Source organism: Streptomyces sp. NPDC127097 (assembly GCF_042724075.1).
Lineage (GTDB): Bacteria > Actinomycetota > Actinomycetes > Streptomycetales > Streptomycetaceae > Streptomyces.
The window spans coordinates 66488-150933 of record NZ_JBHXFI010000005.1; the positions used below are offsets into that span (position 1 = coordinate 66488).

An 84446-nucleotide genomic window follows, 5' to 3' on the forward strand; every position below is an offset into this window, starting at 1 on the left:
CCGGGGTCTCCCTCGGTTTATCCCCTCTCTCCCCGCGGCGCGGTTGGTTTGCCTGCCCTCGCCGCCCCGCCGGGCCCCCCCCCCACGCCCCCCCCGGCGGGGGGGCCCCCCCACCGCCCTCCCCACAGAGGCGGGCCCATCCGTCCCCATAACGGGGCGTCAGCCGCACCGGAACCCCGCATCAGGGGCAAGTGTCCAGGTCAGCGGCGCACTCGATACGCTTTTTCGGCCGCCGCCGGCCGCGCTCTGCCCGGCCGGCCCATGCCGACTTCTCACGGGGTTTCCATATGTTCGGAATCGTCAGACCTTGCACCCATCGCCTGTCCCAAGGGCTCAAAGCGGAGTGGATGGCCCATCTGTGCGGCCTCTGTCTCGCGCTGCGCGGCGATCACGGGCAGTTCGCCCGGGTCGTCACGAACTACGACGGGCTGATCGTCTCGGTGCTGACGGATGCTCAGTCGGCCCCTGCGGAGGCCCGCCGCCGTACCGCCGGACCCTGCCCGCTGCGCGGGATGCGGACCGCGTCGGTGGCGAAGGGCGAGGGTGCGCGGCTGGCGGCCTCGGTGTCCCTCGTGCTCGCCTCGGCGAAGATACGTGACCATGTCGCCGACCGGAACGGCATGTTGCGCCGCCGGCCGGTGGCCGCCGCCGCGCGCAAGGTCGCAGCGGGCTGGGACCGGGCCGGCGCGCGTACCGGTGCCACTCTCGGCTTCGACACCGCGGTGCTGGTCGACGCGGTCGACCGGCAGGTGGGCATCGAGGAACTGGCCGGTCCCGGCACGCCGTTGACGGTGATCACAGAACCGACCGAGACGGCGACGGCCGCGGCCTTCGCCCACACCGCCGTGTTGGCGGGCCGGCCGGGCAACGCCGCACCCCTGGCCGAGGCCGGCCGGTTCTTCGGCCGGCTGGCCCATCTCCTCGACGCCGTGGAGGACCGCACCGCGGACGCCGCCGAGGGCGCCTGGAACCCGCTCACCGCCACCGGCGCCACCACCGCGCAGGCCCGCCGGCTGTGCGACGACGCCCTCCACGGCATCCGCCTCGCCCTGCGCGAGGTGGAGTTCACCGACTCCGGCCTGGTGCATGTGCTGTTGGTGCATGAGCTGCGCCGGTCGGTGGACCGGGCCTTCGGCACCGCCGCCTGCTCCCACCAGGGACACGGCGCGCCGGGCCCGTACGGCGGCCAGGGTGGCAACCCGTACGCGAACGGACCCGGTCAGCCCGCCCCGTACGGTCCGCCCCCGCAGTACGGTCCGCCCCCGCAGTACGGCCAGGCGCCGGCCGGTGGCCCGTACGCCCAGGGCGGGCAGCATCTCAACGGGCCGCAGAACCCTTACCACGGTGGCCCCGGTGGTCCGGGTGGTGGCGACGGCGGCGGTTCGGGCGGTGGCGGAGGTGGGCTGCCGCAGTTCCCGCAGCAGCCGAAGAAGCCCCGTGGGTTCTTCGCCGGCTGCGCGGCCGCCATCGGGCTGTGCTGCACCTGTCAGCTCTGCTGTGCCGAGGAGTTCGAGGGCCCGTGGTCGCGCAAGAAGCGCGAGGGGTGCTGCCAGAACTGCGACTGCAACGGCTGCGGGTGCGAATGCCTCGGCTGCTGTGAATGCCTCAGCTGCTGCAACTGCTGAGCATTGACGGCGCCGCACTCACCACGGCGGCTGAGCGCTGACGGCTCCGCACTCACTACGGCGGCGGGGCGCTGACGGCACGTCACCGGCCGTGGCCGGCTCCCCGCATCCGGAGGAATCCGGTGCGGGGCGGCCACGGCGCGGTGCCCTGGCCGCCCCGGTCGGTCAGGCGCCCGGCGGCAGGTGGGACGGGCGGCCGGAGCCCCGGGTGAAGCGGTAGCCGGCGATACCGGCGAGGGCCGCGAGCACCCCGCCCACCGCGGTCCAGATCCAGCGGTCGGACCACCAGCCCGAGGACCAGCCGCCGTCCGGCTCACCGAGGGCCGCGGAGGCACCGGGGGCGCCGCTCTCCCCGGCCTGCGGTGTCGAGGTGGCGGCGCCGGGCACCAAGGGCGCGGCAAGGCTGCCGTCCACCGCGTGGGCACCGCCCATATCGGCCGTGGTGGCGTCGATCTCGGCGCGTACCGGCAGCCCGAGGTCGTCCTTCGGCAGGTCGACGACCGTCAGCCGGACGTAATAGCTGCCCGGCAGCGGGTCGTTCGCCCACGGCTCCGCCCAGGCGCGGACCGTGCGCAGGGTGCAGGACAGTTCGACGGAGCCGGCGTCCGGTGCCGCCTTCCTGGTCTGCGCGCCGTACATACACGCCTGGCGGCGGCGCAGCCCGTCGTAGACATCGAGCTGCCAGGTGGCGGCGCCGTGCCGGGCGGCCTGCGGGAGCGTCACCTTGGCCTGCACGGTGGCGCGCTGTCCCGCGTCCACGGGCAGTACCCAGTAGAGGTAGTCGCCGGTGGAGGCGCTGGCCGTGGCCCGCTGATCGGGCTTGATGGCGGTCGCGGTACGGAAGGAGGTGCCGGCCTCGGTCGGAGCTGCCTCCGCATCGGCACCGGCGCTGGTGCTGGGGGAGGGGCTGTCGGCGACGGCGGATCCCGCCAGGCCGAGGAGCCCCGCGCCCGCCAGCACGGCCGTCATCAGGGTGCGTAGAGCGCGCATCAGTTGGTCCTCCAGACGGTGACACGCCAACGGGAGATCCAGCCCCACAGCAGACCGGCCACCAGGCCGGTGAGCACCAGGGCGATCAGGTACCACCAGCCGTGGCCGAGGCCGAAGAAGGCCGCGTCGGAGGCGTCGTCGGGGCCGTCCACCAGGTCGACGGTCAGCTCGACCGGCAGGCCCGGGTCGGTCTTGACCGAGGCGGGCGCCGAGAAGGAGTTGCTGACCTGGAGGCAGACGGTCTCCGTCGCCGGCTTCTCCGCATCGTCCGAGGACGCGAGCGGCGGCTTGGGGTAGCGCAGCCCGGAAGAGATCACATCCGTACGGCCGTCACCGGCCTCCGCACCGCGGACGATCTCCCGGCCGTGCACGGTCGAGGCGCGCAGCAGCACCCCGTAGTCGTTGTTGACCGCACGGTCGGCGGCGACGCTCACCGAAGCCCGCAGTTCCTGGCCGGGCCGGACCGCCACCCGGTACCAGCGGTGCTCGGCGAACTTCTCCCGGTCGGTGTAGAGACCGGCCTTGAGCTCCGGGGCGCCGGCACACTCCTGGGCACCCTCGGCCGGCTTCGGAGTGACGACGGGACGGGCGGCGCGGTCGACCAACTGGTGGACGCGGTCCCGGAGTTCCTTGGTGTGCTGGACCGAGGTGTAGGTACCGCCGGTCGCCTCCGCGATACAGCTCAGCTGGTTGCGGGTCTTGGCGTCCGGCAGCAGGCCGAGGGTGTCGACGGTGAGGTGGATGCCCTTGGCCGCGATGTCCCGTGCCACCTGGCAGGGGTCGAGCGGGGCGCAGGTGTCCTCGCCGTCCGTGATGAGGACGATCCGGCGGGACCCGTCGCCGCCCTTGAGGTCGTCGGCCGCACCCAGCAGGGCGGGTCCGATGGGCGTCCATCCGGTGGGTGCGAGGGTGGCCACGGCGGTCTTCGCCTCGGTCCGGTCGAGCGGTCCGACCGGGTAGAGCTGCCGGGTGTCCTTGCAGCCGACCTTCCGGTCCTCGCCACGGTAGTTGGCGCCGAGGGTACGTATGCCGAGCTGGACCTCGTCCGGCACGGCGTCCAGCACCTCGTTGAACGCCTGCTTCGCGGCGGCCATCCGGCTCTGCCCGTCGATGTCCCGGGCCCGCATCGAGCCGCTGACATCGAGCGTCAACTCGACCTTGGGGGAAGACTTCGCCGCCGGTTCAGCGGCGACGGCAGGTGTGGGGAGCAGCCCGGCGGCTATCGCGACGAGCAGGCCGCACACCCCGGCCGCCAGCCGTTTTCTTGTGATCATTGCCGGATCGTATGGAGAAACGCCGCGCACTCCAAAACGGCCTCAGGGGCGGTGCGCGGAACGGCCGGTGGCGGCCCCGGCCACCGACGGTTCCGAAGGGTCCCGGACTTTCGCCCGCCGTGCGCCGCGGCGTCGTCCGGCCGTCGCGCCTTCCCCGCGATTCCAGGAGATCCGGGTCGTTGCGGCCGACGGGTGGTCTCCCGTACGGTCAACGCATTGCGTCTCACTGGATGGTTCCGTGTCCCAATTAATGGGACACGCCCTGTTGTTGAGGAGTAAATCATGTCACGGACCGCCCAGGGACGGGGCCGAGATGCGGATCCCCGCTTAGCCGAACGCACGGTGCCCGGCGTCATAGGCGCGTACGGGGCGTTGCCCCACCCCGACGCTTCCTCCGCATCTGCCGAGCGCCCCGCCGCACCCGCGACGGGCGCCGTATCTGGAGAGCCCCATGTATCTGGCCACCCTCACCCATCAGGGGCGCGACCGGCTCGCCGGCCGGCTGGCCCCGCAGGACCCCTGGCGGCTGGCACCGCCCTATATCTCCCTGGCGGAGGTCATCGCCGGCGGCACCCTGCCGTGGTCGTGGGGCCAACTGCCCACCGGGGCCGACCTCGTGCCGGCCCTGCCGTACCGGCCGGGAGCGCTGTACGGAGTCGGGCTGAACTACCGGGACGCCCTCGCGGAGCGGGGCAGGGAACGCCCCGCCGAGCCCTGCCTCTTCCCCAAGCTCTCCTCCAGCGTCATCGGCAGCGGCGAGGCGGTCGTCATCGACCCGGAACTCACCCAACGCGTCGACTGGGAAACGGAGTTGGCGGTCATCATCGGCACCGAGGCCCGGCAGGTGTCCGAGACGGACGCGCTGCGGTACGTCTTCGGCTACACCGTCGCCAACGACATCTCCGCCCGCGACCTACAGGAACGCGACGGCCAGTGGCTGCGGGGCAAGGGCCTGGACACCTTCTGCCCCTTCGGGCCGGTGCTGGTCACCGCCGACGAGATACCGGACCCACAGCGGCTGCGGATCCGTACCCGGGTCAACGGGGAGACGGTGCAGGACGGTTCGACGGCCGACATGCTCTTCGGCGTTCCGGCGCTGATCGCCTACCTCAGCCGGTTCTTCACCCTGCGGCCCGGTGACGTGGTGCTCACCGGAACCCCGGCGGGCAGCGGCGACTACATGCGGCCGCCGCGTGCCCTGCGGCCGGGCGATCTGCTGGAGTCGGAGGTGGAGGGAATCGGGCGGCTGACCAACCCGGTGCGCAGCACCGTGCCCGATGGTGCCGGGGAGTGCGTCGCCGTGCCCTAGGGAGCGGCGTTCGGATCATTGGCGGGACGTTGCGGGCGCGCCTGAGGACCCGGGCGGCAAGTAGCCCAGCGCCGAGGAGAGTTCCCGGCACACCTGTGCCACCACCGGGCCGTAGGTCGGCACCAGCGGCGCCATACGTTCGGCCACACCGGCCACGCTGATACAGGCGACCGGCATCCCGGTGTGGTCGTAGACGGCGGCGCCGCAGCAGCAGCTCGACTCGTCGAAGTCCCGCAGGTCTTGGGACCAGCCACGCTCCCGGGTGCGCTCGACCTCGGCATGCACCTCCGAGACGGTGGCCGCGGACACCGGCGACATCGGGTCGCGGACCAGCTCGATCAGGGTGTCCGCCAGCTTCTGCTGCGGCAGCGCGGCCAGATAGGCGCGGCCCAGCGAGCTGGAGTGCAGGGGACGGGAGGCGCCCAGCTCCGCGGTCACCACGGCTGGCCGGGTGCCGCGCTCGCGGTGGACGAACACCATGGTCAGGCCGTTGGGGACGCCGAGGCTGACGGTTTCCTGGGTGAGCTCGGCGAGCTTGCGCAGCGCGGGCGCCGCGGTATCGCGCAGATTGGTCGAGGTCACCGCCGCGGACGCCAGCCGGACCGCCGTCGGCCCCAACTGCCATTGCCCCGCGGCCGGGGTGTGGGTCAGCCAGCCCTGCTCCTCCAGGCGGTCGACGAGACGGTACGCCGTGCTCCGGGTCAGCCCCAGCGCCTGTGCGATCTCCGGAGTCGAGACACCGCGGTTCCCCGCCACATGCGTCAGGATCGCCAGCCCCCGGTCCAGCGCGCCCGCGGCCCGCTCGCCCGGACTCCCGCCCCTGGAGTTCCGGCCGGTGCCCGGCGCCACTGACTCGCTCATCGTCGTCCTCGGCCCTTCCGGTAACGCGCTTCGGATCCGACTGGTCGGGTGACACTACCGACCCGATTCCGGCGCTGTCACGGGGACTTGCACGTGCCGTGCGGCGGGACGTACACGTGCCGTGCAGCCGTTTCCGCGCCCCTGATCCCGCAATGAACGAGATCATGTCCTAGTGAATGGGAATCCCGCAAGGTGTGCCAACGGGGGCGTGGGGCCCGGGGCCGCCGGAGCAGAGCGCTCACCGACCGCCGGGGCGGGGCCGAGCCGACCGCGCGGCGACCCCCGCTCCGTCGTCAGTCCACCGCCGCGGCCATCCGCCGTACCGCCTCGGTGAGCAGACCGGGTGAGGTCGCCAGATTGAGCCGGACGTGGCCGGCGCCGCCGGTGCCGAAACTCGGACCGGGACTGAGGGCCACCCGGCCACGGGCGAGAAACGCCGCCGCGGGGTCGTCACCGAGCCCCAGCGGCCGGCAGTCGAGCCAGGCGAGATAGGTCCCGGCCGCGGGGCGGTAGCGGACCTGCGGGAGCCGGTCGGCCAGCAGGTCAGCGAGCAGCCGGCGGTTGTCGTCGATCCCGGCGCGCACCGCGTCGAGCCAGGCGCGGCCGTCCCGCAGGGCGGCGGTGTGGGCGATGATGCCGACGTGGCTGGGGCCGTGGCTGACCTCCTCCGGGAGGCGGGCCAGATCGTCGGCCGCGGCGGGCCCGGCGACGGCGACCGCGGCCTTGAGACCGGCCAGATTCCACGCCTTCGAGGCCGACATCAGCGCCAGTCCGTTCTCCGCCCCGGGCACGCTCAGATAGGGCACGAAGGCCGCGTCGTGTGCCACCACGGGCGCATGGATCTCGTCGGCGACGACCCGGATGCCGTACCGGTCCGCCAGCGCCGCGATGGCGGTCAGCTCCTCGGCGCTGTGCACGGTGCCGGTGGGATTGTGCGGGCTGCACAGCAGGTACGCGGCCTGCCCGCCGCCCGCCGTGGCATGCCGGAACGCCTCCTCCAGCGCGGCGAAGTCGATCCGCAGATCCGCGCCCAGCGGTGCCTCCACCACGCGCCGGTCCATATGCGTCACGAACTGGTAGAACGGCGGGTAGACAGGGCAGTTGACGACCACCGGGGCGCCCGGCCCGGTGACCAGCTTGAGCATCTCGACGATGCCCAGCATCACGTCCGGCACGATCGCCGTGCGCTCCACGGTGAGCCCCTCCCAGCCCCACCGTGTGCGGGCGAAGTCGGCGAACGCCCCGGCGTACGCGTTCCCCGCCGGATAGCCGGTGTCGCCGAGCGCGACCGCGTCCGTGATCGCCCGGGCGACCGGCGCGGCCAGCGGTACGTCCATCTCCGCCACCCACAGCGGCAGCACATCCTCCGGGTAGGTGCGCCACTTCATGCTCGTACGCCGGCGCAGTGCGTCGAGCGGGAGACGGTGCAGCGGGTTGGGGTCGTCGTCGGGGGTGTCACGCGGCGCGCTGTCCATGAGGCCAAAATAGGCAGGTTCCCCGGAGAAGGGCAGGGGCGTGGCGGCATCGGGCGATCCGGTGTGCGCCGGACGGCGTTGCGTGGTCATCGGCCGGTGCCGGGTGTGCCGTAGCGGTCAGGTGGCGGTGAGGACCAGAGCGGCTTGGTCGTCGGGGGTGGACGGGCCCGCGAAGGCGGTCACCGCGGCATTGACGGCCTCGATGAGACCGGCGGCACCGGCGGACGCGGTGCGCCGCGGGTGGAGGGCCGCGGCCAGACGGTGCTCGTCGAAGAACTCGCCGGCGGCGGAGCGGGCCTCGGTGATGCCGTCGGTGACCAGGACCAGGCTGTCGCCCGGGAAGAGGCCGACCCGGCACGCGCAACCGTCGAAGGCGGGGGCCACACCCAGCAGCAGCCCCGACTGGGTGACCTGTTCGACCGAGCCGTCGGCGCGCAGGACGAGCGGGGGGACATGGCCGGCGCGGATCAGGTCCAGCGTGAGGTGCGAGGCGGTGTGCCGCAGTTCGCCGTAGACGAGCGAGACGAAGAAGTCCTCGTCGACGGGGCCTTCGGTCAGTGCGTCGTTGATGGCGGCGACCACGGCCGCCGGGTCGTGCAGCAGCCGCGCGGCGGCGCGGGCGGTGTGGCGGACCATGCCGGTGGTGGTGGCTGCCAGGGCGCCCCGCCCGCACACATCGCCGATCATGAGCGCCCAGCGGTTGTCGGGGAGCGGGAAGACGTCGTAGAAGTCGCCACCGACGTCGAGCCCTTCGCCGGCGGGGTGGTAGGACGCCGCCAGATCGGCGCCGGGAATCCTGGGGAGCTCGGGAGGCAGCAGACCGGCCTGTAGGTCGCGGGCCAGCCGGACGCGGTCGGTGAACTGGTGGGCGTTGTCGGCGCTGGACGCGGCCCGGCGGGCCAGCTCCTCGGCAAGGGCGACGGCATGGCCGTCCAGGGGCGGGCCGGTGGCCAGGAGCGTCAGTACCCCGAAGGTGCGGCCGCGGGCGCCCAGCGGTACGGAGACGTATCCGGTGACGCCCGGCAGCGCGGGGCGGCCGCCGGGTGCGCCATCGGCGTGGTCCGTCTCCGTCGTGCCGGACGCCAGGACCCGGCACACCGCCCGGTCGACCTCCTCGTGCATGCCGGAGGCGGCGAGCAGCTCCTCGTCGGCCGGGGTGGCGGCGGCCACGGCGATCCGCCGGGTCCGGCCGTCCTCCAGCACATGGACCGTGCACAGTGGCGCCAGGGCGGGCACGGTCAGCCGGGCCAGGCGTTGCAGACAGTCGTCATAGTGCAGTTCACGGGTAATGGCCGTGCTGGCCTCCAACACGAAGGCCAGGTCGTCCCGGACCGCCGTCTCCCGCTCCTGGGCGGCACGCCCCGCCTCCAGGGCCCGGTGGCGCTCGATGGCCAGCGCGGCAATACGGGCGAACGCGCCGCTGAGGGCCACGTCCTTGTCCGCGGGGGCCTTGGGGGTGCGGTGATAGATCGCGAAGGTGCCCAGCAGCCGGTCGTCCGTCCCCATGATCGGGGTGGACCAGCACGCCGCGACGTCGGCCCGCGCGGCCAGCTCGCGGTAGTCCTTCCACCGGCTGTCGGTGGCGATATCGGAGACGATCACCGGCTCGCGGAGATACGCGGCCGTCCCGCAGGAGCCGACGTCCGGACCGATGGCGACGCCGTCGATGGCTTCGTTGTAGAAGGCGGGCAGGCTCGGGCCGGTGCCGTGCAGCAGATGCGTGCCGTCCGGATCGGTGAGCAGCACCGAGACGATCAGTTCCGGGGACAGCTCCTCGATCGCCCGCGCCATACGGGTGAGGATCTCGCCCAGTGGGGCATCGTTCGCGATCTGCTCCAGCAGGAGGCGCTGCTCGGCCGCGAGGAGCTGGGCGTGGTGGAAGGCGGTGGTCTCCACCGCGATGACGACCACTCCGTCGATCCGGCCGAGCGCGTCCCTGCGGGGCTCGTAGGTGAAGTCGAAGAAGCCCTCCCGCTCCGCCCCTGGCGGACCGAGCACCAGCCGCCCCGCGCGGGCCCGGTACGCGGTGCCGGTGCGGTACACCGCGTCGAGCCGGTCCAGGACGCCCTGCCGGCCCAGCTCGGGGATCAGCTCGCCGATCGGCACATCGATACGTCCGCGGTCGCCTCCGAATGCCTCGAAGAAGGCCGGATTCGCCGCCTCCAGCAGATGAGCCGGGCCGCTCAGCGCAGCAAAGATCAACGGAGCCTGATCGAAGAGGTCCTCGTACTCCTCGCTCCGGCGAGGCGGTGACCCGGGACGCGCGGCGACCGCGTCGAGGCGATCCGACTGAAGGGACATGACAGGCACTCTCCCTGCACGCACCAGTACCCGGTCCGTACCGATACACGGTCCGTCCTCCTCCACTTTGGCACACCACTCGACGGAGTCCAGGCCGCCGCCGGGAACGGTCGCGGAGCGAATCTCCCTGGTCACACGGTGCGCAGGGGGTCGGCGACAGGGAGACAGGGAAACAGGGGTAAACGGGGACGGGCCGGCGGCCGGGGGACGGAGACGAGGGGAAGCGGTGACACGGCCCGGCGGGGAATCGGCGACGCGGCGGCACGAGGAGCGCCGCCGAAGCGGCGAAGCGGCGACACGACCAGCGCCGAAGCGGATCGCGCCCGACTTCGGACTTTCCTCCCGTATCGTCCTGGCGGTCGATGTGCCTCAGGCGCCGAGCGGGTGGCCCCGGTTCCGCACGGGCCGGGCCGTCCCGCGATCACCTCAAGGGACCGCAGTGATCGAACTCGCCCCGGACCAACTCCCGCCGCTCGCCCGCTGGTTCGCCGCCGGGGCGCCGGGGGCGGCGGCGCTGGCCGAACACGTACCGGCCGCCGGAACCGGGCGCTGGTGGGCCGACCGCGCCCACGCGCCCCGCACACTGGCCGTCGCCTGTGCCGGACATGCGCTGCTCCGCGGCGACCCGAGCGCCCTGGCACCGGATGCCCTCGCCGTCTTCGACGCGCACTACGTGCAGGCTCCCAGCTGCTTCCTGCCGGCCCTGGGCAGCGCCTTCGACCGGATCGTGCCGTGGGAGCGGATGCTGTACGTGCACCAGGTGCCCGTGGCGGCGCCGCGCCCGCCGCGCGGGGTGACGGTGCGCCGGCTGGTGCCGGCGGACGCCCCGGCGCTGGCCGCCCTGGCACCGGACACGGCATGGCTCCACGCCAGCTGGGGCGGCCCGGCCGGTCTCGCCGCCTGCGGACTCGGCTGGGCGGCCTTCGGGACGGACGAGGTCCTCGCCGTCGCCTGTACGTACTTCCACGGCACCGCGTACGAGGACATCGCCTGCTACACCGTGCCCGCACACCGCCGTCGGCGCCTCGCCCTGGCCTGTGTGACCGCCCTGTGCCAGGACATCGCGGGCCGCGGCCACACCCCCAGCTGGACCTGTTCCCGCGACAACCGCCCCAGCCGGCTCCTCGCCTGGACCGCCGGCTTCCGTCTGGCGCACGAGTATGTCCACTACCTCACCGGACGACCGGCGCGGCGCGAGGGCGGTGGCCCGTCCGGCCCCCTGGCCGCCGCCGCTGCCCTCGGAGACACGAAGGCGCCACAACGCTGAACACCGTGGTCGCGGGGCCCGGACTCCGTACGCTGACCTGGCCGTCTCGTCGACGGCGGGATGCTTTCGCGGTACGACAGGAGCACACGATGGCCGCCTCCGCCCCTGCCGGTGCTTCCTCCGGGGCCACGGCGCGGCAGCGCCTGCACGCCTGGATGCTTGAGGGCCTGTCCGATATGGCCAAGCATCAGAAGGGGGCGCACGCCGGGCCGGTGAGTTCCCACCCGGGGCAGCGCTGGTGGCGGGTGATGTGCCTGACCGGTGTGGACTACTTCTCCACCCTCGGCTATCAGCCGGGCATCGCGGCCCTGGCGGCGGGGCTGCTGTCACCGGTCGCCACCATCGTGCTGGTCCTCGTGACGCTCGCCGGGGCGCTGCCGGTCTACCGGCGGGTGGCGAAGGAGAGCCCGCACGGCCAGGGCTCGATCGCCATGCTGGAGCGGCTGTTGTCCTTCTGGCAGGGCAAGCTGTTCGTGCTGACCCTGCTGGGCTTCGCCGCCACCGACTTCCTCATCACCATCACCCTCTCGGCGGCCGACGCGGCGACCCACCTGGTGGAGAACCCGCACCTCACCAGCGTCCTGCACAACGGCCAGATGGCCATCACCCTGATCCTGGTCGCGCTGCTGGGCGCGGTGTTCCTCAAGGGCTTCCTGGAGGCGATCGGGGTGGCCGTCGTCCTCGTCGGCCTCTACCTGGGGCTCAATGTGGCCGTGGTCGTCGCCGGACTGTGGCATGTGGCGACCGCGCCGCAGGTCGTCACCGACTGGTCGCAGGCCCTGACCACCGAGCACGGCAGCCCCCTGGCGATGGTCGGCGTGGCCCTGCTGGTCTTCCCGAAGCTGGCGCTGGGCCTGTCCGGCTTCGAAACCGGCGTGGCGGTCATGCCGCACATCGAAGGCGACCCCGGTGACACCGAGGAGCGTCCCACCGGACGGATCCGCGGCGCGAAGAAGCTGCTCACCACCTCTGCCGTGATCATGAGCGTCTTCCTCATCGTCACCAGCTTCATCACCACCGTGCTCATCCCTGAGCAGGCGTTCCGGCCCGGCGGATCGGCCAACGGCCGCGCCCTGGCCTATCTGGCCCACGAGTACCTGGGCTCGGCCTTCGGCACGGTCTACGACATCTCCACCATCGCCATCCTCTGGTTCGCCGGCGCCTCGGCCATGGCCGGACTGCTGAACCTGATGCCGCAGTACCTGCCGCGCTACGGCATGGCGCCCCACTGGGCCCGCGCGGTGCGCCCGATGGTGCTGGTCTTCACCCTGATCGCCTTCCTGGTCACCTGGATCTTCAACGCCGACGTGGACGCCCAGGGCGGCGCCTACGCCACCGGCGTCCTGGTCCTGATCAGCTCCGCCGCGATCGCCGTGACCATCGCCGCACGGCGGGCCCGCGAGCGCGGCTGGACGATCGGCTTCGCCACGATCTCCCTGGTGTTCCTCTACACCACCGTCGCGAACATCATCGAGCGCCCCGACGGCGTCAAAATCGGTGCCTGCTTCATCGCCGGCATCATCCTGGTGTCGTTCCTCTCCCGCCTCGCCCGCGCCTTCGAACTGCGCGTGACCAGCGTCGTGCTCGACACCATGGCCGAGCGGTTCATCCGCGACATCGCCCATCGCAAGATCCGCTTCATCGCCAACGAACCCGACCAGCGGGATCTGGCCGAGTACCGCGACAAGCTCGACCAGATCCGCACCGACAACGACCTCCCGGTCGACGAGGACTTCATCTTCGTCGAGGTCACCGTCGGCGACCCCTCGGAGTTCGAGAGCGAACTACGGGTGCGCGGGGAGGTCCTGCACGGCCGCTACCGGGTGCTCTGCCTGGAGAGTTCCACCGTCTCCAACGCGCTGGCCGCCCTGCTGCTGCACGCCCGCGACATGACCGGTCAGCGGCCGCACATCTACTTCGAGTGGACCGAAGGCAGTCCCTTCGCCCAGTTCCTCCGGTTCTTCCTCTTCGGCCAGGGCGAAGTCGCCCCCGTCACCCGCGAAGTCCTCCGCGAGGCCGAACCCGACCGCAGCCGCCGCCCCCGCGTCCACGTGGGCTGAGCGGACTGCCACACCGGAGTGGGGGCAAATTGCCGGGCGAGCAATACCTGAGGCGTAGGCGGAAAAGACCGTAGCGATTCCCGCCCGCGTGCTCATCCAGGCGCCGACGGACGTCCGCGCAGCAGTACGCAATCGCCGCACAAGGCGCCCGCGCCGCCCGGTGCGGCGCGGTAGAGGAGGCAGCAACTTCGGCGGGTGAAGCGGGCGTGGTGCGGGCCCAGGGTGTGGGTGTTCCGTAGTCGCGGATGCTGGAGGAAGGCCAGGGCCGCCGCGCGGGCGGGGGATGCCAGGGAGGGGGCCGCCGCGGTGATGCCCGTGGCGGCGCCGTTCACGGCGGAGGCCACGTTGCCCCACAGGATGTGCCGGGAGACCGAGAAGGGGGCGAAGGCGGCCACCAGGTCGTGGACCGGTCCGGTCAGCAGGTCTCCGGCGAGGGTGCGGACCGGGCGGGTGTCACTGCCGGCGCCGCACCCGTGCCGTACGCCCTCGGCCGCGAGCGGGGTCACCGTCTCCCGGGGCAGCGAGAGCCGGAACGCGCCGCCGAGGGCGGACCCCCACCGCAGGTCGCCCAGGGTGAGCGGTCGCGAGGGCAGGCCGTACAGGGCGGCCAGGCCGAGGGCCGGTGAAATGACTCGTGCCACCAGGCCCAGATGGGCCACCGAGGCGGCCACCCGTTGCTCGACGGCTTCGGGTGGTCTGCCGCTGTTGGCGGCCAGAGAGGCCCGCACGGAGGCGACCCGCTCCCGCAGGACCTCGTTCCCCTCCTCCGTCACCTCGCTCAACCTCCGCCAGGGGGGAGCGAGTTCGGAGCCCTCGGCATGGGTCTCGAAGGCGCAGAAGGGGCCGAGTGCCGCCAGGCGTGGCTCCGGTGCGGCGGTGGGATCCGTCATGGGCGCGGTCCGATTCGTCGAGAGGGGACGGGTGTGAGCAGCCGGAGGGGGAGGAACGGGGGGGAGGAACGGGGGGCCGTTCACGTGCGCTGCCGGTAGAGGTCGGTCAGTAGCGCGACGGCGGCATGCGTGGCCGGATGGGGGTCATGGCGTCGCCAGATGAGATGGACCGCGACGGGTGCGGCGTCCCGGAGCCGCCGGAAGACGATGCCGTCGCGCCGGTACTGATTGGCGGTGCTTTCCGGCGTGATGCCGACACTGCGGCCGGTGGTGATCGCCGTGAGCCAGTCGTCGATGTCCTGGATGTACTCGACGACCGGACGCGCATCGGGGGGCCACAGATCGGCCGTGGTGGTGCCGGTGCGCCGGTCGAGGAGGAGGGTGCGGCCGCGGATGTCGGCCAGTGGGATGGCGCGGCGGGTGGCCCAGGGGTCGTCGGCGGCCATCGCGCAGTAGCGGCGTTCCTGGCCGACGACGGCGCTGGCGAAGCGCGCGTCGTCGAAGGCCGTACGGACGACGGCGAGGTCGCACAGCCCTTCCTCCAGGCCACCTGTCGCGGAGTTGGTGCGGACCAGATGCAGCTCGATATCGGGATGGCGGGCCGCCCAGCGGCGCTGGTACTCGGCGGTGTGCCGGCCCATGGCCGACCAGGCGTGGCCGATGCGCAGCCGGGTGTGGCCGGTGGTGGCTTCGCGGACGAGGTTGTCGGCCTCGGCCAGCACCTTCCGGGCACGGGCCAGCACCTGGACGCCCGCGGTGGTGGGAATGACGCTCCGGCTGGTGCGGTGCAACAGCCGTACGCCGAGGAAGTCTTCGAGCGAACCGAGCGTCCGGGACACCGCCGCCTGCGAGATCCCGAGATCGATGGCGGCGTCGGTGAAGCCACCGGCGTCGACGATCGCCACCAGGCAGCGCAGATGTCGCAGTTCCATCCTCGGATCCATAACCAGAGCGTATTGATGCGTACGAGGATGCATTTTAGGTATGGACGCCGGCGGGCGGAGGCTGCCGGGTATGACACGAAGCACGCAGGGCCTGCCGCATCCGGAAGCCGTCCATGGGGGACCGGGGGCGCGCTCGAGCAGACCGGCGGGCGTGGCGCTGATGTGCGCCAGCGGACTCGCCAATCAGACCGGCGCCGCGACGGGAGCGCTGGCCTTTCCGGCGATCGGACCGGCCGGGGTGGTGGCCGTGCGGCAGTGGGTGGCCGGGCTCGTCCTCCTGGCGGTGGGCCGGCCCAGGCTGCGCTCGTTCACCTGGCGGCAGTGGTGGCCGGTGCTGTGCCTGGCCATGGTGTTCGCCACCATGAACCTGACCCTCTATACGGCCATCGACCGCATCGGCCTGGGCCTGGCGGTGACCCTGGAATTCCTCGGCCCGCTGGCCGTGGCCCTGGCCGCCTCCCGCCGGCTGGTGGACCTGCTGTGTGCCCTCGTCGCCGGGGCGGCGGTCGTCGTCCTGACCCGCCCCGAGCCGACCACCGACTACACGGGCATCGCCTTCGGGCTGGTCGCCGCGGTGTGCTGGGCGTCCTACATCCTGCTCAACCGCCTCGTCGGCGCCCGGCTGCCCGGCGCCGAGGGGTCGGCCGCGGCCGCCGGTGTCTCCGCCCTGCTCTATCTGCCCATCGGGATCACCGTGCTCGCCCACCACCCGCCGAGCCTGCGCGCCCTGGGATACGCGGCCGTCGCGGGCGTCCTCTCCTCGGCCGTACCGCTCCTCGCCGACCTGCTGGCCCTGCGCCGGGTTCCCGCGCGGTTCTTCGGGGTCTTCATGAGCGTCAACCCCGTCCTTGCGGCACTGGTGGGCCTGGTCGTCCTGGGCCAGACCCTGCGCGGCATCGAGTGGCTGGCCGTCTGCGCGATCGTGGTGGCCAACGCCGTCAGCATCCTGACCGCCGGTCGTCGGCCGGTGCCGCCGCCCGTGGCCCGTGGCGGCACAGCGCTCCCCGTGCCGGCGACGCCCCGGGCCCCCGCGGCGGACTCCACCACGCCGCACGGTCCGCAGGCCGGGGCGCCGGCGCGGTGTGACGCCGGCTGAGCCGCGTCGCCGGTACGTCGGGAATCGGCGCAGCTCAGGGGGAGGGGCGAAGCCGGGCCGGGGGCCGTCCCCGCTCCGGGAAGCCGTGCGGCGCGGCGCCCCCCCGCCCGCCGCGAAACCTCGGCCGGCCGGTTCTAACCTGGGGTAATGGGCGGTGACTTGCTCACACTGTTCCTCTGCGGCGACGTCATGCTCGGCCGTGGGGTCGACCAGATCCTGCCGCACCCCGGAGACCCGGCGCTGCGGGAGGGGTACCTCCGGGACGCCCGCGCCTATGTCGAGCTGGCGGCGGCGAAGAACGGTCCCGTTCCGTGTCCGGCCGGCTTCGCCTGGCCATGGGGGGACGCGCTGGAGGTGCTCGACGACGCGGCGCCCGCCGCCCGGGTGCTCAACCTGGAAACCAGCGTCACTCGGTACGCCGAATTTGCACCCGAAAAGGAAATCCACTACCGGATGAACCCGGCGAACCTGCCCTGTCTGGCCGCCGCCCGCCCCGACGTCTGCGTACTGGCCAACAACCACGTCCTGGACTTCGGCCGCCAGGGACTGGCGGACACCCTCGGGGCGCTCGCGGGCGCCGGCCTGCGGACGGCGGGGGCGGGAGCGGACCCCGACGCCGCGCGCCGCCCGGCGATCGTCCCCGCCGCGGACGGCCACCGGATCCTGGTCTTCTCCTTCGGGATGCCGTCCAGCGGGATCCCGCGGGAATGGGCGGCGGCCGGCGGCCGCTCCGGGGTCGACTACGTGGCCCGGCCCTCCCCGGCCGCCGCGGGCGAGATCATCGGGCGGGTACGGCAGGTGAAGCGGCCGGGGGACATCGCGGTCGCCTCCGTCCACTGGGGCCCCAACTGGGGCTACCACGTGCTGCGTAGCGAGGCCGCCTTCGCCCATGGCCTCCTGGAGGGCGGAGTGGACCTCGTCCACGGTCACTCCTCACACCACCCCCGCGCCCTGGAGGCATATCGCGGAAAGCTCGTGATCCACGGGTGCGGCGACTTCATCGATGACTACGAGGGCATCACCGGCTACGAGCGGTACCGGGACGACCTGCGGCTGCTCTTCCTCGTCACGCTGGCCCCGGACACCGGCAGGCTCCACGACGTGCGGATCTTCCCCCTCCAGGCCCGGCGCATGCGGCTGCGGCATGCCTCCGGCCGGGACTCCCGGTGGCTGCAAGGGCTCCTCGACCGGATCAGCTCCGGCTTCCGGCCCTGTGCCTACGACGAGCCGGAGGGCACGCTCACCCTCCGTCCGGCCTAGGGGACGGGCAGCGGCCCCGGCCGCCCCTCCAGCTCTCAGCAAATTCGCAGCAAACGTGCATTTCTCACGGGTTCTTCGTGACAGTCATGACTGTTTCCCGGTCCCCGCGCCATGACAGCGTCATTCCTGTCACCAGCCGAGGGAGTGCGATGAACAAGGGTTACGCCGTCTTTTGCGACGCCGACCGACAGTTCTACGACGCTCCCCACCGGCTGCCCGCGAGCAGCACCGGCCGCGGTGCCCCGTACGCGACGCTGAGCCGGGAGCTGCCGGAAGGCTGGCAGCGCCACCGCTCCGGCGACTGGCTGGCGTTCCGCCCGCTGGACCGCGAACTCCCCAGCCAGGGCTGGAAGATCCATGTCTCGGCCTGCCTGGACAACGCCGAACGCGTGCTGGCCGAGGTCTGGGACTACTGCGTCCCCCGCTCGATCGCCTTCAAGTGCATGCCGACCCGGTACCTGCTGCACACCCGCAACGCCAAATACGCCGACCGCGGCGCCAGCGGAAAGTTCCTCACGGTCTACCCCGCCGACGAGGAGCAGTGCGGCCGCATCGCCGAGGAGCTCAACGAGCTGCTCGCCGGCGAACCGGGACCGTACATCCTCAGCGATCTGCGCTGGGGCGCCGGTCCGGTGTATGTGCGCTACGGCAGCTTCACCGAGCGGCACTGCTACGACGACAAGGGCGAACTCCGTCCCGCGATCGAGGACGGCCAGGGGCGGCTGGTCCCCGACCGCCGCGAGCCGGCGTTCCGTGTCCCCGAGTGGGTCACCCTCCCGGAGTTCCTCCAGCCGCATCTGGCCGCCCGCTCCGCCACCACCGTCACCGACCTGCCGTACAAGATCGAGCAGGCGCTGCACTTCTCCAACGGCGGTGGCGTGTACGTCGGCCGGGACCTGCGGACCGATCAGCGGGTGGTGCTGAAGGAGGCCCGGCCGTACGCCGGGCTGGCCGCTGATGAAGCGGACGCCGTGACCCGGCTGGAGCGGGAGTGGGACGCGCTGAAGAGACTCTCCGGACTCGGCTGCGCCCCCGAGGTGCACGACTGGTTCACCCTCGGCGAGCACACCTTCCTGGTGCTGGAGTTCATCGAAGGCCGGCCGCTGAACAGCTTCTTCGCGCACCGTCACCCGCTGATCGAGGCCGATCCGAGCCCCGAGCGGCTCGCGGAGTACACCGAGTGGGCCATGCGCGTCCACGGCCTGGTGGCCGACGCCGTCAAGGCGGTCCACTCCCGTGGCGTGGTCTTCAACGATCTGCACCTCTTCAACATCATGATGTCCGAGGACGAATCCTCCGTGGTGCTCCTGGACTTCGAGGCCGCATCCGTCGACGACGAGTCCAGCCGCCAGGTGATCGCCAACCCGGGCTTCGTCGCCCCCGCGGACCGCCGGGGCTTCGATGTCGACCGCTACGCCCTGGCCTGTCTGCGACTTGCGCTGTTCCTCCCGCTCACCAGCCTCTTCGCGGTGGACCGCAACAAGGCGGCCCATCTCGCGGAGATCGCCGCCGCCCAGTTCCCGGTGCCCCGCGACTATCTCGACGAAGCGGTGACGGAGATCCTGCGGGGGTACCGGCCCGCACACGCCCCCGTGCGCACGGGCCGGACCGGGGGAGCGGGGTACCTCCCGGTGGCCCTCGATGACTGGCCGCACAGCCGCGATTCCATGGTCCGGGCCGTGCTCGCCTCGGCGACCCCCGACCGGGAGGACCGCTACTTCCCCGGCGACATCGCCCAGTTCTCCACCACGGGCGGGGGCACCTGCTTCGCCTACGGAGCGGCCGGGGTGCTGTACGCCCTGGCGGAGACCGGCGCGGACCGCTGCCCGGAGGCGGAGGAGTGGCTGCTGCGGAGGACGAAGACCCCCGCGTCCGGCAGCCCGCTCGGCTTCTATGACGGGCTCTCCGGCGTCGCGTGGGTCCTGGACCGGCTCGGACACCGGGACCAGGCCCTGGACCTCATCGACACCGTCACCACGCAGCGCCGGCAGGACATCGCCCCCGATCTGCACAGTGGCCTGGCGGGCCTTGGCCTGGCCCTCGACTCCCTGGCCGGCACCACCGGCGAAACCGCCCTCGGCGAGCGGGCCTTGCACTGCGCCCAGCTCGTGGCCGACAAGCTCCGGACCGCGGCACCTCCCGCCGAGGGCGGTGCGACGCCCCGCGCCGGGCTGCTGCATGGAGACAGCGGAGCGGCCCTGCTCTTCCTGCGTCTGTACGAGCGCACCGACGACCACGCGCTGCTCGATCTGGCCGCCGACGCCCTGCGCCGGGACCTGTCCCGCTGCGTCCGCGGCGCCGGGGGCGCCCTCCAGGTCAACGAGGGCTGGCGGACCATGCCGTACCTCGGCGCCGGCAGCGTCGGCATCGGCATGGTGCTCGACGACTTCCTCGCCCATCGCCCGGACGAGGAGTTCGCACGGGCGCGGAGCGAGATCGTGCAGGCCGCCCAGGCCAAGTTCTACGCCCAGCCCGGCCTGTTCCGCGGCGCGGCGGGCATGGTGCTGCACCTCGCCCGCACCACGGCCGGCGGCCCCGGCACCCACGCCGCCGACCTCCGCCGCCAGATCGACTCCCTGGCCTGGGGCGCCGTGCCCTACCAAGGCCAGCTGGCCTTCGCCGGGGAGCAGATGATGCGGCTCTCCATGGACCTGAGCACCGGCACCGCCGGATGTCTGCTCGCACTGGGCAGCGCGCTGCACGACACCCCCGTGCACCTGCCCTTCCTCCCGCCGCCCAGGCGGCCCTGAAGCCGGCCCCGTCCGGGGCCGATCGAGAAACACCGTCCCCATCAGAGAGGATTCACCATGTCCCTTCTTGACCTTCAGACGCTGGAGACCCCCAAGGCCGAGGCCACGGAGGAGCTGCACACCGGCAGCCGCGCGAGCCTGCTGCTCTGCGGTGACAGCAGCCTGAGCGTCACCACCTGTAACTGACTTCCCGCCGCTACGGGACCTTGGTCCCCGTAGCGCGTAAGTCACGGCGAGCCCCGGGTGGCCACACCGCCCGGGGCCTGCCGCTGCCGCCCGTATCCGTCCCTTGGAGGCGAGGTCCGCACCCGTATGCCCCGCACCCCCGGGCCCTCCTCGCCCCCGCCCCCGCCGGCCACCCGGCGCGGGCCGGACCCCGGCGCCCGCTCCGTCCTGAGCGGAGCCTTCCGGCACAGTCCCGTACGCACCCTCGCCGTCTGCCTCTTCAGCGTGGCGTCCGCGGGTGCCGCCCTCGCGCTGCCCGCCGTACTCGGCCACACCCTCGACCTCGTGCTCGGCGCCCGTCCGGGACTCCACGGGGCCCTCGTGCTCTGCGCCGTGCTGCTGAGCGCGGAAGTGCTGCTGGACGCGCTGGTCGCGCTGACCGGCGGCGTCACCACCGCCCGCAGTACCGCCTGGCTCCGCCGGCGCGGTATCGACCAGCTGCTCTCCCTCGCCCCGCACCGGGTCGCCGACCGCTTCACCCCCGGCGACCTGGTGACCCGCCTCACCGGGAACGCCGCGGACGCCGGGACCGCACCCACCGCCGCGGCCACCGGCCTCGCCGCCGTCATCACCCCGGTCGGCGCCCTGATCGCCCTGGCGCTCACCGACATCTGGCTGGCCGCCGTGTTCCTCGCCGGGCTGCCGCTGCTGACCCGGCTGCTGCGCCGCTTCGCCCGCGGATCCTCCGACAGCGTCCGGCGCTATCAACGCGTCCAGGCGGACCTCGCGACCCGGCTCGTCGAGGCGCTCGGCGGCGCCCGGACCATCGCCGCGGCGGGAACGGCGGGGCGCGAACGGGCCCGGGTCCTCGCACCGCTTCCCGAACTGGGCGCGCAGGGACGGCAGATGTGGCAGATCTACGGCCGCGCCGTGGTCAGCAGCAGCATCCTGGTGCCGCTGCTGACCACCGCCGTCCTCGCCGTCGGCGGAATCCGGCTGGCGTACGGCAGCCTCTCCGTCGGCGAGCTGCTGGCGGCCTCCCGGTACGCCGCCCTCACCGCCGGCCTGGGCGGAGTCGTCGGGCAGCTCAACGCCCTGGTGCGCAGCCGTGCCGCGGCCCACCGCACCGGCGAACTCCTCACCCTGCCCACGCCCGCGCAGGGCTCCCGGCCGCTGCCCGCCGACGGCCCCGGCCGGCTCGAACTGCGCGCGGTCACCGTCCTCCGCGGCGGCACCCCCGCGCTGCGCGAGGTCGACCTGGTGCTGCCCGGCGGCACGACCATGGCGGTCGTCGGGCACTCGGGGGCGGGCAAGTCGCTGCTCGCCGCCGTCGCGGGCCGGCTCACCGATCCCGACAGCGGACAGGTGCTGCTGGACGGGGTACCCCTCGACGAGGCCGACCCCGCGCAACTACGCCGCGAGATCGGCTACGCCTTCGAACGCCCCGCCCTGTTCGGCGCCACCGTAGGGGCCGCCATCGGCTTCGGCCCCTACGAACCCCCGGACCGGGCCATCGAGGCCGCCTCCCGCGCGGCCGGTGCGGACTCCTTCGTCCGTCTCCTCCCCGGGGGGTACGCCGCGCCGCTCACCGGCGCCCCGCTGTCCGGCGGGGAGGTCCAACGCCTGGGCCTGGCCAGGGCGTTCGCGCACGCGGGCCGGCTGCTCGTCCTCGACGACGCGACCTCCAGCCTGGACAGCGTCACCGAACTCCACGTCCGCCGCGCCCTGGTCCATGACGTACGCACCGGCAGCAGACTGCTGATCGCCCATCGCGTCTCCTCCGCCGCCCGCGCCGATCTGGTCGCGTGGCTGGAGAACGGCCGGCTCCGCGCCGTCGCCCCGCACGACCGGCTCTGGGCGGACGCCGACTACCGCGCGGTGTTCGCCCACACCGACGACGAGGACACCCGGACCGCCTCATGACGACCGCGACCGCACGACTGCTGCCCCGGGCGAGGCGCTTTCTCCGCCGCCGGATCCGCGTACTGCTGCTGCTGGCCGGCTGGTCACTGCTGGAGTCCGCGCACACCTTCCTCGGCGGCTACGGCCTGGCACAGGCCCTGGACCAGGGCTTTCTGGCCGGCCACACCGGCGTCGGGCTGGTCTGGCTGGGCGTCACCGCAGTGGCCGTCATCGTCGGCGGGCTGGCCGGCCGAGGGGTCTTCCGCGGACTGGCCGACCTCGTCGAGCCGCTGCGCGACGGCCTGGTCCGTCAGGTGGTGTCGCGGTCGCTGTCGCACGCCGTGGCGCAGCCGGCCCGGGCGGCGGACAGCGCCGTGGTCTCCCGGCTGACCAACCAGACCGAGATCGCCCGGGACAGCTTCGCCGGACTGGTCCTGGTCGCCCGCTCCTTCGTGTTCACCGCGGCCGGAGCGGTGCTCGGACTCCTCTCCCTGGCACCCCAGTTGCTGCTGATCGTGGTGCCTCCGCTCGCGGCCGGGCTGCTGCTCTTCCTGGCCACCCTCCGGCCGATGGCGGCCCGCCAGCGCGCCTTCCTCCAGGCGGACGAGGACCTGGCCACGCAGTTCGGCGCCGTCGCCGAGGGGCTGCGGGACGTGGTGGCCTGCGGTGCGCAGCAGCGGACCGCGGAGCGGGCGTACGGCGTGATCGAGGACGAGGCCCGCGCGGCACGGCAGCTGGCGCGCTGGGCCGCCGTCCGCTGTCTCGCGCTCGGCCTGGCCGGCCAACTGCCCGTCCTGCTGCTGCTGGTCACCGCGCCCTGGCTGCTGCGGCAAGGGCTCACCCCCGGCGCCGTGCTGGGCGCGCTGGCTTATCTGACCCAGTCCCTGCTGCCCGCCCTGCACACCCTGATGAACGCGCTGGGCTCGGCCGGCACCCGGCTGCTCGTGGTCCTCGACCGGCTCACCACCGACCCCGGCCCCGCTCCCGATCCCCCCGCCGCACCCGCCGCCACCGAGCGGGAGCCCGCCCCCCGTGTCCCCGCCGCCACCGAGGGGGAGCCCGCGCCCCGCGTCCCCGTCCCGCCCGACGGCCCCCGCGTCGCACTGCGTGCGGTCACCTTCGCCTACGGGCCCGCCGCCCAGCCCGTGCTGCACGACCTCGACCTGACCGTCGAACCGGGCGAGCACCTCGTCGTGGTGGGGCCGAGCGGCATCGGAAAGTCCACCCTGACCGCTCTGGTCGCCGGCCTGCTCGCACCCGGCCACGGCGAGATACGCGTGGCCGGCCGGCCGGTCCGCGGCGGCCCCTCCGGAACCGATCCGTCCCTGTCGCGGGTGCTCATCCCGCAACAGGCATACGTCTTCTCCGGAACGCTGCGCGAGAACCTGCTCTATCTGTGCCCGGACGGTGCCTCCACGGCCGCCCTGGAGGCGGCGTCGGACGCCGTGGGCCTGGACGCGCTGGTGCGCCGGCTGGGCGGATTCGACGCCCCGCTCGACCCGGGTGCGCTGTCCCAGGGCGAGCGCCAGCTGATCGCACTGGGCCGGGCGTATCTGTCCCCCGCCCCCCTCGTCCTCCTCGACGAGGCGACCTGCCACCTCGACCCGGCGGCGGAAATGCGGGCCGAGCGCGCCTTCGCGGACCGGCCCGGAACGCTGATCGTCGTGGCCCACCGGATCACCTCGGCCCGCCGGGCCGACCGCATCCTGGTACTCGACGGCAACCGGGCCACCTGCGGCACCCATGACGAGCTGCTCCAACGCTCGCCCCTCTACCGGGATCTGGCGGGAAGCTGGCAGCCGGAGGCACCGGAGGCACCGGAGGCACCGGAGGCACCGGAGGCACCGGAGCGCGCGGAGAACCTCGCCGCGAAGTCCCGCTCTCTCAGCTGAGCACGGGACTGCACGGACTCACCGGACGGGTGCTAGACCCAGCCCGCCCCCTGCGATATCCGTATCGCGTCCACCCGGTTCCGGGCGCCGGTTTTGCGATTGATCGCCGCCATGTAATTGCGCACCGTTCCACTGCTCAGATGCAGTTCACGGGCGATCTCGGAGACCGGAGCGCCGCCCGCGGCGAGCGACAGCACGCTTAACTCACGCGGGGTCAGCGGCATGTCGGCGGCCTCCAGGAAATCCGGGCTGAGCGAATGGTCGACATAGCGCTTCCCGGCGGCCACCAGGCTTATCGCGTGCGACAGCCGGGCCGGTGGCGCGTCCTTGTCCACGAAGCCCCGCGCCCGGGCGGCGATGGCCCGGCGCAGGGTGCCGGGCCGGCAGGCGCTGGCCAGGACGAGCAGGGCGCATCCCGGGCCGCCGGGAGGGTCCGCCGAGGCCACCGAACCCGCACAGTCGACATCGACGACGCACACCTGCGGCCGGAAGGAACGGGCTCGCCCGGGGGCACTTCTCCAGCAGGCGGCGACCGCGTCGATACCCTCCTCGTCGCGCAACAGCGCGGTGAGCGCCGAGCGCAGCAGCCGCGTTTCGTGCACCACCAAGACCCGGATCACGTTCGTCCCTTCGTTTCTGCTTCTGCGGTCTGCCCCCGTCGTCGGACAGCCACCCGGGGAACAACCGGCGATGTGGCGACAGTTACCCGACGAGCCTCTGCCGCAGCACACACTTTCAGCCCCGAACGCTGCCTTGCAGAATTGTTACGGCTGTCATTCCCGCCAGATGCATTTTCGCTGGAGATGACTGGAAACCGCGTCATCGCGCCCGGGTGCGGCCTCGTTCCTTACCGCTGAGGATGGCAGGATTCCACAATGCGCGGGCCGGTCGGTGGGCGCCGGCGTACCCGCAGGCCGGTGCGCGGGCGGAGCTGCCGCGGCAGAGCGGCGGGCGTCCGGTCGGCGGCGGTGTTCGTAGGAACTTCACACACCAAGGGGGCGGATTCCAGAAAGCATCCAGGCTGTCCGGCGCAAAATTCCCGCCAACCTCGTGATGACCGCTTAGCGGGTTGTTTCCTGCACTTGTTACGGGTGTGACGGACGTGCCGGGTGATTTCTATAGGGGGGCGCACGAATTTTCCGCGCGCCCCCCTGGGGAGGTCACTCAGGGCAGCAGGGTGTCGAGGAAGGTATTGGAGAACACCCTTGCCGGGTCATAGGAGTTGAGGATGTCCCGGGCGGTGCGCCACTCGTCGAACGCGGCCGGCACGCTGCCGCCCAGCGTGGCGGAGTCCCGCCACGGCCCGCTGTCCGTATAGGCCCAGCCCTTGGACCACTCGGGACGCACGGTCGCATACGAGCCGGTGTAGGTCTGCCAGATCCACTGCTCCAGCTCACGGAAGAACGGGGCGGCGCCCGGCGTACCGGGATAGGTGGCGAAGTCGAGCCACACCACGGTGTCCCACTCGGGACGGTCCCGACGGGCCCGGGCCGGCGAGAGCAGGGGACCGTCGAGCGGGTCCGTACCGGTGATGCGCAGTTCGATCGGGCCGTTGACGGGATAGGAGCCGCGGCCCTGGTGAGCCGTGAGCACCTGCTGATAGCGGGAGTAGAAGTCATTCACCACACGCTGCACATTCGCCCGGGAGGTGAGCACCGCCCACCCCGCCTCGACGATCCGCAGCGTGCTGGGCTCGACGTACAGGAGGCTGTTCTTCGACCAGCCCCAGACGTCCCAGGTGCCGGTGACGATCAGCCCGGAGCCGACGATGGACATCGCCAGCTTGGTGAACACGGGCGTCTTGTCACCGCCGCCCGCCGCGATCTCCCCGAGCAGCCGCGACATCTCCTCGGTGACCCGGTTGGCGAAGGTGTAGGCGTACGGGGTGTCGATCTGCCGGGAGAGCAGCGGCTTGCTGGGCGCCAGGCTCCACACCTTCAGCCACGGCACATCGGTGAACGGGAACCAGATCGCCTCGATGCGCCCGGTGCGGTCCAGGTAGGAGCCGATCGTGCGGCCGCCCGTACCGGGGGGACCGAAGACGGTGCCCACGTTCACGTCGTACCAATTCTGGCAGCGCAGCCGGGTGTTGGCCGCGGCCGTCAGCGTCACCTCGGTGACGAAGGCGCGGCCCAGGTGGACGAGGAAGGCCCGGATGTCCGGGTCGGAGCGGGAGAACGTCTTGAGCACATAGCGGCCGTCCGCCGCGCTCCAGACCACGGCGGTGAGCGAGGTGACCAGAGAGCTCAGGGTGCCGAAGCCGGAGCCCGCGGGCGGGTTCTCGGTGGCGGTGGGCACCCCGGTGCCGTGGCCGCCGATGGCCAGCACCCCGCCGATGGTCAGATCCCCGGGCGCCGTGGTGGTGGCGAGACCGAGCCCCGACTCCTCCAGGCGGGCGAGGATCCGGTCCAGGGTCGCCCCCGCCTGCGCGGTGATGCTCCCCGGATTGCCGCCACGCACACTGACCGCGGTGAGGTGGGAGGTGGTGTCGACGATGACCGTACGGTTGGTGTCGGCCCCGGCGGGCACCACCAGCGGTGACCAGGTGTGGCCCTTGCCCCGCGCCCGGAGCCGGTAGCCGTGCTGATGAGCCCAGTTGGCGAGGGTGACCACATCGTCGGGCGTACGGGCCGAAGCCGTCCAGACGCCCTCGACGACGATCTCCAGTGACCAGTTCCGGAAAGCCTGTTGGGAGAGGGGGATGCCCGCGGGGAAGTCGGGCGGAGGGGTGAGGGTGGCCGCGGCGCTGCCCGCGGGGATGCCATACGCGGGCTGTAGCCCGGCCGCCGCGGCAAGCCCCGCGGCGGCGGCACCGGTCAGTAACGTACGGCGGGTGAGGGAGGGTCTGCGAGCGCTGTCGTCGGACATGGCTGTCCTTCCGGCACGCGGCGCGCCGCCCCGTTGCACCGCGCACGGATCGTAGGGGTGAGACCGTACGAGCGCCCCGGTGCGGTGGGGGTGTGCCGGAAGAGTAGGGTGACGGATCGTCAGTTGCAATGGCCGTGCGGTGGACGGCGGAGGCGGCCGGCCGGGGACCGCGGATCAGGCGGCGTCGTCACGCGGCAGCAGAGAGCCCAGGGGACCGAGATCGAGATTGAGGTCCCGCATCGTGAGACCGTAGCGCTCACAGAGTTCCGCCATCCGGTCCTGGAGGATCATCAGCGTCAGCCCCACCCGCTCTTCCTGCTCCTCACTCAGATCTCCCTGGTCGACACGGTGCAGGGCGGTCCGCTCCATCAGCTGCCGCAAGAGCTCCACGATCGTCAGCACCAGCTTGATGAGATCGCGTTCCACCGTCTCCGGATCGGTCCGCAGCCGCTGGGCGAGAGCACTGTCCCGCCCCTGCGGCGGCTCGTCGGACGGGGCCGGCACCAGGTCGAAGGCCCGGGCCGCGGCCTGCGCCACCTCCGCGAAGGCGGGCTCCACGGGGGCGGCCGGTTCCGCTTCATTCGTCATAGGTATCCCTCGTCCCTCGTCGCGGGGGCTTCTCGTCGGGAAGGTGGCAGCACGGTCTCTCACCACGGCGCCGGACCATCGGGTGTGATCGAGCGAATGACGGCCCGCAGATTGATGTGCACCAGGTCCACCTCGGCGATCGACAGCACCACATCTCCGGTGAGCACCGCGCCACCGTTCAGCAGACGGTCCAGGAGATCGATGAGCGCGATCTGCCGCCCCGCGAGAGGCTCTTCCGGGGTGAGGTCCGCCGGGGCCGGGAGCTCGGCGGACGAGACCCCGTCAGACGAGATCCCGGCCGACGACACCTCGGCGCACGCGGCCTCGGGAGCGTCCGCCCCCATCACGCACTCCGGCTTTCCGCGGGCGGGGTCGCGAAGGAGTACGGGGCCCATGGCCCGGTGACCTCGATACGTACGCCGGGGACGCCGTCGGCCAGACCCGTCAGCGCCCGGTGGAACTCCCGGAGCCGGCCCGTGGGCACCAGATAGGCATCGTTCGCGATGTTCTCCCCCTCGCCGGCGGCCAGTTCACCCTGCTGGGGGCGGTGTGCGACCCGGTCCCGGGCAAGGGCGGCCGCCCGGTCCCGTACCTCGTCGGCGACGGCGCCCGCAGCGCGGTAGGCATCGCGCTGCGTCTGGCGCTGGGCCCGGCGCTGCTGCAAGTAGGCCCGGCCGGGGCTGACCGGGGGAGCGGCGGATTCCGGGCCGTCGGAGGCGGGTTCCGGGCCGGCGGCCGCGGCACGGGGGTCCGCGTACACCTTCACCCCGACCTCGGCATGGCCTTCGAGCCGGGAGAGCAGTGCGTCGAACTCCGCGCCGCGCTCCCGCAGCATCGCCCGCACCCGGGCGTCGTCCAGATACACGGTGGCCAGCCGCATGGGGAGCACCGTCGTTCCCGTGTGGGCGGCCTCGACGACCCGGTGGTGGATACGGGCGATCTCCTCCAGCTCCGTCAGGTTCCCCAGCTGCGCCTTCATGCCCTCCTCGCTGAAGGCGTCGGCCGGGACGGAGGAGACGAGCGCCGTGAGGCCGTCGGCGGAGGCCGTCCGCACGCGCCCGTCCCGCAGCCCGGTGAGCCGGGGAGCCGTCACGTCGAGACCGGCGCCCGCCCGGCCGATGGCGTAGACGTACGAGCTGGACGGGGGAGCGGACTCCGGCTGCTCGGTGGGGAGACCGAGCGGCCGCCACGGGGCCGCGGCAGCCGCGTCGTCTCCCTGCGGGTGGCTGGTCACTGCTCCTCCTCGTGGTGCGTCCGGTGCCGGTCGGAGCCCTGGGGCGAGCCGATGGCCGCCCGCAGCTCGGCGAGTTCGGCGCGCAGCTGCCGGTTCTCCTCGGCCAGCGGACCGCGGCCGGTCTCCGGCGGCTGCCCGGCGGACACCTGCTGCGGCGGGCGGGCACGGGACGAGAGCGAAGGATCGTGCTCCCACCAGTCGATGCCCATCTCCTTGGCCTTGTCGACGGAGGCGACGAGCAGCCGGAGCTTGATGGTCAGCAGCTCGATGTCGAGCAGGTTGATCTGGATGTCGCCGGCGATCACGACGCCCTTGTCGAGGACGCGTTCCAGGATGTCGGCCAGATTGGCGGAGGAGCCTTGCCGGCCGTACGGGGACGGACCGGCGGACGGCCCCATACGGCCGGCCAGTGAATCGGACATGATCAGCCTCGTCTGTGCGGTCGGGGCGGGTCAGCGGGCGGCGGCGGTGCGGCGGCCCCGGGAGGGCGGCGCCGGCTCGTCCTCGTACGCGTCCCGCTCGTCCTCGTACGCGTCCCGCTCGTCCTCGGATGCGTCCGGTTCGTCCTCGTACGCATCCGGCTCGTCCGGAGAGCCGTCGTCCTCGTCGAGGGGCTCATCGAGGTCGTCGTCCGCATCGTGATCCGCATCGCGCGGCTCGTCCACGTCCTCGTCCTCGACGTCCTCGTCCTCGTCGAGGGGCTCATCGAGGTCATCGTCGCCGTCCTCCGCCGCGGTCCCGTCCTCGTCGGCCAGGTCCTCGTCCGTCTCGTCCTCGGGCTCGACGTCCGGGGCGTCGGCTTCCGCGTCCTCCCCGGCATCGTCGGCCGCCTCCGCGTCGGGGCGTCCGTCGTCGTCGGAGCCGGGCCCGGCGTGCTCCTCGTCCTGCTCCGCCTCGACGGCGTCGGCGTGCTCGACCACGACCTCGCCGTCCTGGATCTCGCCCCGCCAGCCGTCGGTGGCCGTACCGCGCAGCATGATGAATTTGCGGTAGAGCTTGAGGTCCAGCCGGGCCCGGCGGCCCTGGGCGCGCCAGATGTTGCCGGTCTTCTCGAACAGCCCCTTGGGGAAGTACTCCAGAACCAGCAGCACCCGCGTCAGGTTGTCGGTGAGGCGATGGAAGGTCACCACGCCCTTGACCGTGCCCTTCGCGCCCTCGGTGGTCCAGGTGATGCGCTCGTCGGGCACCTGCTCGGTGACATTCGCGCGCCAGCTGCGGGTGGACTTGGCGACCTTCACCTTCCAGTTGCTGGTGGTGTCGTCGGACTTCTCGACACTGACGACGCCCTTGGCGAAGGTGCTGAACTCCTGGAACTGCGTCCACTGGTCGTATGCCTCGCGGACGGGAACGCCCACATCGATGTCCTCGACGATGGTCACGCTCTTGGACTTGCCGCCGCCGCCCTTGCGGCCCTTGCCGAACAGCCCCTTGACCTTGTCCTTGACGGTGTCCTTGAGGTGGGAGGCGCCGGCGGTCAGTGCCGCCCGCTGCGGCGACTTGCCCTCACCGAGCGCCGCACCGCCCTTCGCCAGGCTGTTCACCAGGCCCCCGGCGCCCCGGCCGGGTTCGGCGAGCTTGCCGACGCTCTCGCCCAGCTTGTGGCCGAGGCTGCTGACGGCGTGCTCCGCCCGTGCCTGGAGGTAGTGCTGCAACTCCTCCTTGAGCTGGTCGGCCGCCGGGCTGTGGGCCACCTCGTGCTTCATCTTGCGGAGAGTGGACTCAGCCATTGCGGCCTCCACGGTCGGCGGCCGTGCGGGCCGCACCGGACGCCTTCTTACGGGTCCCCGAAGCGGTCTTCCGCGCCGCGGAGTTGGCGGGGCGTCCGCGCGACGAGCCACCGGCGCTCTTGCCCGATGACCCCGACGATCCCGGTGACTTCGAGGCCCCGGAGGCGCTTGACGACGCGCGGCGCGCGGTGGACCGGGCGGCGCTGCCCGACTTCTTCGCCGAAGCCGCGGACGACTTCGTGGCCTTCTTCGCGGACGCGGCGGCGGATGCCTTGCGGTCCGGCCGCTCCTTCTCGCCGTCCGCCGCGCCCTCGGCATCCTCGGCGTCGCCCCGGGTGTCGTCCTCGGGCGCCTGGTCGTCCTCGTCCGCCGCGGGGCGCTCCCCGTCCGCGGTCCGCTCGACCTCGCCGCTCGCGTCCCGGCCCTCGTTGAGGGCCACGGTCCGCTCGTGCAGGGAGTCGGCGAGGCCGGACATCCGCTGGGTGAGCGCGGTGCCGGCCGCCGCCTTCGTGGCGTCCACCAGCTCCTTGCGCACCTGGTCGTTGAGGGGGCCCAGCACCGGCGAGTTGGCGACCAGCGTGCCGAGCTGCTTCGGATCCAGATTCAGCTTCTTGCCGGCCAGGAACAGGCCCAGGCCGAGGGCCATCTTCGCTTTCTTGGTGCGCCCCAGGAAGTAGCCCCCGACGAGGGCCACCCCTATCTTGGCGTTGGTCATCATCTGTCGTACACCTCATTCTCCCGTGGTCAGGAGTCGGTACGGAGTCGTTGTCGGTGGGCCTCCAGCCACTCCAGCCGGTCCAGGAGCTCGTCCTCGCGGGAGTCGAACTCCTCCGGCCCGATGCTGCCGTCCAGCAACTGCTGTTCCAGTGCGGCCAGTTCCGCACGGACCGGTGCGGGGTCGTAGTACTCGCGCTCAGCGGTGAGCAGCACCTGATCCAGGACCCAGACCGTGCCCCGCACCGGGGCCAGCGGCAGGGTCAGAAGCTGTGTGAGCAGGCCCATGGCCGATCTCCTCTCGGAGGTCAGACGAAGCTGTACGGCGGCAGCGGGCCGTGCAGGCTGAAGGTATAGGCGTCACCGCGCTGCCCGGCCTCCTCATGGACCGCCTCCGAGAAGGCCGCGGCCTTCTCCCGCTCCACGAGGAAGGACACATTGAGGAAGTGGCGCTTGGTCGGTTCGACGTCCGCGGTGCGTACGGCGGCCGGAGCGAGCCGGGCCACGATGTCCGAGCGGGCACGTTCCTGACGGGCCTGCACCTCCTGCGAGATCAGCTCGCCGAGCGCGACCTTGTCGTCGTAGGCGCCGGGGTTCTGCCGGGTCCGGTCGTTGAGCCGCCGCACCTCGGCGGACTCCCGCATGATCTCCCGCAGCAGGTCGTCCTCGTCGCGCTCCACCTTGAGGTGGTACTCACGGCGGCCGTCGACCTCCGAGAGCCGCTGGAGGTAGCTGTCGCGATCCTGTTCCAGGACGGCGGCCACCTGGGCGTCGTCGGTGCCGACCAGCCCGAAGCGCATCGGCAGGGCGGCACCGTCGGCCAGCAGACGTTCCTGTACGCCCTGGTGGGCGGCCACATCGCGGCGTTTGGCCCGGAGCTCCGGCGGTGCGTCGCTGACCACCGCGCACAGATCCTTCGTGGTGACGGTGCGCAGCTCGGCCGCGGGGTCACCGACCCCGTCGAGGCCGGACAGCCGCAAGGGGTGGCCGGCCGCGGTGATGGCGTAGAGGTACGTGCCCATGGCTCAGTCCTCCCGGCGGCGTGCGGTACGGCGGTTGCTTGCCGCGGACGACTTGCGCGCCGGGCGCTCTTCCTCTTCCGCGGAATCCTCCTGGCCCTTCTGAAGGGATTCGCTGAAAGCCTCGACGGCGCCGGTCAGCGCGCCTTTCGACTTTCCTTTGGCGCCGCTCTCGGTCGCCTCACCGACCAGATCGGTGAGCTGGCTCGGCGCCTTGCGGCCGGATTCCAGATCGAGTCGGTTGCATGCCTCGGCGAAGCGCAGATAGGTGTCCACGCTCGCGACGACGACACGCACATCAATCTTGAGGATTTCGATGCCGACGAGGGATACCCGCACAAAGGCATCGATTACCAGCCCGCGGTCGAGAATCAGCTCAAGAACATCGTAGAGATTTCCCGAACCGCTCCCGCTGGTGGGCGCGTTGGATTGCTGAATGGCAGTCATGACGGATCGTCCCTTCCAGTTGACTGGAGCGGGTCATCGGCCGTGTGAGGTCGTGGTGGGCGCCGAGCGACGGCCGGTCTACCTGTCGATCTGGCCCCGCCCGTAGCGGCGGGTCCGCTCATATCCCACGAGTTGGCCCTTTTCGTCGAGGTGGACGCGATACGAAGCCATCACACTCGCGGTGTCCGGCACCCTTTCGATCTCCACCACTTCCACGTTCGCCAGCCAACCGTCATCGGTGGGCTTGAGTGCCGACACCGAAGCGGGCTCGCATTGCAGCAGTTGCGCAAGTTGCCCGGCGGCGTGGCGCATTGCCGTGGGGGCGGAGATCCGCTCCGGTCGCTCGTCGTGTGCTTTCTCGCGTTCCGTGTTTTCCTCGGTTGCCATGATCCCCGCCCGTCGTGCGTCGTAGGGCTTTCTGTTGAAGTACGGAGGCCGTTTGCTGGCGGTAGAGGATCGGGTGCCCCTGGGACTCGAACATATGCGTAGTCGCACACAGGGGGTGGCAATTCCATTGCGCCGAAGACCGCCGTCACCCGGCAGCGCGGGGCGCGACGCGCAGGCGCACGCGCCGGTCGACGCGCAGGTCACGGCACGAAGCGGAAGGCGGCCCAACTTCGTTTCGCGGAGGGGTGGTTCAGGGGTCAGTCGTGACGCTGCCGGCGGGCGGTTCGCCCGCGACGGCCACCTGTGCGGGGCGCAGCAGCTGGTCGCCGACCCGGTAGCCCAGGCGGAGCACCTCGGTGCACGTGGTCTGCTCCAGCCGGTCGGTGGGGGTGTAGGTGATGGCCTCGTGGATCAGCGGGTCGAACGGGTCACCCACCGCGCCGAAGGGCTGGAGGCCCAGCGTCCCGAGCTCGGTGCGCAGTGCCTCGTCGATGTGCGCGAAACCACCGGTCACCTCGCCCCGCTCGGTGGCCTCGGCGAGCGCGTCGAGCACGGGCAGCAGCCGGCTCAGCACATTGACCACCGCGATCTCGCCGACCGCCAGCCGGTCGCGGTGGACCCGCTTCCGGTAGTTGTCGTACTCGGCCTTCAGCCGCTGGAGGTCGGCCGTCCGCTCCCGGAGCTCGGCGTGCAGCACCGCCTCCGTGGGCGCCGGCCGCCCGGCGGACTCGTCCTGGCCGGCGGACCGGCCGGTGGTGCCCTGCCCGGTCCGGTCCTCCGGGGGGCCGGTGTCGGGCGGGCCCGGTTCGGGGGGCTTCGTCGGCCCGTGTCCCACGAGAGCCAGCGGCGGGTGGGGCAGGCCGTGGACATGGGGCGGCCGGTTCATCGTCCGCTGCCCTCCTGCTTGTCGTCGTCGATGATCTCCGCGTCGACGACATCGTCCTGCTCGCCGGCGGCATCCGACGCGCCCTCACCGGCGGCCGCGCCCTGGGCTCCCGAGGTGGCCTGGGCGCCCTGGGTGTCGGCGTACATGGCCTGGCCCATCTTCTGGGAGACGGCCGCGAGCTTCTCGGAGGCGGCGCGGATCTCCGAGGTGTCCTCGCCCTTGAGCTTCTCCTTCAGCTCGGTGACGGCCTCCTGGACCTCGGTCCGGACCTCGCCGGGAACCTTCTCCTCGTTGTCCTTGAGGAACTTCTCGGTCTGGTAGACGAGCTGCTCGGCCTGGTTGCGGGTCTCCGCGGTCTCCCGCTTGCGGCGGTCCTCCTCGGCGTGGTGCTCGGCGTCGCGGACCATCCGGTCGATGTCGTCCTTCGGCAGCGAGGAGCCGCCGGTGACGGTCATCTTCTGCTCCTTGCCGGTGCCCAGGTCCTTGGCCGTGACGTGCATGATGCCGTTGGCGTCGATGTCGAAGGAGACCTCGATCTGCGGGACCCCGCGGGGGGCCGGCGGCAGGCCCGTGAGCTGGAACATTCCGAGCTTTTTGTTGTACGCCGCGATCTCGCGCTCGCCCTGGTAGACCTGGATCTGCACGGACGGCTGGTTGTCCTCGGCCGTCGTGAAGATCTCGGAGCGCTTGGTCGGGATCGTGGTGTTGCGTTCCAGGAGCTTCGTCATGATGCCGCCCTTGGTCTCGATACCGAGGGACAGCGGGGTGACGTCCAGCAGGAGGACGTCCTTGACCTCACCCTTGAGCACACCGGCCTGGAGCGCGGCACCGACGGCGACGACCTCGTCCGGGTTGACGCCCTTGTGCGGGTCCTTGCCGGTCAGCTCCTTGACCAGCTCGGTCACCGCGGGCATCCGGGTCGAGCCGCCGACCATGATCACATGGTTGATGTCGGCGACCTTGATCCCGGCGTCGTCCACCGCGTTGTGGAACGGGGTCTTGCAGCGCTCCAGCAGGTCGGCGGTCAGCTGCTCGAACTGGGAGCGGGTGAGCTTCTCGTCCATGTGCAGCGGCCCGTCGGCCGAGGCGCTCAGATACGGCAGATTGATGTTGGTCTCGGTCGCCGCGGACAGTTCGATCTTGGCCTTCTCGGCGGCCTCCCGCAGCCGCTGGGTGGCCATCTTGTCCTGGGACAGATCGATGCCGTACGCGTTCTTGAACTGCTTGGTCAGATGATCGACGATCCGCTGGTCCCAGTCGTCGCCGCCCAGGTGGGTGTCACCGTTGGTGGCCTTCACCTCGACCACGCCGTCACCGATCTCCAGCAGCGAGACATCGAAGGTGCCGCCGCCGAGGTCGAAGACCAGGATGGTCTGGTCGTTCTCCTTGTCGAGGCCGTAGGCCAGGGCGGCCGCGGTCGGCTCATTGACGATCCGCAGCACCTTCAGGCCCGCGATCTCGCCGGCCTCCTTGGTCGCGGTGCGCTGGGCGTCATTGAAGTACGCCGGAACGGTGACCACGGCATCCGTGACGTCCTCGCCCAGGTATTCCTCGGCGTCGCGCTTGAGCTTCTGGAGCACCCGCGCGGAGATCTCCTGAGCGGTGTACTGCTTGCCGTCGATGTCGCCGCTCTCCGGGAAGCGCCACTGCGCCTCGCCCATGTGGCGCTTGACCGACCGCGCGGTGCGGTCGACGTTGGTCACGGCCTGCCGCTTGGCGACCTCGCCCACCAGCACATCTCCGCCCTTGGCGAAGCCGACCACCGACGGGGTGGTCCGGGCGCCCTCGGCATTGGTGATCACCGTGGGCTCGCCGCCCTCCAGCACACTGACCACCGAGTTCGTCGTACCAAGGTCAATACCCACTGCACGCGCCATGGTCTTCTCCTCACCTTGCGGCCCGCCCGTGGAACGGCCCGCGGAGGCTCCTCACCTGCTGATATGGGGAGCAAGCCGCCTATTCATCTGCATAAAACGCACTGACCCGCATGTCAAGATATTCCTATTCAAGGCAAAAGTTCGGTATGCGCCAACCGCTGCCCGGCGCCGTCCGGCGCCTCCCGACGGCCGCTCCCGGGTGATCCCCCTCCCGGCATCCGGCCGCACCGCGGCACTTGCCGGGGCGGCACGGTCCCGGCGCCTCCCGCCCGGCCGCACCGGCGCGGGCCCGGCCGCTACCCCAGGGGAGTGAGACGTCGCGGCCGAGCGCTGCGCGGACACCTGCGCGGTGGGCCCCCCGGGGGGGCCGGCCGGGGCCCCCCCCGCGGCCCCCCCCGGCGGGGGAGGGGGGGGGGGGCCGCCCGGGGGGCGGCCCCCGAACGGCCACCGTGCGCTCAGAACGGCCCCGTGCGCTCAGGCCGCCAGCTCCTCCTCGCCCGTGAAGGTGCGCCACAGCTCCGCGTAGCGGCCCTCGCGGGCGAGCAGCTGGCCGTGGCTGCCGTCCTCGACTATCCGGCCCTGGTCGAGCACCACCACCCGGTCCGCGCGAGCCGCGGTGGTCAGCCGGTGGGCGACGACGAGGGTCGTACGGCGCCCGACGAGCCGGTCGGTGGCCTGGTTGACGACCGCCTCGGTGGCCAGGTCCAGGGACGCGGTGGCCTCGTCGAGCAACAGCACGTCCGGGTCGACGAGTTCGGCGCGGGCCAGGGCCAACAGCTGCCGCTGGCCGGCCGAGAGGTTGCGGCCGCGCTCGGCGACCTCGTGGAGGTAGCCGCCGTCGAGGGTGGCGATCATCGCGTGGGCGCCGACGGCCCGCGCGGCGGCCTCCACCTCGGCGTCGGTGGCGTCCGGGCGGCCGTAGGCGATGGCGTCGCGGACCGTGCCGGCGAAGAGGTAGGACTCCTGGGGGACCACGCCGAGGCGGCGGCGGTAGCCGGTAAGGTCCAGCTCGCGCAGATCGGTGCCGTCGACCCGGACGGCGCCCGAGGACGGGTCGTAGTACCGCGCGACCAGCTTGACCAGCGTGGACTTGCCGGCGCCGGTCTCGCCGACGAAGGCGACGGTCTGGCCGGCCGGGATGGACAGCGCGATACCGGCCAGCGCCGGCTCCTCGCCGTCGTCGCCGTAGTGGAAGTGCACATCGTCGAAGGTGATGGCGCCCCGCAGCGCGGGCACCGCGCGGGGCCGCTCGACGGCCGGGGTGGTCGTCGGCTCGCGCAGCAGCTCCTGGATCCGGCCGAGCGAGACGGACGCCTGCTGGTAGCCGTCGAAGACCTGGGAGAGCTGCTGGACCGGGGCGAAGAACAGGTCGATGTAGAGCAGGTAGGCGACCAGCGCACCGGCGGTGAGGGTCTCGGAGCCGACCCGGCCGGCGCCGACGATCAGCACCAGCGCCGCCGCCACGGACGACAGCAGCTGAACGAAGGGGAAGTAGACGGATATCAGGAACTGGCCGCGGACCCGGGCCTGCCGGTAGGCGTCGCTGCGGGCGGCGAACCGCTCCGCGCCCCGCCCCTCGCGCCGGAACGCCTGCACGATCCGCAGTCCGGCCACGCTCTCCTGGAGGTCGCCGTTGACGACGCTGATCCGCTCGCGGGCGAGCTCGTACGCCTTCACGCTCTGCTTGCGGAAGAAGTACGTGCCGATGATCAGCGGCGGGAGGGTGGCGAAGACGACCAGGGCCAGCTGGAGGTCGATGGCCAGCAGCGCGATGAAGATGCCGAAGAAGGTCAGCATCGAGACCAGGGCGGTGACCAGACCGGTCTGGAGGAACGTGGACAGGGCGTCCACGTCCGTGGTCATCCTGGTCATGATCTTGCCGGTCAGTTCCCGCTCGTAGTAGTCGAGCCCGAGGCGCTGGAGCTGCGCGAAGATCTTGAGGCGGAGGGCGTAGAGGATCCGCTCGCCGATGCGGCCGGTCATGCGGTTGCCGCCGATCTGCGCGGCCCACTGGGCCAGGACCACGACCAGGGCGACGGCGGCGGCCGTCCAGACACCGATCAGCGCGCCGCGGCGGACGCCGTCGTCGATGCCCTGCCGGATCAGCACCGGCAGCATCAGCCCGGCGATCGCGTCCACGGTGACCAGCGCCAGCGCGAAGGCCAGGGGCCCGCCGAAGCCGTCCAGCAGGCGGCGCAGGCCGTAGGAGCGCTCGGGGCGTACCGCCCGGTCCTCGTCGACGTCCGGGGTGTCCGTGGCGGGCGGCAGGGCCGCGACCTGGGCGAGCAGCTCGGGCGTGGCGGGCAGTCCGGCCATCGCGGCGCCGATGCCGGGCCCGGCCGCGGCGGCCGCGCGGGCCGCCATCCCGGCGCCGCCCGCCTCGGCCTCCTGCTCCCGGCGGACCCACAGTTCGGGGGTGATGGTGCCGTCCGCCCCGGCCCGGCCCGCCGCGCCGTCCCTTACACCGCCCGGCCCGTCGGCGTCCGCCGCCGGGTCCCCGGGTCCGTCGGCGGCGAACCCGCCGTCGAAGGCGCCGGCCAGCTCCCCGGCCGGGTCCCGCTCGACGCCGCCCAGCTCCTCCGGGTCGGTCAGCAGCCTGCGGTAGAGGGGACAGCGGTCCGCCAGCTCCTCCTGGGTGCCGAGGTCGACCAGCCGCCCGCCGTCGAGGACGGCGACCCGGTCGGCGAGCGCCAGGGTGGAGGCGCGGTGCGCGATGAGCAGGGTCGTACGGCCCGCCATGACGCCGCGCAGCGCCTCATGGATCTCGTGCTCGACCCGGGCGTCGACCGCGGAGGTCGCGTCGTCCAGGACCAGCAGCCGGGGGTCGGTGAGGATCGCGCGGGCCAGGGCGATGCGCTGGCGCTGGCCGCCGGAGAGGGTCAGCCCCTGCTCGCCGACCTTGGTGTCGTAGCCCTCGGGGAGCTCGGAGATGAAGCCGTCGGCCTGGGCGGCGCGGGCCGCGGCGCGCACCTGCGCGTCGGTGGCGTCCGGATGGCCGTAGGCGATGTTGTCGCGCACGGAGTCGGAGAACAGGAAGCTGCTCTCGGGGACCAGGCCGATGGCGGCGCGCAGCGAGTCCAGGGTCAGCTCGCGGACATCGTGGCCGCCGACCAGGACCCGGCCGGCGGAGACGTCGTAGAAGCGCGGCAGCAGCAGCGAGACCGTGGACTTGCCGCTGCCGGACGTGCCGACCACGGCGACGGTCTCGCCGGCCTCGATGCGCAGCGAGAAGTCATCGAGGACCGGGCGGACGGGACGGGCGGCGGACGGGGCGTCCGGGGCGGGGCCGGTGCCGTCGCCCTCCCCCTCGCCCCCGTGCGGCCGCGCGTACCCGAACGTCACCCGGTCGAAGACGACGGTGGCCGGGGCGTCGGCGGGCAGCTCATGGGCGTCCGGCCGCTCGGTGAGCGTGGGCTCGGTGTCGATGAGCTCGTAGACCCGCTCCACACCGGCCCGTGCCTGCTGGCCGACGGTCAGCATCATCGCCAGCATCCGGACCGGTCCGACCAGCTGCGCCAGATAGGTGGAGAAGGCGACGAAGGTGCCGAGGGTGACCTGTCCCTGGGTGGCCATCCAGCCGCCGAGGGCGAGCATCGCGACCTGGCCGAGCGCGGGGACGGCCTGGAGGGCGGGGGTGTAGCGGGCGTTGAGGCGGACCGTGCGCAGCCGTCCGGCGAACAGCCGGCGGCTGACCTCGCGCAGCTTCCCGGTCTCCTGCTCCTCCTGCCCGAAGCCCTTGACGACCCGCACCCCGGCGACCGCGCCGTCCACGACACCGGCCACCGCGGCCGCCTGTCCCTGGGCGTACCAGGTGGCGGGGAAGAGGCGGGCGCGGCTGCGCTTGGCGATGAACCACAGGGCGGGGGCGACGGCCAGCGCGACGACGGTGAGCAGCGGTGACAGCACCGCCATCACGGCCAGGGAGACGGCGAACAGCAGGACGTTCCCGATCATCATCGGGAGCATGAAGAGCAGGCTCTGGATCAGCTGGAGGTCGCTGGTGGCGCGGCCGACCACCTGGCCGGTGCTGAGCTCGTCCTGCCGCCGGCCGTCGAGCCGGGCGATCGCGCCGAACATACGGGTCCGCAGATCGTGCTGGATGTCGAGGGCGAGCCGGCCGCCGTAGAAGCGGCGGATGTAGGTGAGGACGTAGACGACGAGCGCGGCCACGACCAGGAGGGCTGCCCAGGGGCCGAGGGGGCGGGCGTGCCGGACGATGACATCGTCGATGATCAGCTTCGGTACGAGCGGGACCAGGGCCAGCACGGCCATCCCGGCGAGCGAGGAGCCGAGGGCCAGCAGCACGTCTTTCCGGTACTGCCAGCAGTCGCGGGTCAGCCGCCGCGCCCAGCCCGCTCGTTCCGTGTCCGTCGCCGCCACCCGGTGCCTCCCGCCCATCGACACTTTTCGAACTGTTCGAGGGCTGCAACACCGCGTGACGCGGTTTTCATCCCGCTGTCACAAATTTCTGTGCGCGCACCGCCCGGCACGGCGGACGGCCCCGTTCCGGAGGGTCCGGAACGGGGCCGTCGCCCGGCGGGGCCGTTACTCAGGTGGCGCGGCGGGCTACTTCCCCCGCTCCGCCGCCGTGTCCGGCGCCCGCTCCACCGTCAGCTCCGAGATCCCCGGATGCGGCTTGGGCTTGCCGTCGGCCGACGTGCCCGGGTCACCGTGCACCGTGACCCGTACGTACCGGGCCGGGGTGCGGCCCGCGTATCCGGTTCCCGTCCAGTGCTTGCCGTCCTGGGAGACCTGGACGTTGTAGGACCGGGGCCGGGTCCCGTTCCAGTGCGGGGTGATCTGGCCGATACGGGTGGTCCGGCCGAGGTCGACGGTGAGGGTGCCGGTGGCGGCGTCGGGCACCCAGGCCGTGGTGGAGTTGCCGTCCACCGCGGCGCCGGCGTAGAGACCGGGCTCCTCGGAGGTCGCGGTGGCCGAGGTGCACCGGGCCGCGTTCGAGGTCGCCGCCAGATCCGGGCGGCGGGTCTTCAGGACGGCGGGCACCCCCCGGCTGACGATCTTCTCGCCCTCCGGCGACTCGATCCGCATCGGCGCCCCGGCGGTCAGCCGCACGGTGGTCTGGTGCGCGCCGATCTCGATGTCGTAGGTCCGCCCCTGCCAGTGCAGCCCGCGCAGGGTGACGCCCTCGGAGAGCTGCGGCGGCAGCATCGGGTCCAGCCGCACCCGGTCCTCGCGCAGCCGCAGCCCCGTCAGCCCGTGGGTGAAGGTCTGGAGGAAGCCGCCCTTGCCGGTGAGGAAGTCCTGGGCGGGCTTGCCGGCGTGCGGATCGGAGGCACCGGCCTTCTCGCCGCGCGCCTCGGAGAACTGGTGGAACGGCCCGCGGACGAACGGCTTGATGGACCGCAGCAGATAGGTGTACGTGGAGCAGCCGGCCTCGCCGATCCCGGCCGCGTCGATGGCGTGCACGGAGTCGGTCATGGCCGGGCCGTCCGGGTCGGTGTGCCCGGCGTAGAAGTCCAGCGTGCGGGCCGCCCGGGTCTGCGACATCGGCCATTCCAGCGGGTACATCAGCAGCACGGTGTCGGCCTGTTTGATGGTCGTGCCCTTGTACCCGGCGTACTGCTCGAAGATCTTCTTCTTGCCGTCGTACGGGATGCGCAGCTTGTCGGCGATGGTCTTCCAGGAGGCCGGTGCCTTCTCGCCGAGGATCGCGGCGACCCGGCCGGCGTGCCGCAGCGCGGTGGCGGCCCCGGCGTTGGTGAACACCCCGTCGTCGACGCCGTTGCTGTACTCGTCGGGACCGGCGACGTTCTTGACGGAGTAACTGCCGTCGGTGTTACGGGTGGCCCGGGAGGCCCAGAATTCGGCGATGCCCTTGAGGACCGGCCAGCCGCGGGACCGCAGCCAGGCGGTGTCCTTGGTGGCGAGGTAGTACTGCCAGGTGGCCAGGGAGATATCGCCCATGAGGTGGTTCTGGGTCTTGCAGTGCGGCGGGTCCCAGCTGTGGCACTCGTTCCACAGATCGCCCTCGCTGCCGCTGGTCCAGGAGTAGAAGAGCCCGTCGTAGCCGAGCTTGCGGGCGTTGGCGGCGGCCCCGGCCCGGGTCTTGTAGCGGTAGTCGACGATCGACCTGGCGAGGGCGGGGTGGGCGGCGAGCAGGCCCGGGTACATCCAGGTCTCGGCGTCCCAGAAGATCTCGCCGGCGTAGTTGTCGCTGGTCAGGCCGGTGGGGCCGATGCTGTTGCGGTTGCCGGCACGGGTGTTGGCCAACAGGCCGTACTGCGCCGCGCGGACCCAGTTCTGGAGGTCCCGCTGTCCCTTGACCTCGATGTCGCTGCGCCACAGCCGCTGCCAGGCGGCGCTGTGCCGGGCGAACAGGGCGTCCCAGCCGCGGCCGGCGGCCCGGCGCGAGGCGGCGTCGGCGGCGGCGCGCGGGGTGCGGGAGGTGAGTGCGGTGTCCACGCCGACGTACTTGGTCAGCTCGTACGAGCGGCCGCCGCGGACCGGGAAGGACACCTGCTGCCGGTTGCTCAGCTCGTCCTGCGCCGTCGGCCGGGGCGGGTTGGCGCGTACGCCGGGCCCGGTGCGCAGGGTGGAGGCCACCGCGCCTTCGGTCTTCGTCCCGTCCGTGCGGAACCCGACGTCCATGGTGCCGCCGGCACCCGCGCCGCCGGCCTCCTTGCCGCCGACTTCCTTGCCGCCGGTTTCCTTACCTCCGGCCTCCTTGCCGCCGGCCTCCTTGCCGCCGGACTCCTTGCCTCCCGTCTCCGCGCCCTCGGTGGCGGCCCCGTCCGTGGACGGGGCCATCCGGCGGGCGCCGCGGCCGTCGAGACCGTCGGTGACCGTGGCCGCGCCGCTCCAATGGGGCGTCATCCGCAGGCGTACGGCGCCGGTGTGGGCGTCGGTGCGGTCGGCGAGCACGTCGTAGACCAGGTCGGTGACACGGCCGTCGGCGGCGGTCCAGGTCAGCGACGTACGGACGAATCCGCAGCGCAGGGAGAGCGTCTGACGGTAGTGCGAGATCCGGCCGGGCGCGGTGGCGGAGGAGAAGGTGTCGGGGTGCGCGCCGCCGGTGGCGACGTCGAGGGTGGTCCAGGTCGGGATCGCGGCGATGGCCTGCCGGCCCTTGAGGTCCTTGGGCCCCTTGGCGTACAGCCCGGAGACGAACGAGCCGTCGTATTCGGGGGTCTTGAGCGGCCAGCCGGTCGTTCCGCCGGGTGCCGCGTAGCCGGTGCCGTTGGGCGGCACCCGCTGTCCGAGGTAGCCGTTGCCCACGAAGGCGTGGTGACTGTCCTTCGGGTCGATCCTGGTGGCGGTGGCGGTCCAGCCGTCGTCCTTCATGCAGGGACCCTGCGCGGCGCCGGCCGGTTCCGGCGCGGGGGTGGGCGCCGCGGCGGAGGCCGAGACGGGTGCGAGGACCGCGATCAGCGCGGTGGCGAGCAGCGGGGCGACCAGTTTGCGGGAGCGCGGCGCGGACGGACCGGCCGCTTGCTGCGGCGGCCGGTCCACGGGGTGCTGTGGCGAAGGATGCATGCTTCTCCGTCGTCTGTGCGCGGTCCGCACCGCATGCCGCGGCACGGACTCACCATGAACATCATCAGGCCCCCGCCTGCCCTGCACCCTAGGACGGCTCGGCCGTTCGGGTCACGGGATCGACGGGACCGGGTTCGGCCCGTGCGGTCCGATTGGTCAACACGACCCTCCATAGGGCACACTTTTAGACTGACCAGTCAGACCAAAAGGGGAGGGGTGTCGGTGAACACCACCCGCCAGGGGGCGGCGGTCCACGCCGGCGGAATCGGAGTGGAGGGCCCACGGGGATGGGCCTTCCGGGCGGTCGACATCGCCGCGGAACCGGGCACGCTGATCGCGGTCCAGGGACCCTCCGGCTCCGGCCGCACCTGTCTGCTGCTGGCCCTCACCGGCCGGATGCGGATCACGGAAGGGGAGGCGACGGTCGCCGGACTCCCGCTGCCCAAGCGGATGGGGTCGGTGCGCAGCCGTACCGCCCTCGCCCATGTACCGGGCGTCGCCGACCTCGAACCGGCCCTCACGGTCGGCGAACACCTCAAGGAGCAGGCCCTGTTGGGCCCCCGCATCCAGGGCTCGCCGCTCGTCTCGCTGCCCTGGGGCAAGCGCCACAAGGAGGCCACCCGGGCCCGGGTCGACGCCGCCCTCGCGGCCGCCCGGCTCGACCCCGGCACCCTCCCCAAGGGGCTGCGCACCGCCGTGCGCGACCTGGAGCGGATCGAGGCGCTGCGGCTCTCCGTCGCGCTCGGGCTGATGCACGGCCCGCAGCTGCTGGCCGTCGACGATGTGGACCTCAAGCTCGCCGACGCCGAGCGCACCGAGATCTGGCAGCTGCTGCGGGACCTCTCGCGCGAGGGCCTCACCGTCGTGGCCGCCGGTGACGGCGCACCCGAGGACGCGCTGATCGTCCGCACCGCGCGCACGGACGGCGAAACCGCCGGGCCCGCCGAAGCCGCCGGGCCCGCCAAGGCCGCCGAAGCCGCCGAAACCACCCCCACTCCCGTCCAGGACGACCCCCACACCACCGAGGAGGAGGCAGCGGATGCGTTCGCCGAAGCTGGCCGCGCTTGAGCTCAGGCGGTTCAGCAGGGGCAAGCTGCCCCGGCTGGGCCTGGTGGCCCTGACGCTGATCCCCCTGCTCTACGGAGCCCTGTACCTCTGCTCGTTCTGGGACCCGTACAGCCGCCTGGACAAGATCCCGGTGGCGCTCGTCAACGACGACCGGGGTGCCACCACGGGCGGCAAGAAGATCCACGCGGGTGACGACCTGGCCGAGAACCTCAAGGACAGCAAGAAGTTCCACTGGGAGGACGTCAGTGCCGCCGATGCCGCCACGGGTGTCGAGAACGGCACGTACTACCTCTCGCTGACCGTCCCGAAGGACTTCAGCGAGCGGATCGCCTCCAGCTCCGGGAAGACCCCGCAGACCGGCGCGCTCCAGGTCCGGACGAACGACGCCAACAACTACGTCGTCGGCTCGATCTCCAAGACGGTGTTCTCCGAGGTCCGCGCCAAGACCTCGGCCACCTCGTCGCGGGCCATGCTCGACAAGATCTTCATCTCGTTCTCCGATCTGCACGACAAGACGGCCGAGGCGGCGGACGGCGCCGGGAAGCTGGACGACGGTCTCGGCACCGCCAAGGACAAGACCGGTGAACTCGCCGACGGTCTGGGCAAGTTGAACAAGGGCGCGGACCGGATCAGCAAGGGCGCGGCGGAGGCCGCCACGAAGGCCCGGCAGCTGAGCCTGGGCGCGCGCAAGGTCTCGGACGGCACCCAGCAGCTCGCCGACAAGGTCCACGGCATCGCCAGCAGGGACCTGCCCTACCTCCGCGAGCACGGCAAGGACATCGGCCGCAAGGCACAGATCGTCGCCGACCTCACCGAGCAGCTCGACGAGGACCTCGGCAGGCTGCCGGGGGACTCCGCCAAGGCCGCCCGCCAGGCACGGGAGAACGCCGACAACGCCGCGGAGCTCTACCAGAACCGCTGCAAGGGCCTCGTCGACACCGACCCCGACTGCCCCAAACTGAAGGCGCTCGCCGACGGCACCGCCCTCGCCGCCGACGCCGCGGAGAAGGTCAACGACACCGTCGCCCACACCGACTTCGGACAGCTGCGCACCAAGGTGCGGGAGCTGCACCACGGTGCCGCGATGGTCGCCGAGCAGGCCCCGGGCATCGCGAACCGGGCGGACAAGGCGATCGGCCAGATCAACCAGCTCAACGCGGGCGCCCACAAGGTCTCCCAGGGCGCCGGGCTGTTCGCCGACGGCATCGGCACACTGGCCGACGGCGCCGGCAAGCTCCACAACGGCCTGGGCGTCGCCAAGGACGGTGCCGACAAGCTCACCGGCGGCCTGTTCAAGCTCAAGGACGGCAGCAACCAGCTGGCCGACGGGCTGCACAGCGGCGTCTCCAAGATCCCCGACTACAACAAGAAGGACCGCGACCACCGCACCGAGGTGATGGCCGACCCGGTCGAGCTGGCCGCCAAGTCGCTGCACAAGGCGCCCAACTACGGCACCGGCCTGGCGCCGTACTTCATCCCGCTCTCCCTCTGGGTCGGCGCGATGGTGGCCTTCATGCTGCTCCAGCCGCTGGGCAAGCGCGCCCTGGCCGCGGGCGCCCCCGGCTGGCGGATCGCCCTCGGCTCCTGGCTGCCCGCCTACGCCATCGGCGTCGTCCAGGTGCTCGCGCTGATGGCCGTGCTCCACTGGGGCCTCGGCCTGGAGATGGCCCGCACGGCCGGCACCGTCGGCTTCCTGCTGCTGGCCACGGCCTGCTTCACCGCCATCATCCAGCTGCTGGGCGCGTTCTTCGGACCGGCCGGCCGGGTGCTGACCCTGGTCGTCCTGATGCTCCAGCTGACCTCGGCGGGCGGCACCTACCCGGTGCAGACCAGCCCCGGTTTCTTCGCCGCCATCCACCCCTTCCTGCCGATGAGTTACGTGGTCGACGGCCTGCGCCGGCTGATCACCGGTGGTGACCTCGCCATCGTGCAGCAGGGCTGTGTGGTCCTGGTGGTCTTCACCCTCGGCGCGCTGGCGCTCACCGCCCTCGCGGCGCGCAGCCGGCAGGTCGTCCGGATGAAGGACCTGCATCCGGAGCTCAGCCTGTGAACGGGCTCCCCGTCTCCCGGGGCGGTGCCGTCGCCGGCACCGCCCCGGGGGCCGCCCCCGGCCCCCGGCGCACCTCGACCCGCCGCCGGCTCTTCGACGCCGCCGTCACCCTCATCGCGGAGCAGGGCTTCTCCGCCACCACCGTCGACGAGATCGCCGACCGCGCCGGCGTCGCCAAGGGCACCGTCTACTACAACTTCGCGAGCAAGAACGTCCTCTACGAGGAGCTGCTGCGGGACGGCATCGATCTGCTCGCCGACTCCCTGCGCCGGGCCGCCGACGCCACGGCGGCCCGCGGCGGCACCCGGGTCGACGCCCTGGACGCGATGATCCGGGCCGGCCTGGACTTCATCGCCTGCTCCCCCGCCCTGATCCAGCTCTACGTCGCCGAACTCTGGCGCACCAACCGCACCTGGCGCGCCACCCTCACCTCCGTACGCGGCCGGGCCCAGGCCGTGGTCGAGTCCGTCCTCCGGGACGCCGTACGGGACGGGGAACTCTCCGACGAGCTCGACATCCCCCTCACCGCCTCCGCCCTCCTCGGCATGGTCCTGGTGGCCGCCCTGGACTGGCAGTCCTTCCAGCCGGACCGCTCGGTCGAGGACGTCCACGCGGCGCTGTCCCGGCTGCTCCAGGGGCGGGTGGGGGCCGGCGGCCAGGGCCGGCCCGAGGGACGGTCCGAGGAGCGGTCCGAGGGGCGGTAGTTCCGCGGCCCGCCCACCAGGAGCCTCAAGACTCCGGAGGGCCTAAGGACTCCGGAGGGGCCTCAGAACCCACAGGGCCTCAGGACTCCAGATGGGTGGGCGCGAACATCCGCAGCCGGGCCGGGAGGACGACGACCGACGGGCCGGGGGCCGCCAGCGCCGCCGCCAGGTCCGTACCCAGCCGCTCCGGGCTCGTCCGGACGGCGGGGATGCCGAACGACCCGGCCAGGGCCACGAAGTCCGGCCGGGTGAGTTCGGTGGCGGTGGCCTCGCCGAACGCGTCGGTCATGTACTCGCGCAGGATGCCGTAGCCGCCGTCGTCCACGATGAGCCAGGTCACCGGCAGGTCGTACTGCCGGGCGGTGGCCAGTTCGGCGATCGAGTACATCGCGCCGCCGTCCCCGGAGACCGCCAGCACCGGCCGCGCCGGATCGGCGACGGCCACGCCCAGCGCCGCCGGGTAGCCGTACCCCAGCCCGCCGGCGCCCTGCGCAGAATGCAGCGCGTTGGTACCCCGCGGGTCGAAGGCGGACCAGGCCCAGTAGGCGAGGATCGTCATGTCCCAGCAGCTGACCGCGCCGTCGGGCAGCGCGTCCCGCACCGCGGCCAGGATCCGCTGCTCCAGGTCGAGTTGCTGCCCGGCGATCCGGTCGTGGACGCGGGCCAGGAGGGCGGCGACGGCGGCCTCGGGGGCGGGGGTGCCGGCTCCGGCCTCTCCGGCCTCTTCGGCTTCTTCGGCGGGGCCGGTTTTCCGGGGGCCGTGGTCCGCTCGGGCCTCCGCGGCCTGCCCGTCCCTCTCGTCCTTCCCGACCGCCTCGTCCTCCCCGGCCGCCGTGGCCGCCCCGACCGCCGTGACCAGCGCGGCGAGCGCCGCCCGCGCGTCCGCGTGGATGCCCAGCGCGGCATGGTTCGACTCCAGCTTGCCGAGGTCCGCCTCGATCTGCACGACCTGCCCCAGCGGCCGGAACGTGTGGTAATTCGAGGAGAGTTCACCCAGCCCCGAGCCGACCACCAGCAGGGTGTCCGCGTCCTCCAGGAAGGTGGTGGTGTGGCGGTCCTCCATCCAGGACCGGAGGGAGAGCGGATGCTCCCACGGGAAGGCACCCTTGCCGCCGAAGGTGGTGGCCACCGGCGCCCGCAGCTGCTCGGCGAGCGCCAGCAGCTCCGCCTCGGCCCCGGCCCGGACCACCCCGCCGCCGGCCAGGATCACCGGCCGCCGGGCCCGGGTCAGCCGGCTCGCCGCCGCCGCGATCAGCTCGGGCCGTGGCAGCAACTCCCTTGGCGTGGCGTCCAGTTGCGTCACCGGCGGGATGTCGACCTCCGCCAGCAGCACATCCTGCGGGATCTCCAGCCACACCGGCCCGTGCGGCGCGCTCAGCGCCGACTCCCAGGCGGCGGCCACCGCCGAGGGGATCTGTGAGGCGGTACGCGCCGTGTGGACGGACTTGACCACCCCGCGGAACGAGGCGCTCTGGTCGGTGAGTTCATGCAGATAGCCATGGCGCCCGCCGCCGATCCCGGCCAGCGGCACCTGACTGCCGATGGCCAGTACGGCGGCCGATCCTGCCGCCGCCTCCTGGAGCGCGGCCAGCGTCATCAGCGCACCGGGTCCGGTGGAGACCAGCAGCGGCGCGACCCCGTGCGTGGCCCTGGCGTACGCATCGGCGGCGAAGCCCGCGTTGTTCTCCACCCGCAGCCCCACGTAGCGCAGGGCGGAGCGGCGCAGCGCGTCGAACACCCCGAGCGCATGCTGTCCCGGCAGCCCGAAGACGGTACCCGCGCCGAGCGCGGCCAGCGACTCGACGACCAGGTCACCGCCGTTGCGCCGGTGCCCCGTAGCGGTGGGGTGGATGGTGCTCATGGATGCGGGGTGCCTTCCTTGTGGGCGGACGGGGCGGCGGGGGCGGGGACAGGACGGGCGGGACGTGCGGGCGTGCAGGGGGCGGGGGCCCGGGGGCGGCCCGCCCGGGGTGGCGGGTCCGGTGTCAGGCCCGCCCGGCGGCGGAGGGCGGCTTCAGCGCCAGTGCCACCGCCCCGGCCGTATCACCTTCCGGACCGCCCTCCGCATGCCCGGCCAGCCGCGCCCGCCAGGCGGCCAGTACCGCCGCGTCCGTGGGCCGGGTGGCCAGGCTGACGCCCACATAGGCCACGAGGGAGGCGAGCAGCCCGTAATAGATCGGCTCGTTGGCGAGGACGCCGAGCGAGACCATCAGGCCGATGACGGTCAGGCCGCCCACCGCGACCGAGGCCAGCGCGCCGGCGGCGGTGCCGCGCTTCCACAGCAGCCCGCCGAGGATGGGCACCAGCAGCCCGCCGACCAGGACGTTGTAGGCCAGGGTGAGCGCCTCGACGACATTGTTGAGCGCGAGTGCGATGACGATGACCGCGAGGCCCATGAGGAGGATGAAGGCGCGGTTGCCCCGCACCTCGTCCGGCACCTCGGCGCGTTCCCCGGCCCGTTCCCCGGCCCGGTCCGCCGACGGGGCCCCGCCGGGGTCGCCGGAGTCTTCCGCGCCCGGCTTCCGGCGCCCCGCGGCGACGCCCTTCACCCGCGCCCAGATGTCGTTGTGGGCGACCGTGGCACAGGCGATCAGCGCACCCGAGGACGTGGACATCACCGCGGACAGCGCCGCCGCCAGCACCAGCCCGCGCACGCCCACCGGCAGCGCGTCCCGGACGATCGTGGCGAAGGCGTCGTCCGGGCTGCCCAGGTGCGGGTAGAGCACCTTGGCCGCGGTGCCGATGACCGCACCGGCCAGGGCGTAGGCCAGACAGTACGTACCGGCCGCGGTGCCGCCCAGGCGCGCCACCTTGTCGCTGCGCGCGGTGAACACCCGCTGCCAGATGTCCTGCCCGATCAGCATGCCGAACGAATAGATCAGTACATAGGTGAAGACCGTCTGCCCGCCGATGCCCAGGGGCGCGAAGTAGTCGTCCGGCAGCCGCGCCTTCATCTCGGCGAAGCCGCCCGCCTTGATGACCGCGATCGGCAGCAGGAGCAGCAGCACCCCGATCGTCTTGACGACGAACTGGACCATGTCGGTGAGGGTGATCGACCACATCCCGCCGAGCGTCGAGTACGCGACGACGATGGCCCCGCCGAGGATGATCGAGAGCGACCGGTCCAGGCCGAAGAGCACATCGAAGATGGTCGCGTAGGCGATGGTCGAGGTCACCGCCAGCATCAGCGTGTACGCCCACATGACGACGCCGGAGATGATCCCGGCGGAGCCTCCGTAGCGCAGATCCAGCATCTCGGAGACCGTGTAGACCTTCAGCCGGGCGATCCGGGCCGAGAAGAAGACGCTCAGCGCGAGCAGCCCGAGGCCGATGGTGAAGACCATCCAGGCGCCGGAGAGGCCGTACTGGTAGCCGAGGCCCACCCCGCCGATGGTGGAGGCGCCGCCGAGCACGATCGCCGCCATCGTTCCCGAGTACATCGCGGGGCCGAGGCGGCGGCCCGCGACCAGGAAGTCGCTCTTGGATTTGGCGCGCCGCATTCCCCACCAGCCCATGGCGAGCATTCCGGCCAGATAGAGCACGATCACCGCGTAGTCGACAGCCATGGGCCATCCCTTCCAGCTGCGCCGAGGGGGGAGGGGGAGAAGGGGGGTGGGATACGGGGGGACGACGGGCGCTTGGCGAGCGGGGGTCCCGTCCAAGCGCCGCGTCCCGGGGGTTGACCCTAGGAGGCGGCCGGACGACGCTGAAGTGTACGTTTCCTCCACTCGCCACCCTCCGACGTGGATGGTCCGCACATGCCGCAGCCCATACCCCCGCCGTCCACCCCACCGGTGCCGCTGGCGGATCTCCTCGCCCGTACGGACCTGGGCCTGCGCCAGATCGCCGGCCCCCGCGAGGGCGTCGCCATCCACTGGGTGCACACCTCCGAGATGGCCGACCCGGTCCCGTACCTCCTGGGCGGCGAGATGCTGCTGACGGCGGGGATGCATCTGGCAGAGGTCATGGCGACCGCGGAAACCTCCCCGCCCGCCGCACTCGACGCCTACCTCGACGGCTACGCCGCCCGTACCGTCGCGGCCGGTGCCGCGGCCCTCGGCTTCGGGATCGCGCCGGTGCACGACACCGTGCCGCCCGCCCTGGTGGCGGCCTGCGACCGGCACGGGCTGCCGCTCGTGGAGGTCCCGGCGGGCACCCCGTTCACGGCCGTGGAGAGCGCCGTATGGCAGGCCGTGACGGAGGCCCGGCACCGCGAGCTGACCCGGCTCAGCGAGGCACAGCGCGCCCTGGCCGCGGCCGCCGCCCGCCCCGACCCGGCCGCCGCCGTACTGCGCGCCCTCGCCCGTCATGTGCACGGCTGGACCGCGCTGCTCGCCCCGGACGGCACGGAACACGGCACCGCCGGCCCCCGCCCCGCCCCCGCCGTACGGGCCGCGGCCGGCCGGCTCGCCCAGGTCATCGGCGCCGGCGGCCCGTCCTCGGCCACCGACACGCTCCCCGGCACCTCGCTGTCCGCCTACGCCCTGACGAGCCGCGGCCCCGGCCGCCAGGCGCTCGCCCTGGTCGTCGCCGCGGACCCGCACGACCCGCCGGCGCACGCCATCGCGGGCGTCGCCGCCGTACTCCTCGCCCTGATCACCGGCCCCGCCACCGCCCGCGGCCCGGCCGCCGCCGAGCACTCCGCGGCCCTGGTCCAGCTGCTCCTCGGCGCCCGCCCCGCCGACGTCGCCCCGCTCCTCGGCGCGCCCCTCTGGACCGTCGTCCACGCCGAACGCCGCCGCGACACCACGGAGTCGGCGGCCTCACTGGCCGCGGCCCTCGGCACCGCCCTCGTCGCCCCGGGTACGACCGCCGAAACCCCCGCTGTCTCTGGGGCGCGCCCCGCAACCGGCGGCGAAGCCACGGCCCGCGCCGCAGCCACCCCCACTGCCGCCCCCGCCCCCGGCACCGCCCCCGCCCTCCGCGCCCTGATCCCCGCCGACCAGGAGGTCACCGCACATCCGGGCTGGACACTAGGCGTCAGCGACCCCGCCCCGGTGGCTGAACTGGCCACCGCCGACCGGCATGCCGCCGCCGCACTGCGCCGCGCCCTGGCCGGCCGGACCGCTCTCGTACGCCATCACACCCCCGGCCCCCACAGCATCACCTCCCTCGTCGCCCCCACGGATGCCCGACAGCACGCCCAGGCTCTGCTCGCCCCACTGGCCGACTCCCCGCCCCTCCTCGCCACACTCCACAACTGGCTGTCCTTGCATGGAAGTTGGGACCGCACCGCCACCGCCCTCGGCATCCACCGCAACACCGTCCGCCAGCGCATCACCCGTATCACCGGCCTCCTCGACACCGACCTGGACGACCCCGATGTCCGTATGGAGCTGTGGTTCGCCCTCCGCTCCCTCGACCGGGACACGTCGCAGAGCTGACGCCTCGTCATGGCGCCCGCATGGCCGGTACGGGTCGGGTCGGGTCGGGTCGGGTCGGCGGACCGTACGGCCGGTTCGGGTGGGCGGACCGTACGGCCAAACCGGGCGCATGCCACGCCTCTTGACGTACCGCCCACTCCGGGGCCCCAGGCGGGCCGCGCCCCCTCCATCGGTGACACCCTTGTGACAGCGCACTCCTTGAGGCAGCACGGGCATACCCCACTAGACTCGTTGAATGTTGTGCGGTCCTGACGACGCTTCCAGGGAACGGGGGACGCCATGGCAGGGGATGGGCTCCAGGCCGACATTCCGTCACTGAAGTCCGGTGGCAAGGACTTCACCAGCGTGGGAAAGCGCTATCAGAGCGCGGTGACGAAGCTGAAGCATGCGCTGACCGGCCTGGAGGGCAAGGACACTCCGCCGTGGGGCGATGACGAGATCGGCGAGAAGTTCGGCGTGGTCTACGAGGGCCTGCGCGACGGCATGTACGAATCCATGGGGCATCTGGCCGCCAAGCTCCAGGAGATCGGCGGCGCCCTGAACACCATGGCCGAGAACCACCAGGCCGACGAGGACTTCAACGACTCCCTGATGAAGCAGCACATCGCCAACGCCGAGGCGGAGAGCCAGCAGATCATCGCCCTCAAGTCGCCGCACGTCTGACGCTTCATCAACACACCTGAGTCGTCGTCCCGTTCATGACCAAGCTGTACCGTTTACCGGGGGATTGCCGCCATGTCGCTCATGCTTCCTGACTGGCTCGAGTGGGTGCTCGAGATGCTCGGCTACGACTGGCCGACGGGCGACGAGGACAAGATGAACGACTCCGCCAACCAGTGGCGGGAGTTCGCCAACGCCGTCGAGCAGTTGCAGTCCGAGGGCGTGACCGCGGCGGGCAACGTGCTGTCGGCCAACTCCGGCGACAGCATCGACGGCTTCAGCAAGACCTGGGAGAAGTACTCCGGCAACGGCTCCGGTTACCTCGACGACGCCCGTAGCGCCGCCGAACTCATCGCGTTCGCGCTGGACGCCGGCTCCGGGGTCATCATCGGGATGAAGGCCGCGGTGATCGCCCAGTTGGCGATCCTCGCGGCAGAGATCATCGCGGCTCAAGCGGCCGCGCCCTTCACGTTCGGCCTCTCCGAAATCGGCGCGGCCGCGGCCACCCAGGCCACCCGGCTGATCGTGCGCCGCATCCTGAAGGAAGCGCGTGAGGCGCTGGTCGAGGCGATCGTTGAGACGGTCAAGGAGCCGGCCGTCTCGGCGCTGGAGGCGATGGTCTCCGACGCCATCGCGCAGGGCATGAACATGCACTTCGGGGCCCAGCAGGGCTTCGACGTCGGCCGTAGCGCCAAGACCGGCGCCGAGGCGGGCGTGGAGGCGCTCAAGAACTCCGGCCAGACCTTCGCCGAGTCCCTGCGCGACGGTGCGGGCAGCCGAGCGGGCCACCACGCCCGCAACGGCCTGGAGAACGCCGCCGGCCGGGGCGGGAGCGAGGGCGGCAGCGAGGACAGCGGCGGGAACGACGGGGGCGGCAGCGATTCCACGGGGTCCGGGAGCGGGTCGGGGGCCGGGGCGGACGGGTCCGGGAGCGGGTCCGGGTCCGGCAGTGGCTCCGGTGCCGGCAGCGGGTCCGGGTCCAACGGCGGCGGGACCGGCACGGACGGTGCGTCCGGGTCGGGATCCGGGTCGGGGTCCGGGTCCGGATCCGGGTCGAACGGAAGCGAGTCGGGCAACGGCTCCGGCCCGAATTCCAGCTCCAACTCCGGCTCCGACTCCGGCGGCCCTTCGCACTCCCCCCGACCGGGCGACACGTCCACGGACAGCGGTTCCGGCAGCGGTCCCGCCACCACCTCCGACAGCGGCACCCCGGGCCCGGACGGCAACCGCGCCACCCCCGAGTCCCAGCCGCTGCCGCCGCCGGACCAGCGCACCGCCTTCGACGAGGGCTACACGGGCGGCAACAACCACAACCCGTACGGGAACTCCCCCACCCCCGACTCCGGGCACACCCCGGACACGGGCCCCACCCCCGACTCCGCCGGCCCCCGCCCGGACTCCGGCACCACCCCCGACTCGGGCGGCCCCACCCCGGACACCTCCCGCCCGGACACGGACTCGGCGAGCACCCACCCCACCCCCGACAACACCCCGGACAGCGCCCGCCCGGACTCGGTCAGCACCCAGCCGGCACCCGACAACACCCCCGACTCCGCCCGCCCGGACTCCGTCAGCACCCAGCCGGCACCCGGCCCCTCCATCCACCCGGACGCCGCCCCGTCCCCCGACTCGGGGACCACCCCGTCCCCCGGCCCGTCCCCGGACCACGCGTCATCGCCCCAGTCCAACTCGCCCACCCCGGACGGCCCTTCCCACCCGGACGCGGCACAGTCGCCGCAGCAGCCCTCGCCCTCCCCCGACCCGGTATCCGGAAATCCGCCCAGCGACGGCGCCACCGCACCCCACGGCGACAACAGCGGTAACAGCGGCAACGGCTCCTCCAACGGCGACAACTCCCAGGGCGGCACCGGCGGCGGACGGCCCTCCACACCCCACGTGGGCGTGCCCTCCCAGGGCGCCCCCGTACAGCACTCCGGCTCGTCCGGCCCACCCATCGGGCAGCGGGACCCGGCCCCCGGCGACCCGATGCCGTACGTCCGCGATGACGACGACACCACGGTCACCACACAGTCCGCCGACACGCTGACCGCTCCCGCGCCCACCGCGCACGCGGCGGACACCGGCACGCCGTCCACGCCCCAGCAGTCCGCCCAGAACACCCCGCAGACCGCCGGCCCGGTGACGGGCATGCCGACCGCCGTGCCCTCCCAGGGCGGCCCGGCCACCCCCCAGTCCGGCGCCCCACACGGCGGCACACCGTCCAGCGGGAACACCCCCGGCCCCACCAACCGCCGCCCCGACGGCTCCCAGGCGATCCGCGACGTCACCCAGCAGCGCCGCCCCGAACCACCCCCGTACAACCCACGCCTCGACGGCCCCCGCCCCAACACCACCGCACCGGGCCCGAACCGCCGCCCCGACGGCTCCCAGATCATCCACGACGCCTCCCAACAGCGCCGCCCCGAACCACCCCCCTACAGCCCCCGCCTCGACGGCCCCCGCCCGGATCAGACCCAATCGCGTCCTGACCAGACGCAGCAGCGCCCGGACCAGACCCAGCCCGTACGCCCGGACCAGACGCAACCGCAGTCGTCCCCCCAGAACCAGCAGGGCCCCCGTCCGGACCAGAACCAGCCGCATCCGGACCAGACACAGCCCGTACGGCCCGACCAGACACAGCAACACCCGGACCAGACCCAACCGGTCCGCCCCGACCAGACCCACCCGCAGTCGTCCCCCCAGAACCAGCAGGGCCCCCGTCCGGACCAGAACCAGCCGCATCCGGACCAGACACAGCCCGTACGGCCCGACCAGCAACCCCCGCAGAACCAGCGTCCGGACACCCGACGGCCCGACACCACCCGGCCCGACGCCACCCGCCCGGACACCCCGCGTCCCGACGCGTCGCACCCGGACCAGTCACGTCCGCGCCCTGACGCCACCCGTCCGGACGACCCTCGCAACCCCCAGAACGGGCGCCCGGACCCCCGTCAGCAGCGCCCCGACCAGGCCCCGACGCGTCCGGACACCCCCCGCCCCGACGCCACCCGTCCGGACACCCCGCGTCCCGACAACACCCAGCGTCCTCCGCAGCAGCAACCGCACGACCCCACCCAGCAACGTCCGCAGCAACAGCAGGCACCGCAGCAGCCGCAGCCGCAGTCGGCTCGTCCGGACCCGCGCCAGCCGCAGCCGGACCGCCCGGACCCCCGTCAGCAGCCGACGCTCCAGAGCCACCAGCCTCAGTCGCAGCCGTCGAATCAGCACCCGCAGCAACAGCAGAACCAGCAACCGCAGCACCAGAACCAGCACCAGCCCCAAAACCAACAGCAGCAACAGCCGCACCAGCAGCCGCAGCCCCCAGCCCCGATTCAGCACCACACCCAGAACCAGAACCAGCAGCCCCAGCAGCAGCCGCACCCACAGCAGCAGCCCGCGCCGCCCAACCACCCCCCGCGGCCGAGCCTCAACGACGTGCGGGCGAGCCTCAACCACCAGCCCAGCGGCCTGTATTCACCGTTCCCACACGACCAGCAGGCGCTGGAGAACCAGTTCCCGCGCAATCCGGACGGCAGCCCGCAGCGTCATGCGGACCCCTTCCAGCCCTGGTCCCAGCTCCAGAACGACGGCGGCCCGAACGTCCCCGGCCGCTCCAACAACTGCGCCGACTGCACCCGCTCGTTCATGGAGTCCTGGTACGGCAACCCCCAGGTCTCGGCACCCCGTACCTACGACAACGACGGCCACGGCGGCCTCGACCGGGTCAGCGGTGAGCGCGACGGCACCAACAACATCCAGAACTGGGCCGGCACCAACTTCCGCCACTCCGGCCAGAACTCCCAGGACAGCTACCAGCGCATCGCCGACGAACTCCGTCAGTCCGGCCACGGCTCGGCGGCCGCCGTCCTCGTCACCTGGCCCAAGAACCCCGACGGCTCCGGCGGCGGCGCCCACGTCTTCAACGCCGTCAACCACAACGGCCGGGTCGTCTGGGTCGACAGCCAGACCGGCCAGATCAGCCAACAGCCCATCCACACCAACGCCGACGGCGTCTGGCACCTGACCCTGGACGCCGACCGCAAGCCCTTCGACCCGGCGGCCGCCCAGCAGCAGGGCCAGGGGCAGGGGCAGGGGCAACACCAGAGCCAGCAGCAGAACCCGCAGCAGAACCCCCAGACCCAGCAGCCGGGCCCGCACCAGTCCCAGAACCAGGGCCAGCCCCAGAACCAGCCCCAGCAGCAGAACCCACAACAAAACCCGCAGAACGCCCCCGGCCCACATCCCGCCGGTTCCCCCGGGGACGGCACCACGTCCGACGCCTCCTACGACCACCGGCCAGATCACCACTCCCCGGCCGATCCGTCACCGTCCCACCAGACCCCGGACAACGGAAACGCGAACCACCAGCCCCCCGCCGACAACCCACGAGGCACGCACCACCCCGCAGACGCCGACACCCCTCCCGCCACGGACCGCCGTCCCCCCGAGAACCCGTCCGGCCAGGACACCCCCCAGCCGCCGTCCGACCCTTCGGGCACCAAGCGGCCGGCCGAGGACGGGATCGAGCAGGGCGATGCCAAGCATCCGCGGACGGACATGGAGATCGACAGTCCGGAGCCCGAGGGCGGGCACGGCGACGGCCACCCTTCGCCGTCCCCAATGGATGTCGACAGCCCGGAGCAGCAGACCGGTTCGGACCCCCATTCGGCGGAGAACACCCGGGAAGAGCGCAACTCCGACCTGCCCGAGCCCGAGCGGACCACGGACCACCACGCTTCGCTGCCCCCGGACTCGGAGCAGCAGGGAATCCGGGTCGACCCGAACCATCCCGACGCGCCCCATCCGCACCCCGTCTACCGCATCGGGCTGGATCCGGTCCATGACCGCATGCAGCACTGGGCGAACGACGGAAGCCTCGCCGATCTGCTCCAGCGGGCCGCCGACCGCAAGGCCGCCGCCGACGCCGCCCGGGCGAACAACAAGCAGGACGGCAAGGACCCCGTCGAGATTCCGCCGACGGCCTTCACCGAGCGGGAACTGCGCGAGGTCCTCGGCAAGGACTTCGCCGCCATGAACGACGGCCAGCGTGGCGCCGTCGTCGCCACGCTCGCCCGGATGAGCCAGGCGTTCCACGAGGACCAAGGCGTGGGCCAGAGCCCGCAGCGGGCCACCGACGGCGAGAATCCGTACCACGGCGCCCCGCCCCGTAAGAAGGACGGGAAGCCCGACCCCATCGAGCAGAACGAGGTCTCCGCCGGTGCCCACTCCCGTGAGCAGTCGAAGCCCGCGGGGTCGTGGCCGCAGGAGTACCGGGAGCCCGGCACGCCGGAGCACCAGGCGCTGACCGATCTCCGCGACGCGCGCCGCCCCAACCTGGCAGGCCGCGACCTGACCACCGCACACGTCAACCAGCTGCTGCGCCAGGCGGGTTCCACCCGGCCCGACTTCACCGGCAAGAACTACGCGGTGATCGAGGTCGTCGACAGCGAAGGGAACAGCACCTACGTCGTCGACTCCTCCATTCCGGCCGGAAACTCGGGATACACCCCGCGGCACTCCGAACGGCATCTGCTGGAGTGGGTGGAGCGGCTCAACAAGAGCCAGACGGCCAGCGGCCAGGGCACGTACGACATCGCCGGTCTCTACACCGAACGCGAGCCGTGCGGCGAGGGGTTGGGGCACGCCCACTGCACCACGGAGATCCAGAAGCGTCCGCCCTTCCCGGTCTACTACAGCACGACCTACCGGACCGATCCGGAAGGCCAGCCGGCCCGTGACGAGGAACGTGCCCGCCTCCAGCAGGAGCGCAAGGACCTGCTGGCGAGCATGGAGGGCCAGTCGGAGGCCGCTCAGAAGGCGGCCCTGCGCAAGGCGGAACTGTCCGACTCCAAGATCGATGAGCGGGTGAAGGCCCACCGGCAGCCCAACGAGCAGATCATGGACGAGGAGATGGACAATCACCTGCGGAAGATGGGCCGTATGTGGGCGACCACCCGCATGCATATGCTGCCGAAGCCGTAACCGAGGAGAGCAGCGATGAGCAGTAACACCCCGGTGCTGGAGACCGTTTCCGCGCAGGCGGTGGTCGGCCGGCTGGTGCGGTGGTGGCAGGACACCGCCGATCCGCTGGCGCCGGGGGGCTGGTTGAGCCTGGTCGGCGAGGGTGCGGCGGACGGTGGGCAGGTGCTGCGGGAGGTGGGGGCGCAGGTCGCGTCGAGCGTTCTGGTCGATGCCGCGGAGCGCACCGCGGAGGAGGTGCTGGCGGAGGTGCTGGCGGCGCTGGGGCTGGAGTCCCGGCGGTACGGCGGCCTCAGGTGGATCTCCGAGGTACGCGCCCTGCCGGAGCGGCGGTTGGTGCTGCTCACGCATGTGCACCGGATGGGCCGTACCCGTCGTTCGTACGAGGCGGAGCGGCTGCTGACCGGAACGCTGAAGGCGCTGTGCGCGCGCACCGGGCTTCAGGTGATCGCCCAGGTGGACGCGCCCGGTCTGCTGCGCTCCGGCGACGCCGGCCTGCGGCTGGAGCCGGCCGGAGCGGACCCGGCGGCCGCCCCGCCGGCCTGGCCGGACGAGGTGCGCGCCCTGGCGCTCGCCGAGCCGCGTACGGTGCCGCCGCGCGCCTGGGCGGCACTCGTGGCGGGACTGCGCGCGGACGACGACCACCCGGTCACCGAGGAGGCGCTCCAGGCCACCGAGGACGCGCTCCAGACCGTACTGGCCGAGCACGACCGGTGGCTGGAACGGCGTGACGACGGTGTCGGCTTCGTCGACGAGGCGGTGGCCGAGTCGCTGCGGCGCGAGACCGCCCCGGAAACCGTCACCCGGGTGAACCGCCATATGACGGCCTGGCTGCGGACGCTCGCCCCGGAACTGGCTCACCCCGACGGCTGGGCGGCGAGCGGCGCGCTCGGCACGTACGCGGCCGCGGGGCTGGCCATGCACGCGGCGCAGGCCGACCACGAGCAGAAGTGGACCACGCAGACCCTCGACGAACTGGTCGCCCGGGGCGAGCTGGTGGCCCATCTGCCGCAGACGGCCCTGCTCGATGCCGCGCGCTGCGCACACTACGGCGGCATCGGCAGCAACAGCGCCGCGGCGGACGCCGCGTACCTGTGGGACTACGGGGTGGTCCCGGCCACGCAGCCCGTCTGGGCCGCCTGGCTGCACCTGATGGCGACCGCCCGGAGCGACGACGACTTCGTGGCCGGACTCCTCGCCTCGGGGATCCGCCTCCCGTGGAAGGCGGTGTGGACCCGCTGGCGTCCGCCGGGCGGTTTCCACGCGTCGTTCCTGGCGCCGGGCGTGGTCGGCGAAACGGCCGAGGTCCGCTGGCACGGCCGGCCCGCCGTGGCCGCGCTCGGCACACCGGAGGTGGACGTCAGCATCTGGGACGCGCAGACCGGCGAACCGCTGGCCGGCCCCTGGCCGGAGGACTCCGTCGTCCCGGAGGACGCCCACACCGCCCTCACCCGGCCGGACGAGTCGGGCTCCGGGGACGCTGCGGGCGCGATCACCACGCTCGCCGAACTCGAAGACGCCGTCCCCGCCACCGACATGGCACACCCGAGCCTGCTCTTCGCTCCGGTGCTGACCGTGGGCGACCTGGCGATCCTGGGCGGCCCCGGCGGGCTCTTCGCCCTGGCCCCCGCCAAGGGCTGGGAGGAGACGGCCGGCACCCCCTTCCGCGCCCCGCTCTCCGGGCCGTACGCGGCGCCGGGCCCGACCACCCCGCGGCACGCCACGCCCCCCGCCGCGGCAGACCTGCGCGCCGTCGTGGGCGAGGCCGCCTTCCGCCCCGTCAAGGAGGACCAACTGCCGGCCGGCCTGGAGGAGGACGGCGCCCGCCAGGTGCTGACCGGCCTCGGCATCCCCGCGTTCGACGAGCGCGGCCTGCGCCTCGCCCCCGACGACGACGCGTTCCTGACCGAATTCGCCTGGCCGGACGACGCGCCCGAAGACCCCGACGGCGAGGGGCCGTTCTTCCGCCTCGGCCGGTGGATGGGCGGTGACGTGGTCCTGGACGGCACCGGCGGCGAGGTCTACCGGGTCCCCGGCGACGAGGACGACCCGGTCGACGGCGCGCTGGTGGCGTCCTCCCTGGAGAACTTCCTCGCCATGACCGCCCAGTGGCTGATCGGCCTGCGCATCTCCGCAACGGTCGACAACAGCGATGAGCAGTACGCGCTGCGCCAGCACGTCAGCGGAGAACTCTGGATGCTCGACGACACCGGCTCGCGGTCCGACGCCTGGATGTACATCTTCGAGAACGACTGACAGGGCAGGGACGGGCGGGCGGTGACGTACGCCGAGGCACTTCAGACGGTCACCGGATGGCGTGCGGAGCCACGCCGGAAGGGCCTCGTACGGCACGTGCTTGCGGAGCCATGCCGGAAGGGCCGCACGGCGAGTGGCGGGTCCGCTGCCGCAGCCCCGGATGGAGTGCGACGGATCAGCCGGGCACGCCCATGCGCTGTGTGCCGACGACGGACAACAGCCGCAGTGCTTCTTCCGACGGCGAGCCGGGGGCGGCGGTGTAAAGAAAAACTCGCTGGTCCCGGTCGGCGATGTCCAGGACGTCGCAGTTGACGGACACGGGGCCGACAAGGGGGTGCGCGAAGGTCTTGCAGAGGGTGGGCCGGTCGGTTACGTCGTGGGCGGCCCAGAGCCGGGCGAACTCCGGGCTGCCGCCCAGGAGTTCCGTGACCAGGCCGGTCACCTCCGGGGCGTTGGGGTAGCGGGCCGCGGCGGCGCGCAGGTGCTGGGTCGAGGTCCGGGCGAACTCGTCCGCGTCCGAGACGCCGTACAGCCGCCGGCCGTTCCGGTACGGGCCGAGGAAGGCACGTCGGATGAGGTTCCGGTCCCGGCGCGACAGGACGGAGAAATCCTCCATCAGGGCAGCGGCCAGCTCGTTCCAGGCGATGACCTCATACGTCGCCGACACCACGAGCGCCGCGGCCTCCGGCAACCGGCGCAGCAGGTCGACGATGCTCTGCCGTATCTCCCGCGAGGGCCCGGGCGGCGGTCCGGGCGGGGCGCCGGCGAGATGGTGGAGATGGTCCCGCTCGGCGTCCGACAGGCGCAGCGCGCGGGCGAGTTGGGCCAGCACCTCACGGGAGGGGCGGGGAGCGCGGGCCTGCTCCAGGCGGGCGTAGTACTCGGTCGAGATGAACGCCAACTGCGCCACCTCCTCGCGGCGCAGTCCCGGGGTGCGGCGGCGCTGCCCGGCGGGCAATCCCACGTCGGCGGGGGTGATGCGCTCGCGTCTGCTGCGCAGGAAGCCGGCCAGTTCTCGTCGATCCATCTCCCCAGTGTGTGCGGCGCCGAGGTGCCCTGCCAGGTACTGCCGGTGCCTGGATGCGCCGGGCCGCCGGAAGCAGGCTCGTCGTCATGAACCAGACACCGATCATGTCCACCACGACCCCCGGCCTGCTCGCCGGCAAGGTCGCCTTCATCACCGGTGCCGGCCGCGGCATCGGCGCGGCAGCAGCGCGGCTCTTCGCCCGGGAGGGCGCCCGGGTACTTCTCACGGCCCGCACGGAGTCCCAGCTCAAGGCGGTGACCGAGGAGATCCGGGCGGCCGGCGGTACCGCGGATTACGTGGTGTGCGATCTGACCGACCCGGCCGGCATCCGGGCCGCCGTCAACCGGTCCGTGGAGCTGTACGGCCGGCTGGACGTGGCCTTCAACAACGGCGCGACAGGCCAGCCGCCCGGCCCGATGGACGAGCTGTCGGAGGCCGACTTCGACCATGTCTGCGCCGTCAACCTCAAGGGCCCGTGGCTGGCCATGAACGCCGAGATCGCCGCCATCCGTGCCACCGCGCGGCGCGGAGCCCTCGTCAACACCTCCAGCGTCGGCAGTCTGATGGCCAACCCCGCGCTGCCCGCGTACGGCGCGGCGAAGGGGGCGGTCAACAGCCTCACCGCGTCGGCAGCCGCCACGTACGGCCCGGAGGGGATCCGCGTCAACGCCATCGCGCCCGGCACCACGCTCACCGAGATGCTGTACGACTGGGACGCGGAGTCCCCCGGCACGATCGAGCAGCTCAACGCCCGGACCCCGCTGGGCCGCGCCGCCGATCCGGACGAGATCGCCCAGGCCGCCGCCTGGCTCCTGAGCGATCGCTCCTCCTACGTCACCGGCACGGTCCTCCGGGTCGACGGCGGCATGCGGGCCTGAGCCGGAACGGGGGCAGGGCGCCGGCCGCCACGGCGGGAGCGGGGCAGCTCCGCACGGAAGTCCGGGAGCTGCCCCGCCGCGCTCCCGCCGCGCGGGACACCGCCGCCCCTGCCACGCCCCTCTGCCCCTACTCCCCCTGGCGGGAGGCCGCGATCTGCCGGGACATGATCGTCGTCAGCTCGTACGCGGTGTGCGAGGCGGCGACGGCGGTGATCTCCGCGTGGTCGTACGCGGGCGCGACCTCGACGACGTCCGCGGAGACCAGGTTGCAGGACGACAGCCCGCGCAGGATCTCCAGGAGCTCGCGGGAGGTCATGCCGCCCGCCTCCGGCGTGCCGGTGCCCGGGGCGTGGGCCGGGTCCAGCACGTCGATGTCGATGGAGATGTACAGCGGGCGGTCACCGATGCGCTGGCGCAGCTGGTCGGCGACCTCGTCGACGCCGCGGCGCATGACATCCGCCGAGGTGACGATGCCGAAGCCCATCTTCTCGTCGTCGTCGAGGTCCTTCTTGCCGTAGAGCGGGCCGCGGGTGCCGACGTGGGAGAGCGCGGAGGTGTCGAGGATGCCTTCCTCGACGGCACGGCGGAACGGGGTGCCGTGGGTGTATTCGGCGCCGAAGTACGTGTCCCAGGTGTCCAGGTGCGCGTCGAAGTGCAGCAGCGCGACCGGGCCGTGCTTCTTGGCGACGGAGCGGAGGAGGGGCAGGGCGATGGTGTGGTCGCCACCGAGGGTCATCATGCGGGCGCCGCCGGCGAGCAGGTCGTCGGCCGCGGCCTCAACCGTCTCCACGGCCTCGTTGATGTTGAAGGGGTTGGCGGCGATGTCCCCGGCGTCGGCGACCTGCGCGAGCGCGAAGGGCGACGCGTCCTGGGCCGGGTTGTACGGGCGCAGCAGCCGGGACGCCTCACGGATGGCGTTGCCGCCGAAACGGGCCCCGGGGCGGTAGGAGACGCCGGTGTCGAAGGGGACACCGACGACCGCCACATCGGCCCGGCCGCCGACCTCGTCGAGGCGGGGCAGGCGGGCGAACGTCGCGGGCCCGGCGTAACGCGGGACGCGGGAGGAGTCGACGGGGCCCACGGGCCCGTTGGATGCGCTGGCTGCGGTGGTCATGACCGTGAGGTTAGGGAGCGCCGGCCGCCGGGCCCATGGACATGTGCGTACCCGGGGCCGGGGTCGTTCGACATTTTGTCCAGGCGGCCCGCACGGGGCGGTGACCAGGCATTCCGGGGTTCCACAGGACGCCGCCCCGCTGTCCGTGGGACACCACCACCCTTCCCGCAGGACGGCACCGCCCCGTCCGCAGGGCGGCACCCCCTGTCCGCAGGGCGGTGCCACCGCTCCGGCATCCGCACCCGGGTGTCCGCGCTGCGGAACTCCCCCGCCCCGGAACAGGTGTGCGGGCACAATGGGCGCTATGCCGATAGCCTCCGCAGCCGCTGCCCCCTCGCGCGCCGAACTCGTCGATCATCTCGTCCGGACCCGGATCGCCGGTGAGGTCGCCACCCCCCGCGAGAACAACCTCTCCCACTACCGCAGGCTCGCCAACGGCGACCGCCACTACTGGTTCGGCCTGGAGTTCGGCGACCGGTGGACGGACGAGCAGGACGTGCTGGCCGTGATGGCGGAGCGGTGCGGCGTCATCGACGATCCGCACCACCGGCAGGGGCAGGACACCATCGACCCGGAGCTGACGGTCGACGCGCTGGACCGGACGGCCGCGGTGCTGCGCAAAGCGGCCGCCGGGCAGCACCGGGTGCTGTTCGCGACCGGCCACCCGGGCGGCCTGCTCGACGTCCACCGGGCGACCGCCGAGGCACTGCGTGCGGCGGGCTGCGAGATCGTCGTCATCCCGGACGGCCTGCGGGCGGACGACGGCATGGTCTTCCAGTTCGGCGACGTGGCGATGCTGGAGCGCGGTGCGACGCTCTGGCACACCCACTCCCCCGAACCGATGGCCGCCGTCCTCGACGGCCTGGAGCGCGCGGGCCGCCCGCTGCCGGACCTGGTGATGGCCGACCACGGCTGGGCCGGCTGCGCGGGCCAGCGCGGCCTCGACGCCGTGGGCTTCGCCGACTGCAACGACCCGGCCCTCTTCCTGGCCGAGTCCGAGGGCACCCTCCAGGTGACCATCCCCCTGGACGACCATGTCCTCAGCCCCCGCCATTACGACCCGCTGACCGCGTACTTGTTGGATGCGGCGGGGCTGGTGGGCTGAGCGGGCGGGGGCGGCTTACGGGGGCTTGCGGGGCTGGGGCGGTTGAGGGGCCCTCGGCTCCCTGGTGGTCTCCGCGCTTACCGCAGGGCCACCCGCTGTTCGTGCACCACCACGGTTCGGATGAGGTCAGCTGCCGTAGGGCGGGAAGAAGAGCAGCCGCCCCGCCAGCGCCAGGAGCATGGCGAGGGGCGGCGCGTACCACCAGCGCCGCAGTCTTCTCGTTCTGACGAAGGGAAGGGTGAGGACGAGGCAGAGGATGGCCCAGCCCATGCCGAGGTTGCTGAGGAGCGCGAACTCCTGAGCTGCGTCGAACTCGACAGCGTCGTCACCGCGGGGCATGAGCTGGACCAGTGTGACGAAAGCCAGCGGCGCCTCGATCGTGGGCAGTAGACATGCCCCCAAAACTGTGCCGATGCGCAGTCCGCCACGTGGGCTTCGAGGGTGGGTGGGCGTCGTCACTATCCGAGTGCTTCCTTCGCTTGACCAACATGGTCGTCGAATTGGCGACCGTACCGTTGCGCCCCTTCGCCACGTCGGATCGGTAGGCCACGGCACTCACCGGTCCTCGGAGGCTACGTAGCGGCCCTTGCTGAGGATCTCGTCCATGCCTCGCTGATCGACCGGGCCTCAGGGAATGGCCGGTGCCGGACCCGACCACGTTGACGGTGAAGCGGACTCGGGCCGAGCTGATCGCGGCCGGCGACTTCTGGTGAGGCCGATGGGCAGACGTCCGGCTTCCGACCCCAACGGGTCCCTGAGTACGCCGAGTTCAGCAGCAGGCACGCCGGGCAGGTCTTCGGGCACGTCACCAAATTTGGGACGGGGAGGGTTTCCTGGATTTGCACGGACGAGGAACTGTTCGGCCCGCTGCCCGGGGGCTCCCGGCACCGGTCAGGCTCTCCCGTACCAGTGGAAGGCAGTGAAGAAATGGGCGAGTTCCCTTCTTTGCCCGCGGCCGCCGTTGCCACCGCCGAAGCGGCCTGTGGCGTTCCGGTCGAGCTGACGGAGATCTCGTACCGGCGGGGAGCGGCGGTGTGGAAGGCGGCCGGGCCGGAGGGGGCGGTGGCGGTCAAAGCCGGCGACGGTGAGGGGGCGGCCGTTACTCGGCGGGAGGCGGGGGTCCTCGATGCGCTCGGGTGGCCCGACTATCTGGTGGCCTCGGGTGGGGACGAGGCCGGCGCCTGGCTGGTGACCCGGTGGTTCAACGGGCCGTCTACCTGGGAGGCGTTCGCGCCGGTGCGGCGGGGCACGGACGGGAAAGCGGGCGCCCTCGCCGCCTCTGTGGACCTGTGCCGGGCTGTGGCCGAGCTCCACTCCGCCGGCTGGGTCCACTCCGACCTTCAGCCCTCCCATGGCATCCACACTGATCATGGAGTACGGCTGATCGACTGTTCCTGGTCCTGGCGCGAAGGTATGGAACCGACCAGCGACTTTCGCGGCGGCCTCACCCACCTGGTAGCGCCGGAACTGGCAGCGTCCATCAACTTCGGCATCCAGCCGGTCACCCCGAGCGTCGCCGCCGATGTGTACGCACTGGCCGGAACCTTGTGGACCTGCGTCACCGGCCGATGGCCGCTGGACTACGCCGCGGCCGGGATCGAGCCCGGCCGGCTCACTCCGGCAGACGTCCGAACCCATATCGCCGGCCGTCGCATCCCCCTCGACCCCGCAGCCCCCTGGCCCGCGTTCCAGGACATCCTGCGGCCGGTGCTCCTCGGCGCCGCGCGTGACCGGCCAACGGCGGCCGGGCTGGCGGAGGCACTGGCTACGGTCGCCAGGTGAGCGGGCCGCGGAACGCACCAGGGGCCGCACGGAGCGCGGCGAACGCCGATGGGCCGGTATCCCCGAGCCACGGAATTCGGGGAGCCCGGCCCACCGGCCGATCTTGGGGTGCCATGGGAACGCGCAACCTTGGCATGCGCCGGAACCCACCACCCTGGCGTGCGCCGCCACGCGCGACCTTGGCATGCGCCGGAACGCACCACCTTGGCGTGCGCCGCCACGCGCAACCTTGGCATGCGCCGGAACGCACCACCTCGGCCCGTATCGGAACGCGCGACCTCAGGTCGCTTCGGTACGCGCTACGCCCGCGGCACCCGGATGACCCCCTCCTGAATCACCGACACCGCCAGCTCCCCCTCCGCCGTGAAGATGCGGCCCTTGCCGAGGCCGCGGCCGCTTTGGGCGGTGGGGGACTCCTGGTCGTAGAGGAGCCATTCGTCGGCGCGCAGGGGGCGGTGGAACCACATCGCGTGGTCCAGGCTGGCGCCGACGACGTCGCCGACCGCCCAGCCGCCGCGGCCGTGGGCGAGCAGGACGGAGTCCAGCAGGGTCATGTCGGAGACGTAGGTGACCAGGCAGATGTCCAGCAGGGGGCGGGGGATGTCGCCGTCGTCGTCGAGCTTGCCCTGGGTGCGGAACCAGACCTGGGAGCGGGGCTCGCGGGGCTCGCCGACGGTGACGTACGGGGGCTCGTCGACATAGCGCAGGTCGATCGCGGCGCGGGCCTCCAGGAGCCGTTCGGCTACGTCGGGGGCGAGGAAGCGTTCGGCGGCGTGCCGGGGCAGCATCTCGGCGGCGGTGGGGAGTTCCAGCGGGTCCGGTGCCGGCGGCATCGGCTCCTGGTGCTCCAGGCCCTCCTCGGCCTCCTGGAAGGAGGCCGAGAGGTGGAAGATCGGCTGGCCGTGCTGGACGGCGACGACCCGGCGGGTGGTGAAGGAGCGGCCGTCGCGGATGCGGTCGACGGTGTAGACGATGGGCGCGCCGGGGTCCCCGGGGCGCAGGAAGTACGCGTGCAGGGAGTGCGGCGGCCGGTCGGCGGGGACCGTGCGCCCGGCCGCGACCAGGGCCTGGGCGGCGACCTGGCCGCCGAAGACCCGGGGCACGACCGAGGCGCGGCTCTCGCCCCGGAAGATGTCCTGCTCGATCCGCTCCAGGGAGAGCTGACCGAGCAGGGACCGGAGTGCGTCGTTCACGTGCGCGGTGCCCTTACGGCCTAGAGGCCCATGGACTTGGCGATGATGGACTTCATGACCTCGCTGGTGCCGCCGTAGATGCGGTTGACGCGGTTGTCGGCGTAGAGGCGGGCGATGGGGTACTCGTTCATGAAGCCGTAGCCGCCGTGCAGCTGGAGGCAGCGGTCGATGACGCGGTGCGCGACCTCGGTGCAGAACAGCTTGGCGGAGGCGGCCTCGGCCGGGGTCAGCTCACCGGCGTCCAGGGCTTCGAGCGCGCGGTCGGCGACGGCCTCGGCGGCGTCCACCTCGGCCTGGCAGGCGGCCAGTTCGAACTTGGTGTTCTGGAAGGAGGCGACCGTCTTGCCGAAGATCGTGCGCTCCTGCACGTACTCCTTGGCGAACCGGACGGCGGCCTTGGCCTGGGCGTACGCGCCGAAGGCGATGCCCCAGCGCTCGGAGGCGAGGTTCAGGCCCAGGTAGGCGAAGCCCTTGTTCTCCTCGCCCAGCAGGTCCTCGACCGGGACCTTGACGTCGACGAAGGCCAGCTCGGCGGTGTCGGAGATCTTCAGGCCGAGCTTGTCCAGCTTGCGGCCGACGGAGTAGCCGGCGGACTTGGCGTCGACGGCGAAGAGCGAGATGCCGAAGCGGCGGTCGTCCTCGCGGGGGGCCGCGGTGCGGGCGCAGACGATGACGCGGTCGGCGTGCACGCCGCCGGTGATGAAGGTCTTGGCGCCGTTGAGGACGTAGTGCGTGCCGTCCTCGGAGAGCTTCGCGGTGGACTTCATGCCGGCGAGGTCGGAGCCGGTGCCCGGCTCGGTCATCGCGAGCGCCCACATCTCCTCGCCGCTGACGAACTTCGGCAGGAAGCGCTTCTTCTGCTCGTCGGTGGCGAGCATCTGGATGTACGGGAGGCCGAGCAGCACGTGCACGCCGGAGCCGCCGAAGGTGACGCCCGCGCGGGCGGTCTCCTCATAGATCACGGCCTCGAACTTGTGCGACTCGATGCCGGCGCCGCCGAACTCCTCGGGGACGCGGATTCCGAAGACGCCCAGCTCGGCGAGCTTGTAGTAGAAGTCGCGCGGGGCCTGACCGGCGGCGAACCACTCGTCGTGGACCGGGACGACCTCGGCCTCGATGAAGGCCCGTATGGTCTCGCGGAACGCCTCGTGATCCTCGTTGAACACCGTACGGCGCATTGCTACGTCGCCTCCTCCAGGTCGCCGGTCCAAGCGCATGTCTAAGCGCTTGCTCAGCGAAAGCTACCGGCCAGTTACCTAGGCTGTCCAGAGGTCAACGAAAATCCGTGCGAGCCGGCGGATCCCGCTAGGCGCGCGGCACCGACGCCGCCATCGATTCGCCCGCCTGCTCGCCCGCCACCGCGCCGAACGCGCCCAGCGCGAGCCGGTGCAGCAGCTCCGCCATCTCCGTACGGCCCGGGAGGGCGCCCGGCCGGCCGAGGTGCGGGGTGGAGTTGAGCAGGCCGAAGACGGCATGCACCGCGGCGCGGGCCCGGTCCTCGGAGGGGCCCGGGTGGACCCGGCGGACCACCTCCACCCACAGCTCCACATACTGCCGCTGGAGCTGGCGGACCCGCTTGCGGTCGGCCTCCCGCAGCCGGTCCAGCTCCCGGTCGTGCAGGGTGATCAGCGGCCGGTCGTCCAGCGCGAAGTCGATATGGCCGTCGATCAGCGCGTCCAGCACCGCCTCGGGGCTGCCGCCGCCCTCCGCGACCCGCATCCGGCCGCCGGCGAGCAGCCGCTCACTGATCCCGACCAGCAGCTCGGCGAGCATCGCGTCCTTGCCGGCGAAGTGCCGGTAGAGGCCCGGACCGGAGATGCCCACGGCCGCCCCTATCTCGTCCACGCCGACGCCGTGGAAGCCGCGCTCCGCGAAGAGCCGGGCGGCCTCCTTGAGGATCTGCTCGCGGCGGCTGGTCGGGGCGGCGGACTGCGCATTACTCATGCCGTCGATTGTAGACAGCCGGGTTAGTGCTCGTTAACCTGAAGGCAGTGAGGTTAACGCCCATTAACCCGGATGGCCCGGCCGCCGCGGACCGCGGCACCGGGGCAGGCGATCGAGCAAGGGGGCTCGTACTGATGGAGCAGGCACCGGTGCTGGGGAGTACCGCCGATCCGGCGTCCGACTCCTGGCGGGCCAATGAGGCCGCGCACCGCGAGCTGGCCGCACAGCTGCGCGAGAAGCTCGCGGCGGCCCGGCTGGGCGGCGGCGAGAAGGCCAGGGCGCGGCACACCGCGCGCGGCAAGCTGCTGCCCCGCGACCGGGTGGACGCCCTGCTGGACCCCGGCTCGCCGTTCCTGGAGCTGGCGCCGCTGGCCGCGGACGGGATGTACGGCGGGGCCGCACCGGCCGCGGGCGTGATCGCCGGGATCGGCCGGGTCTCCGGCCGGGAGACGGTGATCGTCGCCAATGACGCCACGGTCAAGGGCGGCACGTACTACCCGATGACGGTCAAGAAGCACCTCCGGGCGCAGGAGATCGCCCTGGAGAACCGTCTCCCCTGTCTTTACCTCGTCGACTCCGGCGGCGCCTTCCTGCCCATGCAGGACGAGGTCTTCCCCGACCGGGAGCACTTCGGGCGGATCTTCTACAACCAGGCGCGGATGTCGGGTGCCGGGATTCCGCAGATCGCCGCGGTGCTGGGCTCGTGCACGGCCGGTGGCGCCTACGTCCCGGCCATGAGCGACGAGGCCGTGATCGTCCGCGACCAGGGCACGATCTTCCTGGGCGGGCCGCCGCTGGTGAAGGCCGCCACGGGTGAGGTGGTCACCGCCGAGGAGCTGGGCGGCGGCGAGGTGCACGCCAAGACCTCCGGGGTCACCGACCATCTCGCCGAGGACGACGCCCATGCGCTGCGCCTGGTGCGCACCATCGTCGGCACCCTCGGTGAGCGCGCGCCGCTCCCGTGGACCGTGCGGACCGTCGAGGAGCCCAAGGCCGACCCGGCCGGGCTGTACGGGGCGGTGCCCGCGGACTCCCGTACGCCCTATGACGTCCGCGAGGTGATCGCCCGCCTCGTGGACGGCTCGCGCTTCGCGGAGTTCAAGGCGGAGTACGGGACGACGCTGGTCACCGGCTTCGCCCATATCCACGGCCACCCGGTCGGCATCGTCGCCAACAACGGCATCCTGTTCTCCGAATCCGCCCAGAAGGGCGCCCACTTCATCGAGCTGTGCGACCAGCGCGGTATCCCGCTGCTGTTCCTCCAGAACATCTCCGGCTTCATGGTGGGCCGTTCGTACGAGGCCGGCGGGATCGCCAAGCACGGCGCGAAGATGGTGACGGCGGTGGCCTGCACCCGCGTGCCCAAGCTGACGGTCGTCATCGGCGGCTCCTACGGGGCGGGCAACTACTCCATGTGCGGACGCGCCTATTCGCCGCGCTTCCTGTGGATGTGGCCGAACGCCAAGATCTCGGTGATGGGCGGCGAACAGGCCGCCTCCGTCCTCGCGACCGTCAAGCGCGACCAGCTGGAGGCGCACGGCGAGGAGTGGAGCGCCGAGGACGAGGCCGCCTTCAAGGCGCCGGTCCGCGAGCAGTACGAGACCCAGGGCAACGCCTACTACGCCACCGCGCGGCTGTGGGACGACGGGGTGATCGACCCGCTGGAGACCCGGCAGGTGCTGGGGCTGGCGCTCACCGCCTGCGCCAACGCGCCGCTGCCCGAGAAGGACAGCACCGCGCCCGGCTACGGCGTCTTCCGGATGTGAGAGGGATGTCCACAGGTATGGCCACCAACTTCGACACCGTGCTCATCGCCAACCGCGGCGAGATCGCGGTCCGTGTCATCCGTACGCTGCGCGCCCTCGGCATCCGCTCGGTCGCCGTGTACAGCGACGCGGACGCCGATGCCCGCCATGTCCGCGAGGCCGACACCGCGGTACGGATCGGTCCGGCACCGGCCGCCGAGAGCTATCTGTCCGTGGAGCGGCTGCTGGAGGCGGCCGCCCGTACGGGCGCCCAGGCGGTCCACCCGGGCTACGGCTTCCTCGCCGAGAACGCCGCCTTCGCCCGTGCCGTGACGGACGCCGGGCTGGTCTTCATCGGCCCGTCCGCCGACGCCATCGAGCTGATGGGCGACAAGATCCGCGCCAAGGAGACGGTGCGGGAGGCCGGGGTCCCGGTCGTCCCCGGCTCCTCGGGCAGCGGGCTGGACGACGGTCAACTGGCCGCCGCGGCACGCGAGATCGGCATGCCGGTGCTGCTCAAGCCGTCCGCGGGCGGCGGCGGCAAGGGCATGCGGCTGGTCCGCGAGGAGGCGCTGCTGGCCGACGAGATCGCCTCCGCCCGCCGGGAGGCCCGCTCCTCCTTCGGCGACGACACCCTGCTCGTCGAGCGCTGGATCGACCGGCCCCGGCACATCGAGATCCAGGTGCTGGCGGACGGCCACGGCAATGTGATCCATCTCGGCGAGCGCGAGTGCTCCCTCCAGCGCCGCCACCAGAAGGTCATCGAGGAGGCCCCCTCGGTCCTGCTGGACGAGGCCACCCGCGCCGCGATGGGCGAGGCGGCCGTGCAGGCGGCCCGCTCCTGCGGCTACCGCGGCGCCGGCACCGTCGAGTTCATCGTCCCGGGCAAGGACCCGGCCTCCTACTACTTCATGGAGATGAACACCCGCCTCCAGGTGGAGCACCCGGTCACCGAGCTGATCACGGGGCTGGACCTGGTGGAGTGGCAGCTGCGGGTCGCGGCCGGTGAGCCGCTCCCGTTCGCCCAGGAGGACATCACCCTCACCGGGCACGCCATCGAGGCCCGGATCTGCGCCGAGGACCCGGCCCGCGACTTCCTGCCGACCGGCGGCACGGTGCTCGCGCTGCACGAGCCGCAGGGCGGCGGGGTGCGCACCGACTCCGGGCTCTCCGAGGGCGGGGAGGTCGGCAGCCGCTACGACCCGATGCTGTCCAAGGTGATCGCCCACGGTCCCGACCGGGCGAGCGCGCTGCGCCGGCTCCGGGCCGCGCTGGCCGAGACGGTCACCCTCGGCGTCACCACCAACGCCGGGTTCCTGCGGCGGCTGCTGGCCCACCCGGACGTGATCTCCGGCGAGCTGGACACCGGCCTGGTGGAGCGGGAGGCGGCCGGTCTGGTCGACGGCACGGTGCCGGAGGAGGTGTACGCGGCGGCCGCGGCGGTGCGGCAGGCCGCCCTGGAGCCGGCGGTGGCCGACGGCGGCTGGCGCGACCCGTTCGCCGCCCCGAACGGCTTCCGGCTCGGCGGCGAACCCGCACCGGTCCGCCACTGGCTGCGGGTCCCGGGACACGACCCGGTCGCCCACGACGTACGGCCGGACGCGGCCGCCGGCCAGGTCACGCCGGACCGCGTACGGGTCACCGTCGACGGGGTGCTGCACACCTTCCACCACAGCGGCGACTGGCTCGGCCGGGACGGCGACTCCTGGCAGGTGACGAGCCACGACCCGGTGGCCGCGGCGCTGCGCGGGGCCGCCGGGGCGCACGGCGCGGACACCCTGGCCGCCCCGATGCCCGGCACCGTCACCGTCGTCAAGGTCGCCGTCGGCGACGAAGTGGCCGCGGGCCAGGGCCTGCTGGTGGTGGAGGCGATGAAGATGGAGCACGTCATCTCCGCGCCGCACGCCGGGACCGTCACCGAACTCGACGTCACCGCGGGCTCGACCGTCGCCATGGACCAGATCCTGGCCGTGGTCGCCCCGCACGAGAGCCCCGACGAGGCCGCCGCGAGCGCCCCCGGGGGCGGGCAGGAGAGCGCCCGATGACCGCACCCGGACTGCCGATGGAGATCCGCGCCGAGGGGCTGCCCACCCGCGTACGGATCCATGAGGTCGGCGCGCGCGACGGCTTGCAGAACGAGAAGACCGTGGTGCCCACGGAGATCAAGGCGGAGTTCATCCACCGGCTCGCCGCCGCGGGCCTGCCGACCGTCGAGGCCACCAGCTTCGTGCACCCCAAGTGGGTGCCCCAGCTCGCCGACGCCGAGCAGCTGTTCCCGCTGCTGGGCGATCTCGATCCGCAGCGGCTCCCGGTCCTCGTCCCCAACGAGCGCGGGCTGGACCGGGCGCTGGCGCTGGGCGCCCGACGGATCGCGGTGTTCGGCAGCGCCACCGAGTCGTTCGCCAAGGCCAACCTCAACCGCACGGTCGACGAGGCGCTGGCGATGTTCGCCCCGGTGATCGCGCGGGCCAAGGACGCCGGGGTGGCGGTCCGCGGCTATCTCTCGATGTGCTTCGGCGACCCCTGGGAGGGGCCGGTGCCGGTCGCGCAGACCGTCCGGGTCTGCCGGGCGCTGCTCGACCTGGGCTGCGACGAGCTGAGCCTGGGCGACACCATCGGGGTGGCCACCCCCGGTCATGTGCAGACCCTGCTGGCCGCCCTCAACGAGGCCGGGGTGCCCACCTCCCGTATCGGCGTGCACTTCCACGACACCTACGGGCAGGCCCTCGCCAACACCTTCGCCGCGCTCCAGCACGGCATCACCACCATCGACGCCTCGGCGGGCGGCCTCGGCGGCTGCCCGTATGCCAAGAGCGCCACCGGAAACCTCGCCACCGAAGACCTCGTGTGGATGCTGCACGGCCTCGGTATCGAGACCGGGGTCGACCTGGACCGGCTGACCGCCACCAGCGTGTGGATGGCCGAGGCCCTGGGCCGGCCGAGCCCCTCGCGTACCCTCCGTGCCCTCTCCCACAAGGAGTGACCCTCATGTCCCTGGACCACCGCCTGCCCGAAGAGCTGGAAGAACTCCGGCGCACGGTCGAGGCGTTCGCACACGACGTCGTCGCCCCGAAGATCGGCGAGTACTACGAGCAGCATGCGTTCCCGTACGAGATCGTGCAGGAAATGGGCCGGATGGGCCTGTTCGGGCTGCCCTTCCCCGAGGAGTACGGCGGGATGGGCGGCGACTACCTCGCGCTCGGCATCGCCCTGGAGGAGCTGGCCCGGGTCGACTCCTCGGTGGCCATCACCCTGGAGGCGGGCGTCTCCCTGGGCGCCATGCCGCTCTACCACTTCGGCACGGAGGAGCAGAAGCGGGAGTGGCTGCCCAAGCTGTGCAGCGGTGAGATGCTCGGCGCCTTCGGCCTCACCGAGCCTGACGGGGGCTCGGACGCCGGCGCGACCCGTACCACCGCCGTACGGGACGGCGGGGACTGGGTGATCAACGGCAGCAAGTGCTTCATCACCAACTCCGGTACGGACATCACCGGTCTGGTCACGGTCACCGCCGTCACCGGCCGCAAGGACGATGGCTCCCCGCTGATCTCCTCGATCATCGTGCCCTCCGGCACCCCGGGCTTCACGGTCGGCGCCCCGTACTCCAAGGTCGGCTGGAACGCCTCGGACACCCGCGAGCTGTCCTTCTCCGACGTCCGGGTCCCGGCCGCCAACCTGCTGGGCGAGGAGGGCCGCGGCTACGCCCAGTTCCTGCGGATCCTCGACGAGGGCCGGATCGCCATCGCGGCGCTGGCCACCGGCCTGGCGCAGGGCTGTGTAGACGAGTCGGTCCGCTACGCCAAGGAGCGGCACGCCTTCGGCCGCGCCATCGGCAGCAACCAGGCGATCCAGTTCAAGCTCGCCGACATGGAGATGCGCGCCCACACCTCCCGGCTGGCCTGGCGCGATGCCGCGTCCCGGCTGGTGCACGGCGAGCCCTTCAAGAAGGAGGCCGCGCTCGCCAAGCTCTACTCGTCCGAGATCGCGGTGGACAACGCCCGCGAGGCCACCCAGATCCACGGCGGCTACGGCTTCATGAACGAGTACCCGGTCGCCCGGATGTGGCGGGACGCCAAGATCCTGGAGATCGGCGAGGGCACCAGCGAGGTCCAGCGGATGCTGATCGCACGGGAGTTGGGCGTCGTCTAGGGCGTAGCGAGGGGCGTGACCCCGTGAAGTGAGAGGTGGGCGGTCCGGTCGCATCAGGCGACCGGGCCGTCGCCTTTTTGCGCTCGCTGCGCCCGTCCGCCCCCGCCCTTCCGCCCGCCCTGTCCGCCCCGCGCCCGCCGGCGCTGCTCCCGTCCGCCCGCTCGTCCGCCCGGCGCTCGTCCGTCGCTGTGCGCGGCCGCGCCTGTACCCCCGTGCGTGCGGAGCATGCGGCGGGGGAAGGGCGTGCGGGCGCACCACCATGATCCGTCTGCAACGCCTGGAGGTTTATGCCTCTCGGATGCGAGGTCGCCCCCTTTCACGCCGTACCGGCACAGCCGTCCCTCCTGTTTGGCTTGCTCCTGCACGCGGCCGCTTTGCTCACCACCGGCCGCTTTGCTCACGTCTGTTCATGTCCCGGGAGGGAAAGTGTCCGTACCGGACGGCGTCACCGGTTCCACCACCGAAGAGCCCGCTCTCGCACCACCCGCAGACAGCGCGCCCACCAGCCTCAGCACCCAGGCCGCGCGCCAGCTGGCGACCACCACCAAGTCCGAGCCCCAGATGCAGGCCATCACCTCGCGCTGGCTGCTGAAGACGCTGCCCTGGGTGGACGTCAAGGGCGGCGCCTACCGGGTCAACCGGCGCCTGACGCTCCGCGTCGGCCGGGGCCGGGTGCAGTTCGAGCAGAACGGCGCGGACGACATCAGAGTGATCCCGCAGACCCTCACCGAACTGCCGGCCCTGCGCGGCTACCCCGACACCGAGGTCCTCAAGGAGCTGGCCGGCCGCTTCCGGGTCCGGGAGGTCCGGGCCGGCCAGGTCCTCTTCGAGGCCGGGCAGCCCACCACCGAGGCGTACCTCGTCGTGCACGGCCGTTTCGCCCGCTACACGGCCGGCAAATACGGCGAGGAGGAGGTCATCGGCGTCGTCACGGACGGCGACCAGATGGGGGACGAGGCGATCGGCCGGCCCGACCCGCGGTGGCTGAGCTCGGTCCGGGCCGAGACGGCGGGCGTGCTGATGGTGCTGCCCTGGGACGTGGTCCGGGAGTTCACCGACCGGGTGCCGTCCCTGGCCGCCCACCTGACGGCGTACGCGGAGCGGCAGCAGCGCCCCATGAACCGCAAGGGCGAGGCGGAGGTGCCGGTGCGGGCGGGGCACGTCGGCGAGCCGACGCTGTCGTCCGGCTTCGTCGACTACGACCTCGCCCCGCGCGAGTACGAGCTCTCGCTGACCCAGACCGTGCTGCGGGTCCACAGCCGGGTCGCCGACCTCTACAACGACCCCATGGACCAGACGCAGCAGCAACTCCGGCTCACCGTGGAGGAGATCCGCGAGCGCCAGGAGTGGGAGCTGGTCAACAACCGGGAGTTCGGTCTGCTGCACAACGCCGACTACGGCCAGCGGATCAGCACCTACACCGGCCCGCCCACCCCCGACGACATGGACGAGCTGCTGTCCATGCGCCGCAAGACCCGGCTGTTCCTGGCCCACCCGAAGGCGATCGCCGCCTTCTTCCGGCAGTGCAACAAACGCGGTCTGGTGCCGGGCACGGCGCACGTCGACGGGCACGAGGTGCCCGCCTGGCGCGGGGTCCCGATCTACCCGTGCGGCAAGATCCCGATCAGCGACGCGCACACCAGCAGCATCCTCGCGCTGCGTACCGGCGAGGCGGACCAGGGAGTCGTCGGCCTGCACCAGACCGGCATCCCCGAGGAGTACCAGCCCGGTCTGAACGTCCGGTTCATGGGCATCGACCCGTCCGCCGTCATCAGCTACCTCGTCACCGCCTACTACTCGCTGGCCATCCTCGTGCCCGACGCCGTCGGAGTCCTGGAGAACGTCCAGATCGGCCGGAGCGCCGACTGACCAGGTGGAGCCCCTCACCATGAGCACCCCCCCGAACACCGCCCCCGCGTGGTCGCTGCCCGGCCCGCCGAACCTCGCCCGCACCCTGCGGACCCGCCGCCCCGGCGGCGCCGTCCCCGGGCTCAGGTACCGGCCCGTCGCCCCCGCCGACCCGGAGAAGGCCGCGGAGATCGACCGCAGACTGGAGACCTGGGCCCGAGAGCTGGACCTGTTCCCCGCGCAGTGGAGCGGGGACTTCACCGAGTTCCAGTTCGGCCGGGCGGTCGTCCTCCAGCATCCCGGCGCGGCCGACCTCGAACGCCTCACCGTCGCGGGCAAGCTGCTGCTGGCCGAGAACATCGTCGACAACTGCTACTGCGAGGAGGACGAGGGCAAGGGCGGCGCCCACCGCGGCCTGGGCGGCCGGCTGATCATGGCCCAGTCGGCCCTGGACCCGCTGCACGGCACCCCCGAGCTGGAGGAGGAGTGGCGGCACGGCGTGCAGGCCGACGGACCGCTGCGCTCGTACCACTGGGCGCTGAAGGACTACGCGGCGCTCGCCACCCCCAGCCAGACCGACCGGTTCGTCCATGACATCGCCCGGCTGCACCTCGGCTATCTCGCCGAGGCCGCCTGGGCGGAGACCCGGCATGCGCCGCGGGTCTGGGAGTACCTCGTCATGCGGCAGTTCAACAACTTCCGTCCCTGTCTGTCCATCGTCGATGCCGTGGACGGCTACGAACTGCCCGAGGCGCTCTACGCCCGCCCCGAGGTCCAGCGGGTCACCGCGCTGGCGTGCAACGCCACCACCATCGTCAACGACCTGTACTCCTTCACCAGGGAACTGGCGAGTGACCCGGACCATCTGAACCTGCCCCAAGTGGTGGCCGCCAACGACCAACGCGGCCTGAAGGACGCCTACTTGAAGAGCGTCGAGATCCACAACCAGGTCATGGCGGCGTTCGAGACGGAGTCGGCCCCGCTGTCGGCCACCTCGCCGCTCCTCGAACGCTACGTCCGGAGCCTGGCCGACTGGGTGTCCGGCAACCACGAGTGGCATGCCACCAACACCGACCGCTACCACCTGCCCAACTACTGGTAGACCGATCCGCGCACCACAGCAAGGAGCCACCGTTGACCATCGCTCACGCCGACACCGCCCGCACGCCGGTGCCGACCCAGTCCACGTACCAGTCCCGGGTCGCGGACTACTGGAACGCCGAGGAGAACCCGGTCAACCTCGAACTCGGCAAGATCGACGACCTGTACCACCATCACTACGGCATCGGGGACGCCGACCGGTCGGTGCTGAACGAGCCGGACCCCGCCCGGCGCCGGGAACGGGTCACCGGTGAACTGCACCGCCTGGAACACGCCCAGGCCGAGCTCCTCGCCTCCCACCTCGGCGATCTCTCCCCGACCGACCGCGTCTTCGACGCCGGGTGCGGGCGCGGCGGCGGCAGCGTGGTCGCGCATCTGCGCCACGGCTGTCACACCGACGGCGCCACCATCTCCGCCAAGCAGGCCGACTTCGCCAACGCGCAGGCCCGTAAGCGCGGTATCGACGACAAGGTGCGCTACCACCACCGCAACATGCTCGACACCGGCTTCACCTCCGGCGCGTACGCGGCGTCCTGGAACAACGAGTCGAGCATGTACGTCGAGCTGGACCTGCTGTTCGCCGAGCACGCACGGCTGCTGCGGCGCGGGGGCCGCTATGTGGTGATCACCGGCTGCTACAACGACGCCTACGGGCGCGCCTCCCGCGAGGTGTCCCTCATCAACGCGCACTACATCTGCGACATCCACCCGCGGTCGGCGTACTTCCGCGCCATGGCCCGCAACCGGCTGGTCCCGGTGCACGTCGAGGACCTGACGGCGGCCGCGCTCCCGTACTGGGAACTGCGCCGGGAGGCCGACCACCTGGTCACGGGGATCGAGGAGACCTTCCTGACCGCGTACCGCAACGGCAGCTTCCAGTACCTGATGATCGCCGCCGACCGGGTCTGAGGACTCCGCGTGCCGTGCCGGGCGTCCGACGACGCCCGGCGCAGCCGTCACCGCGCCGGCCAGGGCACCTCCGGCGAGCGGTAGTAGTTGATGCCCAGCGCGTCCCAGCGCGGCCCCTGGGCGGCCAGCCGGACCTTGTAGCCGTCCCAGTCATGGGTGCTCGCCGGGGACCAGCCCAGCTCGGCGATGCCGGGCAGCCGCGGGAAGGCCATGTACTCGATGTGCGCGGAGGTGGAGAGCGTCTCGGACCACAGGGGCGCCTCCACGCCGAACACGGAGTCCGCGGGCGCGTCCTGGAGGTAGCGGCCCGGGTCCCAGTCGTAGGAGCGCCGGGCGTCGACATAGCCGGCCCAGGCCAGGCCCAGCGGCGTGTTCTTGTCGTACTTCATGTCGAGGTAGGCGCGGTCGGCGGGCGAGAGGATCAGCCGGGTGCCGTTCCGGGCGGCGTCGGCGACCTGCTGCCGCTCCGCCGTGCCCGTCTTGTCGTAGCCCCAGTACTGCGCGACGGCGCCCTTCGCCGGATGCGCGCCGGTCAGCTGGTGCCAGCCGACCACGGTCTTGCCGTACTTGGCGACCACCGGCTGCACCTTGTCCATGAAGGCCACATAGTCCGCATGGCTGGTGGAGTGCGCCTCGTCGCCCCCGATGTGGAGGTAGCGGCCGGGCGTCAGGGCCGCGAGCTCACGGATGACGTCGTCCACGAAGTCGTAGGTCTCCTGCTTGGGCACGCACAGGGAGCTGAACCCGACCTCGGTGCCGGTGTAGAGCGGCGGTGCCTGGCCGTTGCAGTTGAGCGGGGCGTAGGAGGCCAGCGCGGCGTTGGTGTGGCCCGGCATGTCGATCTCGGGGACGACGGTCAGATAGCGGGACGCGGCGTAGCGGACGATCTCGCGGTAGTGGTCCTTGGTGTAGTAGCCGCCGCGGCCGCCGCCGACCTGGGTGGAGCCGCCGTACGTCGCCAGCCGCGGCCAGGACTTGATGGCGATCCGCCAGCCCTGGTCGTCCGAGAGGTGCAGATGCAGCTTGTTGATCTTGTACATGGCGAGCTGGTCGATGTACCGCTTGACCTGCGCCACGGTGAAGAAGTGCCGGGAGACATCGAGCATCGCGCCCCGGTAGCCGTAGCGCGGGGAGTCCTCGATGGTGCCCCCGGCGATCCGCCAGGGCCCGCGCGCGGCGCGCTGCTGCTCCACATCGGCGGGCAGCAGCTGGCGCAGCGTCTGGACGCCGTGGAAGAGGCCGGCGGGGCGGGCGGCGCTGAGGGTGACCGCCCGGCCGTCGGAGGTCAGCCGGTAGCCCTCGGCGCCCAGCCCGCCGGTGCCGCTGCCGCCGAGCCGCAGGACGATGCCGTCCCGGCCGTCCTTGGTCGTGACGGGGAGGGCGAGGCCGGTGGCGGGCCGCAGCAGCCCCGCCAGATAGCCGGCGATCCGCTTGGCCTCGCCGGAGCCGCCGGGCACCCGGATCCGGGTGCGGTCACCAAGGGTGTACGCCTCCCCGCCGCCGCGTACGGACGCGGGCGCGGGGATCACCCGGTCCAGTGGGGTGGCGGCCCGGGGAGCGGCCCCGGCGGCGCCCTGCGGCGGCACGGCGGCGGTCCCCAGCCCCGCCGCCGCGACCAGCAGCAGCGAGAACAGCAGTCTGCGTCGTCTCATCGACGGTCCCTTCGGCGAACCTCGTGCATGGCGTGGTGCATGGCATGGAGCGACCGAACGGTGACCATGCGTACCGTGAGCCTCGATTCCGGTCAAGGTTCAGACCACTTTCCGACCCCCAAACTGGGGACGTGCCCGATAGCGGGCAGATTTCTTGCGATTCCTCGCGCCGCCCCGCAGTATCTACGGGTGCTCGAACGCCGTCACCGCAGCGCTGAAGCGCCGCACGAAGACCTGGTGGACCACCTGGTGCGCAGCACACCGCTTCAGCGCGGTGAGGCCGCCCGGGTGGTCCTGGACGTGCTGGCGTACTTCGACGAGACCACGGAGGAATTCGTCCGCCGTCGTCATCGGGAGCTCCAGTCCCAGGGACTGCGCAACGAGGCGATCTTCGAGCGGATCCGCCACGAGATGCCGCACCGCGCCGTGGCCCCGCCCGATCTCTCGTCCCGCCAGCTGCGCCGCATGATCTACGGCTGACGGCCACGCCCGGGACGCCGGGCAGCACGCACCATTGCCACAACGCTTTACTGGGAGGGTCACTGTATGTGCGGGATCGTTGGATACATCGGCAAACGTGATGTCGCCCCGCTGCTCCTCGAGGGCCTCCAGCGCCTGGAGTACCGGGGTTACGACTCCGCGGGCATCGCCATCCACGCCAAGGGCACCGGCAAGGCCACCGGCGGCCTGAAGACCGCCAAGGCCAAGGGCCGGGTCCGCGAGCTGGAGTCCCGGCTGCCCAAGCGCTTCGCGGGCACCACCGGCATCGCGCACACCCGCTGGGCCACCCACGGCGCGCCGACCGACGAGAACGCCCACCCGCACCGGGACACCGAGGGCAAGGTCGCGGTCGTCCACAACGGCATCATCGACAACGCCGCCGACCTGCGCGCCCGCCTGACCGCCGACGGCGTCGTCTTCGCCTCCGAGACCGACACCGAGGTCCTCGCCCACCTGATCGGCCGCTCCACGGCCGAGAAGCTGGAGGAGCGGGTCCGCGAGGCGCTGCGGCACATCGAGGGCACCTACGGCATCGCCGTCCTGCACGCCGACTTCCCCGACCGCATCGTGGTGGCCCGCAACGGCTCCCCGGTCGTCCTCGGCATCGGCGAGCACGAGATGTTCGTCTCCTCCGACGTCGCCGCGCTGGTCTCGCACACCCGCCAGGTCGTCACCCTCGACGACGGCGAGATGGCCACTCTCAAGGCCGACGACTACCGCACGTACACCACCGAGGGCTCGCGGACCACGTCCGCCCCGGAGACCGTCGAGTACGCGGCCGAGTCGTACGACCTGGGCGGCCACGACACCTACATGCACAAGGAGATCTCCGAGCAGGCCGACGCGGTGGACCGCGCGCTGCGCGGCCGGATCGACGACCGCTTCTCCACCGTGCACCTCGGCGGCCTGAACCTCGACGCCCGCGAGGCGCGCGGGGTGCGCCGGGTGAAGATCCTGGGCTGCGGCACCTCGTACCACGCGGGCCAGATCGGCGCGCAGATGATCGAGGAGCTGGCCCGTATCCCCTCGGACGCCGAGCCGGCCTCCGAGTTCCGCTACCGCAACCCGGTCGTCGACCCCGACACGCTCTACGTCGCGGTCTCCCAGTCCGGTGAGACCTACGACGTGCTGGCGGCCGTCCAGGAGCTCAAGCGCAAGGGCGCCCGGGTCCTGGGCCTGGTGAACGTGGTCGGCTCGGCGATCGCCCGGGAGACCGACGGCGGCATCTACGTGCACGCCGGCCCCGAGGTCTGCGTGGTCTCCACCAAGTGCTTCACCAACATGGTGGTGTCCTTCGCGCTGCTCGCCCTGCACCTGGGCCGGATCCGTGACCTGTCGGTCGCGGACGGCAAGCGGATCATCGAGGGCCTGCGCAAGCTGCCCGCGCAGATCGACGAGATCCTCAAGGGCGAGGAAGAGATCAAGAAGCTGTCGGCCGCCTACGCGGACGCCAAGTCGATGATGTTCATCGGCCGGGTGCGCGGCTACCCGGTGGCCCGTGAGGCGTCCCTGAAGCTCAAGGAGGTCTCCTACATCCACGCCGAGGCGTACCCGGCGTCGGAGCTGAAGCACGGCCCGCTGGCCCTCATCGAGCCCGCGATGCCGACCGTCGCGATCGTCCCCGACGACGACCTGCTGGAGAAGAACCGCGCCGCGCTGGAGGAGATCAAGGCCCGCAGCGGCCGCATCCTGGCCGTCGCCCACCAGGAGCAGGAGAAGGCCGACCACACCATCGTCGTCCCGAAGAACGAGCCGGAGCTGGACCCCATCCTCATGGGCATCCCGCTGCAACTCCTCGCCTACCACACGGCCTTGGCCCTCGGCCGCGACATCGACAAGCCGCGCAACCTGGCGAAGTCGGTCACGGTGGAGTAACCCAGCCCGGCTGCCTCGCCGAGCCGGTGATGACCGTGAAGGTGGTCCACCCATGACCACCGAAGCGAAAATTGAGCAACCCCCACGGCGCTCAGCCACCTCCGCGAAAACGGCGCCGGCTGAGGCGCAAAGAGGGCCGCGGGGCCGCGGGCGGGGCCCCCAACGCGGCCGGGGGCCCCCCCCCCCCCATGTCGGGGGGGCCCCGCCCCCCGGGCGGTGGCGC

Annotated in this window: 61 protein-coding genes; 29 read left to right on the plus strand and 32 right to left on the minus strand. The window is 72.3% G+C overall.

Annotation, left to right across the window (positions count from 1 at the left end):
- Positions 1–287: 287 nt before the first annotated feature.
- Complete coding sequence (locus ACFWJW_RS06830; protein WP_387235988.1) at positions 288–1625, plus strand: DUF5685 family protein; 1338 nt, start codon at positions 288–290, stop codon at positions 1623–1625.
- A gap of 165 nt (positions 1626–1790) precedes the next feature.
- Here ACFWJW_RS06830 and ACFWJW_RS06835 read toward each other — a convergent pair whose 3' ends face one another.
- Both ACFWJW_RS06835 and ACFWJW_RS06840 read right to left on the minus strand, forming a co-directional pair.
- A complete protein-coding gene (locus ACFWJW_RS06835; protein ID WP_387235990.1) occupies positions 1791–2615 on the minus strand; it encodes a hypothetical protein in 825 nt (274 codons plus the stop codon).
- Positions 2615–3889: a VWA domain-containing protein gene (locus ACFWJW_RS06840; protein WP_387235992.1), complete on the minus strand. Its 1275-nt coding sequence runs from the start codon at positions 3887–3889 to the stop codon at positions 2615–2617. The genes ACFWJW_RS06835 and ACFWJW_RS06840 overlap by 1 nt, the downstream gene beginning before the upstream one ends.
- 451 nt (positions 3890–4340) lie before the next feature.
- On the opposite strand from ACFWJW_RS06840, the gene ACFWJW_RS06845 reads away from it, so the two are divergent.
- Positions 4341–5198 (plus strand): fumarylacetoacetate hydrolase family protein, encoded by an 858-nt coding sequence (locus tag ACFWJW_RS06845; RefSeq protein ID WP_387235993.1) that lies wholly within the window; start codon positions 4341–4343, stop codon positions 5196–5198.
- Positions 5199–5213: 15 nt separating this feature from the next.
- Here ACFWJW_RS06845 and ACFWJW_RS06850 read toward each other — a convergent pair whose 3' ends face one another.
- The 3 genes from ACFWJW_RS06850 to ACFWJW_RS06860 form a co-directional block, all read right to left on the minus strand.
- Entirely contained in the window at positions 5214–6059 is an 846-nt protein-coding gene (locus ACFWJW_RS06850) for an IclR family transcriptional regulator (protein ID WP_387235995.1), read from the minus strand.
- Between the two features lie 293 nt (positions 6060–6352).
- Positions 6353–7534 (minus strand): MalY/PatB family protein, encoded by a 1182-nt coding sequence (locus tag ACFWJW_RS06855; protein ID WP_387235997.1) that lies wholly within the window; start codon positions 7532–7534, stop codon positions 6353–6355.
- A gap of 117 nt (positions 7535–7651) precedes the next feature.
- Positions 7652–9835, minus strand: coding sequence for a SpoIIE family protein phosphatase (locus tag ACFWJW_RS06860; protein ID WP_387235999.1), 2184 nt, complete (start codon positions 9833–9835; stop codon positions 7652–7654).
- Between the two features lie 439 nt (positions 9836–10274).
- Here ACFWJW_RS06860 and ACFWJW_RS06865 point away from each other — a divergent pair, with 439 nt between their 5' ends.
- Together ACFWJW_RS06865 and ACFWJW_RS06870 are read left to right on the plus strand one after the other, a co-directional pair.
- Positions 10275–11102: a GNAT family N-acetyltransferase gene (locus ACFWJW_RS06865; protein WP_387236001.1), complete on the plus strand. Its 828-nt coding sequence runs from the start codon at positions 10275–10277 to the stop codon at positions 11100–11102.
- A gap of 89 nt (positions 11103–11191) precedes the next feature.
- On the plus strand, positions 11192–13162 hold the full coding sequence (locus ACFWJW_RS06870; protein WP_387236003.1) for an amino acid transporter: 1971 nt from the start codon (positions 11192–11194) through the stop codon (positions 13160–13162).
- A gap of 92 nt (positions 13163–13254) precedes the next feature.
- Here the strand turns inward: ACFWJW_RS06870 and ACFWJW_RS06875 are convergent, their stop codons facing one another.
- Both ACFWJW_RS06875 and ACFWJW_RS06880 read right to left on the minus strand, forming a co-directional pair.
- Positions 13255–14052 (minus strand): (2Fe-2S)-binding protein, encoded by a 798-nt coding sequence (locus ACFWJW_RS06875; RefSeq protein ID WP_387236005.1) that lies wholly within the window; start codon positions 14050–14052, stop codon positions 13255–13257.
- An 80-nt stretch (positions 14053–14132) separates the two neighbouring features.
- Positions 14133–14996, minus strand: a complete 864-nt coding sequence (locus tag ACFWJW_RS06880; protein ID WP_387236007.1) for a LysR family transcriptional regulator — start codon at positions 14994–14996, stop codon at positions 14133–14135.
- 70 nt (positions 14997–15066) lie between these two features.
- Between ACFWJW_RS06880 and ACFWJW_RS06885 the strand changes: the two genes are divergently transcribed.
- The 6 genes from ACFWJW_RS06885 to ACFWJW_RS06910 all read left to right on the plus strand — a co-directional run bounded on the left by ACFWJW_RS06885 (position 15067) and on the right by ACFWJW_RS06910 (position 24061).
- Complete coding sequence (locus ACFWJW_RS06885; protein WP_387236009.1) at positions 15067–16092, plus strand: DMT family transporter; 1026 nt, start codon at positions 15067–15069, stop codon at positions 16090–16092.
- 147 nt (positions 16093–16239) lie between these two features.
- A complete protein-coding gene (locus tag ACFWJW_RS06890) occupies positions 16240–17352 on the plus strand; it encodes a CapA family protein (RefSeq protein WP_387236010.1) in 1113 nt (370 codons plus the stop codon).
- 149 nt (positions 17353–17501) lie between these two features.
- A complete protein-coding gene (gene lanKC / locus ACFWJW_RS06895) occupies positions 17502–20102 on the plus strand; it encodes a class III lanthionine synthetase LanKC (RefSeq protein WP_387236012.1) in 2601 nt (866 codons plus the stop codon).
- 57 nt (positions 20103–20159) lie between these two features.
- Positions 20160–20288: a SapB/AmfS family lanthipeptide gene (locus ACFWJW_RS06900; RefSeq protein WP_042152795.1), complete on the plus strand. Its 129-nt coding sequence runs from the start codon at positions 20160–20162 to the stop codon at positions 20286–20288.
- Positions 20289–20414: 126 nt separating this feature from the next.
- Complete coding sequence (locus tag ACFWJW_RS06905; protein WP_387236014.1) at positions 20415–22190, plus strand: ABC transporter ATP-binding protein; 1776 nt, start codon at positions 20415–20417, stop codon at positions 22188–22190.
- On the plus strand, positions 22187–24061 hold the full coding sequence (locus ACFWJW_RS06910) for an ABC transporter ATP-binding protein (protein WP_387236016.1): 1875 nt from the start codon (positions 22187–22189) through the stop codon (positions 24059–24061). The genes ACFWJW_RS06905 and ACFWJW_RS06910 overlap by 4 nt, the downstream gene beginning before the upstream one ends.
- Before the next feature lie 32 nt (positions 24062–24093).
- Here the strand turns inward: ACFWJW_RS06910 and ACFWJW_RS06915 are convergent, their stop codons facing one another.
- From ACFWJW_RS06915 to ACFWJW_RS06990, 16 genes are all read right to left on the minus strand, one after another.
- A complete protein-coding gene (locus tag ACFWJW_RS06915) occupies positions 24094–24681 on the minus strand; it encodes a LuxR C-terminal-related transcriptional regulator (RefSeq protein ID WP_387236018.1) in 588 nt (195 codons plus the stop codon).
- A gap of 544 nt (positions 24682–25225) precedes the next feature.
- The gene (locus ACFWJW_RS06920; RefSeq protein ID WP_387236021.1) at positions 25226–26929 is read right to left on the minus strand and encodes a cholesterol oxidase substrate-binding domain-containing protein; all 1704 of its coding nucleotides are present in this window, start codon (positions 26927–26929) and stop codon (positions 25226–25228) included.
- A gap of 174 nt (positions 26930–27103) precedes the next feature.
- Positions 27104–27517 (minus strand): gas vesicle protein K, encoded by a 414-nt coding sequence (locus tag ACFWJW_RS06925; RefSeq protein WP_387236024.1) that lies wholly within the window; start codon positions 27515–27517, stop codon positions 27104–27106.
- A gap of 59 nt (positions 27518–27576) precedes the next feature.
- Positions 27577–27861: a gas vesicle protein gene (locus ACFWJW_RS06930; RefSeq protein WP_387236027.1), complete on the minus strand. Its 285-nt coding sequence runs from the start codon at positions 27859–27861 to the stop codon at positions 27577–27579.
- Positions 27861–28751 carry a GvpL/GvpF family gas vesicle protein gene (locus tag ACFWJW_RS06935; RefSeq protein WP_387236030.1) on the minus strand — a complete coding sequence of 297 codons (891 nt, stop codon included), beginning with the start codon at positions 28749–28751 and terminating at the stop codon, positions 27861–27863. Before ACFWJW_RS06935 ends, ACFWJW_RS06930 begins: the two co-directional genes overlap by 1 nt.
- Positions 28748–29173 (minus strand): gas vesicle protein GvpJ, encoded by a 426-nt coding sequence (gene gvpJ / locus ACFWJW_RS06940; protein WP_387236033.1) that lies wholly within the window; start codon positions 29171–29173, stop codon positions 28748–28750. The genes ACFWJW_RS06935 and gvpJ overlap by 4 nt, the downstream gene beginning before the upstream one ends.
- 30 nt (positions 29174–29203) lie before the next feature.
- On the minus strand, positions 29204–30478 hold the full coding sequence (locus ACFWJW_RS06945) for an SRPBCC family protein (protein WP_387236035.1): 1275 nt from the start codon (positions 30476–30478) through the stop codon (positions 29204–29206).
- On the minus strand, positions 30471–31193 hold the full coding sequence (locus tag ACFWJW_RS06950; protein ID WP_387236038.1) for a hypothetical protein: 723 nt from the start codon (positions 31191–31193) through the stop codon (positions 30471–30473). Before ACFWJW_RS06950 ends, ACFWJW_RS06945 begins: the two co-directional genes overlap by 8 nt.
- Before the next feature lie 29 nt (positions 31194–31222).
- Complete coding sequence (locus ACFWJW_RS06955) at positions 31223–31480, minus strand: gas vesicle protein GvpG (RefSeq protein WP_387236041.1); 258 nt, start codon at positions 31478–31480, stop codon at positions 31223–31225.
- A 20-nt stretch (positions 31481–31500) separates the two neighbouring features.
- Positions 31501–32214: a GvpL/GvpF family gas vesicle protein gene (locus ACFWJW_RS06960; RefSeq protein WP_387236044.1), complete on the minus strand. Its 714-nt coding sequence runs from the start codon at positions 32212–32214 to the stop codon at positions 31501–31503.
- Positions 32215–32217: 3 nt separating this feature from the next.
- Entirely contained in the window at positions 32218–32658 is a 441-nt protein-coding gene (locus ACFWJW_RS06965; RefSeq protein ID WP_042152818.1) for a gas vesicle structural protein GvpA, read from the minus strand.
- 78 nt (positions 32659–32736) lie between these two features.
- A complete protein-coding gene (locus ACFWJW_RS06970) occupies positions 32737–33045 on the minus strand; it encodes a gas vesicle protein (protein ID WP_387236047.1) in 309 nt (102 codons plus the stop codon).
- Positions 33046–33295: 250 nt separating this feature from the next.
- Positions 33296–33931, minus strand: a complete 636-nt coding sequence (grpE, locus tag ACFWJW_RS06975; protein ID WP_387236050.1) for a nucleotide exchange factor GrpE — start codon at positions 33929–33931, stop codon at positions 33296–33298.
- Positions 33928–35808, minus strand: a complete 1881-nt coding sequence (gene dnaK, locus ACFWJW_RS06980) for a molecular chaperone DnaK (RefSeq protein WP_387236053.1) — start codon at positions 35806–35808, stop codon at positions 33928–33930. Before dnaK ends, grpE begins: the two co-directional genes overlap by 4 nt.
- Positions 35809–36282: 474 nt before the next feature.
- Entirely contained in the window at positions 36283–40206 is a 3924-nt protein-coding gene (locus tag ACFWJW_RS06985) for an ABC transporter ATP-binding protein (protein WP_387236056.1), read from the minus strand.
- Between the two features lie 168 nt (positions 40207–40374).
- Positions 40375–43302 (minus strand): discoidin domain-containing protein, encoded by a 2928-nt coding sequence (locus ACFWJW_RS06990; RefSeq protein ID WP_387236058.1) that lies wholly within the window; start codon positions 43300–43302, stop codon positions 40375–40377.
- A gap of 222 nt (positions 43303–43524) precedes the next feature.
- Here ACFWJW_RS06990 and ACFWJW_RS06995 point away from each other — a divergent pair, with 222 nt between their 5' ends.
- Genes ACFWJW_RS06995 through ACFWJW_RS07005 form a run of 3 tightly spaced genes read left to right on the plus strand, consistent with a single transcriptional unit; the run spans position 43525 to position 47124 of the window.
- Positions 43525–44370, plus strand: coding sequence for an ATP-binding cassette domain-containing protein (locus ACFWJW_RS06995; protein WP_387236061.1), 846 nt, complete (start codon positions 43525–43527; stop codon positions 44368–44370).
- Entirely contained in the window at positions 44342–46420 is a 2079-nt protein-coding gene (locus ACFWJW_RS07000) for a YhgE/Pip family protein (protein WP_387236064.1), read from the plus strand. Before ACFWJW_RS06995 ends, ACFWJW_RS07000 begins: the two co-directional genes overlap by 29 nt.
- Positions 46417–47124: a TetR/AcrR family transcriptional regulator gene (locus tag ACFWJW_RS07005; RefSeq protein ID WP_387236067.1), complete on the plus strand. Its 708-nt coding sequence runs from the start codon at positions 46417–46419 to the stop codon at positions 47122–47124. Before ACFWJW_RS07000 ends, ACFWJW_RS07005 begins: the two co-directional genes overlap by 4 nt.
- A gap of 79 nt (positions 47125–47203) precedes the next feature.
- On the opposite strand, the gene ACFWJW_RS07010 is transcribed toward ACFWJW_RS07005, so the two are convergent.
- A complete protein-coding gene (locus ACFWJW_RS07010; protein WP_387236069.1) occupies positions 47204–48985 on the minus strand; it encodes a thiamine pyrophosphate-binding protein in 1782 nt (593 codons plus the stop codon).
- 124 nt (positions 48986–49109) lie between these two features.
- Entirely contained in the window at positions 49110–50690 is a 1581-nt protein-coding gene (locus ACFWJW_RS07015) for a sodium:solute symporter (RefSeq protein ID WP_387236072.1), read from the minus strand.
- A 192-nt stretch (positions 50691–50882) separates the two neighbouring features.
- Between ACFWJW_RS07015 and ACFWJW_RS07020 the strand changes: the two genes are divergently transcribed.
- The 4 genes from ACFWJW_RS07020 to ACFWJW_RS07035 all read left to right on the plus strand — a co-directional run bounded on the left by ACFWJW_RS07020 (position 50883) and on the right by ACFWJW_RS07035 (position 61403).
- Positions 50883–52508: a helix-turn-helix domain-containing protein gene (locus tag ACFWJW_RS07020; protein ID WP_387236074.1), complete on the plus strand. Its 1626-nt coding sequence runs from the start codon at positions 50883–50885 to the stop codon at positions 52506–52508.
- Between the two features lie 279 nt (positions 52509–52787).
- Entirely contained in the window at positions 52788–53171 is a 384-nt protein-coding gene (locus ACFWJW_RS07025; protein ID WP_387236077.1) for a hypothetical protein, read from the plus strand.
- A gap of 72 nt (positions 53172–53243) precedes the next feature.
- Positions 53244–59150 (plus strand): toxin glutamine deamidase domain-containing protein, encoded by a 5907-nt coding sequence (locus tag ACFWJW_RS07030; RefSeq protein ID WP_387236079.1) that lies wholly within the window; start codon positions 53244–53246, stop codon positions 59148–59150.
- Positions 59151–59165: 15 nt separating this feature from the next.
- The gene (locus tag ACFWJW_RS07035; protein WP_387236082.1) at positions 59166–61403 is read left to right on the plus strand and encodes a hypothetical protein; all 2238 of its coding nucleotides are present in this window, start codon (positions 59166–59168) and stop codon (positions 61401–61403) included.
- 175 nt (positions 61404–61578) lie between these two features.
- Here ACFWJW_RS07035 and ACFWJW_RS07040 read toward each other — a convergent pair whose 3' ends face one another.
- Positions 61579–62430, minus strand: a complete 852-nt coding sequence (locus ACFWJW_RS07040) for a helix-turn-helix transcriptional regulator (protein ID WP_387236085.1) — start codon at positions 62428–62430, stop codon at positions 61579–61581.
- Positions 62431–62483: 53 nt separating this feature from the next.
- On the opposite strand from ACFWJW_RS07040, the gene ACFWJW_RS07045 reads away from it, so the two are divergent.
- A complete protein-coding gene (locus ACFWJW_RS07045; protein ID WP_387236088.1) occupies positions 62484–63308 on the plus strand; it encodes an SDR family NAD(P)-dependent oxidoreductase in 825 nt (274 codons plus the stop codon).
- 127 nt (positions 63309–63435) lie between these two features.
- Here the strand turns inward: ACFWJW_RS07045 and speB are convergent, their stop codons facing one another.
- On the minus strand, positions 63436–64422 hold the full coding sequence (gene speB, locus ACFWJW_RS07050) for an agmatinase (protein WP_387236091.1): 987 nt from the start codon (positions 64420–64422) through the stop codon (positions 63436–63438).
- Positions 64423–64726: 304 nt separating this feature from the next.
- On the opposite strand from speB, the gene ACFWJW_RS07055 reads away from it, so the two are divergent.
- Complete coding sequence (locus tag ACFWJW_RS07055) at positions 64727–65527, plus strand: phosphatase (protein ID WP_387236094.1); 801 nt, start codon at positions 64727–64729, stop codon at positions 65525–65527.
- A gap of 126 nt (positions 65528–65653) precedes the next feature.
- Here the strand turns inward: ACFWJW_RS07055 and ACFWJW_RS07060 are convergent, their stop codons facing one another.
- A complete protein-coding gene (locus ACFWJW_RS07060; protein ID WP_387236096.1) occupies positions 65654–65866 on the minus strand; it encodes a hypothetical protein in 213 nt (70 codons plus the stop codon).
- A gap of 588 nt (positions 65867–66454) precedes the next feature.
- Between ACFWJW_RS07060 and ACFWJW_RS07065 the strand changes: the two genes are divergently transcribed.
- Positions 66455–67309, plus strand: a complete 855-nt coding sequence (locus ACFWJW_RS07065) for a hypothetical protein (protein WP_387236100.1) — start codon at positions 66455–66457, stop codon at positions 67307–67309.
- A gap of 299 nt (positions 67310–67608) precedes the next feature.
- Here the strand turns inward: ACFWJW_RS07065 and ACFWJW_RS07070 are convergent, their stop codons facing one another.
- From ACFWJW_RS07070 to ACFWJW_RS07080, 3 genes are all read right to left on the minus strand, one after another.
- Positions 67609–68502, minus strand: a complete 894-nt coding sequence (locus ACFWJW_RS07070) for an acyl-CoA thioesterase (protein ID WP_387236102.1) — start codon at positions 68500–68502, stop codon at positions 67609–67611.
- Positions 68503–68522: 20 nt separating this feature from the next.
- Positions 68523–69680: an acyl-CoA dehydrogenase family protein gene (locus ACFWJW_RS07075; protein WP_387236104.1), complete on the minus strand. Its 1158-nt coding sequence runs from the start codon at positions 69678–69680 to the stop codon at positions 68523–68525.
- Between the two features lie 127 nt (positions 69681–69807).
- On the minus strand, positions 69808–70446 hold the full coding sequence (locus ACFWJW_RS07080; RefSeq protein ID WP_387236106.1) for a TetR/AcrR family transcriptional regulator: 639 nt from the start codon (positions 70444–70446) through the stop codon (positions 69808–69810).
- 134 nt (positions 70447–70580) lie between these two features.
- Here ACFWJW_RS07080 and ACFWJW_RS07085 point away from each other — a divergent pair, with 134 nt between their 5' ends.
- The 7 genes from ACFWJW_RS07085 (at position 70581) to ACFWJW_RS07115 (ending at position 80195) form a co-directional block, all read left to right on the plus strand.
- Positions 70581–72212: a carboxyl transferase domain-containing protein gene (locus tag ACFWJW_RS07085; protein ID WP_387236109.1), complete on the plus strand. Its 1632-nt coding sequence runs from the start codon at positions 70581–70583 to the stop codon at positions 72210–72212.
- Positions 72213–72229: 17 nt separating this feature from the next.
- On the plus strand, positions 72230–74236 hold the full coding sequence (locus tag ACFWJW_RS07090) for an acetyl-CoA carboxylase biotin carboxylase subunit (RefSeq protein ID WP_387236112.1): 2007 nt from the start codon (positions 72230–72232) through the stop codon (positions 74234–74236).
- On the plus strand, positions 74233–75174 hold the full coding sequence (locus ACFWJW_RS07095) for a hydroxymethylglutaryl-CoA lyase (protein WP_387236115.1): 942 nt from the start codon (positions 74233–74235) through the stop codon (positions 75172–75174). Before ACFWJW_RS07090 ends, ACFWJW_RS07095 begins: the two co-directional genes overlap by 4 nt.
- A 5-nt stretch (positions 75175–75179) precedes the next feature.
- Positions 75180–76337 (plus strand): acyl-CoA dehydrogenase family protein, encoded by a 1158-nt coding sequence (locus ACFWJW_RS07100; RefSeq protein ID WP_387236118.1) that lies wholly within the window; start codon positions 75180–75182, stop codon positions 76335–76337.
- Between the two features lie 426 nt (positions 76338–76763).
- Positions 76764–78206, plus strand: coding sequence for a family 2B encapsulin nanocompartment shell protein (locus ACFWJW_RS07105; protein WP_387236121.1), 1443 nt, complete (start codon positions 76764–76766; stop codon positions 78204–78206).
- A 19-nt stretch (positions 78207–78225) separates the two neighbouring features.
- Positions 78226–79287, plus strand: coding sequence for a family 2 encapsulin nanocompartment cargo protein terpene cyclase (locus ACFWJW_RS07110; protein WP_387236124.1), 1062 nt, complete (start codon positions 78226–78228; stop codon positions 79285–79287).
- A 32-nt stretch (positions 79288–79319) separates the two neighbouring features.
- A complete protein-coding gene (locus ACFWJW_RS07115; RefSeq protein WP_387236127.1) occupies positions 79320–80195 on the plus strand; it encodes a geranyl diphosphate 2-C-methyltransferase in 876 nt (291 codons plus the stop codon).
- Between the two features lie 47 nt (positions 80196–80242).
- Here the strand turns inward: ACFWJW_RS07115 and ACFWJW_RS07120 are convergent, their stop codons facing one another.
- Positions 80243–81847 (minus strand): beta-N-acetylhexosaminidase, encoded by a 1605-nt coding sequence (locus tag ACFWJW_RS07120; protein ID WP_387236129.1) that lies wholly within the window; start codon positions 81845–81847, stop codon positions 80243–80245.
- Between the two features lie 189 nt (positions 81848–82036).
- Here ACFWJW_RS07120 and ACFWJW_RS07125 point away from each other — a divergent pair, with 189 nt between their 5' ends.
- Together ACFWJW_RS07125 and glmS are read left to right on the plus strand one after the other, a co-directional pair.
- Positions 82037–82327 carry a hypothetical protein gene (locus ACFWJW_RS07125; protein ID WP_387236132.1) on the plus strand — a complete coding sequence of 97 codons (291 nt, stop codon included), beginning with the start codon at positions 82037–82039 and terminating at the stop codon, positions 82325–82327.
- Between the two features lie 66 nt (positions 82328–82393).
- Positions 82394–84223: a glutamine--fructose-6-phosphate transaminase (isomerizing) gene (gene glmS / locus ACFWJW_RS07130; protein WP_387236135.1), complete on the plus strand. Its 1830-nt coding sequence runs from the start codon at positions 82394–82396 to the stop codon at positions 84221–84223.
- The last annotated feature ends 223 nt before the right edge of the window (positions 84224–84446 follow it).

Excerpts from the sequence above, each read along its gene's own strand:
- ACFWJW_RS06830 (WP_387235988.1), top strand. The coding sequence starts at position 288 with ATGTTCGGAATCGTCAGACCTTGCACCCATCGCCTGTCCCAAGGGCTC.
- ACFWJW_RS06835 (WP_387235990.1), bottom strand. The coding sequence starts at position 2,615 with ATGCGCGCTCTACGCACCCTGATGACGGCCGTGCTGGCGGGCGCGGGG.
- ACFWJW_RS06840 (WP_387235992.1), bottom strand. The coding sequence starts at position 3,889 with ATGATCACAAGAAAACGGCTGGCGGCCGGGGTGTGCGGCCTGCTCGTC.
- ACFWJW_RS06845 (WP_387235993.1), top strand. The coding sequence starts at position 4,341 with ATGTATCTGGCCACCCTCACCCATCAGGGGCGCGACCGGCTCGCCGGC.
- ACFWJW_RS06850 (WP_387235995.1), bottom strand. The coding sequence starts at position 6,059 with ATGAGCGAGTCAGTGGCGCCGGGCACCGGCCGGAACTCCAGGGGCGGG.
- ACFWJW_RS06855 (WP_387235997.1), bottom strand. The coding sequence starts at position 7,534 with ATGGACAGCGCGCCGCGTGACACCCCCGACGACGACCCCAACCCGCTG.
- ACFWJW_RS06860 (WP_387235999.1), bottom strand. The coding sequence starts at position 9,835 with ATGTCCCTTCAGTCGGATCGCCTCGACGCGGTCGCCGCGCGTCCCGGG.
- ACFWJW_RS06870 (WP_387236003.1), top strand. The coding sequence starts at position 11,192 with ATGGCCGCCTCCGCCCCTGCCGGTGCTTCCTCCGGGGCCACGGCGCGG.
- ACFWJW_RS06875 (WP_387236005.1), bottom strand. The coding sequence starts at position 14,052 with ATGACGGATCCCACCGCCGCACCGGAGCCACGCCTGGCGGCACTCGGC.
- ACFWJW_RS06880 (WP_387236007.1), bottom strand. The coding sequence starts at position 14,996 with ATGGATCCGAGGATGGAACTGCGACATCTGCGCTGCCTGGTGGCGATC.
- ACFWJW_RS06885 (WP_387236009.1), top strand. The coding sequence starts at position 15,067 with ATGACACGAAGCACGCAGGGCCTGCCGCATCCGGAAGCCGTCCATGGG.
- ACFWJW_RS06890 (WP_387236010.1), top strand. The coding sequence starts at position 16,240 with ATGGGCGGTGACTTGCTCACACTGTTCCTCTGCGGCGACGTCATGCTC.
- lanKC (WP_387236012.1), top strand. The coding sequence starts at position 17,502 with ATGAACAAGGGTTACGCCGTCTTTTGCGACGCCGACCGACAGTTCTAC.
- ACFWJW_RS06900 (WP_042152795.1), top strand. The coding sequence starts at position 20,160 with ATGTCCCTTCTTGACCTTCAGACGCTGGAGACCCCCAAGGCCGAGGCC.
- ACFWJW_RS06905 (WP_387236014.1), top strand. The coding sequence starts at position 20,415 with ATGCCCCGCACCCCCGGGCCCTCCTCGCCCCCGCCCCCGCCGGCCACC.
- ACFWJW_RS06910 (WP_387236016.1), top strand. The coding sequence starts at position 22,187 with ATGACGACCGCGACCGCACGACTGCTGCCCCGGGCGAGGCGCTTTCTC.
- ACFWJW_RS06920 (WP_387236021.1), bottom strand. The coding sequence starts at position 26,929 with ATGTCCGACGACAGCGCTCGCAGACCCTCCCTCACCCGCCGTACGTTA.
- ACFWJW_RS06925 (WP_387236024.1), bottom strand. The coding sequence starts at position 27,517 with ATGACGAATGAAGCGGAACCGGCCGCCCCCGTGGAGCCCGCCTTCGCG.
- ACFWJW_RS06930 (WP_387236027.1), bottom strand. The coding sequence starts at position 27,861 with ATGGGGGCGGACGCTCCCGAGGCCGCGTGCGCCGAGGTGTCGTCGGCC.
- gvpJ (WP_387236033.1), bottom strand. The coding sequence starts at position 29,173 with ATGTCCGATTCACTGGCCGGCCGTATGGGGCCGTCCGCCGGTCCGTCC.
- ACFWJW_RS06945 (WP_387236035.1), bottom strand. The coding sequence starts at position 30,478 with ATGGCTGAGTCCACTCTCCGCAAGATGAAGCACGAGGTGGCCCACAGC.
- ACFWJW_RS06950 (WP_387236038.1), bottom strand. The coding sequence starts at position 31,193 with ATGACCAACGCCAAGATAGGGGTGGCCCTCGTCGGGGGCTACTTCCTG.
- ACFWJW_RS06955 (WP_387236041.1), bottom strand. The coding sequence starts at position 31,480 with ATGGGCCTGCTCACACAGCTTCTGACCCTGCCGCTGGCCCCGGTGCGG.
- ACFWJW_RS06960 (WP_387236044.1), bottom strand. The coding sequence starts at position 32,214 with ATGGGCACGTACCTCTACGCCATCACCGCGGCCGGCCACCCCTTGCGG.
- ACFWJW_RS06965 (WP_042152818.1), bottom strand. The coding sequence starts at position 32,658 with ATGACTGCCATTCAGCAATCCAACGCGCCCACCAGCGGGAGCGGTTCG.
- ACFWJW_RS06970 (WP_387236047.1), bottom strand. The coding sequence starts at position 33,045 with ATGGCAACCGAGGAAAACACGGAACGCGAGAAAGCACACGACGAGCGA.
- grpE (WP_387236050.1), bottom strand. The coding sequence starts at position 33,931 with ATGAACCGGCCGCCCCATGTCCACGGCCTGCCCCACCCGCCGCTGGCT.
- dnaK (WP_387236053.1), bottom strand. The coding sequence starts at position 35,808 with ATGGCGCGTGCAGTGGGTATTGACCTTGGTACGACGAACTCGGTGGTC.
- ACFWJW_RS06985 (WP_387236056.1), bottom strand. The coding sequence starts at position 40,206 with ATGGGCGGGAGGCACCGGGTGGCGGCGACGGACACGGAACGAGCGGGC.
- ACFWJW_RS06990 (WP_387236058.1), bottom strand. The coding sequence starts at position 43,302 with ATGCATCCTTCGCCACAGCACCCCGTGGACCGGCCGCCGCAGCAAGCG.
- ACFWJW_RS07000 (WP_387236064.1), top strand. The coding sequence starts at position 44,342 with ATGCGTTCGCCGAAGCTGGCCGCGCTTGAGCTCAGGCGGTTCAGCAGG.
- ACFWJW_RS07010 (WP_387236069.1), bottom strand. The coding sequence starts at position 48,985 with ATGAGCACCATCCACCCCACCGCTACGGGGCACCGGCGCAACGGCGGT.
- ACFWJW_RS07015 (WP_387236072.1), bottom strand. The coding sequence starts at position 50,690 with ATGGCTGTCGACTACGCGGTGATCGTGCTCTATCTGGCCGGAATGCTC.
- ACFWJW_RS07020 (WP_387236074.1), top strand. The coding sequence starts at position 50,883 with ATGCCGCAGCCCATACCCCCGCCGTCCACCCCACCGGTGCCGCTGGCG.
- ACFWJW_RS07025 (WP_387236077.1), top strand. The coding sequence starts at position 52,788 with ATGGCAGGGGATGGGCTCCAGGCCGACATTCCGTCACTGAAGTCCGGT.
- ACFWJW_RS07030 (WP_387236079.1), top strand. The coding sequence starts at position 53,244 with ATGTCGCTCATGCTTCCTGACTGGCTCGAGTGGGTGCTCGAGATGCTC.
- ACFWJW_RS07035 (WP_387236082.1), top strand. The coding sequence starts at position 59,166 with ATGAGCAGTAACACCCCGGTGCTGGAGACCGTTTCCGCGCAGGCGGTG.
- ACFWJW_RS07040 (WP_387236085.1), bottom strand. The coding sequence starts at position 62,430 with ATGGATCGACGAGAACTGGCCGGCTTCCTGCGCAGCAGACGCGAGCGC.
- ACFWJW_RS07045 (WP_387236088.1), top strand. The coding sequence starts at position 62,484 with ATGCGCCGGGCCGCCGGAAGCAGGCTCGTCGTCATGAACCAGACACCG.
- speB (WP_387236091.1), bottom strand. The coding sequence starts at position 64,422 with ATGACCACCGCAGCCAGCGCATCCAACGGGCCCGTGGGCCCCGTCGAC.
- ACFWJW_RS07055 (WP_387236094.1), top strand. The coding sequence starts at position 64,727 with ATGCCGATAGCCTCCGCAGCCGCTGCCCCCTCGCGCGCCGAACTCGTC.
- ACFWJW_RS07060 (WP_387236096.1), bottom strand. The coding sequence starts at position 65,866 with ATGCCCCGCGGTGACGACGCTGTCGAGTTCGACGCAGCTCAGGAGTTC.
- ACFWJW_RS07065 (WP_387236100.1), top strand. The coding sequence starts at position 66,455 with ATGGGCGAGTTCCCTTCTTTGCCCGCGGCCGCCGTTGCCACCGCCGAA.
- ACFWJW_RS07075 (WP_387236104.1), bottom strand. The coding sequence starts at position 69,680 with ATGCGCCGTACGGTGTTCAACGAGGATCACGAGGCGTTCCGCGAGACC.
- ACFWJW_RS07080 (WP_387236106.1), bottom strand. The coding sequence starts at position 70,446 with ATGAGTAATGCGCAGTCCGCCGCCCCGACCAGCCGCCGCGAGCAGATC.
- ACFWJW_RS07085 (WP_387236109.1), top strand. The coding sequence starts at position 70,581 with ATGGAGCAGGCACCGGTGCTGGGGAGTACCGCCGATCCGGCGTCCGAC.
- ACFWJW_RS07090 (WP_387236112.1), top strand. The coding sequence starts at position 72,230 with ATGGCCACCAACTTCGACACCGTGCTCATCGCCAACCGCGGCGAGATC.
- ACFWJW_RS07095 (WP_387236115.1), top strand. The coding sequence starts at position 74,233 with ATGACCGCACCCGGACTGCCGATGGAGATCCGCGCCGAGGGGCTGCCC.
- ACFWJW_RS07100 (WP_387236118.1), top strand. The coding sequence starts at position 75,180 with ATGTCCCTGGACCACCGCCTGCCCGAAGAGCTGGAAGAACTCCGGCGC.
- ACFWJW_RS07110 (WP_387236124.1), top strand. The coding sequence starts at position 78,226 with ATGAGCACCCCCCCGAACACCGCCCCCGCGTGGTCGCTGCCCGGCCCG.
- ACFWJW_RS07120 (WP_387236129.1), bottom strand. The coding sequence starts at position 81,847 with ATGAGACGACGCAGACTGCTGTTCTCGCTGCTGCTGGTCGCGGCGGCG.
- glmS (WP_387236135.1), top strand. The coding sequence starts at position 82,394 with ATGTGCGGGATCGTTGGATACATCGGCAAACGTGATGTCGCCCCGCTG.